At 72.4% G+C, this 113,357-nt stretch carries 104 protein-coding genes, 1 pseudogene and 1 riboswitch (1 of these 106 running past the window's edge); of the genes and pseudogenes, 43 read left to right on the plus strand and 62 right to left on the minus strand.

Annotation, left to right across the window (positions count from 1 at the left end):
- Positions 1-376: 376 nt before the first annotated feature.
- On the minus strand, positions 377-1,318 hold the full coding sequence (locus tag ACF088_RS29070) for an NAD-dependent epimerase/dehydratase family protein (RefSeq protein ID WP_392378826.1): 942 nt from the start codon (positions 1,316-1,318) through the stop codon (positions 377-379).
- Positions 1,319-1,705: 387 nt separating this feature from the next.
- Here ACF088_RS29070 and ACF088_RS29075 point away from each other — a divergent pair, with 387 nt between their 5' ends.
- Together ACF088_RS29075 and ACF088_RS29080 are read left to right on the plus strand one after the other, a co-directional pair.
- Positions 1,706-2,023 carry a hypothetical protein gene (locus ACF088_RS29075; RefSeq protein ID WP_392378827.1) on the plus strand — a complete coding sequence of 106 codons (318 nt, stop codon included), beginning with the start codon at positions 1,706-1,708 and terminating at the stop codon, positions 2,021-2,023.
- Positions 2,024-2,323: 300 nt separating this feature from the next.
- Positions 2,324-3,352, plus strand: a complete 1,029-nt coding sequence (locus ACF088_RS29080; protein WP_392378828.1) for a LysR family transcriptional regulator — start codon at positions 2,324-2,326, stop codon at positions 3,350-3,352.
- Between the two features lie 96 nt (positions 3,353-3,448).
- Here the strand turns inward: ACF088_RS29080 and ACF088_RS29085 are convergent, their stop codons facing one another.
- The 6 genes from ACF088_RS29085 to ACF088_RS29110 form a co-directional block, all read right to left on the minus strand.
- The gene (locus ACF088_RS29085; RefSeq protein ID WP_392378829.1) at positions 3,449-4,129 is read right to left on the minus strand and encodes a response regulator; all 681 of its coding nucleotides are present in this window, start codon (positions 4,127-4,129) and stop codon (positions 3,449-3,451) included.
- Entirely contained in the window at positions 4,099-5,376 is a 1,278-nt protein-coding gene (locus ACF088_RS29090; RefSeq protein ID WP_392378830.1) for a sensor histidine kinase, read from the minus strand. The genes ACF088_RS29085 and ACF088_RS29090 overlap by 31 nt, the downstream gene beginning before the upstream one ends.
- Before the next feature lie 89 nt (positions 5,377-5,465).
- Entirely contained in the window at positions 5,466-8,090 is a 2,625-nt protein-coding gene (locus ACF088_RS29095; RefSeq protein WP_392378831.1) for an ABC transporter permease, read from the minus strand.
- Between the two features lie 2 nt (positions 8,091-8,092).
- Complete coding sequence (locus tag ACF088_RS29100; RefSeq protein WP_392378832.1) at positions 8,093-8,839, minus strand: ABC transporter ATP-binding protein; 747 nt, start codon at positions 8,837-8,839, stop codon at positions 8,093-8,095.
- Positions 8,840-9,059: 220 nt separating this feature from the next.
- Positions 9,060-9,479, minus strand: coding sequence for an SRPBCC family protein (locus ACF088_RS29105; protein WP_392378833.1), 420 nt, complete (start codon positions 9,477-9,479; stop codon positions 9,060-9,062).
- Positions 9,476-9,949, minus strand: a complete 474-nt coding sequence (locus tag ACF088_RS29110; RefSeq protein WP_392378834.1) for a MarR family winged helix-turn-helix transcriptional regulator — start codon at positions 9,947-9,949, stop codon at positions 9,476-9,478. The genes ACF088_RS29105 and ACF088_RS29110 overlap by 4 nt, the downstream gene beginning before the upstream one ends.
- Before the next feature lie 294 nt (positions 9,950-10,243).
- On the opposite strand from ACF088_RS29110, the gene ACF088_RS29115 reads away from it, so the two are divergent.
- A complete protein-coding gene (locus ACF088_RS29115; protein ID WP_392378835.1) occupies positions 10,244-11,239 on the plus strand; it encodes a hypothetical protein in 996 nt (331 codons plus the stop codon).
- 43 nt (positions 11,240-11,282) lie between these two features.
- Here ACF088_RS29115 and ACF088_RS29120 read toward each other — a convergent pair whose 3' ends face one another.
- The 8 genes from ACF088_RS29120 to ACF088_RS29155 form a co-directional block, all read right to left on the minus strand.
- On the minus strand, positions 11,283-12,641 hold the full coding sequence (locus ACF088_RS29120; protein WP_392378836.1) for an FtsX-like permease family protein: 1,359 nt from the start codon (positions 12,639-12,641) through the stop codon (positions 11,283-11,285).
- Between the two features lie 6 nt (positions 12,642-12,647).
- Complete coding sequence (locus ACF088_RS29125) at positions 12,648-13,427, minus strand: ABC transporter ATP-binding protein (RefSeq protein WP_392378837.1); 780 nt, start codon at positions 13,425-13,427, stop codon at positions 12,648-12,650.
- Positions 13,428-13,569: 142 nt separating this feature from the next.
- Entirely contained in the window at positions 13,570-15,273 is a 1,704-nt protein-coding gene (locus ACF088_RS29130; RefSeq protein ID WP_392378838.1) for a protein kinase, read from the minus strand.
- Positions 15,274-15,589: 316 nt separating this feature from the next.
- Positions 15,590-16,771 (minus strand): cytochrome P450, encoded by a 1,182-nt coding sequence (locus ACF088_RS29135; protein ID WP_392378995.1) that lies wholly within the window; start codon positions 16,769-16,771, stop codon positions 15,590-15,592.
- Between the two features lie 491 nt (positions 16,772-17,262).
- Complete coding sequence (locus ACF088_RS29140; RefSeq protein ID WP_392378839.1) at positions 17,263-18,060, minus strand: ABC transporter permease; 798 nt, start codon at positions 18,058-18,060, stop codon at positions 17,263-17,265.
- A complete protein-coding gene (locus ACF088_RS29145) occupies positions 18,057-19,070 on the minus strand; it encodes an ATP-binding cassette domain-containing protein (protein WP_392378840.1) in 1,014 nt (337 codons plus the stop codon). Before ACF088_RS29145 ends, ACF088_RS29140 begins: the two co-directional genes overlap by 4 nt.
- A gap of 84 nt (positions 19,071-19,154) precedes the next feature.
- Entirely contained in the window at positions 19,155-19,991 is an 837-nt protein-coding gene (locus tag ACF088_RS29150) for a DUF4097 domain-containing protein (protein WP_392378841.1), read from the minus strand.
- A gap of 306 nt (positions 19,992-20,297) precedes the next feature.
- On the minus strand, positions 20,298-20,840 hold the full coding sequence (locus ACF088_RS29155; protein ID WP_392378842.1) for a hypothetical protein: 543 nt from the start codon (positions 20,838-20,840) through the stop codon (positions 20,298-20,300).
- Between the two features lie 341 nt (positions 20,841-21,181).
- Here ACF088_RS29155 and ACF088_RS29160 point away from each other — a divergent pair, with 341 nt between their 5' ends.
- Positions 21,182-22,735, plus strand: a complete 1,554-nt coding sequence (locus ACF088_RS29160; RefSeq protein ID WP_392378843.1) for a serine/threonine-protein kinase — start codon at positions 21,182-21,184, stop codon at positions 22,733-22,735.
- A 156-nt stretch (positions 22,736-22,891) separates the two neighbouring features.
- On the opposite strand, the gene ACF088_RS29165 is transcribed toward ACF088_RS29160, so the two are convergent.
- Positions 22,892-23,509: a TetR/AcrR family transcriptional regulator gene (locus ACF088_RS29165; RefSeq protein ID WP_392378844.1), complete on the minus strand. Its 618-nt coding sequence runs from the start codon at positions 23,507-23,509 to the stop codon at positions 22,892-22,894.
- Between the two features lie 75 nt (positions 23,510-23,584).
- Between ACF088_RS29165 and ACF088_RS29170 the strand changes: the two genes are divergently transcribed.
- Positions 23,585-24,061, plus strand: a complete 477-nt coding sequence (locus ACF088_RS29170; RefSeq protein ID WP_392378845.1) for a DUF1453 domain-containing protein — start codon at positions 23,585-23,587, stop codon at positions 24,059-24,061.
- A gap of 168 nt (positions 24,062-24,229) precedes the next feature.
- Here the strand turns inward: ACF088_RS29170 and ACF088_RS29175 are convergent, their stop codons facing one another.
- Positions 24,230-24,757, minus strand: coding sequence for a DUF5994 family protein (locus ACF088_RS29175; protein ID WP_392378846.1), 528 nt, complete (start codon positions 24,755-24,757; stop codon positions 24,230-24,232).
- 620 nt (positions 24,758-25,377) lie between these two features.
- Here ACF088_RS29175 and ACF088_RS29180 point away from each other — a divergent pair.
- Positions 25,378-25,671, plus strand: coding sequence for a hypothetical protein (locus ACF088_RS29180; RefSeq protein ID WP_392378847.1), 294 nt, complete (start codon positions 25,378-25,380; stop codon positions 25,669-25,671).
- An 86-nt stretch (positions 25,672-25,757) separates the two neighbouring features.
- Positions 25,758-26,033, plus strand: a complete 276-nt coding sequence (locus ACF088_RS29185) for a hypothetical protein (protein ID WP_392378848.1) — start codon at positions 25,758-25,760, stop codon at positions 26,031-26,033.
- On the opposite strand, the gene ACF088_RS29190 is transcribed toward ACF088_RS29185, so the two are convergent.
- From ACF088_RS29190 to ACF088_RS29200, 3 genes are all read right to left on the minus strand, one after another.
- A complete protein-coding gene (locus ACF088_RS29190) occupies positions 25,985-27,196 on the minus strand; it encodes a glycosyltransferase 87 family protein (protein ID WP_392378849.1) in 1,212 nt (403 codons plus the stop codon). The two genes, ACF088_RS29185 and ACF088_RS29190, sit on opposite strands and share 49 nt — an antisense overlap.
- Before the next feature lie 140 nt (positions 27,197-27,336).
- Positions 27,337-28,131 (minus strand): methyltransferase, encoded by a 795-nt coding sequence (locus tag ACF088_RS29195; RefSeq protein WP_392378850.1) that lies wholly within the window; start codon positions 28,129-28,131, stop codon positions 27,337-27,339.
- 70 nt (positions 28,132-28,201) lie between these two features.
- Positions 28,202-29,320 (minus strand): glycosyltransferase family 4 protein, encoded by a 1,119-nt coding sequence (locus ACF088_RS29200; protein ID WP_392378851.1) that lies wholly within the window; start codon positions 29,318-29,320, stop codon positions 28,202-28,204.
- Positions 29,321-29,379: 59 nt separating this feature from the next.
- Between ACF088_RS29200 and ACF088_RS29205 the strand changes: the two genes are divergently transcribed.
- Both ACF088_RS29205 and ACF088_RS29210 read left to right on the plus strand, forming a co-directional pair.
- Complete coding sequence (locus tag ACF088_RS29205) at positions 29,380-30,222, plus strand: PIG-L deacetylase family protein (RefSeq protein ID WP_392378852.1); 843 nt, start codon at positions 29,380-29,382, stop codon at positions 30,220-30,222.
- Positions 30,219-31,256, plus strand: coding sequence for a YbhN family protein (locus ACF088_RS29210; protein ID WP_392378853.1), 1,038 nt, complete (start codon positions 30,219-30,221; stop codon positions 31,254-31,256). The genes ACF088_RS29205 and ACF088_RS29210 overlap by 4 nt, the downstream gene beginning before the upstream one ends.
- On the opposite strand, the gene mptB is transcribed toward ACF088_RS29210, so the two are convergent.
- The 4 genes from mptB to ACF088_RS29230 all read right to left on the minus strand — a co-directional run bounded on the left by mptB (position 31,189) and on the right by ACF088_RS29230 (position 36,609).
- Positions 31,189-32,655, minus strand: coding sequence for a polyprenol phosphomannose-dependent alpha 1,6 mannosyltransferase MptB (mptB, locus tag ACF088_RS29215; protein ID WP_392378854.1), 1,467 nt, complete (start codon positions 32,653-32,655; stop codon positions 31,189-31,191). The two genes, ACF088_RS29210 and mptB, sit on opposite strands and share 68 nt — an antisense overlap.
- Before the next feature lie 147 nt (positions 32,656-32,802).
- Entirely contained in the window at positions 32,803-34,353 is a 1,551-nt protein-coding gene (locus ACF088_RS29220) for an alpha/beta hydrolase (RefSeq protein ID WP_392378855.1), read from the minus strand.
- A 163-nt stretch (positions 34,354-34,516) separates the two neighbouring features.
- Positions 34,517-35,257, minus strand: coding sequence for a PP2C family protein-serine/threonine phosphatase (locus ACF088_RS29225; RefSeq protein WP_392378856.1), 741 nt, complete (start codon positions 35,255-35,257; stop codon positions 34,517-34,519).
- A 221-nt stretch (positions 35,258-35,478) separates the two neighbouring features.
- Positions 35,479-36,609, minus strand: coding sequence for a site-2 protease family protein (locus ACF088_RS29230; RefSeq protein WP_392378857.1), 1,131 nt, complete (start codon positions 36,607-36,609; stop codon positions 35,479-35,481).
- 186 nt (positions 36,610-36,795) lie between these two features.
- On the opposite strand from ACF088_RS29230, the gene ACF088_RS29235 reads away from it, so the two are divergent.
- Both ACF088_RS29235 and ACF088_RS29240 read left to right on the plus strand, forming a co-directional pair.
- Positions 36,796-37,083, plus strand: coding sequence for a hypothetical protein (locus ACF088_RS29235; RefSeq protein WP_392378858.1), 288 nt, complete (start codon positions 36,796-36,798; stop codon positions 37,081-37,083).
- A 207-nt stretch (positions 37,084-37,290) separates the two neighbouring features.
- Positions 37,291-37,689, plus strand: coding sequence for a hypothetical protein (locus ACF088_RS29240; RefSeq protein WP_392378996.1), 399 nt, complete (start codon positions 37,291-37,293; stop codon positions 37,687-37,689).
- A 203-nt stretch (positions 37,690-37,892) separates the two neighbouring features.
- Here the strand turns inward: ACF088_RS29240 and ACF088_RS29245 are convergent, their stop codons facing one another.
- The 3 genes from ACF088_RS29245 to ACF088_RS29255 all read right to left on the minus strand — a co-directional run bounded on the left by ACF088_RS29245 (position 37,893) and on the right by ACF088_RS29255 (position 40,206).
- Positions 37,893-38,261: a hypothetical protein gene (locus ACF088_RS29245; protein ID WP_392378859.1), complete on the minus strand. Its 369-nt coding sequence runs from the start codon at positions 38,259-38,261 to the stop codon at positions 37,893-37,895.
- A 213-nt stretch (positions 38,262-38,474) separates the two neighbouring features.
- Positions 38,475-39,119, minus strand: a complete 645-nt coding sequence (locus ACF088_RS29250; protein ID WP_392378860.1) for a transglycosylase family protein — start codon at positions 39,117-39,119, stop codon at positions 38,475-38,477.
- Positions 39,120-39,441: 322 nt separating this feature from the next.
- On the minus strand, positions 39,442-40,206 hold the full coding sequence (locus tag ACF088_RS29255) for a hypothetical protein (RefSeq protein ID WP_392378861.1): 765 nt from the start codon (positions 40,204-40,206) through the stop codon (positions 39,442-39,444).
- Between the two features lie 362 nt (positions 40,207-40,568).
- On the opposite strand from ACF088_RS29255, the gene ACF088_RS29260 reads away from it, so the two are divergent.
- Together ACF088_RS29260 and ACF088_RS29265 are read left to right on the plus strand one after the other, a co-directional pair.
- Entirely contained in the window at positions 40,569-41,717 is a 1,149-nt protein-coding gene (locus ACF088_RS29260; RefSeq protein ID WP_392378862.1) for a sensor histidine kinase, read from the plus strand.
- Between the two features lie 138 nt (positions 41,718-41,855).
- A complete protein-coding gene (locus ACF088_RS29265) occupies positions 41,856-42,518 on the plus strand; it encodes a response regulator (protein ID WP_392378997.1) in 663 nt (220 codons plus the stop codon).
- A gap of 104 nt (positions 42,519-42,622) precedes the next feature.
- On the opposite strand, the gene ACF088_RS29270 is transcribed toward ACF088_RS29265, so the two are convergent.
- The 5 genes from ACF088_RS29270 to ACF088_RS29290 all read right to left on the minus strand — a co-directional run bounded on the left by ACF088_RS29270 (position 42,623) and on the right by ACF088_RS29290 (position 50,259).
- The gene (locus tag ACF088_RS29270) at positions 42,623-44,536 is read right to left on the minus strand and encodes an FAD/NAD(P)-binding protein (protein WP_392378863.1); all 1,914 of its coding nucleotides are present in this window, start codon (positions 44,534-44,536) and stop codon (positions 42,623-42,625) included.
- A gap of 157 nt (positions 44,537-44,693) precedes the next feature.
- The gene (locus ACF088_RS29275; RefSeq protein ID WP_206739719.1) at positions 44,694-44,813 is read right to left on the minus strand and encodes a class III lanthipeptide; all 120 of its coding nucleotides are present in this window, start codon (positions 44,811-44,813) and stop codon (positions 44,694-44,696) included.
- Between the two features lie 525 nt (positions 44,814-45,338).
- Positions 45,339-48,107 (minus strand): class III lanthionine synthetase LanKC, encoded by a 2,769-nt coding sequence (lanKC, locus tag ACF088_RS29280; RefSeq protein ID WP_392378864.1) that lies wholly within the window; start codon positions 48,105-48,107, stop codon positions 45,339-45,341.
- Entirely contained in the window at positions 48,104-48,895 is a 792-nt protein-coding gene (locus ACF088_RS29285; RefSeq protein ID WP_392378865.1) for a GNAT family N-acetyltransferase, read from the minus strand. The genes lanKC and ACF088_RS29285 overlap by 4 nt, the downstream gene beginning before the upstream one ends.
- Before the next feature lie 104 nt (positions 48,896-48,999).
- Positions 49,000-50,259, minus strand: a complete 1,260-nt coding sequence (locus ACF088_RS29290; protein ID WP_392378866.1) for a beta-ketoacyl-[acyl-carrier-protein] synthase family protein — start codon at positions 50,257-50,259, stop codon at positions 49,000-49,002.
- 521 nt (positions 50,260-50,780) lie between these two features.
- Between ACF088_RS29290 and ACF088_RS29295 the strand changes: the two genes are divergently transcribed.
- Positions 50,781-50,960 (plus strand): DUF5708 family protein, encoded by a 180-nt coding sequence (locus ACF088_RS29295; RefSeq protein ID WP_392378867.1) that lies wholly within the window; start codon positions 50,781-50,783, stop codon positions 50,958-50,960.
- Positions 50,961-51,017: 57 nt separating this feature from the next.
- On the opposite strand, the gene ACF088_RS29300 is transcribed toward ACF088_RS29295, so the two are convergent.
- A complete protein-coding gene (locus ACF088_RS29300) occupies positions 51,018-52,265 on the minus strand; it encodes a helix-turn-helix domain-containing protein (RefSeq protein WP_392378868.1) in 1,248 nt (415 codons plus the stop codon).
- Between the two features lie 371 nt (positions 52,266-52,636).
- On the opposite strand from ACF088_RS29300, the gene ACF088_RS29305 reads away from it, so the two are divergent.
- Both ACF088_RS29305 and ACF088_RS29310 read left to right on the plus strand, forming a co-directional pair.
- Positions 52,637-53,293: a DUF1707 domain-containing protein gene (locus tag ACF088_RS29305; RefSeq protein WP_392378869.1), complete on the plus strand. Its 657-nt coding sequence runs from the start codon at positions 52,637-52,639 to the stop codon at positions 53,291-53,293.
- Positions 53,294-53,307: 14 nt separating this feature from the next.
- Positions 53,308-54,144: an ABC transporter permease gene (locus ACF088_RS29310; protein WP_392378870.1), complete on the plus strand. Its 837-nt coding sequence runs from the start codon at positions 53,308-53,310 to the stop codon at positions 54,142-54,144.
- A 263-nt stretch (positions 54,145-54,407) separates the two neighbouring features.
- Here the strand turns inward: ACF088_RS29310 and ACF088_RS29315 are convergent, their stop codons facing one another.
- Complete coding sequence (locus ACF088_RS29315; protein ID WP_392378871.1) at positions 54,408-56,123, minus strand: thiamine pyrophosphate-binding protein; 1,716 nt, start codon at positions 56,121-56,123, stop codon at positions 54,408-54,410.
- Complete coding sequence (locus ACF088_RS29320; protein WP_392378872.1) at positions 56,120-57,364, minus strand: aldehyde dehydrogenase family protein; 1,245 nt, start codon at positions 57,362-57,364, stop codon at positions 56,120-56,122. The genes ACF088_RS29315 and ACF088_RS29320 overlap by 4 nt, the downstream gene beginning before the upstream one ends.
- Before the next feature lie 417 nt (positions 57,365-57,781).
- Here ACF088_RS29320 and ACF088_RS29325 point away from each other — a divergent pair, with 417 nt between their 5' ends.
- Positions 57,782-59,023 (plus strand): helix-turn-helix domain-containing protein, encoded by a 1,242-nt coding sequence (locus ACF088_RS29325; RefSeq protein ID WP_392378873.1) that lies wholly within the window; start codon positions 57,782-57,784, stop codon positions 59,021-59,023.
- Here ACF088_RS29325 and ACF088_RS29330 read toward each other — a convergent pair.
- Together ACF088_RS29330 and ACF088_RS29335 are read right to left on the minus strand one after the other, a co-directional pair.
- Entirely contained in the window at positions 59,013-59,591 is a 579-nt protein-coding gene (locus ACF088_RS29330; protein ID WP_392378874.1) for a hypothetical protein, read from the minus strand. The two genes, ACF088_RS29325 and ACF088_RS29330, sit on opposite strands and share 11 nt — an antisense overlap.
- Before the next feature lie 559 nt (positions 59,592-60,150).
- On the minus strand, positions 60,151-60,405 hold the full coding sequence (locus tag ACF088_RS29335) for an acyl carrier protein (RefSeq protein WP_392378875.1): 255 nt from the start codon (positions 60,403-60,405) through the stop codon (positions 60,151-60,153).
- 347 nt (positions 60,406-60,752) lie between these two features.
- Between ACF088_RS29335 and fabI the strand changes: the two genes are divergently transcribed.
- Genes fabI through ACF088_RS29350 form a run of 3 tightly spaced genes read left to right on the plus strand, consistent with a single transcriptional unit; the run spans position 60,753 to position 63,592 of the window.
- Positions 60,753-61,523 carry an enoyl-ACP reductase FabI gene (gene fabI / locus ACF088_RS29340; RefSeq protein WP_392378876.1) on the plus strand — a complete coding sequence of 257 codons (771 nt, stop codon included), beginning with the start codon at positions 60,753-60,755 and terminating at the stop codon, positions 61,521-61,523.
- 6 nt (positions 61,524-61,529) lie between these two features.
- On the plus strand, positions 61,530-62,072 hold the full coding sequence (locus tag ACF088_RS29345) for a MaoC family dehydratase (protein ID WP_392378877.1): 543 nt from the start codon (positions 61,530-61,532) through the stop codon (positions 62,070-62,072).
- On the plus strand, positions 62,069-63,592 hold the full coding sequence (locus ACF088_RS29350) for a class I adenylate-forming enzyme family protein (RefSeq protein WP_392378878.1): 1,524 nt from the start codon (positions 62,069-62,071) through the stop codon (positions 63,590-63,592). The genes ACF088_RS29345 and ACF088_RS29350 overlap by 4 nt, the downstream gene beginning before the upstream one ends.
- 506 nt (positions 63,593-64,098) lie before the next feature.
- Here the strand turns inward: ACF088_RS29350 and ACF088_RS29355 are convergent.
- Positions 64,099-64,611, minus strand: coding sequence for a DUF6344 domain-containing protein (locus ACF088_RS29355; RefSeq protein ID WP_392378879.1), 513 nt, complete (start codon positions 64,609-64,611; stop codon positions 64,099-64,101).
- Between the two features lie 365 nt (positions 64,612-64,976).
- Here ACF088_RS29355 and ACF088_RS29360 point away from each other — a divergent pair, with 365 nt between their 5' ends.
- Genes ACF088_RS29360 through ACF088_RS29375 form a run of 4 tightly spaced genes read left to right on the plus strand, consistent with a single transcriptional unit; the run spans position 64,977 to position 68,865 of the window.
- Positions 64,977-65,915: an ABC transporter ATP-binding protein gene (locus ACF088_RS29360; protein ID WP_392378880.1), complete on the plus strand. Its 939-nt coding sequence runs from the start codon at positions 64,977-64,979 to the stop codon at positions 65,913-65,915.
- A gap of 10 nt (positions 65,916-65,925) precedes the next feature.
- Positions 65,926-66,726 carry an ABC transporter permease gene (locus ACF088_RS29365; protein WP_392378881.1) on the plus strand — a complete coding sequence of 267 codons (801 nt, stop codon included), beginning with the start codon at positions 65,926-65,928 and terminating at the stop codon, positions 66,724-66,726.
- 53 nt (positions 66,727-66,779) lie between these two features.
- Positions 66,780-68,108, plus strand: a complete 1,329-nt coding sequence (locus tag ACF088_RS29370) for a sensor histidine kinase (protein WP_392378882.1) — start codon at positions 66,780-66,782, stop codon at positions 68,106-68,108.
- Positions 68,101-68,865 (plus strand): response regulator, encoded by a 765-nt coding sequence (locus tag ACF088_RS29375; RefSeq protein ID WP_392378883.1) that lies wholly within the window; start codon positions 68,101-68,103, stop codon positions 68,863-68,865. The genes ACF088_RS29370 and ACF088_RS29375 overlap by 8 nt, the downstream gene beginning before the upstream one ends.
- A gap of 204 nt (positions 68,866-69,069) precedes the next feature.
- Here ACF088_RS29375 and ACF088_RS29380 read toward each other — a convergent pair whose 3' ends face one another.
- The 4 genes from ACF088_RS29380 to ACF088_RS29395 form a co-directional block, all read right to left on the minus strand.
- Complete coding sequence (locus ACF088_RS29380; RefSeq protein ID WP_392378884.1) at positions 69,070-69,507, minus strand: DUF5994 family protein; 438 nt, start codon at positions 69,505-69,507, stop codon at positions 69,070-69,072.
- Positions 69,504-70,490 carry an acyl-CoA desaturase gene (locus ACF088_RS29385; protein ID WP_392378885.1) on the minus strand — a complete coding sequence of 329 codons (987 nt, stop codon included), beginning with the start codon at positions 70,488-70,490 and terminating at the stop codon, positions 69,504-69,506. Before ACF088_RS29385 ends, ACF088_RS29380 begins: the two co-directional genes overlap by 4 nt.
- Positions 70,487-70,762: a hypothetical protein gene (locus ACF088_RS29390; RefSeq protein WP_392378886.1), complete on the minus strand. Its 276-nt coding sequence runs from the start codon at positions 70,760-70,762 to the stop codon at positions 70,487-70,489. Before ACF088_RS29390 ends, ACF088_RS29385 begins: the two co-directional genes overlap by 4 nt.
- Positions 70,763-71,067: 305 nt before the next feature.
- The gene (locus ACF088_RS29395) at positions 71,068-71,643 is read right to left on the minus strand and encodes a TerD family protein (RefSeq protein WP_392378887.1); all 576 of its coding nucleotides are present in this window, start codon (positions 71,641-71,643) and stop codon (positions 71,068-71,070) included.
- 186 nt (positions 71,644-71,829) lie between these two features.
- On the opposite strand from ACF088_RS29395, the pseudogene ACF088_RS29400 reads away from it, so the two are divergent.
- The 4 genes and pseudogenes from ACF088_RS29400 to ACF088_RS29415 all read left to right on the plus strand — a co-directional run.
- Positions 71,830-72,237, plus strand: a pseudogene (locus tag ACF088_RS29400) (BlaI/MecI/CopY family transcriptional regulator); the annotation flags it as partial.
- 189 nt (positions 72,238-72,426) lie between these two features.
- The gene (locus ACF088_RS29405) at positions 72,427-73,392 is read left to right on the plus strand and encodes a M56 family metallopeptidase (RefSeq protein WP_392378888.1); all 966 of its coding nucleotides are present in this window, start codon (positions 72,427-72,429) and stop codon (positions 73,390-73,392) included.
- Positions 73,393-73,534: 142 nt separating this feature from the next.
- On the plus strand, positions 73,535-73,789 hold the full coding sequence (locus tag ACF088_RS29410) for a hypothetical protein (RefSeq protein ID WP_392378889.1): 255 nt from the start codon (positions 73,535-73,537) through the stop codon (positions 73,787-73,789).
- Positions 73,790-74,161: 372 nt separating this feature from the next.
- Positions 74,162-75,490, plus strand: a complete 1,329-nt coding sequence (locus ACF088_RS29415) for an LCP family protein (RefSeq protein ID WP_392378998.1) — start codon at positions 74,162-74,164, stop codon at positions 75,488-75,490.
- Positions 75,491-75,691: 201 nt separating this feature from the next.
- Here the strand turns inward: ACF088_RS29415 and ACF088_RS29420 are convergent, their stop codons facing one another.
- The 3 genes from ACF088_RS29420 to cobN all read right to left on the minus strand — a co-directional run bounded on the left by ACF088_RS29420 (position 75,692) and on the right by cobN (position 80,804).
- A complete protein-coding gene (locus tag ACF088_RS29420) occupies positions 75,692-76,249 on the minus strand; it encodes a CGNR zinc finger domain-containing protein (protein WP_392378890.1) in 558 nt (185 codons plus the stop codon).
- Positions 76,250-76,759: 510 nt separating this feature from the next.
- A complete protein-coding gene (locus tag ACF088_RS29425; RefSeq protein ID WP_392378891.1) occupies positions 76,760-77,032 on the minus strand; it encodes a DUF1876 domain-containing protein in 273 nt (90 codons plus the stop codon).
- A gap of 169 nt (positions 77,033-77,201) precedes the next feature.
- On the minus strand, positions 77,202-80,804 hold the full coding sequence (gene cobN, locus ACF088_RS29430) for a cobaltochelatase subunit CobN (protein WP_392378892.1): 3,603 nt from the start codon (positions 80,802-80,804) through the stop codon (positions 77,202-77,204).
- A 37-nt stretch (positions 80,805-80,841) separates the two neighbouring features.
- Positions 80,842-80,968, minus strand: a riboswitch (cobalamin riboswitch).
- Positions 80,969-81,135: 167 nt separating this feature from the next.
- Between cobN and ACF088_RS29435 the strand changes: the two genes are divergently transcribed.
- The 3 genes from ACF088_RS29435 to ACF088_RS29445 all read left to right on the plus strand — a co-directional run bounded on the left by ACF088_RS29435 (position 81,136) and on the right by ACF088_RS29445 (position 85,094).
- Positions 81,136-82,623: a cobalamin biosynthesis protein CobG gene (locus ACF088_RS29435; RefSeq protein WP_392378893.1), complete on the plus strand. Its 1,488-nt coding sequence runs from the start codon at positions 81,136-81,138 to the stop codon at positions 82,621-82,623.
- 168 nt (positions 82,624-82,791) lie between these two features.
- Entirely contained in the window at positions 82,792-83,424 is a 633-nt protein-coding gene (locus tag ACF088_RS29440; RefSeq protein WP_392378894.1) for a precorrin-8X methylmutase, read from the plus strand.
- A 2-nt stretch (positions 83,425-83,426) separates the two neighbouring features.
- Positions 83,427-85,094, plus strand: a complete 1,668-nt coding sequence (locus tag ACF088_RS29445) for a precorrin-2 C(20)-methyltransferase (protein ID WP_392378895.1) — start codon at positions 83,427-83,429, stop codon at positions 85,092-85,094.
- A gap of 100 nt (positions 85,095-85,194) precedes the next feature.
- On the opposite strand, the gene ACF088_RS29450 is transcribed toward ACF088_RS29445, so the two are convergent.
- The 6 genes from ACF088_RS29450 to ACF088_RS29475 form a co-directional block, all read right to left on the minus strand.
- Positions 85,195-86,004, minus strand: a complete 810-nt coding sequence (locus ACF088_RS29450) for a hypothetical protein (protein WP_392378896.1) — start codon at positions 86,002-86,004, stop codon at positions 85,195-85,197.
- Between the two features lie 232 nt (positions 86,005-86,236).
- Entirely contained in the window at positions 86,237-86,617 is a 381-nt protein-coding gene (locus ACF088_RS29455; RefSeq protein WP_392378897.1) for a hypothetical protein, read from the minus strand.
- Entirely contained in the window at positions 86,614-86,871 is a 258-nt protein-coding gene (locus ACF088_RS29460; RefSeq protein ID WP_392378898.1) for a hypothetical protein, read from the minus strand. The genes ACF088_RS29455 and ACF088_RS29460 overlap by 4 nt, the downstream gene beginning before the upstream one ends.
- 62 nt (positions 86,872-86,933) lie before the next feature.
- The gene (locus ACF088_RS29465) at positions 86,934-87,143 is read right to left on the minus strand and encodes a DUF397 domain-containing protein (RefSeq protein WP_392378899.1); all 210 of its coding nucleotides are present in this window, start codon (positions 87,141-87,143) and stop codon (positions 86,934-86,936) included.
- A 22-nt stretch (positions 87,144-87,165) separates the two neighbouring features.
- Positions 87,166-87,375: a DUF397 domain-containing protein gene (locus tag ACF088_RS29470; RefSeq protein WP_392378900.1), complete on the minus strand. Its 210-nt coding sequence runs from the start codon at positions 87,373-87,375 to the stop codon at positions 87,166-87,168.
- On the minus strand, positions 87,372-88,196 hold the full coding sequence (locus tag ACF088_RS29475; protein WP_392378901.1) for a helix-turn-helix domain-containing protein: 825 nt from the start codon (positions 88,194-88,196) through the stop codon (positions 87,372-87,374). Before ACF088_RS29475 ends, ACF088_RS29470 begins: the two co-directional genes overlap by 4 nt.
- A 131-nt stretch (positions 88,197-88,327) precedes the next feature.
- Between ACF088_RS29475 and ACF088_RS29480 the strand changes: the two genes are divergently transcribed.
- On the plus strand, positions 88,328-88,555 hold the full coding sequence (locus ACF088_RS29480; RefSeq protein WP_392378902.1) for a hypothetical protein: 228 nt from the start codon (positions 88,328-88,330) through the stop codon (positions 88,553-88,555).
- Positions 88,556-88,690: 135 nt separating this feature from the next.
- Here the strand turns inward: ACF088_RS29480 and ACF088_RS29485 are convergent, their stop codons facing one another.
- Positions 88,691-89,470, minus strand: a complete 780-nt coding sequence (locus tag ACF088_RS29485) for a cobalt-precorrin-6A reductase (RefSeq protein WP_392378903.1) — start codon at positions 89,468-89,470, stop codon at positions 88,691-88,693.
- Positions 89,471-89,487: 17 nt separating this feature from the next.
- On the opposite strand from ACF088_RS29485, the gene ACF088_RS29490 reads away from it, so the two are divergent.
- Complete coding sequence (locus ACF088_RS29490; RefSeq protein WP_392378904.1) at positions 89,488-90,720, plus strand: cobalt-precorrin-5B (C(1))-methyltransferase; 1,233 nt, start codon at positions 89,488-89,490, stop codon at positions 90,718-90,720.
- Between the two features lie 24 nt (positions 90,721-90,744).
- Here ACF088_RS29490 and ACF088_RS29495 read toward each other — a convergent pair whose 3' ends face one another.
- The gene (locus ACF088_RS29495; protein ID WP_392378905.1) at positions 90,745-91,104 is read right to left on the minus strand and encodes a hypothetical protein; all 360 of its coding nucleotides are present in this window, start codon (positions 91,102-91,104) and stop codon (positions 90,745-90,747) included.
- Between the two features lie 838 nt (positions 91,105-91,942).
- Between ACF088_RS29495 and ACF088_RS29500 the strand changes: the two genes are divergently transcribed.
- Positions 91,943-92,173, plus strand: a complete 231-nt coding sequence (locus ACF088_RS29500) for a hypothetical protein (protein WP_392378906.1) — start codon at positions 91,943-91,945, stop codon at positions 92,171-92,173.
- A gap of 126 nt (positions 92,174-92,299) precedes the next feature.
- Here ACF088_RS29500 and cobM read toward each other — a convergent pair whose 3' ends face one another.
- From cobM to ACF088_RS29515, 3 genes are all read right to left on the minus strand, one after another.
- Positions 92,300-93,142 (minus strand): precorrin-4 C(11)-methyltransferase, encoded by an 843-nt coding sequence (cobM, locus tag ACF088_RS29505; protein WP_392378907.1) that lies wholly within the window; start codon positions 93,140-93,142, stop codon positions 92,300-92,302.
- On the minus strand, positions 93,139-94,608 hold the full coding sequence (gene cbiT, locus ACF088_RS29510) for a precorrin-6Y C5,15-methyltransferase (decarboxylating) subunit CbiT (protein WP_392378908.1): 1,470 nt from the start codon (positions 94,606-94,608) through the stop codon (positions 93,139-93,141). Before cbiT ends, cobM begins: the two co-directional genes overlap by 4 nt.
- A 186-nt stretch (positions 94,609-94,794) precedes the next feature.
- Positions 94,795-95,064 carry a hypothetical protein gene (locus tag ACF088_RS29515; protein ID WP_392378909.1) on the minus strand — a complete coding sequence of 90 codons (270 nt, stop codon included), beginning with the start codon at positions 95,062-95,064 and terminating at the stop codon, positions 94,795-94,797.
- Positions 95,065-95,288: 224 nt separating this feature from the next.
- Between ACF088_RS29515 and ACF088_RS29520 the strand changes: the two genes are divergently transcribed.
- The 3 genes from ACF088_RS29520 to ACF088_RS29530 all read left to right on the plus strand — a co-directional run bounded on the left by ACF088_RS29520 (position 95,289) and on the right by ACF088_RS29530 (position 98,395).
- Positions 95,289-96,332, plus strand: coding sequence for a cation diffusion facilitator family transporter (locus ACF088_RS29520; RefSeq protein WP_392378910.1), 1,044 nt, complete (start codon positions 95,289-95,291; stop codon positions 96,330-96,332).
- Positions 96,333-96,423: 91 nt separating this feature from the next.
- Positions 96,424-97,173: a hypothetical protein gene (locus ACF088_RS29525; RefSeq protein WP_392378911.1), complete on the plus strand. Its 750-nt coding sequence runs from the start codon at positions 96,424-96,426 to the stop codon at positions 97,171-97,173.
- Between the two features lie 235 nt (positions 97,174-97,408).
- Positions 97,409-98,395 (plus strand): hypothetical protein, encoded by a 987-nt coding sequence (locus ACF088_RS29530; protein WP_392378912.1) that lies wholly within the window; start codon positions 97,409-97,411, stop codon positions 98,393-98,395.
- Between the two features lie 43 nt (positions 98,396-98,438).
- Here the strand turns inward: ACF088_RS29530 and ACF088_RS29535 are convergent, their stop codons facing one another.
- Entirely contained in the window at positions 98,439-99,380 is a 942-nt protein-coding gene (locus ACF088_RS29535) for an NADP-dependent oxidoreductase (protein ID WP_392378913.1), read from the minus strand.
- A gap of 257 nt (positions 99,381-99,637) precedes the next feature.
- On the opposite strand from ACF088_RS29535, the gene ACF088_RS29540 reads away from it, so the two are divergent.
- Entirely contained in the window at positions 99,638-100,795 is a 1,158-nt protein-coding gene (locus ACF088_RS29540) for an ABC transporter ATP-binding protein (RefSeq protein ID WP_392378914.1), read from the plus strand.
- Positions 100,796-100,952: 157 nt separating this feature from the next.
- On the opposite strand, the gene ACF088_RS29545 is transcribed toward ACF088_RS29540, so the two are convergent.
- The 3 genes from ACF088_RS29545 to ACF088_RS29555 are packed head-to-tail and all read right to left on the minus strand — an operon-like array spanning position 100,953 to position 103,320.
- Complete coding sequence (locus tag ACF088_RS29545) at positions 100,953-101,918, minus strand: ABC transporter substrate-binding protein (protein WP_392378915.1); 966 nt, start codon at positions 101,916-101,918, stop codon at positions 100,953-100,955.
- The gene (locus tag ACF088_RS29550) at positions 101,900-102,574 is read right to left on the minus strand and encodes an ABC transporter permease (RefSeq protein ID WP_392378916.1); all 675 of its coding nucleotides are present in this window, start codon (positions 102,572-102,574) and stop codon (positions 101,900-101,902) included. The genes ACF088_RS29545 and ACF088_RS29550 overlap by 19 nt, the downstream gene beginning before the upstream one ends.
- Complete coding sequence (locus tag ACF088_RS29555; RefSeq protein ID WP_392378917.1) at positions 102,571-103,320, minus strand: ABC transporter permease; 750 nt, start codon at positions 103,318-103,320, stop codon at positions 102,571-102,573. The genes ACF088_RS29550 and ACF088_RS29555 overlap by 4 nt, the downstream gene beginning before the upstream one ends.
- A 364-nt stretch (positions 103,321-103,684) precedes the next feature.
- Between ACF088_RS29555 and ACF088_RS29560 the strand changes: the two genes are divergently transcribed.
- Positions 103,685-104,587 carry a polysaccharide deacetylase family protein gene (locus tag ACF088_RS29560; RefSeq protein ID WP_392378918.1) on the plus strand — a complete coding sequence of 301 codons (903 nt, stop codon included), beginning with the start codon at positions 103,685-103,687 and terminating at the stop codon, positions 104,585-104,587.
- 160 nt (positions 104,588-104,747) lie between these two features.
- Here the strand turns inward: ACF088_RS29560 and ACF088_RS29565 are convergent, their stop codons facing one another.
- Together ACF088_RS29565 and ACF088_RS29570 are read right to left on the minus strand one after the other, a co-directional pair.
- Entirely contained in the window at positions 104,748-105,326 is a 579-nt protein-coding gene (locus tag ACF088_RS29565; RefSeq protein ID WP_392378919.1) for a VanZ family protein, read from the minus strand.
- Between the two features lie 304 nt (positions 105,327-105,630).
- Complete coding sequence (locus ACF088_RS29570; RefSeq protein WP_392378920.1) at positions 105,631-106,947, minus strand: alpha/beta hydrolase; 1,317 nt, start codon at positions 106,945-106,947, stop codon at positions 105,631-105,633.
- 725 nt (positions 106,948-107,672) lie between these two features.
- Here ACF088_RS29570 and ACF088_RS29575 point away from each other — a divergent pair.
- From ACF088_RS29575 to metG, 4 genes are all read left to right on the plus strand, one after another.
- Entirely contained in the window at positions 107,673-109,343 is a 1,671-nt protein-coding gene (locus tag ACF088_RS29575; RefSeq protein WP_392378921.1) for a VWA domain-containing protein, read from the plus strand.
- Between the two features lie 707 nt (positions 109,344-110,050).
- On the plus strand, positions 110,051-110,653 hold the full coding sequence (locus tag ACF088_RS29580; protein ID WP_392378922.1) for a hypothetical protein: 603 nt from the start codon (positions 110,051-110,053) through the stop codon (positions 110,651-110,653).
- Positions 110,654-111,018: 365 nt separating this feature from the next.
- The gene (locus ACF088_RS29585; RefSeq protein ID WP_392378999.1) at positions 111,019-112,494 is read left to right on the plus strand and encodes an MFS transporter; all 1,476 of its coding nucleotides are present in this window, start codon (positions 111,019-111,021) and stop codon (positions 112,492-112,494) included.
- A gap of 310 nt (positions 112,495-112,804) precedes the next feature.
- Positions 112,805-113,357: the beginning of a methionine--tRNA ligase gene (metG, locus tag ACF088_RS29590; RefSeq protein WP_392378923.1), read on the plus strand. The gene runs 1,166 nt beyond the window's last position; the window shows 553 of its 1,719 coding nt (coding positions 1-553); the start codon lies at positions 112,805-112,807; its stop codon lies beyond the right edge, outside the window.

Below are 113,357 nucleotides of genomic sequence, written 5' to 3' on the forward strand. Positions count from 1 at the left end.
AGCACATCGCCGACGACAAGCACAAGGACGTCCGGCTGGTCTCCTTCCGCCAGCTCTGCGACTGGCTCGACGCCCAGGACCCCCAGGTCCTCGCCAACCTGCGCGGGCTCGGCGTCGGGCAAAAGTTCACCGGACGCGGCTGACGGCCCCGGGAGGGGCAATGACTCCCGGCGTCAGACATTCCTCCTACGACCTGGCCGGTTTCTGCGGCACCCGCCACGGCGCTGTCTCCCGAAGAGATCGCGGACCGCGTCGGTCGCGGGTGCGTTTCCGCCCCGGATCCCTTGCTTTGCATCCCGCTGGCCTTCCTTCGTGCTCTTGCGGAACGGGCCGCCGCACTTCACTCATGCCTCGGCCCCGCCGGTGATACGGGGCGTCACCCGGTGGCGGCCAACCGCTCACGCCACCAGTCCACCGTCTCCTTGACCTGCTCGTCGACGGGCGTGGCCCGTACCGCGAAGGCGGCCTCGTAGGCACGGGAATCGACCACGAACGGGAGGTCGAACTGATAGCGGATCTCCTTCAGTTCGCGGAGCAGCGGGGAGACCAGCGATACGACGCCCAGCACGGCGGGCGGCAGCCTGCGCACGGCGACCGGTCCCGTCCCCGACTGAGCGGCGAGGCGGTCGACCATGTCCCGGGTGGACAGCGCGGGCTGTGTCGGGACGTGCCAGGCCCGCCCCCAGGCCCGTTCCTCGCCCGCGACCTCGACCAGGGCCCGGGCCACATCGGGCAGATAGCTCCAGCTGTGCGGGGCGTCCGGGTCCCCGAGCGTGGAGACCGGTTTGCCGCCCAGGAGTCGTGGCATGACCCGCGCGGCCAGGTGCCCGCCGTCGGTCACTCCGGGCCCGAAGAAGTCCGAGGCCCGCACCTCGACCGCCTTGATGCGGCCCTGCTCGTGCAGTTTCCGCGCCTGTTCCCACACGGCGGCGCGCACCCGCCCCTTGGGGCCGGTCGCCGCGAGCGGCAACTCCTCGGTCAGGGCGCCGTCCACCGGACCGTAGCCGTAGAGGTTGCCCAGCATGACCAGGACGGCCCCCGTCGCCTCGGCCGCCGCGCAGACCGACGAGGCCAGCGGCGGCCAGTCACTCGCCCAGCGCGGGTAGGGCAGCCCGGCGCAGTTGATGATCGCGGCCGCGCCCTGTGCGGACTCGCTCAGCCGCTTGCTGTCCGTCGCGTCCAACGCGATGTGCTCGATGCCCGGCTCAGGGCTTCGGCCCGACTTGGTGACGACCCGTACCGCATGCCCCTTTTCGGCCAGCAGCCGAGCGGTGGCCGCCCCGGCGGGCCCGGATCCCATCACCACATAGAGACTCATGGGCGCACATTAGCGCGAGCGTGTGTTGCCTTTTGTGGCAGGTGAGTTGGGGATGGAGTCGGCGGTGAGCCATGCGGAGTGGATGCCCATGGTTCCGTTTCTGGTCCCGGTTCTGGTTCTGGTCCCGGTTCCGTTCCGTCCGGCTTCGCGGTGGCCCGCAGGGCACAGGGCACCGGCCTCCGGAGCGGTGCGCGCCGATGCTTGATGCGGGCGGCGGAGGGCGGGCGGCGGACGGCGGACGGCGCTTATGCACGGCGCTGCGATAAATCGGCCCGCAATTAGTCTTTCTCTTCCCGTGTGGGGCGCGATTATCGTCGGTTCGTCGAGGCGGATCGGTGTTTTCCGTAGGGGTGGGAAGCCGGACGTGTGGAATACCTGGGAGCATTCGTGACGACCACACCGGAAGCGCAGCAGAGCACACCGCACATCACGCAGCACCGGGCGGCACCGGCCCGCCCGGCACCGCCCGGACGTCCCCCGCGCTGGAAGCAGACCATCCTCACCTTCGTCGGCATCTATCCGATGCTGACGGTCTTCCAGCTGATCTGGGGGAAAGACCTGGCCGCCCTTCCCCTTCCGATCCGCGTCCTGATCACCGTCGCGGTCGTCGCACCGCTCGCCACCTATGTCGTCTTTCCGGCCCTGACCAAATTGGCCGGACCGCTGATGAGGCCGGCGGCGCCGCGATCGAGGCCCACCCGCTGAGAACCGGCAACTGAGGACCGGCAACTGCCTCGCCATCACCTGGGCCGGGGCTCGCCTCCGTGCCCTGACTGCCGTGTGGCACGTCCCTCCGCACCCACCGTTCAGCCGGGCCAACTCCCGCTGTTTTCTGCAATGTTGAACCATCATGCAATTTCCGGGGTGGTTTACAGTGAGGGCGTCGCTTGAACTGTACGGGGGTCCGGTGGCAACGAAATCTTTCCACCTGAAAGCAGGGGGCACGGAAGCCCGGCCACGCCTCCATGGGCGGCTGACCTTCCCCTCGTCACCCGTGGTGGACACATGAATATCGAATTACGTCACTTCCGTTACGCCATAGCCGTCGCCGAAGAACTCAGTTTTACCCGCGCCGCCCGACGCCTTCATGTCGCCCAGTCGGCGCTGTCGGCGCGAATCAAGGAGATGGAGGCGGAGCTCGGTGTCGCACTTTTCCACCGGACCACTCGCCGGGTGGAGCTGACGGAGGCCGGCAAGCGATTCATCGCGGAGGCCGAACACTCCCTGCACCACCACGAAGAGGCGCTGCGCCAGGCCCGCGAGGCGGCGAGCAGCACCGGAGCCAGACTCAAGGTCGGATTCCAGGGGGCGGCGGCACTGGAGCTGACGCCCTTGATACTTGAGGCGTTCGAGGGCCGATGCCCCGGCGTGGAAGTCGAAATGTGCCGCTACGACTGGGACGATCCCTCGGCGGGCGTCAACGGCCAAGAGGTCGATGCGGCGTTCGTACGCCCGCCGTTCCAGGACCGCGACCTGACGATGGAGCCGTTGTTCGCCGAGCCGCGGATCGCGGCGCTGCCCCATCGCCACCGTTTCGCGGGCCGCCCGCACGTCCACATCACCGAACTGCTCGACGAGCCCTTCGTCCTGCGCCGCAGCCCCGACCGGATCTGGGTGGACTACTGGCTGTGTGCCGGATACCGGCGGCGGCCGGACATGCCGCGACTGGTGGAGGTCTCCAGTGCGGACGACGAGTTGCAGGCGGTCGCGGCCGGCCGGGCGATCAGCATCACCCCGGCCGCCGCCGCCCGCTTCTATCCGCGCTCCGGCATCGTCTACGTACCGGTGGAGGGCGTGAGCCCCAGTACCGTCGCACTCACCTGGTCGCGCAGCGCCACGAATCCGGCGGTGGCGGCTTTCGCCAAGGCCGTCCGGCAGGCCTGCCACGCCAAGCCTCACGTCCTGCAGATGATCACCGACCCGGTGATCACCGGCCCGACGGGCACAAACCCGATGGGCACGAACCCGCTGGGCACGAACCCGACGGGCACGAACCCGACGGGCACGAACCCGCTGGGCACGCACGGCGGCTGAAGCCGGCCGCGGGGGGAGAGACCACGGGGGGCGACCACGGTGCCCGGCGACCCGGCGGACGGCCCCGGTGCCGGACGAAGCGGGCCGCAAGACGAGTCACTCGTCGCGCAGATACGCCAGTACCGCGAGCACCCGGCGGTTGCCGTCATCGGGGGACAGCCCCAGCTTGGCGAAGATGTTGCCGATGTGTTTGGCCACCGCGCCCTCGCTGAGGTGCAGCGCATCGCGCACCATGGCGTTGGAGTAGCCCTGGGCCATCAGGCCGAGCACCTCCTGTTCGCGGGCGGACAGCAACTGGGACCGGTGGCGCCGGTCGCGCTCCGTCAGCAGGTGCTGGACCACTTGGGGATCGATCACCATGGCCCCCGCGGCGACACGTTCGACGGCCCGGGCGAATTCACCGAGTTCGCCGATCCGGTCCTTGAGCAGGTAACCGAGACCGGCGCTGCTCTGGCGGTGGGGCGCCCTGCCGGGGGTGAACAGCTCCTTGGCGTAAGCGTTCGCGACGTACTGGGAGAGCACCAGCACCGGCAGGTCCGGGTCGTGTGTGCGCAGCTGCACGGTGGCGCGCAGCCCGTCGTCACCGTGCCCCGGGGGCATCCGTACGTCGGTGATGACGAGGTCCGGGGAAGACTCCTGCACCGCCGTGATCAGGGAGTCGGCGTCGCCGACCGCGCGGACCACCTGGTGGCCGAATTTGTGCAGCAGCTCGACGATCCCTTCGCGGACGAGCGCCGAGTCCTCGGCTAAGACGATACGGAGTGACGGTGCCGGCACGGAATCTCCAGGCTGAGGGCGGTGGGACCACCGCAGGGGCTGGACAGCGTCAGTCTTCCATCGACCACCGCGACCCGGTCGGCCAAGCCCTGGAGCCCGCCGCCGTCCCGGAGCCCGGCGCCTCCGACGCCGTCGTCGGTGACCGTGACGGACAGCCGGCCCGCGGCCAGCCGGCCGTGCACCGTGGCGGCGGCGGCCCCGCTGTGCTTGACGACGTTGGTGAGGGCCTCGCTGATGAAGAAGTAGGCGGTGGCCTCGATTTGCGCGGGCAGCCGCCCGGTCAGCTCCACATCGACGGCGACCGGTACCCGGCAGCGGACCGCGACATCGGAAACCGCCGCGGCGACACCGTGATCGGTGAGGACCCGCGGGTGGATGCCGCGGATCAGGTCGCGCAGTTCGTCCAGCGCCTGCTTCGCCTCGTGCCGGGCCCGGGAGACCAGCTCGCCGCCCTTGCCGGCCGCCGGATCCGCGGCGCCGAGCTCCAGCTCGGCCAGGCCCAGCGTCATGACCAGCGCCACGAGGTGCTGCTGTGCCCCGTCGTGCAGATCCCGCTCGATACGGCGCCGCTCCGCCTCGAAGGCGTCGGCCATCCGGGCCCGCGAGCGGGTCAGCTCCATGACCCGGTCGGTCTGCTCGCCCTCCTTGGGGGCCAGCATCAGCCGGACGAACCAGGACTGCGCGGCCGCGGCCGCGCCCAGGGCGTACGCGGCCACCGGCAGCCCGGCGATCCCGATGCCGGTGAGCACCAGTGCCTCGGGCTGTGCGGACGTGACGGCCACCTGGACCGGGGCGACGACCAGTGCGGCCAGCAGGCCGGTCAGGGCCAGCAGGGCCAGGTTCACGAAGGAGAGCAGCACCGCGAAGACCACGGCGTAGCTGAACTCCCGCCAGGTCGCGGGCTCCCGCAGCCGGGTGGTCAGCCACGGCCCCAGCCCCGGCCGGGTGACGGTGCCGTGCGGACTGGCCGGCCGGTCCTCGTGCGGCCCTTCCAGCAGCCGCAGCCGGCGACGTTCCAGCGCGGCCAGCGGGATGCCGAGGAGTACCGAGCCCGCCAGCAGCACCAGCCCGACCCCCAGCACCGACAGCAGCAGCCCGCAGACCAGAACGCCGCCCAGCACGACCAGCGAGAGAAGCCCGACGAGGCCGGAGGAGGCGAGGTAGCCGAGCGAACGCCAAGGTGCCGCGGAGGTGAGGAAGTTGACCGGGCTCCGGGTCATGGCCCGCCAGGTGGGAGAGGATCTCACCCCGCCCACGGTAAGGCCCGTTGCAGGCCTTACCGTCGGGCCTTCGGGCCGTCGGGCCGTCGGGCCTTCGGGGGAAGACGGGCGCCGCCTCACCCCGCGCCCGTCGGCACCGGGTCCCCCGTGCCGGGCGTCTCGGTGTTCCCGGCCGGGCCGTCGGAGGAGCGCAGTCGGAGAAGGGTGGGCACCAGGGTGGCCAGGAGGGCGACCAGCAGGCAGCCCGCCAGCACCGCCCCCATCTCCTGCCAGGGCAGGGGGAATTCGGCCCGCTCGCCGGACTCGGACAACGCCCGGCGCGTGCCGAGCATCGTCACTGCGCCCGCGAGCACGCCCAGTGTCCCGCCGACCGCCACCACGGTCAGCGTCTCCCACCCGACGGTGCGCAGCACCTGCCCACGCGTCGCGCCGAGTCTGCGCATCAGTGCGATGCCCTCGGCCCGCTCCCCGGCCGCCATGACCAGGGTGTTGGCGATGGCGATGCCGGTGTAGAGCAGCGACATGCCGAGCAGCACCAGGACCAGGATGCGGCCCTCCTCGTGTGTGGCCCGGGCGCGCTGGGCCAGCCAGTCGTCCCGGTCGTGCGCGGCTGCGCCGTAGGCGTCCGCGATCTTTCCGGCGGCGGCCGTCACGGCGGCCCGGTCCGCGCCCGGCGCCAGCGACAGGTAGGCGGCGCTCGCCATCGTGTCGGGCGCGTGCCGGGCCAGCGCGTCCCGCGGGAACAGCACCGCGGGCAGGCCCGCCGACGAGCCGATCACCGCGGCGACCCTGACCCGTACCTTCGTGGCATCGGCGAGGTAGACCTCGACCTCGTCGCCCGCCTTCCAGCCCAGCTGTCCGGCGACCAGTTTCGTCACCGCCACGGCGTCGCCCCGCAGGGCGCCCAGCGAACCCCCGGCCGCGTCCAGCCGGATGGCGCCGGACAGCCGCGCCGGGTCCACTGCGCCGATGCCGCTCGCCATCACATAGCCGGCGCCGACGAGGAAGCCGCTGGTCTCGGCGACCGGTGAGGCGGCCCGTACGCCGGGGACCGAGGCCAGTTCGCGCTGCGCGGCGGCGGGCAGGCCCGCGCCGCCGTCGGCGGCGGCCACCACCACATCGGCCCTCAGGTGCGCGCGGTCGTCGGCGATGGTGGTCGCCGCACTCGCCCGGGTGACACCGATGAGGGAACCGGCGACGGCCACCGTGACCAGAATGGGTGCGGCCGCCGAGGCGGTGGTGCGCACCGCGGCGCGGGCGTTGTCACCGGCCAGCGCGCCGGTGATGCGGGTGAGCGCGGCCAGCGGCAGAGTCGCCAGCCGCACCAGCGGCGGGACGAGCAGCGGCGCGAAGGCCGCCATCGCCACGACCAGGATCTCGGTCAGCACCAGCGAGATCACCACGGCGCCGTCGCCGCCCGCCTGCGGCAGCAAGATCAGCAGCAGCACGGCCACGGCCAGGAACAGCGACCCGGTGAGCCGGCGGCCCCGCGTCATCACCCGGGTTTCCACCTCGGACTCCCGCATGCTCTCGGCCGGGCGGACCTTGGCAGCCCGGCGCGAGGCGGCGAACACACCGAGCAGCGCCACGCCGAGCCCGACGAAGAAGCTGATCAGCAGGACCGTGGGGGACACCGGGACATCGAAGTCCTCGGGCGCCATACCGAAGGAGGAGAGCACCGAGGCGAGCCACCGCCCGCCGAAGATCCCGAGGCCGCAGCCCGCGGCCGAGGCGACGACGCCCAGCACCGCCGACTCCGCCATGATCATGCGGCGTACCTGGCGCGGGGTGGCACCCACGGTGCGCAGCAGGGCCAGCTCCCTGCGGCGCCGGTCGATCGCGAAGGCGAAGGTGCCCGACACCACGAAGACCGACACGAAGCCGGCGATCACCGCCATCACGGCGAGCAGGGTGGCAACGTCCCCGAGCGCCGCGGCGCGCGAGGCAGCGGCCGGGTGGCCGCCCTTGGCCGTGCCGGTACCGGCCGTGAGGGACTTGTCCGGCAGCGCGGCGTGGATCCGGTCGGCGAGGGCCGTGGCGGAGGTGCCGGGCGCGGCGAGGACGGCCACCGCGTCGGCCCGGTCCGGGTCGGCCGACAGCCGCTGTGCGGTGTCGTCGGCGAAGAAGACGGTGGCCTCGCCGGGCACCCCGTCCTTGCCGGGCGGCGCCGCGATACCGGCGACGGTCATCCGCTGCCGGCCGCGCGGGGTCACCACGGCCACCGTGTCGCCGACGGCAGTCCCGGTGCGCCCGGCGAGTGCGGCGGCGAGCACCACCTGGTCATCGCCGGTGGGCGGGTGGCCGCGGGTGAGGCGGAAGGGCGTGAGCGCGGCGCTCGACCAGCCGTGGCCGACCGGACGGTCCGACGCATCGTTGGCGTGGCCGGTCACCACCCGGGCGGGCAGCGAACGGTCGAGGACGGCCCGCCGCACACCGGGCACCGCTCGGACCGCGGCGGCGGTCCGCCGCGCGCCGCCCAGGCGGTGCGGGGAGGTGGCGGTCAGGCGCTGGTCGTACGCACCACCCCCGCTGCCGAAGCCGACGGTGACGGACTGACCGGCCCGCACCACCACCGCCGCCGCGTCGTAGCGCCCGGGACCGCCGGGCTTCGACGTGGCCCGGGTGGCGTCGAGGACCTGTCCGGTACCGGCGATCAGCGCGACGCCGAGCGAGAGCGCAAGGAAGGTGCCGGCGAACAGCGCCCACCGGGCGCGCAGGGTCGACAGTGCGAGGGACACCATGGTCAGCCGCCCAGCCGTGCCAGGTGCTCGCTCACCGCGGCCACCGTCGGGCCCGCCAGTTCGCCGTGCACCGCACCGTCGGACAGGAAGAGCACCCGGTCCGCCCAGGAGGCGGCGACCGGGTCGTGGGTGACCATGACCACCGTCTGCCCGGCGTGGTCCACCACGGACCGCAGCAGGCCCAGCACCTCACGGCCGGTGTGGGTGTCCAGGGCGCCGGTCGGCTCGTCGGCGAACAGCACCTCGGGCCGGCTGATCAGGGCTCGGGCGATGGCCACCCGCTGCTGCTGGCCGCCGGACAGCTCCGCCGGCCGGTGGCCGCCCCGGTCGCCCAGGCCCACCTGCCGGAGCGCGGCGTCCACCCGTGCGCGGTCCGGGCGCTGCCCGGCCAGCCGCATCGGCAGCGCCACGTTCTTGCGCGCGCTCAGCGACGGCATGAGGTTGAAGGACTGGAAGACGAAACCGATCCGCTCCCGGCGCAGCTTGGTCAGCTCCGTCTCGGTCAGCGCGCTGATGTCGGTGCCGCCGAGGAACACCCGGCCCGAGGTGGGGCGGTCCAGGCCCGCCGCGCACTGGAGCAGGGTGCTCTTGCCCGAGCCCGACGGGCCCATCACCGCGGTGAACGACCCGCGGGCGAAGGCGCAGTGCACACCGCGCAGGGCGGGTACCCGGCGCTCGCCGCGGCCGTACAGCCTGGCCACCGCACTGAGTGTCACGGCCTGCTCGCCGCCGGCTCCGGTGACGGACACTTTTCCTCCTCGGCCTCGGGCCCGCGGACGGTCGCGTCCACGGCGTGCCCTCCAGCCAAGCGGGCCGGGGCCGTACCGCGCACGGGCGTCACATCCCGTCTTCCGGGTGGAGGAAACTCCACCTCCCGGTGGGCCCGGGACGGGTCCGGTGCCGGGGACGGGGCCCGGAGCGGCTGTGCGCCTGGGCGGCAGGGCGGCTGTCCCCCCGGGCGGCGGGCGATTACCCGCGCCCTTCCAACTCCTGCTTCAGCGCGTCCATTTCGGTGTCGATGAGTGCACTCTGCTGGTCGAAGTAGGCGTCACTGAAGCCCGGCGGCTGGAAGAGCGTGAGGAGGAATTCGCTCCCCTCGCCGTTGGGCACGACGCGGGCCGGCACGGTCCAGGACGCCTCTCGGTCGACGTAGTCGTGGTCGAGCAGTCCCGCCTCGGCATTGCCCCGGATGCGCAGGCGGGCCGTGCCACGCGGGGTGTCCATCAGCCACCACTCGGGATCGGCGGTCGGCTCGATGGCCTGGATGTTGACGACGGCCCACCGGGGCCAGTTGGCGGGGTCGGCGAGGAACGCAAAGACCTCGGCAGGCGGACGGGCGAGGGAGACGGTCTTGGTGACCGAGCGGGCGGTGTGGAGTTCCGTGCTCATTTTTCTGCCTTTCCAGGTGGCACTTGCTGTGGGCCGGGCCCGCCACCGGCGTCGACGAGCTCGCGGATCCAGCTCTGCAGCCGGTCCCGCTGGGCAGGGTCCAGTGCGCCGAAGAAGTGGGCCTCGTTGCGGTCGGCGATCTCCACCAGCCGGGGCACCAGGTCCCGGCCGGCGGGGGTGAGAACCAGGCGCAGGCTCCGGCGGGAGGCCGGGTCGGGTTCGCGGGCCATCAGGCCCTTGGCGACGAGGCGGTCCACCAGGCGGGAGACCGCTCCCGCGTCGATGTTGATGTAGCGGGCCGCTTCCCGCGCCGTCGAGGCGTCACCGCGATGGACGGTGACGAGCACCGTCCATTGCGCCACGGTGACGTCATGGTCGGCGAGCGCCCGCTCGAAGCGGCCGTGCACTTCGTCGGACAGACGTCGCAGCCAATAGCCGAGATGGTCACGAAGACCGTTGGATGAGGTCACCACTCCAGAATGAATGTCGCGACATCTGTTGTCAAGACATCAATCGCGCATCGCTCCCCCATCGAGGGCTGGACGGGAATCGAGGCTTCCGCTTCCAGCGGCGCATCACGGGATTCGTCGACACATGTCCGGAGCACGGAGGGCCATCGGTGAGGAATCTGCACCGAAGCGTCACATGGCCTTCGCTTCGCCCTCGGGGGGTGCCGTTAGCGTTACAGCCCGCTCGATCCCGCGTGCGAACTTGATCAGGTCGCCGGCGTCCTTGGCGGCGCAGTCAGCACAGAAAGATCGAAGATGGACTACTGCTCGTCGTGCCGCCGGAGTCTCAACGGGGCACTCGTCTGCCCGGGATGCGGCGATTACGCCCCGGACATAGCACCGCCCTCCCAGCGGCGCCGGCAGCGCGCGAAGGCCGCTGCCGCGATGTGGGAGGCGTGGCGTGCGGAGGAAGCCCCCGGCCTCGGCGCCCCTCCGCGCGCTCGGCAGCACGGCACGGAGCCGTCCGCCGCCGCGCCGTCCGATGCCGGCCCGTCCGGTGCCACGCCGTTCGATGCCGCGCCGTTCGACAGCGGTGCCTTCGACAGCAGCGCCTTCGACAGCGGTGCCTTCGACGACGATGAGGTGCGGGCGGGTGCTGCGGAGGGTGATGCGTCCGGCAGTACCGGAGTCGCCGCTGCTACCGGCCAGGGCCGGGCGGCCCGGCGTCGGCAGCTGGCGCGCTGGAAGAAGCACCGGCGCCGGGCCGCGGCCGCCACGGCCTTCGCCCTCGTCGGCGGTGGCCTGACCTACTCGCTGCTGCAGAACAAGCCGTCCGCCGGCCATGCGCAGGCGTCCTCGGCGCCGGAGCCCGGGAGCGTGGGCACCCCCCGGACGGAATCCGCCGCCTCGTCGTCGGAGCAGCCGGACACCGAGGCTTCCCGGCCCCCCGCCACACACCCGCACAAGACGGCCGACCGGCAGCAGAGCACCCCCGCCGCCGCGCCGTCCGCGGCCACGACGGTCCGGCAGCAGCACTCCGCCACCCCGGCGCACCTCCACGCCACGCCGAGCGCGGCGCCGCACACCTCGACGCCCACCGCGGCCGGCAAGTCGTCCGCCGGCCACTCCGGCGCCGCGGCACCGACGACGACCGCCGCCCCCGCTCCCACCGGGCACTCGTCCGGCACCGGCACCTCACCGACGCATACGGCGCCGCCCACCTCGACCGCGCCGAGCAGCCCGACCACTCCGGCGGCCGAGCCGACATCACCGGGGCATGTGTGCGTGCTGGGACTCGTCTGCGTCAACTGACGGTCACCTGACGGCTCCGCCGCGGGCATTGCAGCACCGCCCGCTATTCCGCTGACCGCACCGCGCACACCGGGCGTACCCGCAGCACCCATGCGCCGGGGACCAGCACTCCCAGCACCCCCAACCCGGCGCACCCCGCCGCCACCTGGGCCAGCGCTCCCCAGGGCAGGGCGGCGGGTGCCATCGTCAGGTACGGCGCGATCCGGGCCGACAGGCCGGCGAGGAAGACCGTGCTCACCAGTGCTGCCACCAGCAGTCCGCTGAGCACCACGACGACCGATTCCCACCCCAGCATGCGCAGCAGTTGGGCCTTTGTGCTGCCGGCCAGCCGCAGCGCCGCGAACTCCTGGCGGCGCTGCCGGGTGGCCAGGAGGAGGGTGTTGAGGATGCCCACGGCCGTGTAGACGAGCAAGGGGGTCATGAGGATGCGCATGCCGACGGCGTTGTTCTGCTGCTGAACGGCGGTCTGTGTGGTGTCCGCCGCCTGGGACACGGCGTTGCCGCACAGCAGCATGGTGCACAGCCCCGCCGCCAGCAGTACCGGACCGGCCATGGCGGCCACCCGCCGTCCCGCGGCCCCGCTGTTCGCCGCCGCCAGACGCCCCGTACAGCGGGAGAGCAGCCGCCCCGGCAGCGCGCTGAGGAACGCCACCGGGCGCACCACGAGCGGGAGCAGCAGCCACGCCGCGATGAGCAGCATCAGGCACAGTGCCATCGCTCCGTTGACCGCCTCGTGCGCACCGTTCTTGCGGCCGTAGTGGTCCCATGCCGCCCAGGCGAGGGCCAGGGTGGCCACTGCCGCGACGGTGCGTCCGACCGGGAAGGTCCGCCGCTCCACCGTCGCGTCGCGTACGGCGTCGATCGGGGACGTGCGCAGGGGGCCGCGCACCGCGGCCAGTGCGGCCGGTACGGCGATCACCACCGTGGACAGCACGCCGACGGCGAAGCCGGTGGGTGAGAAGCCGGCCTGCGGTCCGGACGGCAGGACGCCGTGGCCGATGAGCCACTGCAGGGCGGTGCCGGCAGCGGCACTTCCGGCCACCCCGCCCGCCGTACCACCCAGCAGGGCCACCACCGCGGCCTCACCCACGATCTGGGCCCTGATCTGCGATGCGGTCGCCCCGACGACCCGCAGCGTGCCGATTTCCACCCGGCGTTGTTGCGCCACGAGAGCCAGGGTGTTGGCCACGAGCAGCATGGCGGCAAAGCCGGACGTGCCACCGACCAGGCCGAGCAGGGACTGAGCGGCCCGCTCGGCGCCGTGGCCGGGGTCGGTGCGATGGACACGGTCGAGGACGGATGCCAGCAGGGTCAGCAGCCCCGCGCTCATGAAGGAGACGAGAACGACGCCCGCATACTGCCCCAGGCGGGTGCGAACAGAGGCAAGAACGAGTGTGAGCACGGCTGTTCACGCTCCCAGGGCGGCCAGGCGGGCCGCGATCGCGTCCGCTGTCGTGCCGGGTGCGGCCAGCCGCTCCCGCAACCGCCCGTCGGCGATCAGGAGCACCTCGTCGGCCCATGCCGCGGCCTGGGGGTCGTGGGTCACCATGACGACCGTGGCGCCCAGGTCGTCGACGGCACCGCGCAGAAGGGCGAGCACCTCGCGGCCGGCGGCCCGGTCCAGCGCGCCCGTCGGTTCGTCGGCGAAGACCACCTCGGGACGGGTGATCAGCGCACGGGCAAGGGCGAGGCGCTGCCGCTGACCGCCCGAGAGCTCACCGGGCCGGTGGCGGCGGCGGTCGTGCAGGCCCACGCGCGCCAGCAGTTCGCCCAGCCATGGCGCATCCGGCCGGCGGCCCGCCAGACGCAGCGGGAGCTCGACGTTGGCGGTGACATCGAGCGCGGGAACGAGATGGAAGTCCTGGAAGACGAAGCCGACGTGATCGCGGCGCAGCAGCGTCAACTGCCGGTCGGAGAGCTTGCTCAGATCACGCCCGCCGAGTTCGACGGTGCCCGCGGTGGGGCGCTCCAGCCCGGCTGCGCAATGCATGAGCGTCGACTTGCCCGAGCCGGAGGGGCCCATGACGGCGGTGAAGGTGCCGGCGGGGAAGCCGTGGTCGATGCTCTCCAGCGCGGTGACCGCGCCCGCCCCCTTGCCGTGCACCTTGCGTAAGGAGCGTAAGTGGACCGCCATGCGTTCGCCGGTCATGGGCCAGGAATCGGTGGTGGGTGGCAGTGTCGTGTGCATTCCCCCATCCAATCCCCGACGAGGATGATTTTCAGGGGAATGTGGCGGTGGACGGCGTATGTCGTGCGGCGAAGTGGCTTTGCGGCGGCCGGAGCCGCCCCGGCACCGCACGGCCGGCGCCGCCCCGGCACCGCGCCTCCCGCTACCCGCGGGCGTGCTGGTCTGCGCGCTTCCGTGCCCGGCGGTGCGGGGTGCGGAGGTGCTCCGGCGGCTTCGGGGTGTCCGTCGTGCCGGCTGGGGCGGCGAGGCGGCCGGCCGACGGCGGGCGGGTACGGGACTTGAGTACCTGGGCGCCGATCGCGAGGGTGACGCCCAGGAGCAGGACGTAGAACACGCCGATCTTGCGGAGGTCGTCGAGGAAGAACCAGACGGCGGTCAGGGCGGTGAACCAGAAGGCCACGAGCGCGAATCCGCCCGGGCCTTCGTCCTTGTAGCCGGCGGCCAGGCACAGTGCGGCGACGAGGGCCAGGACCAGGGCGATGATGACGTAGCGGGTTTCCCAGCCGATGGCGCCGCGGGCGAGTTCGGACCATGCGGCCACGGCTTCCGCCACCGGGCCCCAGGACACCGCACAGGCGAGCCGTGCCGACCAGAGCAGGAACACCGCCCCGGCGACGGCGGCGAGCAGCGCGACCTGGTTGAACCGGCCGGTCTCGATCATGTCCGTCCGGGATATCACCAGGGAGAGGAAGCAGCCGAGCAGGGCGACCGCGCCTTCGGCCGTCGGCCGGAAAACCACGCGCGCCGGTCTGCGGCGGGCGGGCTGTTGTGGTGCCGCCTCCCGTCCGCTGCCGCTGCCGGGGAGTGCGGCGGAGGAACCGGAGAGTGCGGCGGAGGCGTCGGCCGCCGGGGCGGGTTCCCCGCTGGCGTGGCCGGGTGCGGCGTGGCCGGGTGCGAGGTGGCCGAATGCGGCGTGGCCGGGTGCGAGGTGGCCGAGTGGAGCGTGGCCGGGGGCGGCGGGGTCGAATGCGGTGGGGGTGCGGACCGGGGTGCGGGCGGGGGGAGTCGGTGTGGAGGACCGGGCGGCTTCGCCGAGTGCCTCGTGCATCGTGGACGCGCTCGCGAAGCGGTTTTCCCGGCCCTTGTGCAGCGCGCGGACGATCACCGCGTCCACGGCGGGCGGCAGTTCGGGGCGGAGCCGGGAGGGCGGCACCGGTTCCGCGGCCAGATGCTGGTGCATCACGGAGAACGGGGAATCCCCGGTGTACGGGGGATTCCCCGTCAGCAGCTCGTAGAGCAGACAGCCCACGGCGTAGAGGTCCGTACGGTGATCGGTCTCGCCGCCGTTGATCTGCTCCGGGGCCAGATAGGCCGGGGTGCCGACCGCCACGCCCGTGCCGGTCAGGCGGGTGGCCGCCTCGCTGAGCGCCTTGGCGATGCCGAAGTCGACGACCTTGGCCTTGCCCGAGCCGGTGAGCATGACATTCGCGGGCTTGATGTCCCGGTGCACGATGGCGTGCCGGTGGCTGTGCTCCAGGGCGTCCAGCACCTGGCCGGTGATGTCGACCGCCTGGGCCACCGGCAGCGCGCCGTCCTTCAGGACCTGGCTGAGGGTCCTGCCCTCCACGTACTCCATGACCAGGTAGGGCTCGGCGGCACCGCCGCTCGCGTCCTCCCCCACGTCGTGAACGGTGGCCACCCCCGGGTGGTTGAGCGCGGCGGCGGCATGCGCCTCGCGCTGGAACCGGATGAGGAACTCGGGCTGCAGCGCCAGCTCGGCGGAGAGGGTCTTCACGGCGACGGTACGGCGCAACCGGTGGTCGACGGCCCGGTACACCGTTCCCATCCCGCCGTGCCCGAGCTGCTCCACCAGCTCGTACCGCTGGCCCAACATCCTGTGTTCCACCGGGTTCCTCCAGGGACCGTCTACGCCAACACGTACGCGGAAAGACGTACAGGAGTGCGAGCGGGTTCCTCCGTGTGCGGCAGCGCGCCCCGGCCGGTCCCTCCGAGTACGGCAGGCGCGCCCCGGCCGGGTGCCTCCGAGTACGGCAGGCGCGCCCCGGCCGGGTGCCTCCGAGTACGGCAGGCGCGCCTCCGCCGGGCTGCTGCGGTACGTGCCCTGGACGTGTCCTGCACATGCCCTGTACGTGGGCGGAGGTGCGGCCCGGCCGGCTGCTCCGGGTGGCGGCAGGGCGGCTCGGCAGGGCGCCTCGGCAGGGCTACTCCTCGTCCCAGGTGACGGGGAGCCGGTGCACCCCGTAGATGTTCATCCGGTGCCGCAGGGGCACTTCCTCCGGCGGGACGGCCAGCCGCAGCGTCGGGAAGCGGGTGAGGAGCGCGGGAAGGGCGACCCGCATCTCGACGCGGGCCAGCTGCTGGCCCAGGCACTGGTGGATGCCGTGGCCGAAGGCCAGATGCCCGGTGGCCTTGCGGTGCAGGTCGAGGGTGTCGGGGTCGGGGAACCGTTCCGGGTCGCGGTTGGCGGCCTCGATCGAGAGGGTGACCGTCTCGCCCGCCTTGATCAGTTGACCCTCCAGCTCGACGTCCGCCAGCGCCGACCGCGCCCCGGTGTGGGCGATGCTCAGGTAACGCAACAGCTCGTCGACCGCCTGATCGGCGAGGCCCGGATCGGAACGCAGGGCGGCGAGTTGGTGTGGGTGGGACAGCAGCGCGAAGGTGCCGTGCGCGAGCATATTGGCGGTGGTGTCGAGACCGGCGGCGAGCAGGAAGCCCCCGATGCCGGCGAGTTCTTCATCGGTCAGATCGGTGGTGGTGAGATCGCTGAGCAGGTCGTCGGTGGGTTCGGCGCGCTTGGCCGACACCAGCTCGGCCAGGATTTCCTGGAGCGCGGCCGTGGCGGCGACCACCTCGTCCATGGTGGCGCCCTGGGTCATCACCGTTTCCGTATGACGCTGGAAGACCTCCCGTCCCTCGTAGGGGACACCGAGGAGTTCGCAGATCATCAGCGCGGGGAGCGGCTTTGCGTACGCCTCGACCAGGTCCGCCGTCGGCCCTTGGCGCTCCATGGCGTCCAGGTGCTCGGTGGCGATCTCCTCGAAGCGGGCGGTGAGTCGGCGCATCCGGCGGACGGTGAACTTGCCCATGAGCAGCCGTCGGTAGCGGGTGTGCTCGGGAGCGTCGAGCCCGGTGAGGTCACCGACCGGTGCCGGGGGCAGTTCGCCGGTGTAGCCGCCCTCGAACGGGTAGTGCATCAGCTCGTAGCGTGAGCTGAAGCGGGGGTCGGCGTGTATCGCACGGACCGCGGAGTAGCCGGTGGCCAGCCAACCCACGTGCCCGTCGGGGTAACGCATCCTGGTGAGCGGACGCTCCGCGCGCAGTGCCGCCAGTTCGGCGGGCGGATCGAAGGGGCAGCCGGCGGAACGGGCCGTCGGCAGCGTCACGGGGGCGGAGCGAGGCGTTGCTTCCCGCGCCGCCCTCTCGGACGCCGCCTGCTCGGACGCCGCCTGCTCGGGCTCCGCCTGCTCGGACCCTGCGTTCTCGGACGTCGACTTCTCGGGCAAGGGGGCCTCGCCCGCTTGAGGGGAACCGGGAGTGAGGGGAGATACCGGCGGTTCGGGGTGCAGGGGCATAGCTGTCCTCCGATGCGGAGTGCGGAGCACACCGTGGTGTGCGGTGAAGGGTGAGGTGCCGTGGACGGCTGTGGTCCCGTGGACGGGTGAGGTCCCGTGGACGGGACGCGGCTGGACGCGGGACGCGGCGGGAACGCGGCTGCCATGAGTCCGGGCGCGGCGGCGGGTGCCGATCGCGGGGGACCGGGCGGGGCCCGGGTGTGCAGGGACGGGGCCCGGGTGTGCAGGGGCCCGGGCGCGCGGGGGCCAGGTGCAGGGGGCCAGGTGCAGGAGGGCGGCGGGTGCCGGGCGCGGGGCCGCGTCTAGCGCGTGGCGCCCCGCCGGAAGGCGGCCCGCGCCCACAGGTAGCCGGCCAGGCTGAGCGCAACGCCCCACGCCAGGGCGATGACGCCGTTGGTGCCGATCTCCGTGCCCAGCAGGAGGCCGCGGAGCGTCTCGTTGAGCGGGGTGAAGGGCTGGTATTCGGCGAACCAGCGCAGCCCGGCCGGCATGGAATCGGGGGTGACGAAGGCGCTGCCGAGGAAGGGCAGGAAGGTGAGCGGCATGGGAGCGTTGCTCGCGGACTCGACGGTTTTGGCCACCATGCCCATCGCGGCCGCCAGCCAGGTGAGCGCGAAGGCGAGCAGGGCAAGGAGGCCGAGGGCGGCGAGCCACCTGACGGGAGTGGCATCCGGCCGGAAACCCACCGCCAGTGCGACGGCTATGACCAGGACGAGGCTGAGCATGGTCTGGATGACGCTGCCGACCACATGGCCCGTCAGCACGGAGGCGCGGGAGATCGCCATGGTGCGGAAGCGGTTGATGATGCCTTCGGTCATATCGATGGAGACCGACACGGCCGTGGAGATGGCACCGGAGGTCACCGCCATCAGGATGATGCCCGGAACGACGTAGTTGACGTACGCACCGCGGCCGTTCGCCGCACCCGGCAGTCCGATGCCGTTGCCCAGCGCACCGCCGAAGACATAGACGAAGAGCAGCAGCATCACGATCGGCATGGCGACGACCGAGAGCGTCAGGGACGGATAGCGCCGTGCGCGCTTGAGGTTGCGGCGCAGCATCGTCATCGAGTCGCGCATCGCGTACGGGAGAGTGCTCATCGGGCTTCCCCCTCAAGGGAGTCTGCTGTGGTGCCGGACTGCGGGGCCCGGCCCGTGAGGGTGAGGAAGACCTCGTCGAGGTCAGGGGTGTGCACGGTGAGCGCCTCGGCTTCCACCGACGCGCGGTCGAGGGTGTCGAGGACGGTGCGCAGGGCGGGGATGCTGCCGTCGCCGGGGATGTGCAGGGTGAGCGCTTCGTCGTCGCGGGCGGCCGAGGTGAAGAGGGCGGCGGCCGATGCCAGACGGTCCGCGTCGGCAAGCTTGAGGCGGATATGGCTGCCGGGGATCTGCCGTTTCAGCTCTTCCGCGGTGCCTTCGGCGACCAGCTTGCCGTGGTCCAGGACGGCGATACGGTCGGCGAGTTGGTCGGCCTCCTCCAGGTACTGGGTCGTCAGGAAGACGGTGACGCCGTCCTCGGCGACCAGACTGCGGATGATCTCCCACATGGTGCGCCGGCTGCGCGGATCGAGGCCGGTGGTCGGCTCGTCGAGGAAGATCAGGCGCGGATCGCCGACCAGGGTCATCGCGAGATCGAGCTTGCGCCGCATACCGCCCGAGAAGGTGGCGACGGGCCTGGCGGCCGACTCGGTCAGCTCGAAGCGCTGCAGGAGTTCGGCGGCGCGCCGACGGCCTTCGCGGCGGCTTTGATGGTGCAGGTCCGCCATGAGGAGCAGGTTCTCCCGGGCGTTGAGCAGGTTGTCCACCGCCGAGAACTGGCCGGTGACGCCGATGGCCGCGCGTACGGCGTCGGCCTCGCGGACCAGATCACGGCCCGCGACCTGTGCCTGGCCGGCGCTTGCCGGGATGAGGGTGGAGAGGATCTGGACGGTGGTGGTTTTGCCCGCGCCGTTGGGCCCGAGCAGGGCGAACACCGTGCCTTCGGGGATGTGCAGGTCGATGCCGTCGAGGACGACCTTGTCGCCGTAGGACTTGGCTAATCCGCGTGCGGCGATCGCCGGTGGGCGGAGCGCCGGTGGGCGGGGCGCCGGTGGGCGGGGCGATCTTTCCATGGTCATGACAGTTCTCTCCGGGTTCTGCGATGCGGTGGGCCGGGAGCGGCCGGTGGCCGGTGGCCGGGGGCCGGGGGCCGGGGGTCAGGAACGGCGGATCACGATGTCGCCGAGGCTGGTGTGGGCGCGTACTTCGACGGTCTCGGCGGCGTCACCGGGGCCGTCGGACGGTCCGAGGGAGTTGCGCACCGAGCCGACGCCGGTGGCCACATCGAGCCAGGCGGCGGTGGACTCACGGATACCGACCTCCAGGTCGCCGGCCGCGGCCTGGAGGACGACCCGGCCGCGTGCCACGTCGCCGATCCGGATGGCGCCGTTGGCGGACTTGGCCTCGACCCCGGCGTGTGCGACGCCGACGGAGATCAGGCCGTTGGACGCGTTCGCCCGCAGCGCCCCGGCGACCTCGCCGATCGTGGTGTCGCCGTTGCCGTTCTTGACCAGCGCGGCGCCGGCGATCTCCCCGGCCTCGATCAGGCCCGCGCCGATGAGCTCGGCGTCTCCCGTCACCCGCGCCAGCCGGATGTCGCCATAGTCGGTCCGCAGGTTCACGGCCTCCGCCTCGTCGACCTGGAGATCGCCGAGCGAGGTCTTGAGCCGGCACTCGCCGAGGCGGCCCGCACAGGTGAGGTCCGCCATCGGCGAGCTGCCCAGGACGTCCGAGCCGGCCGGCAGTTCGATGGTCACGTCGAGCGAGCCGCACTTGCCGAAGAGGGAGCGCTTCCTGGGCCCCTTGACCACCAGCTTGCCGCCGGAGCAGGTGACCTTGGTCTGCTGTGCGGCCCGTACGTCGGCGTCCGCGGTGGTGTCGCTCGGACGCACCTCGACGACCGTGTCGGTGCGCTTGCTCGCGGTGATCCGCGCGGATCCGAGGTCGAATTCGAGGGTGACGGAGATCGGTTCGGGGGTGTCGAAAGTAGGCATGGCTGTCCCGTCCTCATGGCTGTGGTGGGCATTCCCGCTGGTAGGGCGGGTGAGATGAGAAGTGGCGCGGTGAGAAGTGGTGCTGTGAGCAGTGGCGCGGTGAGAAGTGGCGCCGTGATCCGTGGCGCCGTGATCCGTGGCGCCGTGATCCGTGGCGCCGTGATCCGTGGCGCGGCGAGCAGTAGTGAGGTGATCCGTGGCGCGGCGAGCAGTAGTGAGGTGATGAGCAGTGAGGTGATGAGCAGTGCGAGGGGAAGTGGTGGGCGAGCAGTGGTGCGGTACGCCGGAGAAGGCCGGCGCGGGCCTCTAGCGGACCCAGCCGGTGTAACCCTGCTGGCCCCGGTGGCGGCTGCGCCCGGCGGAGCGGGGGCTCTCGCCCGGCTCCAGGGCCGTGGCGACCGCCCGTACCAGCCAGGCGTTGACCGAGAGGCCCTCGTGGCCCGCGGCGTCCTCGACCCGGGTCTTGAGGTGGGCGGGCAGGCGGAAGTTGATCCGCGCGGTGCCGCCCTCGTCGCCGTCCGCGGGGACGGCGGGCACCGGCGCCCGCCCGCCGACCGCCACGCCCTCGGACGCCTCGGCCTCCCCGTACGGCTCCTGGGCCGGCGCCGGCGAGGGTGTCACCACGAATTCGGGATCGAGTCCGCGCAGCCGTACGTCGACCGAGCCCGGTGCCAGCTCACGGGTGACCTCGGCCATGGCGGAGGACAGCGCGTTGAGCAGAATGAGCCGGGCGGCCGACTCCAGGGGTGTGGTGAGTCGTTCGGCCAGGGCGCGGGCTTCGTCTCCGCCCGCGTCCGCGGCGACCGCGAGCTCGTGCCGGAGGTTGTCGACATACGGCGTGAGGTCCATAACGCCATAGTGGCACCACCGTGACGCCAACGCAAGCCTTTGTGGCGTCATGATGGCGTCGGGTGCTGCCACCGTGGCGAAAAGTGGCGCCATTGCACCACCACCGCGCCGCCATCATGACGCCACCCGCTGCGGGCCGCCCGCCGACCCACCGCCGCGCCCGGAGAACTCGGGGCGCCGCGGCAGCAGTTGCCGCACCCACCCCGGGGCTGCCCGGGGCAGCCCCGCCACCCCGGGAGCGCCGCGCCCGGATACACGGAACGCCACCCTCCGGATGTCCGACTACTCGGGCTATGGTGCTCTCGCAATCTGTTCGGCCGTGCGAAGGAGACGATCTCGCGGTGTCCGATCTGGGACGGCTCATAGCCGACCGGTACCGGCTCGTGGAACGGGTGGGCCGCGGCGGCATGGGAACGGTATGGCGCGCCGAGGACGAGCTGCTCGGCCGTCATGTCGCCGTGAAGAAACTCTTCGTCCCGCCGCAGCTGGACGACGACGAGATCCAGACGCTCCACGAACGCACCCGCCGCGAGGCCCGCACCGCCGCCCGGATCACCCACCCCCACGTGATCGTGGTGCACGACGTCGTCGACGACGAGGGTCTGCCGTGCATCGTCATGGAGTACATCCCCTCGGACACCCTGGGCGACATCGTCAAGCGGCACGGTGCGCTGACACCGGACCGGGCGGCCCGGATCGGCTGCGGCATGGCCGCCGCGCTGCGCGCCGCGCACGACGCCGGAGTGCTGCACCGGGACGTCAAGCCCGCCAATGTGCTGCTCGGGAACGACGGGCGCATCGTCCTCACCGACTTCGGCATCGCCGTGCAGTCCGGCACGCCCTCACTGACCAGGACCGGCGAGCTGGTCGGGTCGATCCAGTACCTGGCGCCGGAGCGCCTCCGTAGCACGATCGGCGAGCCGGGACCCGCGAGCGATCTGTGGTCCCTCGGAGCAACGCTGTACCAGGCGGTCGAGGGCCGGCCGCCGTTCCTCCGGGACACCGCGATCGAGACGGCGTACGCCATCGCCGCCGAGGAGTACGAGGCCCCGCGCAACGCCGGGGACCTGGCACCCGTGATCGAGAGTCTGCTCCGGAAGGACCCCGGGCAGCGCATGGACGCCCACGAGGCCGAACACCTCCTGGGCCAGGCCGCCGGAGCCACGCCTCCCGGGCAGCGCCCCCTCGGCGACACCTCCGGAACACGTGCCGCCCTCGACGCCCCGTCCACCCGGCCGCATCCCGTCGTGGCCACCGGAGATCCTGCGCAAGGAGGCAAGGGCAAGCGCCGCACGGTGTTGCGGTTCACCGTGGCGGTGGCGGTCGCCGCCTCCGTGACCGGCGGGGCCCTGCTGTGGCCGTGGGGCGGTGCCGATGCGTCGGGCAGCCGCCCCTCCGGCACCGCCTCCGCGGGCCGCCCGACGGACACCGACCCTTACCCGCTTCCCCCGCCTCCCGCCGGTTACCACCTCGCGAAGGAGGACCAGGGCTACTCCCTCCCCGTACGGGACGGCTGGAAGCGCGGCGATCCTCCCGGCGGGGAGATCGCCTATGTGGCCCCGTCCAAGCTGGCGGGCCTGAGGATCAACGTCGTCGAGTTCGCGGGGGGCGATCCGCTCCGGCACTGGCGGGAGACCGAAGAGGCCCAGACCCGCCGGGACAACCCGGGCTACGAGCGGGTACGGATGGACTCCACGACCTTCCGCGAACGGCCCGCGGGGTACTGGGAGTTCACCTTCGACGGCCGGGAACGGAAGTTCCGGGCGGTGGAGCTGGCATTCAGCGGCGCCGACGGCACCCAGTACGTGATCTACCTTTCCGCACCGGACGCGCAGTGGAACACCTACCGGCCGATGTTCGACACCGCCGTCAAGGGATTCCGCTTCGACGCCTAGTCAGGGCGGTCTTGGTCTCTCCGATCCCTGTGGGCCTGCGGAGATCGGAAAGCCACCCCTGGGCCCCTACGACGCACCTACGCACCTACACCTCTAGGCCCCTCGGTGATCCCTTGATGTCTCCGAGGCCTGCGGACCGAGCGCGTGGGCCGAAGGTCAGCTTCCGGCGCTGAGGGCGTCCAGGTGTCGTCGCAGTACCTGCCGGAGGAGCTTCGGCGGATAGCGGTCCGGCAGCAGCGTGGCCTGGAGATTGAGCCCGTCGAGGAGCGCGGCCAGTCGTGTGCTTTCCAGTTCGATGTCCAGGTCGCCCGGCAGCCCGCCGGCGGACCGGGCTTCGTGCAGCACGCGCGACATCAGGGCGTGCAGGTCGGCCTGCATCTCGGCGGCGCAGGGCCGCAGTTCGGGGCGGGTGTGCGCTGCAGCGGTGAAGGCGAGCCAGAGTACGGATTCCTGGCGGCGGGTCTCGTCCACGGGGAGGAGCTCGGCCAGGAGCTCTTCTGTCGCGGCCCGGCGGTCGGTGTGGCCGTCGGGAGCCAGGAGCCGCTCGGCGTGGGTGCGGATGCGGTCGCCGATGCGCCGGCTCAGCTCCCTCATCGTGAAGGTCATCAACTCGTCGTGGTCGGCGAAGTAGTGGCGGACCGAGCCGATGGCGAGTCCGGCTTCATCGGCGACATTGCGCAGCGACGCATGCTCCAGTCCATGCCGGGCGGCGACGGACAGGACGGCCTGCGCCACCGCTCTGCGGCGGGCCACGGGATCGACGATCTTTGGCACATTGGCCTTTATAGCACGGCTGAGCTAACATCCGTTTTTAGCTCAGCCGTGCCAATAAAGATGGGTGGTATCCGCGTGAACCCCTGGCTGCTCGCTGCGATCATCACGGTGGTGGTGATCGCAGTCGTGATCAAGCGGATGATCGGTGAGCCGGTCAACGCAAGGGAGCTCTTCGTGGCCCCGGCCGTCCTGACCGGGATCGGCGTCCTGACCCTCGTCAAGAGGGCGGATCTCACCGGCACCGACCTCACCTGGATCATCACGGGCGCCGTCTTCGGTGCGGCACTCGGCGCGCTCCGTGGCGCCACCGTTCAGCTCGTCGACAAGGGAGGTGTCCTGTGGCAGCGGTACACCGGCCGCACCTTCCTCGCCGTGATCGGCACCCTTGCGGTCACGGCCGGCTTCAGTGTCCTGGCGGTGAAGATGGGCATGCACGAGGACGCCCGCCCCCTCCAGCTCTCCATCGGCGTGAGCTTCCTCGGCGAGTCCCTCGTGGTCGGCCGCCGCGGCATGGCGTCGGGAATCCCCTTCGCCCCGGCACGCGCGCGCTGACTCATGGAGTGGGCTCCCGCCGAGCCCACTCCCGATCCGGCAGATCGCCCCGCCCCGTACCGGCCGCAACGATCGGCCTGCCGGCCCGGTCACACGACCCGCCGGACAGGGCACAGGAAGCACTCGCCCCGGCCTCCGGCGCCCGCTCCCGCCTCCGGCGCCGGGCCGTCAGGCCGAACCGCTGGGTTCCCGGCCGGGGCGCGGGTCTTCCGCGGGGCTCGGGCACGGTGGGCTGCTGCCCGTGTCGAGGAGGATCTGACCGGCCCGGGCGACATTGCCGGCCTCGACGGCCCTGGTCATGGCGGCGCGTGCCGACTCGGGCGTGGCCGTCGGCGGGACCACCAGCAGCGAGAAGAGGTCCCGGTCGCCGCGGGTGATGAGGATCGTGCCGTCGCCGACCGGGAACGAGTCGATGTGCACGATCCGGTCGTCGATGACGAGTCGCTTCGGAAGGTCTTCCCAGGCACTCGCATCCAGGCCGACGCGGGCGATGGGGCCGAGATGCTCGGTCAACGCGGTGATCAGGCCCGGCAGCTCGGCGCCGATGTCGCGGGACCGCGGCCACCACGCACCGTCGAGAATCCCCTCGCGGGACCGGGTCGTCTCCAGCCTCAACAGCGCCGTTCCGGGTCGCACCGCCCGGTGGACCGCTTCCGGCAGCAGCTTGGGGAGGTCCGGGATGTCGGAATCGGCCATGGTGCCCGCCCGTCTGCGGTGCGCTCGTCCACGCTCGTCACCCGTGTCGACGCCGGCGCGGCGCCGGCGTACAAAGCCCCGCTGGCTTCACCGTACTCCGCGGGCCGGCCGCCGGCCCCGTCCACCGGGCCGGGTACGGGCCGGTGGACGAGGCCAGGCCCGTACGCCGGGAAAATACCTGGTCACGCGGCAGCTCGGGGCCCCGGGCGGAGTACGCTGAGGAGACCGGGAGCATGTCGCACACCGGCCCCCAGCCCGTGTCGTTTCCGGCAGGCAACAACACCGGGCAGCCGCACAGGCGAGCCCGGGGACGGGTCCGCGTCATGACCGTGGCCGCCGGCCGTACGACCCGGCCACCTCGTGAGCGCATCCCCTTGCCGCAGGCCCGCTTGTCCCGCACCCCGGCGAACGCCGTTCCGGCGCCTCTTGGGCGGCGCCTGGTGGCCTCGCTCCCGTGGGGAGACGCGGGCGGCAGGGCAGAACCGCAGCCGGGAAGAGCAGCGGGAGTCCCAGGGGGGAGTCCGAGGGGGAAGTCCGAGGGTGAGTCTGCCGCTGCGGCGGACGGGGAACCCGACAGGGTCGTGAGCCGGACCGGACCCCGGTCCGAAGGATGTGACGGTATGCAGATCAGCGGGAAAACCGAGAGCGCCAAGGGCCTGGTGGAGCCCCTGCCCTCGGGCGGGTACGCCGAGGTGCGGATCGTTGCCGCCTCTCCCGAGACCGCCCGCCGGGTCGCGGAGGTGCTCCGCCGCAGCTTCGCCACCACCGAACAGCGCAGCTACCCCGCCGGCGGCGACGGCGGCACCCGCCTCCACCTCACCGTGGACACCGCGCACCCGGCCCGGCCGGCGCGGTCCTGGCTGGCATCGGGCCGGTCGTCCGGGGACAACCGGCCACAGGCCGACGAGGTCTGAGGCGCCCGCCGTCCCGCAGTCGTGCGCTGCGGCACGAGGCCGAGGACGAGGGCGAGGACGAGGGCGAGCACGAGAGGGCGGCAGCGATGGCGACACTGCGCGAGCGGAAGACGTACCGCGAGCAGGTGATGAAGGCCCTGTACGAGGCCACCGAGGGCAACCGCCTGCTGGGCGTGACCGGCGCGAAGCTGCACGACGCACTCGGAATCGACCCCCAGGATCTGGCGGCCGCCTGCGCCTATCTGGCGGGCGAGGGCCTGATCACGGCCGACTGGGCGGCGGGCAACACTCCCGCCATGGTCACGCTGACCCATCAGGGCATCCGGCTGATGGAGGCCGAGGAGGAGAGGGAGCGTGGGTGACGGGGGCCCCGGGGCCGCCCCGTTGCCGTCCCGGCGACGGGCAGCAGCAGCGCGGCGAGGGTGAGTACGGCGCAGGCGGGATAGCCCCAGCCGAGCGCGGCGAGGTACCAGGGGCGGCCGAACTGCCAGATGTCCGGCTGTGCCAGCGCCAGCCAGTGGATGAGGAATCCGGCGAGGACGAGGCACCAGGCGGTCAGGGCCGCGGTGTGGACCCGGGTCCGGTGCGGCGCATGGGTCAGCCACAGGACGGCCGCGACGGCCCAGACCCAGTGATGGCACCACGAGATGGGGCTGATCAACAGGCCGAGGAGCTGGACGGCGAGCAGCGCGCCGAGGGGATCGGTGCGGCGGGCGGCGCGCACGACGGCCGTCAGCGCCAGCAGGACCGCCGGGACGGCGCAGGCCCACCACGGGGCGGACCAGCCGGCATCGTGGCCGAGCGTGCGGGACAACGCCCCGCGCACCGATTGGTTGAGCACCGAGCCGACCGGGCCGACCCGTGCGGCGTCGCCGACCGCATGGAGCCAGAAGCCGGCGGCGGACCGGGGCGCCGCCCACCACCCGGCCGCGACGGTGACGGCGCCCGCCGCGGCCGACCAGCACGCCGCCGACCAGCGCCGGTGCACCAGGAAGTAGAGGCCGGTGACGGCCGGGACCAGCTTCACCCCGGCGGCGAGGCCGATGCCGACCCCCGCCGTGGCTGCCGAACGGCGCTCGACCGCGAACGCGACGCCCGCCGCCAGCAGCAGGTTGACCTGCCCGAGCGCGAGGGTGACGGCGACCGGCTCGGTCCACAGCAGGGCGGCGCTCCACAGCAGTACCCGCCGGCGGTGCCGCCCGGGCTCCGCGGCCGGGTCGGCCATCCGCAGGCAGCAGTGGACCAGGACACAGAGCGCCAGGATCGAGGCCGCGGTCCAGACGGCGCTCACCAGCGGCCAGGCCGGCCAGGAGAGCGGGAGGAAGAGCAGCGCGGCGAAGGGCGGATAGGTGAACGGCAGCGGGAACAGGTCGGGGCCGGGCAGCTCCAGACGGAAGGCGTACAGATCGCCGCTGAGCAGGTGCGGGGCCGCGGTCCGGTAGACCCGTAGATCCACCATGCCCACGCGCAGGCAGGCCGGGACCCACACCAGCAGCAGCATCGCGGTGGCGGCGAGGAGCAGCACGGTGCCCGGACGGCGGGCCAGGACGCGGCGCGCCGCCTCGATACGCCGTGGGCCCGGCCGCGTTCCCGCAGGGCCGCCGTCGGGACCGCCCGTAGGGCCCCCGTCCGGAGGACCGGCCGCCGGGACATGCACCGCCGGGCTCACTCGCCCCGGCCCTGTTCCGCCCCGCGGCCCGGGGTCCGGAATTCCCCGGGCCGGGCCGCGGCCGGGGCCTCGTAGACGCTGACGGCGAACGGGCGGGAGGAATCCGGCTCCACCTGCTCGACCACGCAGCGGAACCCGGCGACGGCCTCGAAGTACGCACAGAACCTGCGTGACTCCGGCCAGGGGTGCACCAGGACCAGCAGTCCACCGGGTGCCACCGCCCGCGTCAGATGGGCGCAGGCCCGTCGCAGCTGCCGGTGCCGGCCCAGGTAGTACAGCAGCTCGGCGCAGAAGACGAGGTCGAAGCGGTCCTCCGGTGGCGCGGTGAGGATGTTGAGCCGCTCGAACCGGGGAGCGGGCGTGGCGCGGCCGGGCACGGGGGCGCGACCGGGCACGGGGGCGCGACCGGGCACGGGGGCGCGACCGGGCACGGGGGCGCGGCCGGGCACGGAAGCGCGGCCGGGCACGGAAGCGCGGGCCCGGGCGAGCGCGCGCTCCGAGATGTCCACACCGGTGATCTCCGCCTGCGGAAACGCCGCCGCGAGGCGGTGGGTGAAGGCTCCCTCGCTGCACCCGACGTCCAGGATCCGCCGGTAGGGGCGCGGGGGAAGCTGCCGCAGGGTCGTCGCGTACTTGAACTGCTCGTAGTCGTCCACGGCCAGCCCCCACGGGTCCGGCCGCCGGTGCCACCAGTCGAAGTACCAGTGCAGGACCCGCCCCTGTCCGCGGAGGCCGAGGAGGGAGAGCGCGGCGAAGAGGGCGCGGTGCGCGCGGTCGAGGAGGCGGTGCATGAGAACCTTCCGGCCGTTGCGGTGGCCACACTTCCGGGAGGCCGCCGGACGTCTGCGGTATGACGGCGCGTCAGCGGGTGACGTCGTCGTAGGCGTGGGCGAACGCTTCGGTGACCACGGGCCAGGTGCAGTGCACCGGTTCGGTCTCCCAGTTGTGTGCGGCCAGGGTGCGCCGTGCCCCCGGGGTACGGGCCAGCCAGAGCACCTCGTCGGCCAGGGCGAAGGCCGAGTGGCCGCACAGGGCCCCCTCGCGGTTGTGCCGTACGAAGTCGGCGACGCCGGTGTGCGCCCGGGCCAGGACCGGCAGTCCGCTGGTACGCGCCTCCAGGGCCGCGATCCCGAAGGACTCCCGGCGGGAGGGGTTGACGAACAGGTCCGCCCCGGCCAGCAGCTCCCGTACCTCCCCGGGCTGCAGCCGGCCCGCGAGGCGGATCCAGCTGTCCATCCCGTTGCGGCGCAGATAGCGCTGTATCGGCCGCGCGCTCGGCCCGGCGCCGGCGAACGTGGCCCGCAGTGCGGTGCCCCGCCGGGACATCCGCGCATGGGCGGAGTGCAGCGCCGCCAGCAGCTCCATCGGCTCCTTGCGCGGAACGAGCCGGCCGACGGCGACGACGTGCACCCGCCCGTCCTGGCGCTCGGCCGCGGCTCCCGGGCTGCGCCACCACGCGGCGTCGATGCCGTTGGGGATGACACGGGGGACGACGTCCGGAAGGGCCTGTCGGATCAGCCGGGCGGCCGACCTGCTCACGGTCGTCACGGCCACCGGAGCGGTGGGGCCGTGCCCGGTCCGGCTCAGCAGCCGGTACAGCGCGCGCACCACGGGGTCCCACATGCTGTGGACGGTGGCCACGGCGGGGATGCCCCGGCGCCGGGCGCAGGCCAGCGCGGCCCAGGCGAACGGGGAGGCCGCGCCCAGGTGCACATGCACCACGCGCGGGTGACGTGCCGTCAACAGCCGGTCGATGGCGTGTCCCGCTCTGGGGTGAACGGGCAGCTGGCCGGGCAGCCGCGCGCTGATCCTGTGCACGGGGTACGGCCACGAGGCCGTCTCCGCCCCCGGCCCGGCGGGCGTCGCGGTGACGACCTCGGCGGCCTGGCCCGCCCGGTGCTGCGCAGCGGCCAGCGCGGCGACCTGGATCTCGATACCTCCGGTCCGCGGCGCAAAGCAGTCTGAAATGTGAAGGATCATGGCTGCACTTCCGAAATGGGGCGTGAAGTCCCCCAGTATGGGGTGGTAAAGCATGGTTCGTGAGACATACGTGCTTGTTCTTTCATGCGCATCCGGACGATGAGGCGCTGCTGACCGCCGGCACCATGGCGCGCCTGGCCGGTGAAGGACACCGCGTGGTGCTGGTGCTGGCCACGGCGGGCGAGCGCGGCCTGGCACCGAAGTCCTTGCAGGACCGCGGCCTGGGCGGGGTCCGCCGCGAGGAGGCGCACGCCTCCGCCCGGATCCTGGGCTGCTCCCGGGTCGCCTTCCTCGGCTACGCCGACTCCGGGCACACCCCCGGCCCGGCCCCGGCCGGCGGCGGCGCCCAGCCGTTCGCCTCGGCGGAGGTCGAGGAGGAGGCGGCCGGCCGGCTGGCCGCGCTGCTCACCGAGGAGCGCGCCGACCTGCTGACGGTCTACGACCCGGCCGGCGGCTACGGGCACCCGGATCACGTCCAGGTCCACCGGGTCGGCTACCGCGCCGCCCGGATGGCGGGCACCCCGGTGGTCCTGGAGGCCACCGTCGACCGCACCCTCCTGCTACGAGGACTGCGCGCGGCCTCCTGGGTCTACCGCTTCCCGCCGCAGTTCGACCGGGACTCCTTCCGGCAGGCCTACGGCGCACGCTCCGAGATCACCCACCGGGTACCGGTCAAACGGCACTGGCGGGCCAAGCGCGCCAGCATGTCCGCGCACCTCAGCCAGGCCCGGGGCGGCGACTCCGAACGCACCCTGGCCGCCCTGGGCCGCCTGCCCGGACCGGCCTTCCGCCAGGTGCTGGGGACCGAGTGGTTCATCCAGCGCGGGCTGCCCGCGGGACCCGTCCTGCGCGATCCGCTGGCCACCCTGCCGGGCGCCGGGGCGACGGCACGCGGCCGATGACACCGCTCACCGCGCGTCTGCCGAAGTCCGCCCTGCGGCTGCTGGGCCTGCTCTCCTCCGCCGCCGGCCTCGTCCTGCTGGCCCTGGCCGTCCCGAAGGCGGCGGGAACGGACTGGGCCGCCGTCCGGACCCACCTCGGACACATCAGCGGCCCGCAGGTGGCGCTGCTGTGCGCCCTGGCAGGCGCCACGCTGTGGAGCTACACCTACGTACTCGGCGCCGCCCTCCCCGGACTGACGCTGCGTCAGGCGCTGCTGGTGCACTGCACCAGCAGCGCCGTCAGCAACCTGCTGCCGCTCGGCGGCGGTGCGGGCGTCGCGGTCACCTACGCCATGACGCGCCGCTGGGGGCACCCGCCGGGCGCCGTGGCCGTGTGTGTCGCGCTCACCGGGGTGTGCAACGTGGCCGCACGGCTGGTCCTGTCGGCGGTGGGCGCACTGCTGCTGGCGGGGACCCCCGTACCCGGCATCGGCTGGGCGGCGGCCGCGGGCGGCGTGGCCCTCGCCCTGCCGGTGGCGCTCGCGGCCGGGTGGCCGGTCCTGCGCCGCTGCCGCCGGGCCCCCGGTGCCCACCGGCGGGCGGCGGCGCCGGACGGAGCGCTGCGGCACCTCGCCCGGCGCGCCCGGCAGCTCGCGGTGCGGCTGCGCGACGACAGCCGGGACGTCGTCCGCCGTTCCTGGGCGCGGCTGGTGTGCGGCATGACCGCCACCCTGGCGGCCCAGGGCGCGCTGTTCCTGGCCTGTCTGCAGGCGGCGGGCTCCCGTACGGGAGCGGGCGAGGCGCTGGCGGTGTTCGCGGCCAGCCGGCTGCTGACCCAGATCGCGGTCACCCCCGGCGGCATCGGCGTCACCGAGTGCGCCGCCGCCGTCGCGCTGGTCGCCCTCGGCGGCGCCCCCGCGGCCGTGGCCTCGGCCATGCTGCTGTTCGCCACCTTCACGCATCTGCTGGAGATTCCGCTCGGCGCGCTCACCGGGGCGCTTTGGCTGCTGCGCGGGGGACGACGGCATCCGGCACCGGCACCGGCCGCCCCTTAGGCGCCCACCGCACCACCGCCGCCAGTGCCACCGCTGCCCCGGCGGCGGCCGCGAGCCCGCTCGCCCAGGTGGGCCCCTGCCCCGAGGGCATCACCACCAGCGTCAGCCCCACCACCGCCGCCCTGGCGCCGCGCCCCGCCAGCCGTCGCCAGGACACCGCCGCCAGCGGCACCACCGCCCACAGCGCGTACCACGGCTGCGCCACCGGAGCGGCAGCCACCAGCACCAGCAGCGCCACCCCCGTCGCCCGCTCGGCGCCGGCCTGCGGGGCGCACCGCACCCAGTAGCCCACCGCCCCCAGGCCCACCAGCAGCCCGGCCAGCCGCGCGGCCGTCATCGCACCGGCTGCGGTGCCCCACCCCAGCCCCTGCGCGGCCCAGCCCAGCAGCCGGCCCGTATCCGTGCTCAGGGACAGCAGGGTGTGGACCTCGGCGGGCGTACGGAGGGTCCACAGCCACCCCCACCCCTGGCCGCACCCGGCCACCCCCGCCGCCAGTGCGAGGGCGGCCACCCCGGCGATCCCCGCCGCCCGCCGCACCCGCCGCCACCCACCGTCCCGCCCCGCCACGGTCACCGCCGCCGCGCACAGCAGGGCCACCACGGCGGGAGCCTTCACGAGCACCGCCGCGGTCAGGACGACGGTCCCCACGCCCCAGCGCCCCCGGCGAAACGCCAGCAGCCCGGCCGCCATCAGCCCCAGCATCAGCGCTTCGTTGTGCGCCCCGCCGACCAGGTGCAGCAGCACCAGCGGGTTGAGCGCGCCGGCCCACAGCGCACCGGCCGCACCGGCCCCACCGGGGCCCGACGCCTCCGCCAGCCGCCGCAGGGCCCACACCAGGAGGGCCAGACCGGCCACCGCCACCAGCCGCAGCCCCAGGGCCGCGGCCACCACGTGGTGTTCCCCGGTGACCGCCACCACGGCCCGCGCCGCGGCGACGGACAGCGGCCCGTACGGGGCCGGGGCGTCGTGCCACATCCCGGGAACGTTCGCCGCGAGCGGGCCGCCCAGCGCCGCCGGGCCCAGCGCATACACATCGCGCCCGCGACCCGCCAGCGCGCCCTGGGCGAGGTAGCTGTAGGCGTCGCTGCTGCCCAGCAACGGGCCCGGCACCAGCGGCAGCGCCCAGCACCACAGCGCCGTCCGCAGCGGCCGCCACCCGACGGCCGCCCCGTCCGCGACCCGCGTGCCCAGCCGCCACCACGCGGCCATCAGCAGCACCAGCCCGGCATACGACACGGCGACGCCGACGCACTGGAGCGCCTCGCCGGGCCGCCCCCACAGACCGTCCGGAACGCCCCGCGGCAGCGCACCGGACCCCCATCCGCCGGCGCCCAGCAGCACGGACCCCAGCGTGCCCAGGAGCACTTCTGCCCGGACGGTGCTCCCTGCCGCGCTCATCCGGCCAACCTAGACGCGGGACCGCCCGGCGCGGCGCACGCGGGCAGATATGTCGCCCGTCCGCGCCAGAGGGTGTCTCCCCAGGGACCCCTGGGGAGGCCGGCCCGAGGATCCGCCGGACCGCACCGGCAGCAGCCCGGCCCCGGCTCAGTCGGCGCAGTACGCGTCCCGCTCCGGCCGCCGCCCCGTCGTCAGGAAGGCGGTGACCGCCCGGTCCCCGCAGGCGGTGCCGTTGCCCAGGTAGGCCTCGTGGCCGCCGTGCTCCAGGGTGACCAGGCGGGCCCGGCCGCCCAGGGCCTGACGCATCTTCAGGGCGCCGGAGTACGGCGTGGCGGGATCCCGGCGGTTCTGGAGCATCAGGATGTTGGACGGACCGTCGGCGGTGATCCGCGTGGGCTGCTGCGCCGGTGCGTTCTTCCAGAAGGCGCAGGACGTGACGTTCACCGGCAGCCCGGCGGTGAGCGGGTGCCGGGCGCGGTCGAGGGCCACCGCGCGCCGGTATGCGGCGGCCGACGCCGGCCAGCGCACGTCGTTGCAGACGGTGGCCGTCACCGCCGCGGCCTGCTCGTCCGGCAGCGGCCCGGCGAGAGCATCGGGCAGCACCGGCCGTGCGGCCGGGTCCTGGGCCTGCCGGACGAGCCGGGCCAGCTGGGGAAAGAGGCGGTCGCCGCCCAGGGCGCTCAGCAGGGCCTGGCGCAGCCGGTTGCCGGTCAGCGGGATGCCCTTCGTGGCGGACTCCTTCGGCACCCGGTCCAGCTTCGCCGCCAGCGCGAGGAACAACGGCCGTACGTCCTGGGGGCGTTCGGCCAGCCGCAGGCCCTCGTCCTCCCGGGCGGGGTCCGCCGCCCAGGCCGCGAAGTCGGGGAACCGGTCGTCCACGCCCACCGCCATGTTCGCCCGCCATCCCCGCCCCACCCGGGACGGGTCGGGGTCACCGCTGCTGTCCAGCACCCAGCGGTCGGTGTGCTGCGGGTACTTCTGCGCGTACACCGCCCCGACGTAGGCCCCGTACGAGGCGGCCCAGGCCGACAGTTTCTCCTCGCCCAGGGCCCGGCGGAGGCGGTCGATATCGCGCACCTCGTTCGCGGTGGACATGCTGCGCAGCACGGCACCGCCGTGCCGGGCGCACGCCTCGGCGATCCGCCGGGACCGGGCGATGTTCTCCGTGATGCCGCCGCCCGGCTCCGGCCAGGACAGCAGGTTGACCAGATGCCGGTCGTCGGCGTCGAGTCCGCAGCCCGCCTTCGCACTGCCGCCCGTTCCCCGCGGATCGAAGCTGACGAGGTCGTAGGCCCCGGCCAGCTCCTTCCCCAGCGCCTTCCCCTTCGCCACCATCCGCGCCACCCCGGATCCGCCCGGCCCGCCGGGGATCACCAGCAGCGTGCCCCGGCGGGCCGCGGGCCGGTCGCTGCGCACCCGGGACACGGCGAGGGTGAGCTGCGGCCCGTCCGGGTCGCGGTAGTCGACCGGTACGGGCAGCTCGGCACACTCCTGCCCGGGAAGGCCGGGCCCGGCGCACGGCCCCCAGGCGAGGGCGGGCCCCGAGGTGCCGGGGGCGCGGGCCGCGGCGCCGGGTACCTGGGCGCGGGCCGCCGGGGAGAGAGCGGCCAGGGTGCCGGCCACGGCTGCGGCGGAGAGCGTGAGCACAAGGGCGCGGCGGGCATGGGCCGTCAGGTGAGTCTTCCGGTAAGTCGTCATGGAGGAACTGTTGTTGAGCGGCGGTCCGCCGCCCATCCGGCTGCCGGGAGCGCCGTGCTGGCGTTATCCGGAGGGCGGGCCGCCGTACGCCCCTCGGCCGGGTCCCGCCGGTGCCGCCTCGGACCGGCCCACCTCGGAACCTGCCCGCCCCGGACGGCCCGCCTCACTCCCCGACGGTGATCAGCGCCAGCGTGATGTTGTCGGGCCCGCCCGCCTCGATGGCCGCCTTCCACAGTTCGAAGACGGCCCGGCCGCCGGAGTGGAGCCGCAGCAGACCGCCGACATCCTCCTCCGGGACGGGGTCGGTCAGCCCGTCGCTGCACACCAGATAGCGGTCGCCCACGGACAGCGGCACGGTCGTGAGGTGCGGGACGACGGCACTGAACTCCGGAGCGCCGCCGAGCGCCTGGGTGAGGAGCGAGGTGGTGCGCCGCCCCGGCGACAGCGGCGGACTGTCGTCCACGCTCACCTGGCGCAGGCCGTCGTCGGCCGCCTCGAAGACCCGGCTGTCACCGACGTTGAAGACCAGTACGGACTTCTCCCCGACGACCGCGCCGGCGACCGTGGTGCCCATGGTGGTCAGCGCCGGGTCCCGCTCGGCCGCCGCGTACACCGCACGGTTGCAGAGGTCCAGGGCGGCCCGCACCGCCTCCTCGCCCTCCAGAGAAGGGCCCAGCGCGGCCAGCTGCCGGACGACCAGTGCGCTGGCCACCTCCCCGCCCGGCTGCCCTCCGATGCCGTCGGCGACCGCGACGACCAGCGGGGTGCCGAGCGGGAACACCAGCGTCTGCGGGTTTTCGGTCACCGTGCCGCAGAGCGTCCAGGGGCCGGCCACCAGGCTGTCCTCGTTGTGCTCGCGGATCAGCCCGGTGTGGCTCAGGGCGGTCACGGTGAGGTAGGGCATGGGCCGGCTCCGCTGCTCCGGTGCTCCGCTACGGCGGACCGTCCTCCCCCGTGGCCCGCCGTACGTCCATTGTGGCCACCCGGCGGCTTCGCGCGCCCGTTGAGGACATCGACGGCGGACGGGCCGGGGCCGGAGCCGTCCGGTCGGCCGGTCGTCCGGTCCTGCCGCCGACGGTCACCGGTCCGTCAGACCGCATGCCTGCCCGTCTGTCCGCCGGTCCGTCAGCCGTTCTGCCTGCCGCTCAGGGTGGTGCGCTGCATCAACCGGGCGATGTCCTTCCCGGTGACGATCCCCACCAGGTGCCCGGCGTCCACGACGAGGAGGCGCGCGCCGGTACGCAGGCTGATTCTGTCGAGCGCCTCACTGAGCAGATCGTCCGGCGCGGCGACCGCGCACTGGGACAGCGGGATCGCCGCCTCGCGTACCCGCACCGTCTCCCGGCTCGGGCCGGGCACCGCCGCGAGCCGGCGGATCTGCACGATGCCGCTGGGGCGGCCGTCGAAGTCGAGCAGCGGCAGCACGGAGTGGCGGGAGTGCACGACCACCTCGTCGATGAAGCGCCGGACGGTCAGCCAGTCGGCGCCGGTCGCCACCGGGCTGGTCATGGCCTCGGCGACCCGTATCCCCCGCAGCGCGGTGTGGAGGGCGGCGCGGCGCCGCTCCGCCCCGGCGACGATCATGACGAAGAGGCCGATGAAGACGATCCACAGCCCGCCCGGTGCCCCGCGGAGCACGGAGATCCAGCCGGCGGCCACCAGCAGCAGCCCCATGATCTGGCCGCCCCGGGACGCCGCCAGATCCGCCCGGTCGCGGTCCCCGGTGCGCCACCACAGCACCGCCTGCACCACCCGCCCGCCGTCCAGCGGCACCGCGGGCAGCAGATTGAACACCCCCAGGAACAGGTTCGCCCAGCCCAGCCACGCCAGGACGACGGAGGGCACCGCCCAGCCGGACAGCCCGTGCAGCCCGAACCCGGCCCCGAGCGCGATGCCACCGATGACCAGGCTGGTGAGCGGCCCGCTCACGGCCACCGCGAAGGCCGCCGCCGCGGACTGCGGCCGCCCCATCCGGGTCGTACCGCCCAGCGCCCACAGCGTCACGTCCTGGACGGAGATCTTCTTCCGCAGCGCGGTCGCCGCATGGGCCGTCTCGTGCAGCAGCAGGCTGCCCATGAGCAGTACGGCCCCGATGACACCGGCAAGGGCGTAGACGGCATCCGAGCGGCCCGGCGTCCAGACGGGAAGCCCCTGATGACCGAGTCCGTACGCGAACAGGCCCACCAGCAGCGGCACGCTCCAGTGCATGCGCAGCGGCACCCCGACCACCTGTCCCACACGGACCGAGCCGTTCATCGTCGTCTCCTGCCGGCCCGGCGCCCGGTCCCCGGGAGCAGGCCGTGGCGACCTGCACTCCGTGAACCGGCCGATCCGGCGCCCACCACCATTGTCGCTCGCACCACCTGCGCAGGAGGGACGAAAGGACTGCCGGTCTCAGGGGTGGCACGCTGGTGGTACGGACCGATTCGCCGGAGGTGCGTCATGGGACACCGCCACCACTTCCACCTGGACCAGGGTGATCACTCGATCACCGTGAATGTCGGGCCCGGCCGGGCCGGGGAGATCGAGCTGCTGGTCGACGGCAAGGTGATCGCGTACCAGAAGGAACACCGCGCCGGCATGAACGTGCTGACCGGCGAACTCCCCGAAGAGCCCGCCCACCCCTTCCGGATCCTGCTGCGCCAGCCGCACCTCGTCCCCTCCATGCCCCGCTGCACGCTGGAGCTGGACGGTGTGGCGCAGCCCATGCCGGAGCGGCTGGTGCTGTAGGGGGCCGTGGGCACACCCGTCGCGGCGGGCCCGCGCACACGCCTTCGCCTCCTCGGAAACGCTCGCGAATTGTTGGGCCACCCGGCTGATTGTGGCCGACGAGCGTTTTACCTCCCGCGGGTTGAACGACACTGCGGGACGGCAACGGCAGCACGATACGTCTGGCATCAGAAGGACGAATCGGCGAGGAGCGACGTGAGAAGAATTGTGCAGGCGGGAAGTATCGTCGGGGCGTGCGGGCTGGTGCTGTTCGGCAGCGGGATGGCCCGCGCGCAGACCATTCCGGGCGAGTCCCTGCTCTCGGCCGCGGTGGGCGCCGATCTCGGCACCGTGACCGGCATGGTCTCCGGGGTGGTCTGCAACAACCGCCTCGCGGACTTCAACTACAAGTCCCCGGTGGTCAAGTCCCCGCACCCCTGCATCAACGGGCCGGTGCACAGCGGCAACAGCCTCAACAGCGGCAACTTCCTCAACCACGGGAACCCGAACAACAGCGGCAATATCGCCAACACCAACGGGTCCACCAACAGCGCGAACTCCGCCACCGGTGCTTCGTCGGGCAGCAGCAACAACATCCAGCGCATCCTCGGAGGCTTCCTGCACTGAGCGGGGCATGACGTCCTGAGGACGGCTGCGGCCACGGCCCGCGCGCCGTCCATCGACCGCCCGGCGGAGCTTCCGCCGGGCGATCGTCATGTCCGGGGCCGAGGTGGGCGCGGCGGCCCCGGCCAAGAGCGCCGCCGCACCGGCCGCCGCACGCACCTCCGGCCCCGGACGAGCCGGGGCCGGAGGGCCGGATCAGGAGCGGGTCACAGCTGCTGCCTACCTCCGCGGCCGACGTGCTGGATGTCGTTGCTGGTCTTGTTCTCGGCTCCGGTCGTGCCGCCGGCGTCGTCGTTGGTGTTGCCGTTGACGTTGGTCGGGCTGCCGCTGTCGGTGTTGTTGCCGGACAGATGGACGTTCTGCGAGTTACTGACGTTTCCGCTGTTCAGCGGACCGTTGATGCAGATCCTTGCCCGGTTCCGGCAGCTGAAGCCGGCGTGGAAGCTCGCCACGGTGTCGCTGTTCCACACCCCGTCGAGGCCGTACGGCCCCCCGTCCCATGCCTGGGCGGGCGACGCCCCGGCCGCCAGGAGCAGACCGCAAGCTCCTGCGATCACGAAATTGATGCGTGCCATGTTCTTCACTGTGTGCTCCTGCACCTCGCGGTTGGGTACCCGCGGTCTTGCTATCGGGCCTTCTCCCATCCACCAAGCCTGAGCAACGGCCCGTCCCGCGCATTCACTCTGACCGAGCAGTGGATTCACCGTGACGGCTCTCCCCGGCACCGCGGCGGCGGACCCCGCCGCGGTGGTGGGCGGACCGTCCCCGACGCGGCTGCGGCGCCGCTCTCAGCTCCGCAGCCGCAGCCGCTGTCCGGGGTAGATGTGGTCCGGGCCCTTGTCGAGCGCATGCTTGTTCAGGGCGTACAGGGCTTTGGTGCCGCCCGGGGTGTGGGCGCGTTCGGCGATGGCGGAGAGACAGTCGCCGCGATGCACGACATAGGTACGGGCCGTGATGGACGTGGTCGCGGTGTGGGCGCGCGGAGCGGGGTCCCGGTCGGCCGTGGGGGCCCGGTCGGCCGTGGGGGCCTGCCGGGCGGCGGGGGCGGAGCTGCCGGCGGAGCCGCTGGTGGAACCCGCGCAGTTGGGCCAGGCGGACAGACCGCGGTCCCGGGCGATGCGCTCGCCGATGGCGATCTGCTCGGCGCGGGTGGCGAGGTCGGCACGCGGCGCGTAGCGGCGGCCGCCGTAGGCACGCCAGGTGGCGGGGTCGATCTGCAGACCGCCGTGGTAGCCGTTGCCGGTGTTGATGTGCCAGCGGCCATTGCTCTCACAGGCGGCGATGCGCTCCCAGTCGGGCCCCGGCGGGCCGAAGGACGGCCCGGCCGCCGCGGTGCCCGGGCCGGTGAGGCCGGCCAGGCCCACGACGCCCAGGAGGACCAGCAGCACGGACAGGAGCCTTTCGACGGACCGTTTGGCGAGGGGCGACGGCATGACGGGAATCCTCCGCTGTGCTCCGGCAACGCCGTGGCGCAGTACTCGCCACGACCGGTGGGCACGCACCAACTAACCCGGCAATATGGTTTTCGGCGTTCCCGGGGAGTGCGACATGCGCGTGTTTCACCCGGGTGGGTGCAATGCGAGGCCCCCGCGTCGCACGGCCCTTTGGCCCCGTGGCCGGGGAATCCGGCCGGCCGCTCAATTTCTGTGCCGTCGCCCTACGTCACGGTCGTCAAGGTCGTCAAGGTCCGAATTCAAGCCAGCCGCAGCAATTCCGCGCCGGTGCGCTTACCGCAGCCCCTGTGGAAACGGGCATTTACACGACCGAATAGGCGAAGGACGGGGTGAGGGCAAGCGGTTCGGGGGTGGCGACGGCGAACTCGTAGGAGTCGGAGAAGGCGAAGTTCCTTACCAGCACGGGGACTTCGAGGCCGTACGGGCCGGGGACGAGGACCGTTCCGCGGTCGGCGGGGAAACCGGCCTCGATACGTTCGGGGGCGAGGGACAGACCACCGCCGACGGCCTGCAGCGCGGCATCCTTGCGGACCCAGAAACGCGTGACGAGGCGTTCCCGTTCGACGGCCGGGCATCCTGCCGCGGTGCGGGACTCCTGGTCCGTCAGCACCTCGTACGGGGTGTGCGGCAAGGACGCTCCGGGGCGGACGGACTCCACCGAGAAGCCCATCCGGCGCGCGTCTTCGCCACAGGCCACGATCAGCAGGCCGCGGGTCCCGTACAGCTCCCAGTGGGCGGCGGCGGCCATCGCGGCGCTCACCCGGTCGGGGAGGCGGGCCAGCAGCCGGCTGCGGGACGCGGCGTCGAGAGTGGCCCGGGAGTGGCCGTTGAGGCCCGGACAGCCGTCGGGGGACAGCCCCGTTCCCGATCCGTGGGGAGGGGTGGATCCTACGGGGACGACAAAGAGCGGGACGGGTGTGGACAGGACGTCCGGATGATCGTGAACAGGTGCGGGTGCAGCTGCGAGCGGTGCCGGGCGCGCCCGGCCGGGGTACTGCCAGTGGTCAGGAACGCCCAGGTCAATGGGCTCCGGACAGAGTTGGAGAAGAGCGGCGTTCGTTTCCACGTACTTTCCGTCCTCCACAGTTGAGCGGTGCCTGGGCCGTACTGGGTGAGTGACGGCCCGTCGTACAGTTCTTCGCTCCCCCTTTTTCGCCTACATCGATCGATACAGACAGCCCAAGGTTTGCAGATCCTCCGGAACCTTCGAGTCATCCCTCTTGCTGATGTACGGCTACATACTTCGATGTACGAGAGGCGGACCCAAATTCGGGCGCCAGGGCCAGGAGAACGGGCAACGCACCGAAGTACTGTCCTCATGTGTGGTTACGTCTTTTCACCAGTACGCACGCGCGCCACCGCCCCGTACCGCTCCGTGATCTCAGATTGGCGGTGGGTTTCTTTGCCGGCTGTCTGATTCTGTATGTCGTGGGCGGCCCACAGGTGAGGGGGGGCGATATCGCCGCCTGGCAGGCCGTCCTGCCGGTCCTCGTGCTGTGTGCCGCGACCGCCCTGCGCAGCGCCCTGCCGCCGGTCGCCGTCGCCGTCGGCACCCTCACCGTCACCGTGGAGACCACGTCCAGCGGTGGCCTGGGCCCGGTCCTCATCTATACCGATCTGCTCTATGCGGCCGCGCTGTACGGCGCCCCCTGGCTGTGCCGGTTGCTGCAGACCGGGACCATCGCGGCCACCCTCGCCACCACCGTGGTCCTCGTCCTCACCGGCGACCGCTCGGAGGGGGTGACGACCGGTGTCATCGTCGCGCTGCTGCTCATCTCCCCGGTGTGGACCGGGGTGTTGATACGGAACCACAAGGAACGGGCGGACACCGAACGGCAGCGCGCCGCGCAGATCAACCGGCTGGCGGAGCTGGACCGCAAGACCGTGCTGCAGACCGAGCGCACCCGGATGGCCCGTGAGCTGCACGATCTGGTGGCCAACCACCTCAGCGCCATCGCCATTCACTCCAGCGCCGTGCTCTCCCTGGCCGGGACGAAGGGGGAGAAGGACGGCGCCGCCGAGGAGGATCCGGTACTGCGGGCGCTCGCGGTGATCCGCGAGAACAGTGTGCAGGGGCTGGCCGAAATGCGGCGGATGGTGGTGCTGTTGCGCTCCGACCGGGGGGTGGACGACGACTGGGACCGGCCCCAGCTGAACGCGCTGGGCTCGCTCGTCGAACAGGCCAGGCCGGCCGCCGACGCGGCGGCGCTGACCCTGCACACCGAGTTCCCCGAGAACTTCCCCGAAGTGTCGTCGGTGATCGAGGTGACGGCGTACCGCATCGTGCAGGAGGCACTGACCAATGTCCTCAAGCACGCCTCGGCGGGGCGGGTGCACATCCGCTGTGAGGCCGCCGCCGAGCAGCTGACCATCTCGGTCGACAGCCCGCTGACCCGCCCCGACGGCCGGGCCCGGCAGCGCCCCGTGGAGCACTTGACCACCGGAGCGGGCGCCGGGCTCGCCGGGATGTCCGAGCGGGCCGCACTGGTCGGCGGCATCTTCGACGCGGGACCCGACCGCACCACCCCCGGGCGCTGGCGGGTGCGGGCCGTGCTCCCGCTGACCCAGCACTCCTAGGCGCCGGCACAGATCCCCTAGGTGACGAGAAAGGCGGAGCAGCCAGTGGAGGAATCAGTGAAGGAGTCAGCGGCGGACGAGCGGAGCGGCGGGCCGGCGGATGCGCCGGCCCACGCCCCGGCGGGGCGCCCCGAGGACATACGGGTGCTGGTGGCCGATGACCAGGCCGCGGTGCGCTCCGGACTGGTCCTGGTGCTGCAGACCGACCCGGGCATCACGGTGGTCGGCGAGGCCGGCGACGGTGCGGCGGCGGTCCGGATGGCCGCCGAACTACGGCCCGATGTGGTCCTGATGGACGTACAGATGCCGCAGCTCAACGGGGTCGCCGCCACCCGCAGGATCGTGGAGCGCGGGCTCGCCGAGGTGCTGGTGCTGACCACCTTCGACCTCAACGAATACATCTTCGGGGCGCTACGGGCCGGCGCCGGCGGCTTCATCCTCAAGAACGCGGAGCCGGCCGTACTGGTCAGCGCGGTACGGGAGGTGGCACACGGGGACGGCTTCCTCACCCCGGCCATCGCCCGGCGGCTGATCACCGAGTTCGCCGGCCACCCGCCGGTGGCGGGCCCCACCCTCCCGGAAGGCGCCGCGCAGGCCCTCGACACCCTCACCAAACGGGAGTTGGAGGTGCTGGCCTGTATCGCCCGCGGGCTGGCCAACAGCGCCATCGCCGAAACCCTCCACCTCGCGGAGGGCACCGTGAAGACGCACACCAGCCGGATCCTGTCGAAACTGCACCTGCGCAGCCGGGTGCAGGCCGCGATCCTGGCACAGCAGCACGGGATCGCACTGCGGGGGTGAGGGAACCCGGGCCGGGCGGGGGTGCGGCCCCCGGGCCCCCGCCCGGGGCACCGGACACCGGACCTGGGAAGCAGGTACCCCGGCCCCGGGCCGGCGGTCCGCACTCAGTCGGCGTCGAGCAGACCGCGCGCGATGGTGTCGTTCTGGCGGAAGTAGACGGCGTTGGTGTGCGGACGGGGGAACTGGGCCGGTCCGGCGATGGTCCGGTCCCGGTGCACGGTGCCGGTCGAGTCGACCGGGTGCAGGCCCGCGCCGGACAGCCGCAGCATGCCGGCCGCGCCGTCCTCGGGCCGCTCCTGGACCAGTTCGCCGCGGGACAGCAGGGCGCGCAGCAGGGGGTCGGTGGCCCGGTCGGGGTCGGGTGCCGCCAGCCGGGCGTCGAGGAGGATGCCGGCCTCGTGCACGGTGCCGGGGAGGGCGGGGCTGGTCGCGCGGAAGACGGCGCCGCCCGGGGCGCTCCCCGGGGCCCCGTCTCCGGGCACGGCCCCGTCTTCGGGTAAGACCCCGTCTCCGGGGACGGCCGCCACCCGGATCCCGGGGCCCACGAACGTCACCACGCCCGCCTCGGCCAGCGCCAGCAGTTGTTCGGCGCGCAGCGGCGGAGGGCCCGAGCTGAGGTACGTACCGAGCGCGAAATGGTGCAGCGCCTCGGCCAGTTGGCCGGCGGTCAGCTCGCCGGACCGCCACAGCTCCTCGATGACCGCGCCGGTCCGCTGCAGGCCGTCGACCAGGGCGGTGGCGACACCGCTCGCGGGGCCGGTGCGGCGGCGCAGCTCCTCGGCGAGCAGGCTGCGCAGCCGGCGCTGGAGGTCGTCGGCGTCGGCGAACCGCAGCCCGGCCAGCGGGTCGGCCAGTCGGTCCAGGTCGAGGCGGTCGGCGGGGTCGGGCACCGCCTCGCGGGCGAGTTTGGCCAGCCGGTCGGCGTCGGGGTGCAGCAGGGCGTACTGGGCGTCGAAGTCCGGCCAGCTCATACGGGTACGGGCGGGCTGATCGGCGAAGAGGGCGCGGTAGTGGCACCAGCCCAGTTCGGCCACCACCAGCGGCCACACCTCGTCGCCGAAGGAGGCACCGGGCCGGGACAGCACGGACCGGCAGGCGTCGACGGTGGCGAAGCGCGGGGTGGCGGGCGCTGCCGGAGGGGCGGTGGGCGCTGCCGGCAGGGTGGCGGGCGCTGCCGGCGGAGTGGCCGGTGCCGCATACGCCGGTTTGGGCGGCAGGGGGACACCGCGCCGGGAGCCCGCGTACAGCCGGGGCTCGCGCCCGGACGGCAGATAGCGCAGCGGGCCGCCGGGGACGGGGCGGACGAAGCGGCCGCCGCGGCCCTCCGTCAGCAGCGCCAGACAGTCGATGAAGACCAGACCCAGGCCGCGGACCAGGACCCGCGCACCGGGCGGGACGGCCGCCAGCGCCTCCGGGTCGGCGGGCCCGGGGCCGATCCGGGTCAGGCCGGCCGGTGCGGAGACGGCGAGGGTGTCCGTATGCCCCTGGGCGAACACCACCCGGTCGGCGAGGACGGGCGGTTGGCCGGAGTCCAGGATCACCTGCTGGCGGCCCCGCCCGTCCGGTGCCGCCCCGGCGGTCGTGCGCCGCAGATCGACCGCCCGCGCCCGGTGGACGTACAGCCGCACCGAGGCGGGCCGCTCACGGGTGACGGTCTCGAAGAAGTGCCGCAGATAGCGGCCCTGGTCGCGGCGGGCGGCGTAGGCGCCGTCGTGCAGCGGGGCGTCGAGCCAGCCGGCGGTGGTGGGGCCGGGGCGCGGCGGGCCGGCGCACTCCACGCTCTCATCCGGGTACATCGTGACCTGCTCGGCGGCGGAGTTCATCCACAGCAGACCGGGCTGGTCGGTGCGCCAGGTGCGGCCCGCGCCCGGTGGGTACGGGTCGACGATGTGCAGGTCCAGGGGCCGGTCGCCGTACAGGGCGGGGACGTTGGCGAGGATCCGCTCGACGATCGAGGCTCCGCGCGGGCCGCAGCCGATGATGCAGAGGGAGCGGGCCGGGCCCACCGGGTCGTTCACCTGGCCTCCGTCCAACGGCCGTGTCCATGGGGTGTGTTCGGGAGCGCCGCGGCGCCCGGGACGTTCGTCAAGCACGGACATCCGTCAACCACAGACGTCCGTGAAAACACAGGGGCCCGGCGGCCCGTGCCGTAGCAGGGGGCCGCCGGGCGCTGTATCAGCAGCCGCCGCTGATCGTGGAGCCGAGGGCCTGGGCGTCACGCTCGCCCGGCACCTCCAGGCCCTGAAGGTCCATGATGGTCATCTCGTCACCTCCCTTCCGCGGATCGGTGGACATGTGTACGGTGAGATACACGGCGCGTGGTGGAATACGCACACCGTGTGGTCAGCTGTGTCAGCAGCCGCCGCTGATGGTCGAGCCGAGCGCCTGGGCGTCACGCTCGCCCGGCACCTCCAGGCCCTGAAGGTCCATGATGGTCATCTGACGACACCTCCTCCCGAGGACTCGTCGTGGCGGGGGATCACGGTGGTGACGTGCCAGGTGCCGTTGCGGGACACCTGGAGCCGGAGGACTGTGCATGACAGTGCACGGTCCACCCGGCATCGCGTCAGCAGCCGCCGGAGACGGTCGAGCCAAGCGCCTGGGCGTCACGCTCGCCCGGCACCTCCAGGCCCTGAAGGTCCATGATGGTCATCTGACGACACCTCCTCCCGAGGACTCGTCGTGGCGGGGAATCACGGTGGTGACGTGCCAGGTGCCGTTGCGGGACACCTGGAGCCGGAGGATCGCGCATGACAGTGCACGGTCCACCCGGCATCGCGTCAGCAGCCGCCGGAGACGGTCGAGCCAAGCGCCTGGGCGTCACGCTCGCCCGGCACCTCCAGGCCCTGAAGGTCCATGATGGTCATCTGACGACACCTCCCTTCCGCTGTGTGCAGTGCCCGCTGCCCCGGACGGGGCGGTGGGGGTGGCGGCGCTGTGCGCGCCGCCGGCGCGTCCCGGGGCGGCCGGATGAACGGCCGCTGCGAGGCGCGAGTCGGTGAGGAACGGGAGCAGCGGGGTGCCCCGTTCGGTGGCGGAGAGCGCCAGCAGGACGCCGGCACCGCCGTCGGCCAGGTCCATGGAGATCCGGGCGCGGCCGTCGCAGGGGAAGACCACCGCTCCGTTCCACGTCATGGCGTGCTGGCCGAGCCGGGTCAGATGACGGCGCAGATACCGGTCGACGGCTGCGCTGCCCGGTGCGGGGCCGTCCGGCCGCTCCCCGGCGTCCGGGGAGAGCGGCACCCGGTCGCGGAGCGCGGCCAGGGTGGCGAGCAGGCCCGCGCGTCCGCCCAGCAGCCCCGACTCGATGACGAAGTCGGCGGCGCAGGCGCGCAGCAGGGCGGGCAGCGCCGCGCGGATCCGGTCGTCGTCGCGCACCTGGAGCAACTCGGCCGCCACCAGGGCGATACCGGCACTGCCGTTGTCCAGGTAGGGCAGGAGCCGGAAGCCCTCGTCCACCTGGAGGGTGTGCTGCGGGCCCGGTGCGCACCGGTCGAGGTCGCGGTGGACGGCGTGTACCGCCTCGTCCAGCAGCGCGGGGTCCCCGGTGGCCCGGTGGGCACTCAGGAGGAAGAGCGCGGCGCCCGACCAGCCGTACATCAGGCCGGCGGCGTCCTTCGAGCCGCGCCGGCGGCGGCGCTCGACGGGTTCGGTGCGGGCTGTGGCCAGCCGCTCGGTGACGCGGTCGGCGAGGCCGAGGGCCTGCTGTCGCAAGGCGGCGCTGCCGAGCGCGTCGGCGAAGTGCAGCAGGTTCAGGCCGACGCCGGACAGACCGCGGTAGAGGCTGGGGCAGTGGCGTACGGCGAGCTTGCCGGCGGCCCGGTCGAGGGCCCGCAGGGCCGCTTCGTCGTCGCCCAACTCCCGTAAGACGTAGGCCATTCCGTGCAGACCGTCGTAGAAGCCGATCCGCTCGGCGGGGACCCGGTCGACGGCGGCGCGCAGCCAGGCCGCGCCCTGCTCGTCGCGTTCCCCCAGGGCGGTGTGCCGGGCCCACAGGACGCCGGCCGCGCCGTGTCCGAAGCCCGCGCCGCCCTCGATGAACTGCTCGAAGCCGCCGGGGTGGAGCCGGTCGGCGCGGTGCGGGGTGGCGCTGTCGCGCAGCCCGCGGGCGAGGGAGACCAGCACGTCGGTGGGTGGGAAGGTGCCCGGTGAGGAGCGGAGCGTGGACGTCGTGTTGTCGTTGGGGGCCAGCTGCGGAGCCAGCCGGGCCACCAGCGCGTCCGGCAGCCCGAACCGCTCGGCCGCGGCGGCCAGCAGCGCGGGCGCCTTGTCCGGGGCGAGCCCGCCGAGGGCGGCCAGCGGCAGGAAGAGCCACAGTCCGATGGCGGCGAGCGCATAGTGGTCGCCGTCCGCGCCGGTCGCGTCGGCGCGGTGGAAACCGGGGGCGCCGAGGCTGCTGGGGGTGGCCCGGTCGAGCTCGTCGGCCACCTCGAAGTCGATCAGGACCGGTTCGTCACCGGGCCTGATGATGAGGTTGCCCGGGTGCAGGTCGCCGATCCGGATGCCGCGGCCGTGCACCGCGCCGACCAGCGCCTCGATCCGGCCGAACAGGGCCAGCGCGCGGTCACGGTACTGCGCGACGGCCTGCTCGTCGGGGTCGGGGACGGTCAGCGGGTGGTGGGCGGCGAGCCAGGTCTGGAAGTCCTGGCCGGCGATGTCCTCCAGCACCAGGAAGAGGTGGTCGCGGACCTGGAGGGTGCCGAAGGTGCGCGGGATGCCGGGCAGTCCGGTCAGCCGCTCCAGCATCCGGTGCTCGTGGGCGAGCCGACTGACCGCGTCGCGGCCGACGCCGTCGGTGCCGGAGTAGGGCCGGCCCTCCTTGAGGACGACGCTGACCTCACCGGCGCCGAGGGCGTCGGCGCCGGTCGGGGCGGCGCGGTAGACGCCACCGCCGTTGGAGAACTGCAGCGCCCCGGTGATCCGGTAGGGGAAGTCGTCCAGAGCCTGCCGGGCGGCCAGCGAGTCCTTGAGGACGTCCGGTACCGCGACCCAGTCGGGGGTGTGGAAGACCGGGGTGCGGCGGTCCGGCTCCGGGGTGCCGTCGGGGCGGTGGAAGGCGGTGACCAGCTCGCCGTCGGCGTCCTCCATGTGGTGGGTGCGGAAGCCGCCGTAGCGTACGTAGAGCGGGCCCTGCCGAAAGCGCAGGTCGGTGAGGACGTACGGGCCGGGGCGGCCGCCGACGAGGGCGTCGAGCCCTTCGAGGGTGCGGGCGAACTCGGCGTCGTCCACCGGGTAGACGGTCAGCAGCTTGCCGGCCGAGGAGCGCTGGGCGTACTTGCGGCTCAGGGCGCGCAGGACGTTGGCGCTCTTGAGGTACTTGAAGGCGATGCCGTGCCGGGTGCAGTAGCGGGCGACATCGGCGAGGGTGCGGGGGGCGTCGTCGGGGGCCGCGCTGACGTGGATCTTCCAGCCCTGGTCCGGGAGCCGGTCCTCGGGCGGGCGGCAGAAAGTCCAGGCCTCGTTGTCGTCGCGCCGCCAGCCGTCGGGCAGCGGCGGGGCGGGGAAGCGGGTGGCCTCCAGGTCCCAGTTGCCGGGCCAGTCGAAGAAGGTGCGGTCGGCCAGGGCGAAGCTCTCGGCGCCGTCTCTCATGCGACACCTCGGGCGGGGGCGGGCGCGCCGGCCTCGGCGGCGAGCGGTGCGGCGGGCCGGTCGGGCTCGGCGGCAAGCGGATCGGGCCCGGCGGCCTCGGTGTCGAGCGGTCCGGTGGGCCGTACGGCCTCGGCGGCCTCGTCCAGGTAGGCGTCGAGCGCGGTACGGCGGCCGGTCGCCAGGTGCTCGGTGAGGACGGCGCGGGCCTGGGTCTTGTCGTCGTCGGAGACGAAGTCGGCGAGGCCGACGGCCAGCACGCGGTTGTCGTCACTGGGCTTGAGCGAGGCGTAGTGCTCGTCGCGCAGCAGGCCCCAGACGATCGCGTCGTGGTATTGGCCGTCGAGGTAGCAGTGGTCGCGCAGGATGCCCTCGACCACGAAGGGGGTCTTGGTCATCAGCCGGATGATGCCCTTGTTGTAACCGGCGGTGGTGACCTGCACGCGGTGCGCGTCGAGCTGGTGGAAGAGGTAGTCGACGAGCAGGACGACGGCCTCCGCGCCGTAGCCGCGGCGCCACAGCTCGGGCGAGCCGATCGCGCCCCCGACGGTGAAGCCGCCGATCCGGCCGGAACGCTGATAGCTGACGGTGCCGATGCGCTCGCCGTCCTTGGTACGGATCACCAGGTGGTGGACCCGGCCGGAGCGGTTGGCCTGCTCGACCTCGGCGGCGCCCAGCAGCTCCCAGTCGCCGCTGAGTACGGCCGCCGGCGAACCGGGCCGCAGCCAGGAGGCGATCGCTGCCCAGTCGTCGTCGCCGGGCCATTCCAAGGTCACCAGTCGTCCCTGCACGGTGCGTTTCCCTCCTCAGCGGGTGGTGGCGGGTCGTCAGCGGGTGGAGCGGGTCGTCAGCGGTGCAGCGGGTGGAGCGGGTCTTCAGGGGGTGTAGCGGGTCGTCAGGGGGTGTAGCGGGTCAGTACGAGGACGGCGTTGTGGCCGCCGAAGCCGAAGGAATTGCTCAGCACCACGTCGCCGTCCCAGTCGCGGGCGCCCTTGAGGACCAGGTCGAGGTCTTCTTCCTCGGGGTGGTCGCAGTTGCGGATCGGTGGGATCTTGCGGTCCCGGAGGGACAGCACCGCGGCGGCGGCCTCGGCGGCTCCGGAGGCGCCGAGCATGTGCCCGGTCATGCTCTTGACCGCGGTGACCGGCGTACGGCTCAGCTGGTCGGGGCCGAGCGCCTCGCGCAGCGCCGCCGCCTCGATGCGGTCGTTCAGGACGGTTCCGGTGCCGTGGGCGCTGATCTGGCCGACGTCCTCGGGGGCGAGGCCGGCGTCGGCGAGCGCGCCGCGCATCGCGCGGACGGCTCCGGCGCCGGTCGGGTCGGGGGCGGTGGCGTGGTGGGCGTCGGTGGTGGCGGCGTAACCGGCCACCTCGGCGAGGATCTCCGCGCCGCGGCGTTCGGCGTGGCCGGCCTCCTCCAGCGTCAGGACGGTGGCGCCGACGGCCATCACAAACCCGTCGCGGTCCCGGTCGAAGGGCCGGCTGGCGCCTTCGGGGTCGTCGTTGCGGCGGGAGAGCGCCTGGGCGTTGGCGGTGCCGGCCAGGTCGACGGCGGTGAGGGAGTCGTCGGTGCCGCCGGCCAGGGCGATGTCGGCGCGGCCGCTGCGGATCAGCTCGGTCGCCTCGCCGAGGGCCACCGCGCCGGTGGCGCAGGCCGCGGAGACCGCGCAACTGGGGCCGCTGATGCCGTACTTGATCGACAGCAGGCTTGCCGGGTGGTCGATGGCGGTGAGAACCGAGTGGTACGGGGAGACCCGGCGCGGGCCCCGCACCTTCAGGACGTCGTACTGCTGCTGGATCGCGTGGGCGGCGCCGTAGCCGGAGCCGATCACCGCGGCGAAGCGGTACGGGTCGGTACCGGCCGGCTCTTCGAGGCCGGCGGCCCGCATCGCCTGCGCCGCGGCGACCACCGCGTACTGCGTGAAGCGGTCGCTGCGCCGGGCTTCCTGCGGGGTGAGGTAGCCGGTCGTGTCAAAGCCGGTGACATCGCCGCCGATACGGACCGGAAGACCGGAGACATCGAAGCGGGTCACGGGGCGGACGCCGCTACGGCCGGCGAGAAGAGCGGCCCAGAAGTCCGCGGTGGTGTTTCCCACGGGGGACACCACGCCGCAGCCGGTGACGACAACGCGTCGCCGATCCGTGCGCAACTCCATGAAACCCGCCTCCTGATTTCCTGCCCCGTTGTCACGCTCGGGGCGCCCTCATGACCAGAAACATGACAGGCGAGTCATTGTGCTGTCAACGGTCTGGACCCAAGGAGGACCGCCACCGCCTCCCCACCCGCTCCCGGTACGGGCCTCACACCAGCAAAGATGCCCTCAGCGGGATGACTGACAGAGTCACTAAAATTGACTGTGGTGGGCATTCGACTGCCGTTCGACGGGGCGCCGGCACCCCGCCCGCATGGCCGGGGAAGGGGCCACGGACGGAACAGGGGCGCCATCGGGTCGCACCCCACACCTGCCGCCGGCCGCCCCGCGCCGCCGCCCCCGGCGCCCCCTCACCACCCCGTCCGGGGCCACCGCGCCTCCCCCTGACAGGGCCGGGAGTACATAGAAAGTGACAGACAGCGGGACGGAAAGTGCCTACCTGCGGATGATCCGAATGCGCCGGCCGGGCGGGACGCTGGTCCGTACAACGCGCTCCGACACATCACAGGGAACGAGGGGAACTCATGAAGGGTATTGCCGTCGGCATTGTGCTGGCGATCGCAGGTCTGATCCTCTGGCTGACCACAAAGGAAGTGGAGACCCCGATCATCTCGCTTCACAAGGCCGGGCTGATCCTGGCGATCATCGGCGGCGCGGAGGCCTTGTTCGCGCTCCTGGGATTGGGAAAGAAAGCTAATAAATAAACGCGCATTGCGCGCAATAGTGGCATTGCGTCACGGCGGGACATGGCCCCGGTGCCGTCAGTCCCGCTTTTCGAGGAGATCCGTCAGCCGTTCCCGGGCCCGCTCGGCGTGCCGGTACGCCTGGGCCCGCCGGAACAGTTCCGCGGAATACCGGAAGTGCCCGGCCGCCCTTTCCCGGTCCCCCACCCGCTCACATGCCGCCGCGATCTCACCGAGCGCGGCGGCTTTCTCATGACTGCGGCCGGTATCGGGCAGCGCGGCCAGCCGCTCGCCCAGCGCAAAGAGGCGGTCGGTGTCACCGGCCGCCTCCGCCCGGACCGCATCCGCGGCCGTGAGCCAGAGCGGGAACTCCGGTTCCTGCGCCACCGATGCCACCACCAGGCCGCGCTCGACGATGCTGCGCGCCTGTTCCGTCTCGCCCCGGTGCAGCAACAGCAGGGCGTAATGGCCGTTGATCTTCTCCCAGAGCGGGAAGCCGGCGGCCGGGGCAACCCGGCGCGCACACTCCCCCAGCAGGGCGGCGGCCCGCTCCGCCTCGCCCCGGTCGCGCAGGTCGAGCGCCCGGTGCAGAGCGATGGCGGCGTGCGGCCCGGGGAGCACCCCGTCCGCCGGTGGCCGGGTCTGATCGCTGCCGGGAGCCCAGTCCGGGCAGCCGCTCCAATACGCGCAGCGGGTGAGCACTTCGAGGACCAGCAGCGAGTGGAACCCGGTCTCGGGGCGCCGGCCTTCGCATTCGAGGTGGCCGGTGAGCGCGTAGCGCAGCCCGTCCTGGACCCGGCCGGCCGATTCCAGCAGATCGGCCAGCGCGATCAGCGCGCGCAGCCGGGGCTCGGCGTACGGCACGGGGGCCGGCGCCTCCAGCATCCGCAGCAGGACCTCGGCGCCCTCGTCGGCGCGGCCGAGAGTGCCCAGAATTTCGGCAATGGCGAGCTGCGCCTCGGTAAATACGTCGTCCTGCCGGCCGGCCGGTTCCCTCTCGGCCAGTGCGCGGAATTCCGACAGCGCGCCCTCGGCATCGCCACCGTCCCATTGCCTGCGCGCCGCCACCAATCGCCCGACGAGGTCGAGCCTGCGGACCCGGCCGGTGGTTTCGGCCTGCCCGGCGGTACCGGATATTTCGTCCACGCCCACGCCGAGGCGTTCCGCAAGGATCTTGAGTGCCCGGCCGCTGGGAATACGCTTCCCGCGTTCAACCAACGAGATGTAGCTGGACGACATGTCGGGCCCGGCAAGGTCGTGCTGAGTCATACCGGCGCCGACCCGGAGCTCTTTGATTCTCCTCCCGGTGTCCGCCAGCTCAGGCATTCGACAAACCCTCCGGATTTCGGACGACGGATGATCCCGGCCGGCTGCTTCAAATCGCCGAGTCACAATGAATGGTCAGCACTTTACCAAGTAGTCAAGAAGAAGTCGACCGATATTCGGATTCCGCCACCGGCCTTCACCGAGTCCACCGAGATCATTTCGATGGGCTCGGCGCATTGCGCACAGCACCCCGCCGAGAGGCCGGTGCACACACCGAAAAACCGGCTGCCGGGTACACCGAACTGTGTGCCGCGGGGCCGTGGGTCAACCTTTCGATGTACTACCGCACGCCGATGCACACCTCCGAGGTGACGTGGTCGGATGAGGCAGCAAGCGCCCCACCACCGGCGGACTCCGCGGAGGCACCACCCATGACGCAGCCCCCACGCCCAGATCTGCAGAAGGATCCGGCGGCCCCTTCCACCTCGTCGCCCTCGGTGCTGGCGTCCGACGCCGAGCGCGAGAACATGGTCGAACGGCTCAGAGAGGCCGCCGTGGAAGGCCGGTTAACCCTGGAAGAGCTGGCCGAACGGTCCGAGGCGGCCTATCTGGCGCGGACCCGCACGGAGTTGATGTCCGTCGGCGAGGATCTGCCGCACGTGACACCCCCCGCCGCACCGTCGGGCCCGGCGGGGGCGCGCACCTTCCGCGCCACCTTCGGCGACCTCGTCCACCGCAGCCCCGTGCTGGAACACGGCATCGAGGCGACCGCGGTCTTCGGGGACCTGACCCTGGACCTGTGCGCCTCCCCGGCACCGTCCACCGGCGAACTGACCATCAAGGCCCGTGCGATCGTCGGTGATGTGCATCTGCTGCTCCCGGAGGGCGTCCGGGTCGAGACGCACTGCAGCCAGGTCCTCGGGGATGTCCGCGATCTGACCCGGCAGCACGCCGGCCCGGAAGCCATCACCCCGCTCGTGCGCATCACCGGCGCCGCCGTCCTCGGTGACATCATCGTCGCCCACCCCGACAGCGACCGCCGCACGTACTGGCAGAAGTGGCTCGACGAGCGCCGCACCCGGGCCTGACCGGAGGAGAAGCCGTGACGTCCGCTCAGGCGCTGCCCCGCTCCGGGCCGTCCGCCCCCGTACGCGACGAGGGCCGGATCGGACTGCGGGCGAGGGCCCGGCACATCGGCGCGCTGGTCCGCCGCAATGTCCTCCAGATCCGGCAGAACCCGACGGCGATGTCCGACGCCCTGCTGATGCCGATCGTGCTGACCACCCTGTTCGTCTTCGTCTTCGGCGGCTCGATCGGCGCCGGCGGCGACCGGGCGCAGTACACCGCCTTCCTGGTCCCGGGGCTGATGGTGATCCTCGGCATGACCATCGCCATGGCCGTGGGCGTCGGCGTCAACGACGACTTCCGTACGGGCGTGATGGACCGCTTCCGTACGATGCCCATCGGCCGCTCCTCGGTGCTGGTGGCCAAGCTGGTGGTGGAGACCGGCCGGATGCTGGTGGCCATCACGGTGCTGCTGATCGTCGGTGCCCTGCTCGGCTTCGACGTCGCCGGGCACTGGCCGGGCGTGCTGGCCGCGACCGCCCTGACCGCCGTGTTCGGCACCTCGCTGGTGTGGGGTTTCATGCTGCTGGGCCTGACCCTGCGCACCGCACAGGCCATCCAGGGGCTCTCGGTCCTGGTGCTGACCCCGCTGGAGTTCGGCTCCTCGATCTTCGTGCCGCCCTCGACCATGCCGGACTGGCTGTACACCTTCACCCGCTTCAACCCCTTGACCCACATGGCCGACGCGGCCCGCGGACTCGCCCTGGGCGAGGGCCCGGTGGCCGGCCCGGTGCTCTGGACGCTGGTGTGGTCGGTGGGTCTGACCGCCCTCACCGCCCCGGTGGCCGTCGCCAAGTTCCGCGCCAAGACCTGACACCGATCCGTACGGAGCCGAGCGCCTCCCCCGGCACGCCCTCGGCGTGGCTCCCTCCGTACGAAGAAGTCGTGCCCGGCTCCCTCCGGCACCCCCGGCCGGAGGGGGCCGGGCACGCACCCTCCCCGTCGGGGCCGCACCTGCCTCGTGCCGCCCAGCGTCCACCATCCACCGGCCACCGGCCCCGGGCCGACAGGGCCGGAGGGGCCGGAGGGGCCGCAACGGCTCCAACAGCCGCAACGGCCCCAAAGGCCCTAATGGCCCTAATGGCCCTCCCGCTCCGGGAAGTCCCCCGCGGAGGCGGTCATCCCCGGCGGGGTGTCGGCGAGTGCGGTCGCCACCTCCACCACGGCGGTGGTCCCGGCCGCGACCTGCCGCCAGGCATCGGCCAGTGCCCCGGGCAGCTCGTCGGCGTCCGTCACCCGCCGGTAGCCCAGGCCGTAGGCGCCGGCCAGGCCCTCGGTGCCGGTCGGGCGGGGCCGGGTGAAGGCGAAGCGCGAGCCGGCCGGAGAGACCCGGTCGAGGTTGGACTGCAGCCAGCCGTAACCGCCGTTGTCGAGGACGACATAGAGAACGGCGACGCCCGCGTCGGCGACGGTGGGCAGCTCGCCGCGGAAGAGGTTGAAGGCACCGTCGCCGACCACCGCGACCACCGGCCGCCCGGCCGGTTCGGCCAGCCGTACGCCCACCGCGGCGGCCGCGCCGAAGCCGAGCGGGGTCTGCTCGCTGGGCACCACGGAACCGCCGCCGGACCCCAGCGACCAGTGCGGGAAGAAGTACGACCACATGTCCTGCAGGCCGTTCTCCTGGACCAGGACGCGGTCCGCGGGGAGCACGCGGTCGAGGGCGGCCAGCACCCGGGCGACCGGCACGGCCCCCTCGGGCACCGTCTTGGCGGCCTCCTCGGCACGGTCCGCGGCGCGCTGCACCAGCGCGGCCCGCGCCGTGCGGACCCGCGCCGGCCAGGCGCCCGTGGGCCGGTGACCGGACAGCAGCCCCGCCCAGCCGTCGACGATCCGTCCGGCGTCACCGAGCACATGGCCGCCCGGCCGCTCCATGACCAGGTTTTCCTCTCCCAACACCGCTTGGACGACCGGGAGTTGCGCCACCTCCTCCGGCCAGCCGAAGGTGGCGGTCTCCTCCAGGCGGCTGCCCAGTGCGATGACCAGATCCGCCTCGCGCCACAGCGCGTCCATCGGGGCGACCGTGTAGAGGCCGCTGACGCCGCAGTGGAGCGGGTGGTCCTCGGCGACCGTGCCACGGCCGGAGGCGGTGCTGAAGAATCCGGCGCCGAGCAGCTCGGCGAAGCGCTCGAACCGGCGGCCGGTGTTGCGGTGCCGGGCGCCGCCGCCGACCAGCAGCAACGGCCGCTCGGCCGCGGCGATCCGGGCGGCGGTGGCGGCCAGCGCATCCGGGTCGGGGGCGGGCCGCTGGGGCGTGGCCGGGCGCCACGGCCCGTTGCGGGTGACCGGTTCGGCGGCGATCTGCTCGGCGAGCTCCAGGTAGACCGGCCCCGGGGCGCCGTTGACGGCGAGCGCGGCGGCCTTCTCCAGGGCGCCCGGCAGCCGTGCGGCATGGTCGACACGGGTCGCCCACTTCACGTACGGGCGGATCGCGGTCAGCTGGTCCAGCTCCTGGAAGGCGCCGGTGCCGAGCCGGTCGAGCCGGGTGCCGTCGGCGATGAGGATCAGCGGGACGGCGGCGGAGCGCGCCTCCAGGACGCCGGTGAGCGCATTGGTCAGCGCCGGACCCTTGCCGATCACACAGACGCCGGGGCGGCCGGCGGCGAGCGCGTAACCGGTCGCCATGAACAGGGCGTTGCGCTGGTCGCGGCAGAGCACCACCTCGGTGGCGGACCGCTCCAGCTCCCCGAGCAGCGCCATATCGTCGCCGGGCAGCCCGAACACCACCTCGGTGCCCAGGTGGTGGAGGTGGTCGGCGATCGCGGCCCAGGCGGTGGGGTGGACGCAGGGGGTCATCGGCCGGCTCCCGGACCGTAGGCGGCGACGGCCTGGGAGACCAGTACGGGTTCGGCCCGCACGTCCTCGCCGTCGGCGATGTAGTTGGCCATCCGGCCGTAGCCGCCGAACGGGGCGTTGCCGTTGTCGATGGAGAGCAAGGTGGTGTCGAGGGTGACGGTGGTGCGCCGACGCAGCGCCTCGACGAGGCCGGGGGCGTGGCCGTAGACGCTGGAGCCCAGGGCGCGTTCGGTGAACATGCCGGTGGTGAGGGTCGCGGCCAGCGCGTCCTGGTCGCGGTAGCCGGCGATATTGAAGATCGGGGCGAAGAACTCCGGCACGTGGGTGCGCGGGGTGACCTCCGCACCGACGACGACGGTGGGATCGAGCCGCCGGCCGCGGAAGTCGACATGACCGCCGTGCACGATGCCGCCGTGGTTGCGGGCGAGGAACTGTGCGCCGTCCTCCAGCGCGCTCTCGTAGAAGATCGGCCCGAAGTCGGCGTCCGGGTCGGAGTAGGGGCCGTAGCGCAGCCCCTTCAGTTCGCTGACCAGGGTGTCGACGAACGGGTCGAGCAGCGACTCGTGGACGGTGAACAGGTCGGGGCCCAGGCAGTCCTGGCCGGTGTTGAGGACCCGGATGGCGATCGCGTCGCGGACCGCCTGCTCGACATCGGCGCCGGGGGCGACGACGAACGGGTTGACGCCGGAGCCGAGGAAGAGGAAGAGCTGCCCGGGGGAGAGCCGGGCGCGGATCTGTTCGGCGTTGGCGTAGGCGCCGGTGAACACGACGACATCGGCGGGGCGTACGTGCTCCTGCAGGAATTCCCGCTGGCTGGCGCCGGTGAGGGTGATCGGCAGGCCGTGCCGCTCGGCGAGCAGGGTGTGCAGCCGGCGCATCTGGTCCTTGACCCGGCTGGAGGGGCGGAAGACCAGCCGGTCCGTGTAGAGCGCCGGGACCAGGAGGTAGAGGGCGTAGGAGTAGAGGATGACGTTCGACGGCATGAAGGCGGCCAGCCGGGGGACCCGGCCGGGCCGGTGGGCGGCCACCTCGTCCAGGGCCCCGTCGAGGGTGGCGATGGTCGACTCGATCTCGTAGCGCGCGGCGCGGTGGGTGGAGATCTCGCACAGCAGCTCGTGCACGGTACCGGCGTCGTTCACCAGGAAGTCCCGGACCCGGTGCACGCCCGCCGCACGCCGGCTGTCGGTGCTGTTCTCCTCCGGCTCGGCGGCCACGGTCGGCCATGCGGGAGCGGAGCTCATATGTCCCTCCTCGGGGCGTAGTCCATGGAGGGTCAGCGTCAGCCAATTGTCATTTATTGTCAAGTAAAGTCATTGCACTCGACTGTCTCATATGACAAGCGGCCTCGCTCCCGGCCGGTCCACGGGGCCCCTCGCCGTCCCGCCCGCCCTGGCCCAGAGCCTCCGAGTCGACCTCTCATCTGTCGGAACGCTCGCGCACGGACCAGGGGAATACCGGACTCCGAAAGTGACAAAAAATGACTCCCGGCCAGGAGTCGGGTCGTTCACAAACGCCCCTGAGCAGGCCCTGTGACGAGTAGACTCGCGGTCATCGCGTTCCCTCTGTCCGCAGCGTCCGTGCCCCCGTCACCGTCCGTCCGCCCCACTCAACTGCGAGCGATTTTCTTGACGATTGAGCAGCCTGCTTTCGGTAAGCGAGTGCGGGAGGTCCGGCGCTCTCAGGGTCTGTCCCAGGGGGACCTCGCCGGGGACGATCTCTCCCCCAGCTATGTCTCGCTGGTCGAGAACGGCCGCAGAGTCCCCGGCGCCAAGATCGCCCGGTCCCTCGCGGAACGGCTCGGCACGACGGTCGAGGCGCTGTGCGCCACCGACGGGCCCGGCGACCGGCTGACCCGGCGCCTCGGTCTGGTCGGCCAGTTGGTGGCCGCCCGGTCCAGCCAGCTGGCCGGTGACTGGCCGGCCGCCCGGCGGCAGCTGGAGTCGGTGGTGGAGCAGGCCGGCGCCGGTCAGGACGAGGTGCGCTGGGAGGCACGCTGGGAACTGGCCACCGTCCTCGGGCGGCTCGACGACCCGGCCCGCCATGAAGCGGCGCTGCGCCACCTCCTCGACGACCCGCTCACCCGCTCCGCGCCGGTGCTGCACGCCCGCGTCGCCATCGAACTCGCCCAACTGCTGCGCGCCGCGGGCCGCCTCTCGGACGGTGTCCGCTTCGCCGAGGAGGCCGTCCGGGTCACCGGCGAGCTGGAGCCCGGCCGCCCGGAGCGGGCGCAGGCCCGGGTGGCACTGCTGTCGGTGTCCGTCGACAGCGGTGAGTGGAGCCGCGCCGAGCAGCTCGGGGCGGAGCTGCAGGCGGAGGTCGCCCCGCTCCCGGCCGGTGAACTGCGGGCCGGTGCGCTGTGGGCGGTGGCCGGTGCGCAGTATCTCGGCGGGCATCCGGACCGGGCGCTGGAACTGCTGGCCGAGGCGGAGCAGTTGCTCGCCGCGACGGACGGTATGCGGCTGCGGCTGCAACTGGCCCGCGCCCGTACGCTGCTGGCCATCGCCGCGGGCCCGCCGGACGAGGCCGATGCCCTGCTGGAGCGGGCCCGGCAGGCCGCCGCGCTCGTCGACACCCCGTCCGTCAGGACCTGGCTCGCCGTCCTGGAGACGGCCGCGGCGCTGCGCCACCACAAGCCCGCGGCGGCCGCGGAACACGCCGCCGCGATCGATCCCGACGCCGGCGAACTGACGCCTCTCGACCGTGCCCGCGCGCTGCTCCACCTCGCCCGCGCCCATCGCGCCCACGGCGGTGAGGAGGCCGCGGAGGCCGACTTCAAGGAGGCCGCCGAGGGCTATGAGAACGCCGGCGCCTTCCGGCTGGCGCTGGAGAGCTGGCGGGAGCTGAGCGCCGGCGGCCGGGCGGGCGGGGGACCGGATCCGCACGCGGTGCTCATGCCGTAGCGGTGTCCGTGGCCTGGACACCGCCTGCCTGGGCCGCCGCGCCGCCGTGCGTACCGGCGGGTCCGCACGGCGCGTTCGCCCGCCAGCTCCGGACCCCGGGTGCCGGGGCCGAGGTCGCCGCGCAGGCCACGGTCTGCGGACCCGCGGGCAGATCGCGGACGTAAGCCGTGCCGCCGGGGCCCGCGGCAGATCCGGGAATCACGATCGTGCCCTCCCGCGCGCCGCTCAGCGCGTCGATCGCGTCGGCGGCGGCCAGCTCGCCGCGGCCGGTCAGCCGCAGTGCCGCTTCCTTACGGGTCCACAGCTGCGCCAGTCGCCGGCCCCGCCGGCCCACCGGGGCCTCCTGGACGTAGCCGCGCTCCAACGGGGTGAAGGGGAGCAGCAGTTCGCCGACCGGTCCGGGGGGCACGGTGTGCACGGACAGGGCCACCGGGAGGTCCGTGCTCAGAGCCAGGAACCGCCGGCCGGTGTCCGCACCGGTGTCGAGGTAAAGGCGGGTGCCCGGTCGCCGTCCGGCGGCGGCGGGCGGTTCGGCGCACACCGGTCGGCCGAAGCCGTCCCGGGTCACCCGTATATCGCCGGGGGAACAATGCAGCAGTCGTCCCAGAAATGCCGTTAAACAGTCGGGCCGTCGAATGTCAACGGGGACGTTCGAGAATATATGCAAAAAGCCGTCGGCTAATTCGGATGAGCGGGACGGATCCCAACACCCCTCCTCACGAGGCGCGTTGGCCGGTCCGCCGTCATGGTTGAGCGAATGCGCGCCACAGGAAGGCTGGTCCCCCCGCATAGATCCCCTCGCACCATGTCTCCTTTCCGGACGGTCACATCCGAGAAAGCAGTGCACTGAGTCGATTTGATTTACACTCCGGAGATCTTCAAGATAACCCTGGTCTATGCCTGCGTCAACAAGCGACGACCGAAAATCAACTTCGGTTTACCCGAGGACATTACGAGATTTCGCCAACGTGCGGACCGGCGCGACACGGTGAACCCCGGGTGACCGCAAGTCGAGGGCCGGCCGGCCTTCAGTTGCCGGCAATCCGACTGCTATTCACCTTCCTTGTGCGGGTGCGCTTCCGCCGGTGTGGCGTGTCCTGCAGAAGCGCACCGGCCGGCGGCCACCCTCAGGACGCCGACTGCTTCTCCACCCGGATCACTATGTCCAAAACCGTGCGCATGTCCTTCATCTCCGCTTCGGGCAGTTCGACCCCGAAACGCTCCTCCGCCACGACGATGACCTCGGCCATCGCGAGCGAGTCCACATCCAACTCCTCGACCAGGGACTTCTCTTCGGTCACGTCGGCCGGCACCACGCCGGCCACCTCGTGCAGGATCTCGGCGAGCTGCGCAACGATCTCTTCGCGGGTCGGGACGGTCATGACGGTCACCTCTCTGTGGAGTGCGGGATGGCGCCGGGTGGCGGGGGCGGTCCGGAGGCCGCGCGGAGCGGCTGCGGCCCGACCGGCGGCCTGCCGCGGGGCGGGGCCGGCGCCGACCGGCCGACGCGGCGTCCCGGTGCGGGGCGTCACCGAGAAGTCCTGCGCGCCGGCGCGACGTCCGTGCCTCCATGACACCGGAGTCATTCTTTTGACTACACTTGACTGTTCTAGTCAACTGGAGGTCCGATAGGTTGTCAATGACTGCCTTTCAAGACCAAGCCAGGACAATGCTTCTGAGTTATGTTCAGTGACTCCGAAGTCGAGTATGAGTCAGACGGAGGAACCGCATGAGCGGTCTGCTCGACGGAAAGCAGCTGGTCATCACGGGTGTGATCACCGAAAGCTCGATCGCCTACGCAGTGGCACGCCTCGCCCAGGAAGAGGGCGCCAAGATCGTCCTCACCGCCTACGGACGGCCGAGTCTGGTCGCCCGGCTCGCCCGGCGGCTGCCGGAAGAGCCCCCCGTCGTGGAGCTGGACGTCACGGACGAAGACCAGCTCAGCACCCTCGCCGACCGCGTCGGCGAGCACCTCGACGGCCTCGACGGTGTACTGCACTCGGTCGCCAATGCCCCCGCCACCTGCCTGGACGGCGGCTTCCTGACCGCACCGTGGCGCGATGTGTCCGCTGCCCTGCACACCTCGACGTACTCCCTGGTGGCACTGGCCATGGCCTGCCGGCCGCTGCTCCGCCCCGGGGCCGGTGTCGTCGGCGTCGACTTCGATGCCTCCCGGGCCTGGCCCGGCTACGACTGGATGGGCGTCGCCAAGGCGGGACTTGAAGCCTGCTCCCGCTACCTGGCGCGCGACCTCGGGGGCCAGGGCATACGGGCCAACCTCGTCGCGGCCGGCCCCCTGCGCACCCTGGCCGCCCGCGGAATCGGCGGTGACGGCCCGTCCTTCGAGAAGAGCTGGGCGGCCCGCGCCCCGCTCGGCTGGGATCCGCAGGACGCCGAGCCGGTCGCCCGTACCTGTGTGGCGCTGCTGTCGGACTGGCTGCCCGCCACCACCGGCGAGATCGTCCACGCGGACGGCGGCCACCACATGATCGGCGACTGACCGGCGATGACGGGCCGAGGGGCGAAGGCGGACGGAGCGGCTAGGGCGGACGGAGCGGCGAGGGCGGACGGAGCGGCGGCGCCCACCACCCTGTGCTGCGGGCCGTACCCCATCGAGCGGGTGCGGATCGCCGCCTTCGCCGCCGCGCTCGGCGACCCCCACCCCGCGTACACGGACCCGGCCGCCGCCCGCGCCCTCGGCCACCCGGACGTCATCGCCCCGCCCACCTACCTGGCCACCCTCGCCGGCCACGCCGAGGACCAACTCCTGGGCGCACACCCGGATTTCACCACCACCGAGGGCACCGTGCACCGCGCGCAGACGCTGCGCCATGCCCGCCCCGCACACGCCGGCGACACCCTGCACGCCACCGTGTGCCTCACCGCCGCCACCACCCTCGCCGGCCGCCCGCTCCTCACCCTCGACTGCGAGTTCCGGGACGAGGGCGGCGCCTGGGTGGCCACCACCACGTCCTCGCTGCTGTGCCCGGCCACCGCACCGTGGCCCGCCCGGCGTCCGCTCGACACCACGGAATCGGAACACCCATGACCGACACCATCGCCCCTCCGGTCGCCGCCGCCCGGCTCGTCGACGGCACCGCGGCCCCGCTCGACGGCGCCGCGGCCCCGCTCGGCGGCACCGGCCGCCTCGACGGTCCGACCCTTGGCCGCCGGATACGAACCACCGCACACGCCTTACGGCAGCTCGGCCTCCACACCGGCGACCGGGTCCTGGTGCAGGGCGACAACAGCGTCGACTATGTCGTCACCCTGCTGGCCCTGATGCAACTGGACACCTCACTCGTCCCGCTCGACCACCGGCTCTCCTGCGCGGACGCCGCCGCGGCCGGCCACCAGGCCCGGGCCCGCTGGCTGGTCACCGCCGCCGACCACGCCACCGGCTTCCCCGGCATCCCCGACCGGCGCGTCATCCACTACCCGCGGCTGGCCGCCGACGCCCCGGCGCCCCCGCCCGGCGCCGTCGGTCTGGCCTCCTGGTTCCGCCGCCCCGACGCCCTCGTCCTGTGGTCCTCGGGCACCACGGGGCGGCCCAAGGCCATCATCAAGCCCGGCCGGGCCGTCCTCGACAACTCGCTACGCACCATCCAGGCCATGGGCTACCGGGAGGACGACGTCCTCGCACCCCTGCTGCCGTTCTCGCACCAGTACGGCCTCTCCGTCATCCTGCTGTGGTGGCTGGCCCGTTGCACCCTGCTGGTCACCCCCTACCAGCGGCTCGACGCGGCCGTCGGGCAGGCCGCGGCCCATGGCGCCACCGCCGTGGACGCCGCCCCCTCCACGTATCACTCGCTCCTCGGCGTGGTGCGCCGCCGCCCGGAGGTACGCGCCGGGCTCGCCGGCGTACGGCTCTGGGGCGTGGGCGGCGCACCGCTGCCCGCTCCGCTGGCCGAGGCCTTCCACACGACGATGGGCCGCCCACTCCTGGACGGCTACGGTCTGACGGAACTCGGCAATGTCGCGCTGGCCACCCCCGACGCACCGCACGGCTGCGGGCGCCCGCTGCCCGGCGTACGGCTGCGCGTCAGGCGCCCCGACGGCACCGCGGCCGGCCCCGGCGAGCTCGGCGGCATCGAGGTGCGCTCACCCGGGCTGATGGCCGGCTACCTCCAGGAGGACGGCTCGCTCACGCCGGTCGACCCGGACGCGTGGTATCCGACGGCCGACCTGGGCAGTGTCGACGCCGAGGGCACCGTGCGGGTGGTGGGCCGCAATCAGGCCGTGCACCGGCTGGGCTTCACGCTCTACCCCGAGAGCCTGGAACGCCGTGCCGAGGCCTGTGGCCGGCCGGTGAAGGTACTGGCGGTCGCGGACCAACGCCGTGGCAGTGCCCTGCACTTCGTGGTCGCCGACCCCGAGGGGGAGGCTCCGCTCACCTGGCGCCGACGGCTCGCCGAACACCTCGCGGAGTATGAACAGCCCAATGCGGTCCATGTCGTCGACCATTTCCCGCTCACGGCCAACGGAAAGCCCGACACGCATGCGCTGCGTGCGGAGCTCGGGCTGGAGCTGGGAGGGGGTCCGGGGACCGGCGCCCCGGTCGGGCGCTGAGCCGGACAACTCCGGGTGTATGACGGGTGGTTCAGGTCTGCGGGAGCCCCGGGAAGTCCGGGTGGTTCACGTCTGCGGTGGATCCCTGCACGCGGATGGGCCACACGTGCAGTGGTTTCACGTCTGCGGATGGTTCAGGTCTGCGGTAGCTGCACGTCTGCGGATGGTTCACGTTTGCGGATGGCTCTGGTCTGCGGATGGTTCACGTCTGCGGATGGTTCAGGTCTGCCGTTGTTTCACGTGGAACATGTCGCCTCGGCCTGTGCTGCCTCGCCGCCATCGCTTCCTCGTTTACGACGCTCCCTCGCCTGCGTCCGTGTCGGCGTCCGGTCTGCGTGGGCGCCTGCTCCGGGGCATTGGCTCTGTGTGCATCGGCTCTGTGTGCATCGGCTCTGTGTGCATCCGGTGGAATCCGTCTGCGTCCGGTCTCCTGAGCGCGGAGCTGTCACGCGTCGTTGAGCCCTTTTCAGGGCCGGGTACCGGCTTCAGCACGGCTGCCGCCCGGTTCAGACGGCGCGAGCGGTGTGCGCATGGCGGCGGGCCGCCGGAATGTCCGCGGGGCGGGCGTCCGCCTCGGCACCGGTGTCCGGCCCGGTGCCGTCAGGGGCAGCGCACTCGTCTGCCGTCGGCTCGGTGCGGGAGCGCAGGCGGGTGCGCAGACCGGGCGAGGTGCCATGTGCCTCGGCGCTGATGCGCTGCTTGATCGTCGGCGGCAGCTCGGGCCGGGCGAACATCCGCCGGGCGGGGCCGGCTTGGCAGTACAGCGGTACGGCGCGCGGAGCGGGCACGGCAGGGGTTCCCGTGCCCGGACCGCGGTCCGGTGCGGCGCATCTCACCGCCTCCGGGGCTTCGGCGTCGGGGGCGTCGGTGCCCGCGTCTCCGTTGCCCAGGGTCCGCTCGTACAGTGCGGCATCCCGGCGCGCGGCCGAGGCCGCCGCGGAGACACCCAGTGATGCCAGCAGCTTGCCCAGCATGGCAAGGCACACCGCCCAGAACTTCATGACCTTGGTCGCAGCCATGGCCCCTCACTTTCGGTCAGGATCTCCCCGAGAGATCCGTTGCGTCTGCTTCGTTGTGCTGCTTCGTTGTGCTGTTTCAGTTGCTTCGCTTCGGTTGCTTCGCTTCAGTTGCGCCGCTTCCGGTGCACCGCTTGGATGGCGTCGCTTCTGTTGCGTTTTCTTATGATGAGTACGCAATGGGAGGATTCACGCACCGACGCCCCCGGATCGGCGTTCTTCCGATGAACACCACCCGTACGCAGTAGCCACAGCCGTCGGGCGGCAGGCCGGCGGCGGGTCGCAGCCTCCGGTCAACCGATCGGTTGATGCCGTTCCGAGCGGGATGGGCGATGTGCCACCGGGTGCGGCGGGCGGATTCTCGGGTTATGGCAATCATCGAAGTCACCGGGCTGCGCAAGGTCTACGGGGGCCGGGCCGTGGTCGACGAGGTCTCCTTCGCCGTACAGGAGGGAGAGATCTTCGGCGTCCTCGGCCCGAACGGCGCCGGGAAGACGACGACCGTCGAGTGCATCGAGGGCCTTCGGGTCCCGGACGGCGGGACGGTGCGCGTTGGCGGGCTGGATCCGGTCGCCGACCATGACCGGGTCACCCAGATCCTGGGCTCCCAGCTCCAGGAGAGCGAGCTGCAGAACAAGCTCACCGTGCAAGAGGCGCTGGAGCTCTACGCCGCCTGCTATCCGCGCCCGGCCGACTGGCGGCAGCTCACCGAGCGGCTCAGCCTCACCGACCGGCTCTCCGCCCGCTTCGGCAAACTCTCCGGCGGCCAGAAGCAGCGGCTGTTCATCGCGCTTGCGCTGATCGGCAATCCGCGGGTGGTGGTGCTCGACGAGCTGACCACCGGTCTCGATCCGCGGGCCCGCCGGGACACCTGGCAGCTGATCGAGGAGGTGCGTGCCTCCGGTGTGACGGTGCTGCTGGTCACGCACTTCATGGAGGAGGCCCAGCGGCTGTGCGACCGGATCGCGGTGATCGACCGCGGCCGGGTCGCCGCGCTGGACACCCCGGCGGGTCTGATCAGCAAGGCCTCGCGGTCCGTCGTCATCTCCTTCACGCCGTCGGCACCGCTCGACCCGGCCGAGCTGGCGGCGCTGCCGGAGCTCGGGTCCGTGGAACGGAGCGGGGGGACCGACGGACGGGGCGCGCCGGGGTCCGCCGGAGAGCGGCTGATGATCCACGGGACGGACGCCACCGTCGACGCGGTGATCTCCCTGCTGGCCCGGCACCGCATCACCGCCCGGCAACTACGGGTCGGCGACGCCACGCTCGACGACGCCTTTCTCGATCTGACCGCGCAGGAAGCCTGAGGTGCCCGCCATGCCCACCACGTCCACCACGTCCGCCCCGGCACACACGCCTGCCCCGCCGAAGGCCCGGGCCGCCGCCTCGCGCGCCGTCCTGAAGACCGAGGCCCGGCTGTTCCTGCGCGAGCCCGGGTCCCTGTTCTGGATCCTGGTCTTCCCGACCCTGCTGCTGACGATCCTCGGCTTGATCCCCTCCTTCCGGGAGGCCAATCCGTCGCTGGGCGGCCAACGGACCATCGATCTGTATGTTCCGGTGGCGCTGCTGCTCGCCGCGATCACCACCGGAATCCAGGTGATGCCCGCGGTGCTGACGGGCTATCGGGAGCGCGGCATCCTGCGCCGGATGTCGACGACCCCGGTACGTCCCGCGGCGCTGCTCGGTGCGCAGATCGCCCTGCACGGTACGGCCATCGTGGCTTCCATGGCGCTGGCGCTCACCGTCGGCCGGGTCGCCTTCGGTGTGGCGCTGCCCGGGCAGTTTGCCGGCTATGTGCTGGCGGCCGGCCTGACCCTGTGCAGCGCGCTCGCCCTGGGCTGCCTGCTCTGCGCGCTCTCCCCGACCACCAAGGCGGCGAGTGTGGCCGGCACGGCGGTGTTCTTCCCGATGATGTTCACGGCGGGCGTGTGGATTCCGGTCCAGTCGATGTCGGACACGCTGCAGCAGATCGTCCAGCTGCTGCCGTTCGGCGCCGCCTCGCAGGCACTCGCCCAGGCCTCGTCCGGTCAGTGGCCCAACTGGTCGCATCTCGCGGTGCCGGCGGTGTGGACCCTCGTACTGGGCCGGATCGCCAGGCGTCGCTTCCGGTGGGAGTGAGGGTGGCAACCGGAGTATGGGTGTCCGCACGCCGTCCGGGAGACACTGCCCGCATGGCAAGCGTCGACAGCAAGGGCGGGACGGCGGGGCCCGTCGCCGGCCCACAGATGCCGCGCAGCTCTCCCCCGCTCGTGCAGCCGCGTAGCTCCGCGCAGCAGGCATGGGACCACAACTTCCGGCGGTGGGGCGGCTACCCCCTGCTCGGCCTCGGGGTCCTGACCTCGGCCGCGTCGGCGGATCAGCTGCTGCCGGGACAGGAGGTATATGCAGCGGGGGTACTGGTGGCGGCCGCGCTGGCGCTCCAGGTGTGGTGGAGCCGGGCCGGCTACCGGATGCCCGCGCAGGCACCGGCCGGGCAGGTCCACTACCTCGTCCGTTTTCTGCTGGCCTTCACCCTGACCTGGCTGAACCCCTTTTTCGCGATCTACGCAGTCCTCGGCTACTTCGACGCCGGGCACCTGCTGCCGCCGCGCTTCGTACGCGTGGGGCTGCTGGCGACCGCGGTGATCATGGCCGGTTCGCAGTCCGGTGGGCTGCCCCCGGCGAGCGCCGTGAACTGGGTGGCATTCGGGCTGCTGTACGTCCTCAACGCCCCCCTCGTACTGATCTTCAGCCGGATCGCCGTCCAGGAGGCCGAGCACGCCGCGGCAAAGGCCGCCACCATCGCCGAGCTGGAGCGCACCAACGCCCGGCTGGAGTTGGCGCTGGAGGAGAACGTCGGTCTCCACGCCCAGCTCATCGTCCAGGCGCGGGAGGCGGGCATCGCCGATGAGCGCCGCCGGCTGGCCGCGGAGATCCATGACACTCTCGCGCAGGGCCTGGCCGGCATCATCACCCAGCTGGAGGCCGCCACCGAGAGCAGCGATCCGGTGGCCGCCCGCGGGCACGCCCGTCGGGCCGTGGCGCTGGCCCGCGAAAGCCTCGGCGAGGCCCGCCGCTCCGTGCACAACCTGGGCCCCGGAGTGCTGGAGCACGCAGCGCTGCCGGATGCCCTGCACAGGACCGTCCGGGAATGGTCGGCCGTGGCGGGCGTACGCGCCGAGTTCACCGTCACCGGGACCGCCGAGCCGCTGCACGACGAGGTCGAGGCCACCCTGCTGCGGATCGCCCAGGAGGGCCTGGCCAACGCCCGTCGGCACGCGGCCGCTTCGCGGGTCGGCGTCACCCTTTCGTACATGGGGGACGAGGTGACGCTGGACGTCCGCGACGACGGCTGTGGCTTTGACCCGGCGGCGCTGCCGCCCCGTGAGCACACCGGCGGCTTCGGCCTCGGCGGGATGCGGGCACGTGCGGAACGGATCGCGGGTGCCGTCGACATCGAGTCCGAACCGGGCCGGGGAACAGCCGTCTCTGCTCGCGTACCGTTGGTCCGCCATGGCTGAACACACCGAGCACAGCGAACGGGCCGAGCGGATCGGGCACAGTGACGAGGTGGAGCTGCCCGAGCGGATCGACCGGACGGAGCGGGCCGAACAGGCCGACCGGACGCGGCGGGCCGAACGCACCGGCCCGGCCGCCGTCGTCACCGTCCTCATCGTCGACGACCACCCCGTCGTCCGGGACGGTCTGCGTGGCATGTTCGCCTCCGCCTCCGGATTCGAGGTGCTGGGCGAGGCCGGCAACGGCATCGAGGGCGTGGAACTCGCCGCGCGCCTCGACCCCGATGTGGTCCTGATGGATCTGCGGATGCCGGGCGGCGGCGGGGTCGCGGCCATCATCGAGCTGGCGCGCCGGGCCCCGCGCTGCAAGGTGCTGGTGCTCACCACCTACGACACCGACTCCGACACCCTCCCTGCGATCGAGGCCGGCGCCACCGGCTATCTCCTCAAGGACACTCCTCGCGAGGAACTGTTCACGGCCGTACGTGCGGCGGCCGAGGGTCGTACGGTGCTCTCGCCCGCGGTCGCCTCCCGTCTGGTCTCACGGGTCAGGTCACCGGGCAACGAACCGCTCAGCGCCCGCGAGCGCGAGGTCCTGGCACTCGTCGCCAAGGGCACCTCGAACCGTGAGATCGCCGCCGTGCTGTTCATCAGCGAGGCGACGGTCAAGACCCATCTGACGCATATCTACGGCAAGTTGGGCGCAAAGGACCGGGCCGCGGCGGTGGCGGTGGCCTACGACCGGGGGATTCTCGGCTAGCCGGAGCCCGGCGCGGTCTCGCCGGCGCGCGGTGCGGCCTCACCCTCGGGCCGGTGCGGCCTCACCCCTCGGGCGGTGGGCCTCACCCTCGGGCAGTTGGCTGCGGTCGTTTCACGTGAAACGGCCACAATCAACTGCCCGTTGCCATATGGCAGCTCACGACTGGTGGTCCCGCTCAGGCCGCCGCATGACCGTTGAGCCCGCTCAGGCCGGTGCCAGCTCCCCCGTGCGCGCCATCTCCGCCATCATGCGAACGGCCTCGGGCTCGGGGGTGCCGGGCGGGATGATCAGCAGGTCCCAGCGGCCATGACCGGGGGAGACCAGGCAGATGGTGTCCGGGCCGGGACGGCCGGTGGTTCTGCGCAGGCGGACGACATGGCCCTCGACAAGGGTGTGGGCGGGGAGAGCGGACCAGGGCGCACCGTTCACCGTCGCGTGGGTGATCCGGGGCCAGTCGAAGGGGAGCGCGGCCAGCAGCTCGGGGAGTTCCGCCAGCAGGTCGGCCGAGTGGGGCCACCAGACACCGTCGATGCACCGCACCGTATCGGTGTGCGGGGCGATGGTCAGACGGGCGACGAGGGGCGGCGCGTGCTGCGCGTGCTGCCGGGGAGGGGCTGGGTGGGGATCCCCTGCGGTGGTCATGCGGTGCTCCTGACGCGGCGGTCCGCCACCCGTGCGGGGTCGGGCCAGCGAACGTCCCAGACCCAGCCGAGACGTTCGAAGAGCCGGATGACGGCGGCGGACACATCGAGCTGACCGCGGTCGACGCCGTGCCGGGCGCAGGTCGGGTCGGCATGGTGCAGGTTGTGCCAGCTCTCACCGAACGACAGCAGGGCCAGGGGCCACAGGTTGGTCGCCCGGTCGTGGCGCCGGGTGCGGAACGGCCGCTCCCCGATGACATGGCAGAGCGAATTGACGCTCCAGGTGACGTGGTGCAGCAGCGCGATCCGGATGAACCCGGCCCACAGCAGAGCGGTCAGCCCGGTGACCCAGGAGCCGCCGAGCGCCCAGCCCAGCCCGAACGGCAGACCGAGGGTCAGCAGACACAGCAGCGGGAACGCCCGGTCGACCGCGCGGATCCCGGGGTCGGCGAGCAGATCGGGCGCAAAGCGCCGGTGCGAGGTGGGGTCGTTGCCGAACAGCCAGCCGATGTGCGAGTACACCAGTCCGCGTAGCTGACCGCGCAGGCTGGTGCCGTAGCGATAGGGCGAGTGGGGATCGCCGGGCCGGTCGGTGTAGGCGTGGTGGCGACGGTGGGTGGCGACCCAGTCGATGACATCGCCTTGGAAGCTGAGCGAACCCGCGAGGGCGAGCGCGACGCGCAGTGCGGGGGTGGCGGTATAGCTGCCGTGGGTGAGGCCGCGGTGGAAGCCGATGGTGACGCCCAGGCCGCTGATGACGTAGAAGACGGCCAGCAGAACGAGGTCGGTGAGGTGGACGACGCTGCCCCAGAGGAGGGGGATGGCGACGGCCAGGCCGACGAACGGGGCGATGACGATGACGGCGGTCACCGTGACGTACATCCGGCGACCGGGGGCAGGCGGGGGCTCGGTGCCGCTTTCGGGGAACGGAGAGGTCCCGTCGTAGTCCTGTGCCGACGGACCGCCTCGGGCGGTGGACGTCATGGCTCGCCACCTGCCTTGTCCGGTGGCGTCGGGGGTCCGGCCACCGGGGGTCCGGACACCGGCGGTCCGGCCACCGGGGGTCCGGCCACCGGCGGTTCGGGGTGGGCATCGTCGTGCGGCTGCTTGTGCTTCCGGTTCCGCAGCGACTGCTTCCAGTCCGCGTAGCGGTGGGGGGACATCCGTCCGGCTCCCTGGGAATTGACCCGGGCGATGAACAGCGCCCCCAGCGCGACCAGCGCCAGCAGCACGACCACGGTCCACAGAGTCTGCATGGTGCTCACCTCACCGAATACGCGCCTCCCCGGGCATCCCTGGGCGTCCCCAGGCACCCTCGGCGCCCTCGGCATCCTTCGGCGTTCCGGTGCTTCCAACGGCGATCCGGTGTTTCCAAGGTACCCCGCGGGGGCCGGTACATCCCCTTATGAGCAGTTATGGGCGGGAGGGGGTGCGGCGAGGGACGGGACGGGACAATGTGAGACAGGACTGGGCGAACTCTACAAAGCTGTAGAGTTCGCCCTCCCTCCGCCCCCGCCCCTGCCCCTGCCTCCACCCCTCCCCCGACGCCGGGGTCTCCCGCTCAGACGTTGACGCCGAAGTCCGCCGCGATACCCGCCAGGCCGGATGCGTACCCCTGGCCCACGGCGCGGAATTTCCACTCCGCACCGCTCCGGTAGAGCTCCCCGAAGACCATCGCGGTCTCGGTCGAAGCGTCCTCACTCAGGTCATAGCGGGCCAGCTCCGCCCCGTCCGCCTGGTTGACGACGCGGATGAAGGCGTTGCGGACCTGGCCGAAACTCTGCCCCCGGCTCTCGGCGTCGTGGATGGAGACCGGGAAGACGATCTTGGCGATCTCGGCGGGCACCGTGGACAGCGTGACCTCGACGGACTCGTCGTCCCCCTCGCCCTCGCCGGTCAGGTTGTCACCGGTGTGCCGCACCGAGCCATCGGGGCTGGTGAGGTTGTTGTAGAAGACGAAGTGGGCGTCAGAGACGACCTTGCCCGCCTCGGTGCACAGCAGCGCGCTGGCATCCAGGTCGTAATCCGCGCCCGTCGTCGTCCGTACGTCCCAGCCGAGGCCGACCGTGACCGCGGTCAGTCCGGGCGCTTCCTTCGACAGCGAGACGTTGCCGCCCTTGGCCAGCGAGACTCCCATGGCTTCCCTCCAGGTGTTGCCTGCATTCCGGGTGAGCCTCAAAATCTACAGGAGTGTAGAAGTAAGCGGCCGGAGTCCGTGGTGTCCGGCGACGAGGCGAGCGGACCACCGCCCGGATCCGGCCGCTCAGTAAGATGCCCCGACGTCCCGGCCGGCGGGACACCCGGAGCGACGGGAGGCGACAGCATGGGCGGGAAGGCCTTCGGGAACTTCGGCGGCTCCGGACGGGAGCGCGCCCGCAGGCGGGGGCAGGGCCAGTTGGAGGCCCAGGTGCTGGCGGCGCTGCACCACTCACCGGGACCGGCCACCGCCGCCTGGGTACAGGAACGGCTCGGCGGCGACCTCGCCTACACGACCGTGATGACGATCCTGTCCCGGCTGCACGCCAAGCAGGCCGTCACCCGCGAGCGGGCCGGCCGTGCCTACGTCTGGACCCCGGCGGCCGACGAGGCCGGGCTCGCCGCACTGCGGATGCGCCGCGTCCTGGACGGCGAACCGGACCGGGACGCCGTACTGACCAGCTTTGTCTCCGCGCTCTCCACGCACGACGAGCAATTGCTGCGCACCCTCCTCGACCGCGATGCGGACGACGGCCCCACTGCGGCCGACGGCCCCCCGACGGCCGGTGCCCCCGCGACCGCCGACGGCCCCACCACGGCCGACGGCCCCCCGACCGCCGAGGGCCCGCCCCGCACCGAGGAGCCCGGCGCGGCCCCGCCCCCGCCCATGGCCCCGGCCCCCGGACGGCACCACCCCTCGGACGAAGCGCGCGGAGGCTGACCGGTGGGCGTCTTCGTGTTCCTGCCGCTGGTCCTGCCGCTCACCGCGCTGCCGATCGCCCGGCTCGCGGAGCAGCACCTCCACCCCCGCGCCACCACCCGTCTGCTGTCTCTGCTCGCCGCGGTCCTCGGCCTGTGCAGCACGCTCTGCCTGGGCCTGCTGGTGGTCGTCGGCACCGCCCAACTGCGGGGCAACCCACTGCCCGACGGCTGGTCGGACCCGCAAGTGCGGGCCGCGGTCCCGTTCGCCGAGGTCGCGGGCGTCGCCGCGATCCCCCTGCTGGCCGCCGCGCTCACCGTGTGCGGCGCGGCGCTGCGCCGGCACCGCCGCATCCTGGCCCGTACCCACCGTGCGCTGAACGGGCTGCCGGCCGACGCCGATCCCGCGGTGCTGCCGGACGACGAGCCCTACGCCTACGCCGTGCCCGGCACCCCGGCCCGCCCCGGGCGGCCCGCCAGTCCCGGCCGGGTCGCGGTCTCCCGCGGGATGCTGTGCAGCCTGGACGACGACGAGCGGCGGGCCCTGTTCGCCCATGAGCGCGCCCACCTGCACTGCCGCCACCATCGCTATCTGCTCGCCGTACGCCTGGCCGGCTGCGTCAACCCGCTGCTGCTGCCGCTGCGTTCCGCGGTCGCCTTCGCCACCGAGCGCTGGGCGGACGAGGAGGCGGCGCAGGTGGTCGGCGACCGGCGGCTGACCGCGCGTGCGGTGGGCAAGGCGGCGCTGGTCACCCGGTCCGCGCCGGAACCGGAGCTGGCGCACTTCGCGGCGCCCGAACCGGGCCCGGTGCCGCGCCGGGTGGTGGCGCTGCTCGGGCCCGTACCGCCGGCCCGCCACTGGCCGCCGGCACTGACCCCGGCCGGTCTGGCGGCCCTGGTCGCCGCGGCGGGCACGGCAGCCTCCGCCGTCTCCGCGCTCAACGCCGCGGTTGCGCTGTTCGTTGTTCTGAAGGCGGCAACGCCCCTCTAGGGGCACACTGACCCTTGACCCTCACCGGGCACGCACGGCGCACCGCGCTGTGCGTACCCCGCACCGGACAACTTCTACAACGCTGTAGATCTTCCCGGTAGAGTGGCGCGCAGATGCGCAACAGGCGTAGCCGGAGGGGGAGATGGCAACGAGGTGCGGACTCCTGACCTGGGACTGCCCGCCTCCAGAGGCGGAGGTGCGATGGGTCTATCAGCCGGTGGAGGTCCAATACCCGGACGGCAAGTGGACGTTGGGCCGGATCAACGCCTGGTGGACGGACGGCGCGGGCGAGTTGTGGTGCCGGCTGCGCACCCTTCCCGGGAGCGCAAGCGCGTGTCCGCAGTGGCTGCGTTACGACCCCGAGTCCATACTGCTGCTGCCCAGCACCGGCATCTGACCCGCCCCCTCCTGCCCCCACAGCCGACACTGACCGCACCGCCGGCCCCATCAGCCCCGTCAGCACTGCCGACACCGTCAGCACCGCCGACACGGTCAGCACCACCGACACAGCCGGCACCGTCGGCCGCCGCTGCTGCGCCCTCCCCCCTAGAGCACCGCTCGCCTCACCAGTATCAGAAGGACCAGAAGGGCCATCGGCGTGCATGACAGGCAGACGCATCAGCAGACGGCCCGGCGGGGCACCGGCAGCGCATCCGGATCGTCCCGTACCACCGGCGGCTCCCGCGCCGGCTCGCGCCGCACGGCGCCCGGCTCCGCCCGCAGCTCCGGCGACGGCTCCGGTGCCTCGGGCGGTACGGGCAAGCTGCGGATGACCCGCCGCGGCCGCATCCTCGCCTGGACCGGTGGCGCGCTCGGTGTGCTGCTGCTCGGCACGGCAGGCGTCGGGGCGTGGGTCTACCAGCACCTGGACGGCAATATCCACGGCGTGGACATCGGGGTCGACGGCGCCCGGCCGGTCAACCTCAGCCCCGGCTCCAAGAACATCCTGGTCGTCGGCTCCGACAGCCGCGCGGGCGCCAACGCCAAGTACGGCAAGAACCTCACCACCATGCAGTCGGACACCCTGATGGTGCTGCACATCGCCGCCGACCGTAAGTGGGCCACCGCGCTGTCGTTCCCCCGGGACTCCTGGGTGCAGATCCCCGCCTGCACCCAGGGCAACGGCTCGAAGTCGTCCCCGCACCACTTCAAGATCAACGAGGCGTTCTCGATCGGCGGTGACTCGGGCGACATCCGCAAGGCCGCGGCCTGCACCATCAAGACCGTCGAGAAGAACACCGGGCTGCGCATCGACCACTTCACCTCGGTCGACTTCCAGGGCTTCAAGGGCATGGTCAACGCGCTGGGCGGCATAGAGGTCTGCCCCAAGCACGCCATCCACGACAAGAAGGCCCATCTCGACATGGACGCGGGCTGCCAGAACGTCCGCGACGAGAAGGCCCTCGGCTACGTCCGCACCCGCTACAGCGTCGGCGACGGCTCCGACCTCGGCCGCATCGGCCGCCAGCAGGAATTCATGAAGGCGCTGGGCGCCAAGGCCCAGTCCAAGCTCACCAGCCCCGGCGAGCTCTACGGCTTCCTGAACTCGGCCACCAAGTCCCTCACCACCGACAACGACCTGGCCGGTATCAAGCCGCTCTACGACCTGGCCGCGACCGTCAAGGACATCCCCACCGACCGCCTCACCTTCCTGACCGTCCCCAACTACTACCGCGAGGCCGACGTCCCCACCGACAAGGCCAATGTCGTGTGGCAATACCCGCAGGCCGGCGGGCTGTTCAGCGATCTGGCGCACGACCGCGAGATCGGCGCCGCCGGAAAGCAGAAGCTCGCCGAGGCCGCAAAGAACCCGGTGACGGCCCGCTCCGTGCAGGTCCGGGTGCTCAACGGCACCGGCACACCCGGCCGCGCGGCCTCCGCCGCCGACCAGCTCCGCAAGCTCGGCTTCACGGTCGTCGCCACCGGCAACGCCCCGGCGACGGACAAGACCACCGTCAGCTACCCGGCCGCGCTCAAGACGCAGAGCGCGGTGCTCGCCTCCCGCCTCCCCGGCACCAAGGCCACGGAGTCGGCCGCGGCGGCACCGGGCGCGGTGACGCTGACGATCGGACCGGACTTCCCGGCGGACATGCCCTAGGTGTTCCGGCCCCGCAGGTGGTGGAGGGTGAGGCAGGTCCCGGCTGCGTGCGGAATCTTGAGCCGATGAGGGCTTTCCCCCTGGCCCGTGCCGTCATCACCTGGCCGTGCCGTCATCGCCTGGCCGTGCCGTCATCGCCTGGCCGTGCCGTCATCGCCGCGGTCCTCACCGGGCTCCGTCGGCGCAGCGGCTGAACGGCCTCTACGGCTTGCCGCCCGGGTACCGGGAACGATGCCGCATCACTGCTTCGGTGTTCCCGCAGCGTGCTGTGCAGTACCGCCGTCGCCCGTTCCTGGACGTGTCCACATAGGCGCGGGAGCACTCGGCGCGCAGGCATCGCCCGAGCCGTGCTCCCCCTTCCCAGCACAGGACGAAGGCAAGGCCACCCGCGGTGACCGCCTTGACCCGGGAGAGCACGTCGGCCGAGTCGGGTACGAAATGAAGATGGGGCTGGAGGCCGTCATGGGTGGTCACCCAGGGACGGATGGTCGCCGCCACCAGCAGGTCGTTCACGGCCGAGCACTGCTCGGCCGCATCGGCGGAACCGAAAACGCGGGCCAGTTGATCCCGCCACCGTCGAAAGCCGTCCACATCGGCATCGACGACTGCCGGGCGGCGAATCTCATGCGCCTCCAACAGGCCTTGCACGCTTGCCGCGCTCATCTCGGGCAGATTGATCAAATCGGCCGACAGCACAGCCCCGAGACGGCCGTAGTGATTTTGCTTCACGTGACCGTCCCGGCTGTCACGGAACCCCACGGTCCGTGGTGGGGCGCCTTCCGCCCGGGCTCACCTGGATCAGCTGAACGTCGGAGCGGGCGATGAGCCATCCACTGGTGTGGCACCACAGGTACCGCACCATTCCCTCGGACGTGAGGTGTTCCGATATCGGTCGGCAGGAGTCGATCGGTCGGCAGGAGTCGATCGGTCGGCAGTCTTCGTAGGAGAGGCCGCATGCGGGACACCACCACGGTTCACACTGCGCATCTGGGATTCGTGCCATGTCCGCCAGCGTGCGGTCATGGGTCAAGTACATACAACCATTACATGAGCGGCGAACGGCGAGCGGCGAACGGCGAGCAGCGAACGGCGAACGGCCGGCAGCAAGCGGTGTGTGCCGGGAGGAGCCCCGTCAGACCGGCCGGATCGGCGTGCCGGGCAGGGCATGCAGGACCGGCAGGGCATGCAGGACAGGCAGGACAGGCAGGACATGCCGCCGACGCCGCCGGGCCTGTCTGCCGGACGGCGTCCGGTGTGCCGACGGCCCCCTCAGGCGCGCAGGCGTTCCACCGGCCGGGCGGTGTGCACTTCGATGTCGTGCGCGGCGCGCTGCAGCAGCTGATGGCTGAGGTCCGACATCGCCCGTGACACCGCCAGCTCGTCCCCGATGGCCGGGACGTTCTGGTCGGCGGGGTTACAGCGGGCCTCTCCCTGGCCGACCAGCTGCCCGCCTTCCTTGCCGCGCAGCCTGGCTTCGGCCCGGACCTCGTTGTCGGTCTCGGTGATGCTGATCTCGGCGTTCCATGTCTTCGTGCCAGTCACCGGAAGCCTCCTCGTCCGCCCAGGGGCAGCACATGAACCGCCCCCACAAAAATCCTCGCACCGGCGCTGGCGGGCCGCACCCGGGCGGGGGCATCACCGCGAAGCCCGCCTGATGCCGCGGCATCAGGCGGGCCCGGGCAGTGCGGCGGCGCCCCCGCCGCCGCGTCCGTCAGTCCTCCCCCTCCAGCTCCCCTTCGGTCTCCAGGAACGCCTGCCGCAGCGCCGCCAGCGTCTCGGCGTCCGGCTTCTCCCACATACCGCGGGACTCGGCCTCCAGGAGGCGTTCGGCGATGCCGTGCAGGGCCCAGGGGTTGGCTTCCTGGAGGAAGTCGCGGTTCTCCGGGTCGAGGACGTAGGTCTGGGCGAGCTTGTCGTACATCCAGTCGGCGACCACGCCCGTGGTGGCGTCGTAGCCGAACAAGTAGTCCACGGTCGCGGCGAGTTCGAAGGCGCCCTTGTAGCCGTGGCGGCGCATCGCCTCGATCCAGCGGGGGTTGACCACCCGGGCGCGGAAGACCCGGGAGGTCTCCTCGACCAGGGTGCGGGTGCGGACCGTCTCGGGACGGGTCGAGTCACCGATGTACGCCTCGGGGGCCTTGCCCTTGAGCGCCTTGACGGTGGCGACCATGCCGCCGTGGTACTGGAAGTAGTCGTCGGAGTCCGCGATGTCGTGCTCGCGGGTGTCGGTGTTCTTGGCGGCGACCGCGATGCGCTTGTAGGCGGTCTCCATCTCGTCCCGGGCCGGGCGGCCTTCGAGACCGCGGCCGTAGGCGTAGCCGCCCCAGACGGTGTAGACCTCGGCGAGGTCGGCGTCGGTGCGCCAGTCACGGGAGTCGATCAGCTGGAGCAGGCCCGCGCCGTACGTCCCCGGGCGGGAGCCGAAGATGCGGGTGGTGGCGCGCCGCTCGTCACCGTGCTCGGCCAGGTCGGCCTGGGCGTGGGCGCGGACGAAATTGGACTCCGCGGGCTCGTCCAGTCCGGCGACCAGCCGTACGGCGTCGTCGAGCAGGCCGATGACGTGCGGGAACGCATCGCGGAAGAAGCCGGAGATGCGCAGCGTGACATCGATACGGGGGCGGCCGAGTTCGGCGAGGGCGATCGGCTCCAGGCCGTTGACCCGGCGCGAGGCGTCGTCCCATACGGGGCGGACCCCCAGCAGGGCCAGGGCCTCGGCCACGTCGTCGCCGCTGGTCCGCATCGCGCTGGTGCCCCACAGGGACAGGCCGACCGACTGCGGCCAGTCGCCGTTGTCGCTGCGGTAGCGCTCCAGAAGGGAGTCGGCGAGGGCCTGGCCGGTCTCCCAGGCGAGGCGGGAGGGGACGGCCTTGGGGTCGACGGAGTAGAAGTTGCGGCCCGTCGGGAGGACGTTGACCAGGCCGCGCAGCGGGGATCCGGAGGGCCCGGCCGGGACGAAGCCGCCGTTCAGCGCGTGCACCGCGTGGTCGATCTCGTCGGTGGTGGCGGCGAGGCGCGGGACGACCTGGCGGGCGGCGAAGTCGAGGATGTCGGCGACCGCGGACGGGTGTCCCTCGGCGATGCCGGACACCGCCGCCGGATCCCAGTCCGCGTCCTCCATCGCCTGGACCAGGCCGCGGGCGGTCTCCTCGGCCGCGTCGGCGGTCGTCCGGGTGGCTGCGGACTCGTCGAGACCGAGCGCCTCCCGCAGACCGGGCAGGGCGGAGGTACCGCCCCAGATCTGGCGGGCGCGGAGGATGGAGAGGACGAGATTGACCCGGCCCTCGCCGGTGGGCGCACCGCCCAGGACGTGCAGACCGTCGCGGATCTGGGCGTCCTTGACCTCGCACAGCCAGCCGTCGACGTGCAGCAGGAAGTCGTCGAAGCCGTCGTCGTCGGGGCGCTCGTCCATCCCCAGGTCGTGGTCGAGCTTGGCGGCCTGGATCAGCGTCCAGATCTGGGCGCGGATCGCGGGCAGCTTGGCCGGGTCCATGGCGGAGATCGCCGCGTACTCGTCGAGGAGCTGCTCCAGGCGCGCGATATCGCCGTAGGACTCGGCGCGGGCCATCGGAGGGACGAGGTGGTCGACGAGGGTGGCGTGCACCCGGCGCTTGGCCTGGGTGCCTTCGCCGGGGTCGTTGACCAGGAAGGGGTAGACGAGCGGGAGGTCGCCGAGGGCGGCGTCCGGGCCGCAGGCCGCGGAGAGGCCGGCGTTCTTGCCGGGCAGCCACTCCAGGTTGCCGTGCTTGCCCAGGTGGACCATGGCGTCCGCGCCGAACCCGCCGTCGTCCGCGGAGGCCGCGATCCAGCGGTACGCCGCCAAGTAGTGGTGCGAGGGCGGCAGATCGGGGTCGTGGTAGATCGCGATCGGGTTCTCGCCGAAGCCGCGCGGCGGCTGGATGAGGATCAGGAGATTGCCGCGGCGCAGGGCGGCCAGCACGATGTCGCCGTCGGGGTTGCGGCTCCGGTCGACGAACATCTCGCCGGGCGGCGGCCCCCAGTGCTCCTCGACCGAGTCCCGGAGCTCCTGCGGGAGCGTGGCGTACCAGCGCTTGTAGTCGGCGGCCGGGATGCGGACCGGGTTGCGGGCGAGCTGCTCCTCGGTGAGCCACTCCTGGTCGTGGCCGCCGGCCTCGATGAGGGCGTAGATCAGCTCGTCGCCATCGCCGGACACCAGGCCCGGGACCTCTTCGCTGCCGAAGTCGTAACCGTCGGCCTGCAGCCGGCGCAGCAGGGCCACGGCGCTGGCCGGGGTGTCCAGGCCGACCGCGTTGCCGATCCGGGAGTGCTTGGTCGGGTACGCCGACAGCACCAGGGCGAGCCGCTTGTCCGCGGCCGGGATGTGGCGCAGCCGGGCGTGGCGGACGGCGATCCCGGCGACCCGGGCGGCGCGCTCGGGGTCCGCGACGTACACCGGCAGACCGTCCTCGTCGACCTCCTTGAAGGAGAACGGAACGGTGATCAGCCGGCCGTCGAACTCGGGGACGGCGATCTGTGAGGCGGCGTCCAGCGGTGAGAGGCCCTCGTCGTTCTCCTCCCAGGCGCTGCGCGGCCCGGTCAGGCACAGGGCCTGCAGGATCGGTACGTCGAGGGCGGCCAGCGCACCCGCGTCCCAGGACTCGTCGTCGCCGCCGGCGGACGCCTCGGCGGGCTTGGTGCCACCTGCGGCGAGGACCGTGGTGACCAGGGCGTCGGCGGCCCGCAGCTCCTCGATCAGTTCCGGCTCGGGGGCGCGGAGGGAGGCGACGAACAGCGGGCGGGCCCGACCACCCGCCGCCTCGATCTGCTCGCACAGGGTCCGTACGAAGCCGGTGTTCCCGCTCATGTGGTGGGCGCGGTAGTAGAGCACGGCGACCAGCGGGCCGGTCTCGTTGCGGGCCTCCCACCCCAGCGGGCCCCAGGACGGGGCGGGCTCCGGCGGCTCGAAGCCGTGGCCGGTCAGCAGCACCGTGTCGGAGAGGAAGCGGGCGAGCTGGTCGAGGTTGGCGGGCCCGCCGTGCGCGAGGTAGGCGTGCGCCTCGGCCGCGATGCCGACCGGGACCGTCGACTGCTCCATGAGCTGGGCGTCGGGGGCCTGTTCACCGGTGAGGACGACGACCGGCCGGTGCTGGTCCTCGGCGAGCAGCACCTCCAGGCCCTCCTCCCAGGCGCGGATGCCCCCGAGGAGGCGTACGACGACGAGGTCGCAGCCCTCCAGCAGGGCAGGAAGCTCGGCGACGTCGAGACGGGAGGGGTTGGCGAGCCGGTACGGCACCGGGCCCGTGGCCGCGCGGGCACTGAGCAGGTCGGTGTCGGAGGTCGACAGCAGCAGAAGCATGCGAGCGCAGGCCTTCCTCGGGGTGTCCGCGCCCCGGGTGGTCGTAAGGACGGCGGGAGTTCCTGGCTCGCCCGGCAGTTGCCGGGTTCACAGTGGCGGGACCGCGCCGGATTCTCACCGGGCTTCCTCCCCAGGGTCGTGGACCCTGCGCCGTCGCTGGCGTCCGGTGGGCCAGCCGACCCACCGACCTGCATAGTAAGGGCTATGGGCGGGCGAGGTAAGCGGGCCTCCGGGCAACCCGCGGCAGGACGGGGGCGCGCACGCGGCGGGCCGGGTGCACGGCCGGATCCGGCCCGGATCGGTGCCCACCCCCGTGGGTATGCTCGCGGCCATGCCGCCCTCCCCCTCGACACGGCCCCAGGCCGCCGCACCGCCGCTGCGCGCCCGCGGTGACGCCTGCCCGGGAGCGCTGCGGCTGCACCAGGCCGCCGACGGCCACCTCGCCCGCGTCCGGCTGCCGGCCGGGGATTTGACGGACCGTCAGGCGGCCGTCTTGGCCGACGCCGCAGAGCTGCTCGGCGACGGTCACCTCTCCCTCACCTCCCGCGGCAACGTCGAGCTCCGCGGCCTTGCGGAGGGCTGCGGCGGCCGCCTCGCCGCTCTGCTGCGCGACGCGGGTCTACTGCCCTCCGAGCGCCATGAACGCATCCGCAACATCCTTGCCTCCCCGCTCGCCGGACTGGACCGGCACACCCCTCCTGACGTGCGGCGGTGGGCCCGTGAGCTGGACACACTGCTCTGTGCGAGCGAGTGGGCGACCGCCCTCTCGGGCCGTTTCCTGTTCGTTCTGGACGACGGGCGGGGCGATGTGGCGGCGCTCGGCGGAGATGTGAGCTTGCTCGCAGAAGCGGGAGCGGAACCGGGAGCGGAAGCGGGAACGGAAGCGGGAGCGGGAGCGGAAGCGGAAGCGGAAGCGGAAGCGGAAGCGGAAGCGGAAGCGGAAGCGGACAGGGGCCGGCCCGGCCCGGTCGGCAGCGCCCTGCTGCGGGTCGGCGACGATCCGGCGGCGCTGCGGATCGCCGGCCCGGACGTACCGCGCGCCGCGCTCACCGCCGCCGGGGCCTTCCTGACCGCCGCCGGGGCGAGCGGCAGCGGCGCCTGGCGGGTCCGCGAACTCCCGGACGGGCACCGGCTCACGGCCCGGGAGGTGGCGGAGGCACTGCGGTCGGCGGGCATCGAGGCCGCGTACGTGGCCGAGGCGCCCGCACCCGGCGCCCGCACCTCCCCGCCGCACGCCCCGCAGTACGCGGACTCCGGCGCCCCCGGCATCGTCGAGGGGCCCGACGGCGTCCGGGCGCTCTCGGTCCTGGCGCCACTGGGCCGGCTGTCGGTCGCCCAGTGGCGGCTGCTGACCGCGATCGCCGAAGGCGACGGCTCCGGCGCACTGCGCCTCACCCCGTGGCGCGGCATCGTGCTGCCCGGACTGCCGGCCGCCGCGGCACCCCGCCGGCTGGCGGAGCTCACCGCCGCCGGACTGATCACCGACCCGGCCTCCCCCTGGCACCGGCTCGGCGCCTGTACGGGCCGCCCCGGCTGCGCCAAGTCCCGCACCGACGTACGCGCCGACGCCACGGCCGCGCTCACCGCCGGTGCGGCCGTCCCGGCCGGACCGCCCACCGGCCCCGCCCCCGACGGCCTCCCCGTCTACTGGTCCGGCTGCGAACGCCGCTGCGGTCATCCGCACGGCACCTGGGTCGACGTGCTGGCCACGGCGGAGGGCTACCGGGTAGCACTGGTGGAGCCGGACACCGCACCGCCCGCCTCAGGCACCGCCTCCGCCTCCACACACGCCGCAACGTCCTCGCCCCCGGCCCCATGAACACCCCGAAGCCCCTGCACCACCCCGAAGCCCCATGAACCACCCAAGCCACCCAAGCCATGTGAACCACCTGAACCACCTGAACCACCTGAACCACCAAGCCATGTGCACCACCCGAACCACCCGAACCACCCGAGCCCTCCCGCACCCGACACCCCCGAGGCCAGAGTGACCGCGTTCGACTACGAGAAGGACGGGGCGACGATCTACCGCCAGTCCTTCGCCACCATCCGCGCCGAGGCGGACCTCGCCGGCCTGCCCGCCGACGTCAGCCAGGTCACGGTTCGCATGATCCACGCCTGCGGCATGGTCGACCTGGTACGCGATCTGGCCTTCACCCCCGAGGTGGTGGCCCGTGGCCGCGCGGCACTGCGCGCCGGTGCGCCGATCCTCTGCGACGCCAACATGGTCGCCAGCGGCGTCACCCGTAAGCGGCTGCCGGCGAACAACGACGTGCTGTGCACGCTCACCGACCCCTCGGTCCCGGAGCTGGCCGCCCGGACGGGGACCACCCGCAGCGCCGCGGCCCTGGAACTGTGGCGGGACCGGATGGAAGGCGCCGTGGTCGCGTTCGGCAACGCCCCCACCGCCCTCTTCCGGTTCCTCGAAATGATCGAGGAAGGCGCGCCCCGCCCGGCCGCCGTCATCGGCATACCCGTGGGCTTCATCGGCGCCGCCGAGTCCAAGGACGCGCTGATCGCCCACCCGTCGAAGCTGGACCACCTCGTGGTGCGCGGACGCCGTGGCGGCAGCGCCATGGCCGCGGCCGCGATCAACGCCATGGCAAGCGAGGAAGAGTAAGCGTGAGCGAGCAGCAGGCAACCGGTGACGGCAGCGTCCCGACAACGGCCGGCCCGGGCCGCCTTTACGGGGTCGGCCTCGGCCCCGGCGACCCGTCCCTGATGACGGTCCGGGCGGTCGAGGTCATCGCCGGGGCCGATGTCATCGCGTACCACAGTGCCCGGCACGGACGCTCGATCGCGCGCTCCATCGCCGCCGCGCACCTCCGCGCCGACCACATCGAGGAGGCGCTGGTCTACCCGGTCACCACCGAGTCGACCGACCACCCCGGCGGCTACCGGGGCGCGCTGGACGAGTTCTACGAGTCCGCGGCGGCCCGCCTCGCCGCCCACCTCGACGCCGGCCGCACCGTCGCCGTCATCTCCGAGGGCGACCCACTCTTCTACGGCTCCTACCAGCACATGCACAAGCGGCTGGCCCACCGCTACCCGACCGAGGTCATCCCCGGCGTCACCTCCATCAGCGCCGCCGCGGCCCGCCTGGGCAAGCCGCTCGCCGAGGCCGACGAGGTCCTGACGATCCTCCCCGGCACGCTCCCGGAGGAGGAACTCACCGCCCGTCTGGCCTCCACCGACACCGCCGTCGTCATGAAGCTGGGCCGCACCTTCCCCACCGTCCGCCGCGCCATGGAACGCTCCGGCCGCCTCCCCGAGGCCCACTACGTCGAACGCGCCACGATGTCCGGCGAGCGCACCCGGAAGCTGGCGGACATCGACGCGGAGACGGTCCCGTACTTCTCGGTCAGCGTCGTACCGAGCCGCATCGCGGACCTGCCGCCGGCGGCGGTGGCGTCGCCCGGCCTCGGTGAGGTGGCCGCATCGCCCGTCGGCGCCGATGAGGTGACCGCGACACCCGACAGCCGCGACCAGACAGCCGCATCGCCGGACGGCACCGGCGAGTCGGTCCCCTCACCCGACGGGCCCGGCGAGGTGGTCGTCGTCGGCACCGGCCCGGCCGGCCCCCTCTGGCTGACCCCCGAATCCCGCGGCGCCCTCGCCGCCGCCGAAGACCTCGTCGGCTACACCACCTACCTGGACCGTGTCCCGCTGCGCCCCGGCCAGCGCCGCCACGCCTCCGACAACAAGGTCGAGTCCGAACGCGCCGAACTCGCCCTCGACCTGGCCCGGCGCGGCCACCGGGTGGCCGTGGTCTCCGGCGGCGACCCGGGCATCTTCGCCATGGCCAGCGCCGTCCTGGAGGTCGCCTCCCAGGACCCGTACCGCGCGATCCCCGTACGGGTCCTCCCGGGTGTCACCGCCGCCAACGCCGCCGCCGCCCGGGCCGGCGCCCCGCTCGGCCACGACTACGCGGTCATCTCCCTCTCCGACCGCCTCAAGCCCTGGGAAGTCATCGCCGAACGCCTCCACGCGGCGGCCTCCGCCGACCTGGCCCTCGCCCTCTACAACCCCGGCTCCCGCAGCCGCACCTGGCAGGTCGGCAAGGCCCGCGAACTCCTCCTGGAACACCGCGCCCCCGATACCCCGGTCATCCTCGCCCGCGACATCGGCGGCCCCGAGGAGTCCGTCCGCACGGTGCGCCTGGCCGACCTCGACCCGCTCCAGGTCGACATGCGCACCCTCCTGATCGTCGGCTCGTCCCAGACCCAGGCGGTACGGCGCGACGACGGCACCGAGGTCGTGTGGACGCCGCGGAGGTATCCGGAGGGGTGAGCCGGGGCTTTCCGAGCCCCGTCGGCCTCAGCGCGTGGGGGACGCATCTCCATGCATCCGCGTGGGGGATGCATGGAGATGCATCCCCTGCCCACGGATCTCAGACCTCCGCAGAGACCGTGATGAGGATCAGGCCCGAGAGTCCCGTCACCGCCCGGATCGAGTCCGCGAACACCTCCGTCGTCCACGCGGCCACATCCGTGGACCACTCGCGCACGCCGCAGCGGAAGGCGAGCGCCCGGCGCATGTCCTCGGCCTGCACCTCCCCGGCGAGAGGGCGGGCGAGCCCCGGAGTCGCCGTGCCGGCGGGCTTGAAGACCTCCACCGTCATGTGCTGATACGTGCGTTCACGTGCCGCTTCGCGGATCTCGGCGGCCCGCGCGGCGAGGTTGGCCGACGGCAGGGCGGACACGGTGACCGTCAGCGAGGCCGCGCCGGACGGGTCGGCGAGGGCGAACCAGTCGGCCACTTCGGCGAGTTCGATCCGGGCGTCCCCGGCGCGGTGCAGCGGCACGAGGGCGTGTGTGCCGGTGAGGCGGACGGTGCCGACGCGGCGCAGCGCGTCCGAGAGGACCGTGATGACGGGCAGGATCGGGAGACGGCGGGCGCGCTGCTTCTTGCCCGGAGTGTTCACGGGCCGCGGAAGCGACGACTGCAGCCAGGCCAGCTGACGGACCTGGCCGTCCTGCGTCCAGTCGCCGTCCGCGTCGTGGTGGTCCCAGAGGTTGTCGGCGGGCTTGTCCGTGAGGGCGGTGGAGCTCCAGGCGTAGGCGGACGCCCGCTTCACGGCGAGGCTGAAGACGTCCTCGTCGAGGTCGAACTCGGCGCTCACCCGGTCGATCCAGGGATACCGGTCCAGTACCCCGTGCAGTCCCACGATGAGGGTGGCGCCCGGACCGGTATCGCTCATGGTCGTACTCCTGGATCAGGATCAAGCGGATGGAATGGCCGAACTAGAAAATCAGACGCCGCACTTGACCGTGACCGGCTTCGTGTAGGCCTTCTCCGGCGAGTCGGCAACGCCGATGAGGTCGACGTCGATCACGGTGCGCCACTGGTGCTTGCTGCTGTTCGCGCACTTCTTGTTTGGTGGCTGCCTTGCTGGCGAACCGAAGGCGATACCCCGGGCCCAAGTCGTGCGTTCAAGCGTTGAGGTCCAGGACGCGGACCGGTTCGCCATGCCACCGCTTCGGAGCGGTGGTGGCGACGATCGCTCCGTCGGGACGGTCGGCCGTGGGCTGAGCTGCGTAGTGACTGTGGGCCGCGGCCCACGTCTCCTGTCCCGCTATCGCCAGCGCGGCAGGCAGGTCCAGGTCCAGGACAGTGATGCCGGGCAGGGCGGCAAGGTGCTCGGCAGTGCCGGGCCGTGCGCGGTCGGCTTCGACGAGCGCGCACGTCGGCGCGTAGAGGTACCAGCCGGATTCGGCGTGGGCACGGTGGATGAGGCGGGAGGCGAGAACGTCGCCCTGGCCGGCCGCGGTCATCGCGGTGTCGTCCAGGACGATGTGCAGGGCGTCGCTCACCGGCCGGTCACCTGGGCCAGACGCCGGTCGAGCTCAGTGTCCAGGTCCTGCTGCTCCCCAGCGGTCGGGGCGTACCCGTTCCACTTCTTCAGCGCCGTGCGGGCCTTCTCGGCACGCTCCGCACGCTCAGCCGGGGTCAGTAGGGTCTCCGACAGCCGGGCCAGATAGGCACGTAGCGACAGGCCCTCGGCGGCCGCTATCGCGGCGAGCCGGTCCTTGGCCTCCACGGGAATACGGACATTGGCATCGGACATCGTCGCGCTCCTTTCCGAAGCACCAGGGGTACGGGTACGTACCCGTACCCTACCGCTCCGTCTCAGCCGAGCCGACCGCCCTTCAGGGTGGCTACGAACGCCGACCATGCAGCCGCCGGAAACAGCAGCACACCACCGGTCGGGGCCTCACTGTCACGGACCGGCACGGCACCGGGGAAGCCGTCGGAGACCTCGACGCAGTTGGCGTCGCCGCCGTTGCTGTAGCTGCTCTTGCGCCACACGGCGCCGACCAGATCAGGGATGGTGCTCATGGCGTGCTGCCCTCCAGTCGCCTCAGCGGAGCCGGTCAGCCCTCACACCACCTATGAAGTCCGACCAAACGGCGGCAGGGAAGAGCAGCACCGGGCCTTCTGGGTACTTACTGTCACGGACGGGGAGGGCGCCGGGGAAGCCGTCGGAGACCTCGACGCAGTTGTCCTCTCCTCCGTCGCTGTAGCTGCTCTTGCGCCATGCAACACCTGCCAGGTCGGGGTTCGTCTTCATGGCCTGCTGTCCTCCACCAACTGCCGGATGAATGTGGATGAGTCACACGGCGGCAGCGCCGCGTCCCGCAGGCGATCGTAGGACAGTCGGTATCGCTCGATTTCTGCTGGATCTTCGACCAACTCCCCTGATCTGTTGCCCTCCAGGTAGGCAACAGCGCTGCCGTCCGCCATCCAGAGCAGCGAGAGCGGCCCGCCGGTGAGACCCTGCACGCCGACAGACAGCGGAAGCACCTGGATCGTCATGGTCGGCGCTTTGGCTGCGTCCTCGATTCGGGCGAGCTGGTCATGCCAGACCGTGGAGTCAGGCGCCGGACGCCGCAGAACCGCCTCGTCGAGAATGATCCGGACACTGGGTGGAGGGGTGCGGCACAACAGTTCCTGCCTGGCGATGCGAGCGGCGACGTCGTCCTCAAGCTCGTCCGGACCTTTGCAGGTTGGAGACGACGACAGCACGAACCGGGCGAAGCCCTCGGTCTGCAGGAGACCAGGGACGACCACCGCGTACTTGTGAATGATCGTGGCCTTCGCCTCGTACTTCATGAACTCCCGGTACTTGTCCTTGAACGCATCCAGGCGCGCCAGCCTCCACAGCCGCACCAGCAGCCCGCCCGTGCCGTAGACCCGGTCCAGCGCCTCCATGACCGGCAGCTTCGAGAGACGTTCGCCGGTCTCCAGGCGGTGCAGGTAGGTGCGGTCGTAGTTGGTCTCCTCGGCGAGCTGGGCCAGTGATTTGCCCGACGCTTCCCTTAACCGGCGGAGTTCGCAGGCGAGGACCCAGCGGGCCGATCCCTCGTCCTCCTCGGAATTCTTTTCGACCATTCCCCGATCCCCTTGTTGTCCCGTTCCGACGGCAACGCCAACTCCCTTTTGGCGGTGCCCCGTTCTGACGACTCTAGGACCGTGAAAGGGCTTTCGCAGCCCAGTCAGGATCCGAACGGAGAAGAGGAAATATGGGAATGGCGGAACGCGGTCCGGCGGCCGGGAAGCTCAGGGACGCGGAGCAGGCGTGCGGCGAACTGCGGACGGCGCTGAAGGGCTCGGGGATCACCTTGCCGTCGCTGGCCGTGGACCCGGTCTCGCTGGCGGATCACTTTCCGCGGCCGCTGGTGGAGCTGGGGCGGTGCACCCCGGAGGTCGCGCGGCGGCTCGCGGAGGCAGTGCGGACGTCCGCCCCGTGAAGACGGAGGCGGGCGAATCCCCGAGTGCCCGCGAACCCGGCCGTGACGACGCGGACGGCCGCCGTGATGACGAGCCCGCGGAATCAGCACGACGCCGCGAAGAATTAGCGAAAAGAGTCCGCGAGGCCAATCACTTCAGTGTGCATTGGCCTCACTGAAAAGACGGCGGACCCAGTTCACGGCCTCGTCCGGGTCCGCCGCCACCGGCACGCCCTCCGGTAGCGGCGGGCGCCGTACGACCACCACGGGCACCCCGGCCTCCCGCGCCGCCGTCAGCTTGGCGGCGGTCGCGGCGGCGCCGCTGTCCTTGGTCACCAGGACGTCGATGCGGTGCTCCCGGAGGAGTTCCCGCTCGCCCTCCAGCGTGAAGGGGCCGCGGTCGAGCAGCACCTCCATACGGGGTGGGTGCGGCGGCTCGGGGGCGTCGACCGAGCGGACGAGGAACCAGAGGTCGGTGAGGTGGGCGAAGTGGGACAGGCCCATGCGGCCCGTGGTGAGGAAGACGCGGGTGCCGAGGGCCGGGAGGGCGGCGGCGGCCTCGTCCAGGGAGGTGACCCGGTGCCACGTGTCGCCGGGTCCCGGTACCCAGCCGGGCCGGCGGAGGGCGAGCAGGGGAACATGGGCGGTGGCGGCGGCCAGGGCCGCGTTGTGACTGATCGTGTCGGCGAAAGGATGGGTGGCGTCGATGAGCGCGTCCACCGCGTGCGCGCGCAGCCAGCGGGCGAGGCCCTCGGGGCCGCCGAACCCGCCGATGCGCACCTCCCCGTCGGGCAGCCGCGGCGCCGCGACCCGGCCGGCGAGCGAGGTCGTCACGCGCAACGACGGCTCCGGCGTCAGGGCGGCGGCCAGGCGGCGGGCTTCCGTCGTACCGCCGAGGATCAGTACGTGGCGTGGCGGTCGGGCTGCGTCGGGCATGGGATGTGGGTTCCTCCGTGGCTGAAGCGCAACCGCAGGGTACGGGGCATACGGGTACCGGGCATACGGGGCCGCAGGGTACGGGCAAGGCCGCGGGCGGGCGCAGCGCGCAGCTCGCGCACACCGGGCTGCGGCCGGGCTGGACGACCGGGGCCTGTGCGACGGCGGCGAGCACGGCCGCGTACACGGCGCTGCTGCGCGGCGAGTTCCCGGATCCGGTGACGATCACGCTGCCGAAGGGGCAGACGCCGTCCTTCGCGCTGGCGGTGGAGGAGCTCGCGCCGGGGGGCACGGCCGCCATGGCGGGGGTGGTGAAGGACGCGGGCGACGATCCTGACGTGACGCACGGGGCGCTCGTCCGGGCCACCGTGCGGGCGCTGCCGGCCGGGTCGGGGGTCGTGTTCAAGGCCGGGCCCGGGGTCGGGACCGTGACCCGGCCCGGGCTGCCGCTGGACGTGGGGGAACCGGCGGTCAATCCCGTACCGCGGCAGCTGATGCGGGAGCACCTGGCGCAGGTCGCGGCGCGGTACGGGGGCGGTGCGGGGGCGGCGGCCGACGTCGAGGTGGAGATCTCCGTCGATCACGGGGAGGAGATCGCCCGGAGCACCTGGAATCCGCGGCTGGGCATTCTGGGCGGGCTGTCGATCCTGGGGACCACCGGGATCGTGGTGCCGTACTCCTGCTCGGCCTGGATCGATTCCATCCGGCGGGGCGTGGACGTGGCGCGGGCGGCGGGGCGGCGTCATGTGGCCGGGTGTACGGGGTCGACGTCGGAGAAGGTCGCCGTCGCCCTGCACCACCTGCCCGAGGACGCGCTGCTGGACATGGGGGACTTCGCGGGGGCGGTGCTGAAGTACATCCGGCGCCATCCCGTGGAGCGGCTGACCATCTGCGGCGGTTTCGCCAAGCTGTCCAAGCTGGCGGCCGGGCATCTGGACCTGCACTCCGCGCGGTCCCAGGTCGACAAGGGGTTCCTTGCGGAACTCGCCCGACGGGGTGGGGCGGACGAGGCGCTGGCCCGGGCGGTGGCCGAGGCCAACACGGGCCTGGCGGCGCTGCAGTTGTGTGCCGCGGCGGGCGTCCCGCTGGGGGATCTGGTGGCGGCGACGGCGCGGGACGAGTCGCTGGCCGTGCTGCGGGGGGCGCCCGTCGCGGTCGATGTCATCTGTATCGACCGGGCGGGCATGGTGGTGGGGCGGGCGGAGCCGCGGGGGCCGGGGGACGCCCGTCAGGGAGGCCCGCTCCGGTGACGGGCTCCCCCACCTCCACACCTGTCAGGTACGCAGCCCGTACCGATTGGCCACGCAGTCGTTGCCGCGGCCGGTGATCCTGCCCAGCGCCGTGCCGAGGGCACAGGTGGTCAACTGCAGCGGGTTGTCGCGGAACCGCCCGGTGCGGTCGAAGCCGGCTTGCCGGCGGTCGTAGCGGCCTTCCGGACGGTTGTTCACCCGGAGCGGCCGGTCGTTCATCCCAGCCGGGCTGTCGTGCATCCACGGCGAGCTGTCGTGCGTCTGTGCCGGGGTGTCCGTCGCCTGCGTGGTGTGGTCCCTGCCGTCGGCCCCGGCGACATTGCCGCCGAAGAGCGTCAGCAGGACGGCGGCGCCGACCGCACCGGCGGCCAGTCTGGTACGCATCGTGGCGCACTCCTTTGCTCGGCCCCCCTTGGGTGTCGCAGCTTCCTTACCGGCCCCCGGGAGCCGAGTAACGGACATTCACCCCGATGCGGTCGTATGGTCAGCCGGACGGGCCCGGGTCCGGGTCTACGGGCAGGCCGCGGGACGCCCGTAGCGGAACTGCCGCCTTCGGCGCGGAACCTTCGCCCAAAGACCGAGGACCGAAGGCCAAAGGCCAAAGACCAAAGACCGAAAACGCGATCGCGACCCTGACCGGCGACCGAAGACACCACCGCAACCGCAACCGCGCGGGACGTTATGCACTTCCGGCGACCTCAAGGAAGTTTCAGGGTTCGGCGTAAATCCATGACCCGTGTCACAGCCCGCATCACAATCCGCGTGACAACCCGCGTTACGCGGAAAATGCAGACATCTCACGCCATCCCGCTTGATGGAGACTCCGTGAACCCCATCTGTGGATTCATCCGAGTAACCCGAGAAAGCCCGAGCAACCCGAGAAGCCCGAGAAGCCCGAGAAGCCCGATGCTCCCGAAGGGGCATGACAGGTCTTTCCATGACCGTTGTCCCGCAGCTACCACGCAAGGGAACCGCCCGTAAGAATCGGGCAAAGCTGCACGTCAACGTGGTTGTGTCGCCGTATTTCACGCCGATGAAAAATCGGACGGCCAGTTGCCGCGAAACCCCTCGCCGTGATTGCATTTCTGACCACACGGACGCCATCATGAGCGTCACTTTTCCGGTTTTCGGTGCCAGGCGACCGTGTTGCAGGCCGGATTGCGCAGCAACAATTCTGCCTGCACTGATTCAGAATCCACAGCATTGACGAAAAGGGCACACCATGCGCAACGGCTTCACTCCTGACGCCACGGAGATTTCCGACAGCGAGCTCGAGAACATTGCCGGTGGTGTCGTCGGCGCCGGCGCCAACGCCGGTGCCGACATCGCCGGGCACGGCGCCTCCGTGAACGTCGGCGGCTTCCTCGGCGCCGGCGCGTCGATCTCCCCCGAAGGGGCCTCTGCGCAGCTCTCCGGCTCCGTGCTGGGCTCGGTGCACACCACCAGCGTCTGAGACCGGCACGTCACGCATCAGCAGGACGCACCGGAACCCCGGGACCCTCCGTCCCGGGGTTCCGGTGCGTCTGCGTCTTCCCGTCTTCCCCTCTTCCCGCCTTCCCCTCTTCCCGCCTTCCCGGACTCAGGGAGTGCCGGCAGGAGCGCCACCGGCGGAGCCCTGTGCACCGCCCCCGGCGGCACCGCGCCCATCGGCACCGCGCCCACCGGCATCGCACCCACCGTGCGGCCGCTCACGGTCCGCCGAGTAGAGATGGCTGTCGCGGAACTGCTCGGCGCCCAGGGTGCGGCCGACCATGATGACGGCCGTACGGACCACGCCCGCGGCCTTCACCTGGCCGGCGATGTCGGCGAGGGTGCCGCGCAGGACCAGTTCGTCGGGGCGGGAGGCCATGGCGACGACGGCGGCCGGGCAGTCGGCGCCGTAGTGCGGGAGGAGCTCGTCGACGACCCGGTCGACGTACATCGCGGCCAGGTGGAGGACCAACAGCGCACCGCTGCGGCCGAGGGTGGCGAGGTCCTCGCCCTCGGGCATGGGGGTGGCGCGCTGGGCGACGCGGGTGAGGATGACGGTCTGGCCGACGGTGGGGACGGTCAGCTCGCGCCCCAGGGCGGCGGCGGCCGCGGCGAACGCGGGCACGCCCGGCACCACGTCGTACGGCACTCCGGCCGCGTCCAGCCTGCGCATCTGCTCGGCGACCGCGCTGAAGACGGACGGGTCGCCGGAGTGCAGCCGGGCGACGTCGTGGCCCTCTTCGTGGGCGCGGACCATCTCGGCGGTGATGGTGTCGAGGTCCAGCTGAGCGGTGTCGATGAGCCGGGCGCCGGGCGGGCACTCGGCGAGCAGCTCGCGCGGCACCAGGCTGCCCGCGTAGAGGCAGACCCCGCAGGAGGCGAGCGTACGGGCGCCGCGCACGGTGATCAGGTCGGCGGCGCCGGGACCCGCGCCGATGAAGTGGACGGTCATGGTTGCTCGGTCTCCTGGGGGCGGGAGGACGGGGACGGGGAGATGGCCGGCGCCTTCACGGCCGACCACTGGGTGACCGGCATCGCCTGCCGCCAGCCCGTGAAGCCGCCGACCGGCACCGCATGGGAGACCGCGAGCCGGACCAGTTCGCCGCCGTGCTGCCGGTGGCAGTCGGCGAGCAGCGCCTCGGACTCCAGCGTCACGGTGTTCGCGACGATCCGGCCGCCCGCGGGCAGCGCCTCCCAGCACGCGGCCAGCAGGCCGGGGGCGGTCAGCCCGCCGCCGATGAACACCGCGTCGGGCGTCGGCAGTCCGTCCAGCGCGGCGGGCGCGGAACCGTGGACGACACGCAGTGCCGGTACGCCGAGCGAGCGGGCGTTGCGGCCGATGCGCTCGGCCCGTACGGCGTCCCGCTCGACGCCGATGGCGCGGCAGGTGCGGTGCGCCCGCAGCCACTCGATGGCGATGGAGCCGGAGCCGCCGCCGATGTCCCACAGGAGTTCGCCGGGGGCGGGCGCCAGCGCGGCGAGGGTGGCGGCACGGACGTGGCGCTTGGTGAGCTGGCCGTCGTGTTCGTAGGCGGCGTCGGGGAGGCCGGGGACGGTGGACAGCGGCGGGGTGCCGGGCGCGCGGCGGCAGTCGAGGGCGATGACGTTGAGGGGGTCGGCGGGCGGGGCGTCCCAGCCGTCGGCGGTGCCCTCGGCCGTCCGTTCGCGCGAGCCGCCGAGTTGCTCCAGTACCCGCATACGGGTCGGGCCGAAGCCGTGGGCGCGCAGCAGGGCGGCGACCTCCGCGGGGGTACCGGCACCGGCGGACAGCACCAGCAGGCGGTGGCCGTCGTACAGCGCGCGGGCCAGATTCTCGGTGGGCCGACCGACGAGCGTGATGACCTCGGTGTCCTCCAGCGGCCAGCCGAGGCGGGCGCAGGCGTAGGAGACGGAGGAGGGGTGGGGGAAGATCCGGAGCTGGGACAGCCGGGGTAGCCGAGGCGGTTGGGGCAGCCGGGGCGGCTGGGGCGGCTGGGGCTTTGGCGAGGCCGCCGTGGCCGCTTCCCCTTCCGCTCCCCCTCTCCCTTCCGCTGCCGATTCCCGTTCCGATTCCCCTTCCGCTGCCGCTGCCCCTTCCGTTGCACCTTCCGCTGCCGCTGCCCCTTCCGCCAGCACCTCGGTCAGGGTCCGGCCGATCCCGTAGAACATCGGATCGCCGCTGGCCAGCACGCACACCCGGCGGCCGGCGTGCGCGGCGAGCAGTCCGGGGACGGCGGGGCGCAGGGGGGAGGGCCACGGGATGCGCTCACCGGCGCACTCGTCGGGCAGCAACGCGAGCTGGCGGGGGCCGCCGATCAGCACCTCGGCCCTCTGCAGGGCCTGCCGGGAGGCGACGGGCAGTCCGTCCCAGCCATCGGCCCCGATGCCCACGACGGACACGGGTTCAGGAGCGGCCGGGGCGGGTGGTGCGGGGCTCACTGCCGAGTACCTCAGAGGTCGGGAGGGGCCGGAGCCGAGGAACCCGTCGAAAGACGACGGGGTACCGGTCCGGGGGACGGGAGCCGAACTTTACTGACCGGTCGCCTCGCGCGGTCCCGCTGCCCCCCGTCAACCCGTCCGGCGGTCCCGCTGCCGCCGGTCAACCCGCGCGGCGGCCCCGTTCCCTCACGCCAGCACCACGAGCAGGAACTGCCACGCGAACAGGAACGCCGCGCAGAAGCCCACTCCCGCCGGCAGCCACTGCCAGATGCCGCTCGGGGAGTCGAAGCAGACCAGGTAGCCGAGCACGGCGACCACGCCGGTCAGGGCACCCAGCCAGAAGGGGAGACCGTCGTGGTGCCCGTACAGGATCGCGACGGCGGCCAGCAGGCCGAGCACCGCCAGGATCTGGCCCTTGCCGGGTGCGGGCCGCACGGTCTCGCCCGTAGCGCTCATAGCGCCGGATGCTACCCGGGCACGGGGGCCTCGGCGGCTTCCCACGCCAGCCGGGAGCGGACATCCGCATTCCGTTTCCGCCCTCGCCTCCCTTCCCATCCACACCGCTCTGACCAGGCACGATAGGCCGTTCGACGGTAATGACAACGGTCACCGATGCAGCCTTTGGATCTTTTGCTGAAGTGCGGTTTGCTTCGCAGCAGGAGCCAGGAAGGAGCGCGCCCATGACCGAGCACGCCCACAGCCACGGGCACAGCCACAGCCACAGCCACGGGGTCGCACCGGACGCCGACCGGCGCTGGCTGCGCAGTGCGCTCCTGCTGCTCACCGCGTACATGGCGGTCGAGGTCGTCATCGGTGTCCTCGCGCAGTCCCTGGCGCTGATCTCGGACGCCGCCCATATGCTCACCGACGCGGTCTCGATCGTGCTGGCCCTGGTCGCGATGCGGCTCGCGGCGCGGCCCGCGCGCGGTGGGTACACCTACGGGCTCAAGCGCGCCGAGATTCTCTCCGCACAGGCAAACGGCATCACCTTGCTGCTGCTGTCGGTCTGGCTGGCGTACGAGGCGGTCCAGCGGCTGATCTCGCCGCCCGCGGTGACCGGCGGGCTGGTGCTGGTCACCGCGCTGTCCGGCATCGTGGTGAATCTGATCTGCACCTGGCTGCTGTCCCGGGCCAACCGCTCCAGCCTGAACGTCGAGGGCGCCTACCAGCACATCCTCACCGACCTGTTCGGCTTCGTCGCCACCGCTCTCGCCGGTCTGATCGTGCTGACGACGGGCTTCGAGCGGGCGGATGCGATCGCCTCCCTCGTGGTCGTCGCGCTGATGCTGCGGGCCGGTACGGGGCTGGTGCGTGAATCCGGACGGATCTTCATGGAGGCTGCACCGGCCGGTGTCGACCCGGACGCGCTGGGCGAGCGTCTGGTCGCCACGGACGAGGTCGTGGAGGTGCACGATCTGCACATCTGGCAGATCACCTCCGGGCAGCCGGCGCTCTCGGCGCACATCCTGGTGGCGCCGGGCGGCGACTGCCACAAGGTCCGCCGCAGTCTGCAGGAGCTGCTGAGCGGCGAGTACGGCATCAGCCACGCCACCCTCCAGGTCGACCACGTCGGCGAACAGGGCTCGCCCGATGACGTACTGACGCTGGGCCCGCGGCCCGATTCCGGCTCCGGCTCCGGCTCCGGCTCCGGCTCGGAGGAACAGGCCGGCCATTGCGAGGACTCCCATGGTCCGGTGCACCGGTCGGGGCCGCACCGGCGCTGAGCCACGGCCACCGCCCCTCACTCGGGTGAACCCGGCCCGGGAGGAGGCTGCCTGCCGCCGGTGACGGGGGCCGCGGTGCTCGGATGACGACATGAGAACCGCCGTTGTCTGGGCGCTGCTGTGCGCCGCCACGCTCCCCGGACCGTCCGCCGCCGCGTACGCCCCGCAGGCACCGCCCATCGGTGCGTATACCCCGCAGGCGCCGACCATCGGCGCCGATGTCCTGCAGGCACTGCCCGCCGCCGGGTACGCCCCGCAGGCACCGCCCGCCGCCGGGTACGCCCCGCACGCCGGGTACGCCCCGGCACCGCCCGCCGTCTCGGTCACGGTGGCGGTGACCGACGGCCGGGACGACGCCGAGGCCGGCAAGCGGCTCGACTACCGCATCACCGTGCACAACCTGGGCCCCACCGCCGTCCACGGGGCCCGCATCGAGCAGGAGATGCCGGCCACCACGACCTCCGCCACCGCGCCCGGCGCCACCGTCGAAGGGCACGGCGTGGGCCGGCAGAAGGCGGTCTGGCGCTCCGATCTGCCCGCACACGACATCCAGGTGTTCACCGCCTCGGCCGTGCTCGGCGACCGCACCGAACGCACCGACCGCACCGGCAGCGCCGCCCCCGGCACCCTGCGTGCCGCCGCCACGGTCTGTGTCTACGTGGATGAGTCCTTCGCCCCCACGGCCTGCTCCGGCGACCTGGACGACCTGCCGGAGACACAGGCGGACGCCGGGGCCGGCGGCGGCTGGGGATGGTGGGCGGCGGCTGCCGCGGCCGCCGCGCTGTTCGGGCCGGGAGTGGTGCGGGCGGTACGGCGGCGGCGCGGCACCGCGCCACGCTGAGCCCACGGTCCGCCCGCCGGGTCGCCAGGAGGCCGGGCCAGGGCAGCGCCCCGGTCACCCGGGGCCGGGCCGGGGCCGTCCGCCGGGTCACCCGTTGGCACCGGCCCCGCTCGCGGACGGCGGGGGTTCGCACTTGCCTGGGAGCAGGCCGTAGGGCGCCTGGTGGGGGACTTCCGGGCCCGGTCGGCCACGGACGCGCCGTTGTCCGCCCGCCGGGCAGGAAGGACCAGACGCGATGTCGGTGAACGCTCCCATATGCCCGGGCGGGCGGTTGACGGAGCGGGAGCGGTCGCCGTGGCGGCGCGGGCGGGCGGCGGCCGGTGGGGTGCTGCTGCTGATGGGGGTGTTGCTGCTGCCGCTGAGTCTGGCGGCGACCTGGGCGCGGGCCGAGCTGACCGAGACCGACAGCTATGTGGCGGCGGTGGCGCCGCTGGCCGGGAACTCCGCCGTTCAGGACGCGGTCGTCGACGATGTGACGGACGGGGTGATGGCACATGTCCGGCTCGACGGGCTGCTGAACGCCGTACCGCGCGCCGAGCGTCCCGCGCTGCGGAAGCACTTCACCCGCGGTCTGCGCCAGTTCGTGGACAAGCAGGTACGGCAGGTCGTCACCGGGCGCGGCTTTCCCGCGGTGTGGAGCGGGGTGCACCGGACCGCCCACCGGAGCCTGGACGGCAGCCTGACCGCGTCCGGCCGCTCCGCGGTCACCCTTGATCTCACACCGGTCGTGGAGCGGGTCAAGCAGCAGCTGTCGCACAACGGCATGGGGCTCGACATCCTCCGCCGGGTGCCGCGGGCCGGGGTGGAGATCGTGCTGTTGAAGGCACCGGACGTGCCGCGGATCCGGGCCGTTTACCAGGTCGTGCACACCGGGGCGCTGCTGCTGCCGCCCGCCGCGGCGCTGTGCCTGACCGGCGGGCTGCTGCTGGCGCGGCACCGGCGGCGGGCACTGATCTGTACGGGACTGGGGTGCGCGGCGGCCACCGCCCTGCTGGCCGCCGCGCTCGCGCTGGTCCGCAGCCGGGCTCTGGACGCGCTGCCCGCCGTGATCTCCCGGCCCGCCGCGGGTGCGTACGCCGATGCGCTCACCGGCCCCTTGCTCACCGGCGTCTGGCTGGTCGTCGGCACCGGCACCCTGACCGCGGGGCTGGCCGCGGCGGGACCGCCGGCGGCCCGGACGCTGCGGGCGCGCCGGACCGCCCGCGCCACCGCCGGACCCTGAGCTCCGCCCGGATCGCCAGGACCGTCCTGCCCCGGACCCGCGCTCAGATCGCCAGGACCGTCTTGCCCTGTGCCCGGCCGCTGCGGCTGGCTTCCAAGGCCTCCGGCGCCTCCTCCAACGAGACTTCGCGTCCCACGAGGACCGTCAGACGGCCCGCGTCGACCTGACCGGCGAGGATCTCCAGCAGTTGCTGGGAAGGGCGGTTGACGAAGTTGAAGCCGCGCAGGTTGTTGTCGGTCAGCTCGTCGGCGTCGGCCGAGCCGATGAGCGAGACGGCCGTGCCCCCGTCGCGTACGGTCCGGGTCAGCTCGCCGAACTCGGCGGGGCCGCCGATCATGTCGATCAGCACGTCGACGCCGTCCGGATGGGCCGCAAGGATCTGGTCGGCGAGCGGGCCCGCGGCGTGGTCGACGGTCTCCGCGGCGCCCAGCGTCCGCATCAGCTCCGCCTTGACCGGGCGCGCGGTGGCGATCACCTCGGCGCCGCGGCCGGCTGCGAGCTGGGTGACGAAGGTGCCGACCCCGCCGGTCGCGCCGACGATCAGCACCCGTGTGCCCTCGGTGACCCGGGTCTCCTCGACCAGGTTGTATGCGGTCATGCCCGCCGTCGGCAGCGCCGCGGACGTGGCGTAGGTGACGCTCCGGGCGGCGTGCGCGAGCCGGCTCTCGTCGGCAACGGCGAGCTCGCAGTAGGAACCGCCGCCCTGCTCCGGCCGCTGGAACTGGCCGAACACCGCGTCGCCGACGGTGAATCGCCGTACGCCGTTCCCGATCGCGAGTACCTCGCCCGCCCCGTCCGACCCCATGACGAGGGGGAAGGCCGCCGGCACGGCATCGCCGAACATGCCATCGGCGATCTTCCAGTCGACGGGGTTGAGTCCGGCGGCGGACAGCCGCACCAGAACCTCACCGGGCCCTGGTTCGGGCTGTGGCAGATCCATGAGCTGCGGCTTTTCACCGAATGCGCTGACTGCTACGGCTCTCATCGTGGCGTTCCCTTCCACCCTTCCGAACGGTGGCCGAAGGGGATCGTAAGCACGCCGGTGGGGCCGGACGCGGCAGGAGGAGAGGCGGTGCGGCGGAAGCAACTCGTACGGCCCCGCGGACCGGGGCCGTACGGCCCTCCGTTCGGCGAAACGCGGCCTTACGAGCCCCCGGCCCGGCCCGTACCTCCCCGGGGCCGGCGGCCACCCGATTGCCCGCGTGACGGGTCCGTTCGCACGCCGCGGGATTCAATGACGCAATGATCCGGTTCGAGTCCGTCACCAAGCGCTACCCCGACGGGACCACCGCTGTCGACGGCCTCTCCTTCGAGGTCGGCGAGGGGGAGCTGGTGACGCTGGTCGGACCGTCCGGCTGCGGCAAGACGACGACCATGATGATGGTCAACCGGCTGATCGACCCCACCCACGGCAAGATCTATGTCGACGGCTCGGACGTCGCCGGTGTCGACCCGGTCGAACTGCGCCGCCGGATCGGCTATGTCATCCAGCAGACCGGTCTCTTCCCCCATCGCACCGTCCTCGACAACACCGCCACCGTGCCGTTTCTGACCGGCTGGAAGAAGGCCAGGGCACGCGAGCGGGCCGCCGAACTCCTGGACCTGGTCGGCCTGGACCCGGCGGTCTACGGTTCGCGCTACCCCGACCAGCTCTCCGGTGGCCAGCGTCAGCGGGTCGGGGTGGCCCGTGCGCTCGCCGCCGACCCACCGGTGCTGTTGATGGACGAGCCCTTCGGTGCGGTCGACCCGGTCGTCCGCGACCGGCTGCAGACGGAGTTCCTGCGGCTACAGGCCACCCTGCACAAGACGGTGCTGCTGGTCACCCATGACATCGAGGAGGCCATCCGGCTCGGCGACCGGATCGCGGTCTACGGGGAGGGCCGGATCGAGCAGTACGACACCCCCGCGAGCGTCCTCGGCGCCCCCGCCACCCCCTATGTCGCCGAATTCGTGGGCACCGACCGGGCGTTGAAGCAGCTCTCGGTCACCGGGATCGACCGCGGCGACCTCGAACGCCCTCCGCTCGTACGGCTCGGCGAACCCGCCGCGGACGCCGGACGACGGCTGCGGGCCGAGGGCGCCCGCTGGGCGGTGGTGCTTGACGAGGAGGGGGCACTGCACGGCTGGGCGGGCACGGAGGAACTCACCGGAGTGGCGGGCACGGTCGCCGGTCACGCCCGCCGGATGGAGGCCTGGGTGCCGGTGACCGGCACCCTCAAGGCCGCCTTCAGCGAGATGCTCAAACACGACGCCGGCTGGACCGCCGTCCTGGACGGCCACCGCTTCCTGGGCGTCCTCACTCCGACCAAGCTCCATGAGGCACTGCGCCGCACCATCGACTCCGACGAGCGAGGGGTGCCGCGCGAGCGGGCCGAGGTGGATTCCGTTCCCACGGAGTGAGCGCGCAGGGCGGAGCGGGGTGTTTCACGTGAAACGCCTGCCCTGCCTGCCCGTCCGCCTGCCCCCTGCCTGCCCGAGGGCCTATCCCCGCCTGGAGTTTCACGTGAAACACCCCACCCCCGCGCCCCCTGCCACCCGCTCCCCGCACCGGCGGAGGTCACCCCTTGGGCAACAGCCCTTTGGACCGGAGATAGTTGCGGGCCACATCCGCCGGCAGCCGCCGCCAGCTGTCCACCTCCTCATTGAGGTGCGCCAGATCGGCGGTGGTCAGGACCTTGTTGAGACGGTTGAGGGCGGCGGCCGCCCGTGCGCTGCCCGCACGGGCGCGGTTGACGACGGGGACGACGTAGTCGGCGTTCTGGAGCTTCTTGTCGTCGGCGAGCAACACCAGGCCGAACTGGTCGAGGGTGGCATCGGTGCTGGTGGTCAGCACCATCTGGTCCTGGCCGTTCTGGACGGCCTGCTTGGCGGGCGTGGTGCCGACGCCCTTCGGGTCGATGGCGGTGATGTTGATCCCGTATTTCTTCTTCAGCCCCGGTGCACAGAACGGCCGCTGGACACACTCATCGCCCGCCGCCAGCCGCACCGGCAGCTTGGCGCGACCCAGGTCGCCGAGGGTCTTGAGGTGGTGTTTGCGGGCGTAGGAGGCACTCACCGCGAAGGCGTTCTGGTCGACGGCCCGGCCGGCCGGGAGCACGGTCAGCCCGCGGGGACCGGCGAGCCGGCGCAGCGCTGCCATGGTCGCGCCGAGGTCCGGCGAGGCGACCGGGGCCGCCTTGGACCCTTTGCTCTTGGCGTTGAGCCAGTCCGCGAAGGTAGCGGCGTACTCGGGGACGACATCGATCTGCCCGGCCTCCAGGGCAGGTTCGTACAGCTCACGGTTGCCGACCGTCAGGACGTGGGTGCGATAGCCGGCGCGCTGGAGCAGCGCCGCGTACATCTGGGCGAGCAGCTCGCTCTCCGTGAAGCCCGCCGAGCCGATGGCCAGATCGTGACTGTCGCCGGGGGAGCCGGTGATCGCGGAACGCGTCTCCAGGGAGGGACCGCCGGCGCAGCCCGAGAGCCCGAGGGCGGTGACGAGCGCAAGCGCCGCACCGGCCGCTCTCACCGGACCCTCCCCCATGCCCAGCCCGGTGCGAACCGCTGTGCCAGCTCGAAGGCGGCCTCCATCAGCAGCGCGAACACCGCGACCAGGACCGCGCCGGCGACCACCTCGGGGGTGCTGGCCAGGTTGAACCCCGCGGTGATGATCCGGCCGAGGCCACCGCCGCCCACCAGCGCGGCGAGCGTGGCGGTGGCCACCAGTTGGACCGCAGCGATCCGGATGCCGGTCAGGACGAGCGGGAAGGCGAGCGGCACCTCGACCCGCCACACCAGCTGCGCCCCGGTCATCCCCATGCCCCGCGCGGCCCGCACCACGTTCCGGTCCACCTCGCGCATCCCGACATAGGCATTGGTCAGCAGCGGCGGGATGGCGAACAGCACCAGCGCAATGATCGTGGGCCACTGCCCGTACCGTCCGAGGGGAGTCAGCAGAAGCAGGACGAGTACGGCGAAGGTCGGCACCGCGCGGCCGATGTTGGCGAGGTTGACGGCCAGCGCACCGCCCCGGCCGAGGTGACCGAGGGTCAGCGCGACCGGCAGTGCGATCAGGGCGCTGATGACCAGGCAGGCGAAGGTGAGCACGAAGTGCTGTTCGAGGCGGTGCCAGACACCGTTCTCACCGGACCAGTTGGCGGCGGTGGTCAACCAGGTCCAGACCGCGGAGAGGGTGTTCATGTCCGCCGCCCGGCGGCTGTGACCAGCCGTTTCACTCCCTCGCCGGCCCGGGACCGCCGCCGCGCCTGGTGTCCGGCCCGGCGCCAGGGGGTGAGCAGCCGTTCCGCGCCGAGCAGCAGCAGATCGAAGACGATCGCGATGATCACGCACAGCACGGACGCGGTGAGCACCTGCGCCTTGAAGAAGGAGTTCATGCCGGCGTAGATGAGGTTCCCCAGCCCGCCGTACCCGACGATCGCCCCGACGGTGGTGAGCGCGACCGCCGAGACGGTGGCGATCCGCAACCCGGCCATCGCGGCCGGGACGGCCAGCGGCAGCTCGATGGCCAGCAGTTGGCGCGTCGGCCCGTACCCCATGCCGCGGGCCGCCTCCTTGGCCTCGGCGGGCACACCGTCCAGCCCCGCCAGGATGTTCCGTACGAGCAGGGTGAGGGAGTACAGGGCGAGGCCGACCACCACGAGGGTGGCGGACAGCCCGTAGACCGGCAGCAGCAGCGAGAACATCGCCAGCGACGGGATGGTGTAGATGACCGTGGTGATGCCGAGCACCGGCCCGACCGTCCAGCGCCTGCGGCGGGCCAGCAGCGCCAGCGGGACCGCGATCACCAGCCCGAGCGCCACCGAGACCACCGTCAGCTGGAGGTGCTGGACGACCGCGTCGAGCAGGATCTGCCGACGGGTGCTCAGGTAGTCGCCGCAGATCCAGTCGTTACGGGCCAGACAGTCGTCCGGCGAGGGCGCGGTCACGGTACGAGTCCACCCCGGCGGGTGCGGGGTGTCGCGGCGGACGCGTCCGATCGGGGTGGGGGCGGAGGGCCTGCGCCGACGGTCACTCCGCCCCCGACTTCCCCTCCTCCCCACAGCCACGCCCAAGGCCCCTCCCAGGCCCCCTCCCAGGCCCCCACCCAAGACCACACTCCGAGTACACACCCCACGTATACATTCAGTGTGCACTCGCTATGTATAGTCCTCTGAGTCCGTTCGCCCCCTGTGACCGAAGGGCGGCGCGACGCGGCGATGCCTCGTACGCGTCGGCTTTGCCCTGCGCAAAAGCACAGGTCATGGGCCCTCTGCCCACCGCCACACCACCAGCGTCCGAGGAGCGACCCGCATGCCGAAGCAGACTTCAGCGGCCCGCAGCACGTCCATAGCCGGACTGCTGGCCGCCACGACGCTGGCCCTGACCCTCAGCGGCTGTGCCACCTACGACGTCACCGCCCCGGCCGACGCCCGCGCCGACGCACCGGCGGCCGACGTCAAGGCAAAGGACGCCCACCTCGCCGCGGCCAAGGACGCGGGCAACGCAGACGGCAAGAACGGGAACGCGAAGGACGGCGGACGGCCCACGGCCGGGAACGGCGACGGGCGGACCGCGGCCGGGAACCGCGACGGCGACGGCGACATCGACTGCCGCACGGCGAAGTGCGTCGCGCTCACCTTCGACGCGGGCCCCAGTGAGCACACCGACCGCCTGCTGGACATCCTCAAGAAGGAGAAGGTGCACGCGACCTTCTTCCTGCTCGGCCAGAACCATGTCGACAAGCGCCCCGCCGAGGTGAAGCGGATCGACGCCGAGGGCCATGAGCTGGCCAACCACACCTGGTCGCACCAGATCCTGACCGACATCAAGCCCGCAGAGGCCACACGCGAGCTGTCCCGCGTCCAGGACGCGGTCCGCAAGATCACCGGCAAGACGCCGAAGCTGATGCGCCCGCCACAGGGCAGGACCGACGAAAAGGTGTCCGAGATCAGCAGGCAACTCGGCCTGGCGCAGGTCCTGTGGAGCGTGACCGCCAAGGACTACCAGACCAACGACTCGGCCCTGATCACCAAGCGGGTGCTCGACCAGACCGAGCGCGACGGCATCATCCTGCTCCACGACATCTACAAGGGGACCGTGCCGGCCGTCCCCGGCATCCTCAAGGAGCTGAAGAAGCGCGGCTACACGGTCGTCACCGTCTCCCAGCTGCTGTCCCCGGCGAAGCCGGAGCCGGGGATGGTCTACCGCCCGTAGTCCCCGGCACGGGGCGGATGCTTCAAGACGCCACGGGACGGGACGGACGCTTTGACGCGCTACGACACGGGCCGGTCGAGCTGTCCGGGCCGTCGAGCCGGTCGAGCCGGTCGAGCTGTCCGAGCCGTCGGGCCGGTCGAGCCGGTCGGGCCGGTCGGGCCTACGGAGCGGGCGCCTTGGAGGCCTTGGGCGGCTGCTGCCCCACCGCCGCCCCCTTCCCGCTGAGCCGGTGCCACCAGTGCCGGCGCCGTGGATGCACCGCGCGGCCCAGCCGGAGCCCCAGCAACAGGTAACCGATCAGCGCGCCGGTGCAGTTGAGGATCACATCGTCGATGTCGAACGCCCGGCCGGTGATCAACGCCCCCTGGACCAGCTCCACCAGCAGCATCACCAGTGCCGTCGCCACGCCGACCCGGAGCAGCCCCCGCGCCTGGGGCAGCAGTACCGGCAGCAGCACCCCGAAGGGCACCCCCAACAGGACGTTGCCGCCGAGCTGCTTGACCGTATCGGCCAGGTGCGGTTGCGCGAGATAGCTCCGGATCGAGTCACCGGGGCGGAGATTGGGGTGGGTCAGCGGCACCGACGCCGCCGACGGGGTCAGCGTGACCCGCGCCAGCGCCACCGCAAAAGCCACCATCGCGGCGAACGCCAGCACCAGCAGAAGGATCCGGACGGCCAGCGGGGCCCGCGCGGCCACGGGGGACCACGCCGCCTCGTCGCCCTGTTGCGTACGCGCCATGAGGTCACTCCCGGGGGTGCGAGATGCGCAGTGCGCCGATGGGGAATCCAGTTACCCGGGGTCCGGCGAATCATGTGGCCGGGGAGGGACGGCCGTCCCTCTCGACACACGCGCCACAGCCCCACCACACGTAACAGGGCGCCACACCTAACAGGGGACCACGCCTGGCAGGGAGCCACGCCTAGCAGGGGACCACGCCTGGCAGGGAAGCCACACACAACAGGAGCGCCACACGCAACAAGAGCGCCACACGCAACAGGGGCGCCGGACAGCTCCGACGCCCCTGCTCTCAGTCCTCTGCGGATCACCCCCGGGGGCGCTCCGCCTCCACCCGTCGGTGGCCCTTGTCGTCGGACGCCGTCGGCGCCTTGGACGGTCCGGTCTGCCGGCCGGGGCCCGGAGCGCCGCCCTTCCCCGGTGCGCCCGCTCCCGGGTTTTGCGACGGGGCGACGTTCTGGGTGTCCTGCGGGAACGTCAGCTGCTGGCTCTGCCACTCCAGGGCCGGCACGACCTCGCGCCGCCAGGTCGCGAACTGGTGGCTGCCCTGCGGCAGGATGATCGAGTCGACCGACATCGGCGACTTCGCGGCATGGATGAACTTCATGGTCTCGCCGTAATCCGCCTCGCCCTTACGGCTGCTGGCGACCAGCGCGGAGATCTGCGGCGCGGGCAGGTTCTTCAGCCGCCACAGCAGATCGTGCTCGCGCTCCCGCTGGGCACCCTCGGGGCCCGGGCCGAAGAGGCTGCCGGTGGTCAGATCGTCCTTGATCGCGTAGTCACCCGAGAGCGAGACCGCCGAGGTATAGGCATTCGGGTTGCGCATCGCCAGCTGCAGCGAGCAGGTACCACCGGACGAGTACCCGAACGCGCCCCAGGCACTGGGGTCGTGGCCCACCCGGTAGGCCGACTTCATGGCGTCCGGCAGATCCTTGGTGAAGAACGTCTCGGCCTGCGGCCCGCCCGGCACATCCACACACTCGGTGTCCCGCGGCGGCGCGATCGTCGGCCGGACCATCACGATCACCGTGGGCTGCATCCTGCCCTGTGCGATCAGCCGGCCCGCGTTCTGCGGCACCTGGAGATGCTGCGCAAGGTTCATGATCCCGCCGGGGTAACCGCTGATGACGACCATGACGGGGAACCGCTGGCGGCGGAACTGCTGCTGGAAGTACTGCGGCGGCAGATAGACGAAGCCGGGGTTGATGGCCCGGGTACGACGGCCGACGATCCGTACGGACTCGACCTTGCCCACCTTGTCCGCGGGCCCCTTGGGCAGTCCGGACACCCGGTCGAGGCCCTGCGGACCGGCCGGCTGGACCAGCCCGCCCTTCATATTGCCGACCGAGGCGTACTGCCCGCCCCCCTGGCTCACGGACACCGGGGCCTTGTCGTTGTTGCCCAGCAGCTCGTCCCAGTTGCCGTAGAACTCGAAGTTCGTGTTCACGGCGAGAGCGAGTGCACACACGATCGACACCTGGGTGACCATGATGGCGCCCAGTCTGCCCAGGACGGGGCCCACCCCGCGCCGCGACAGCCGGGGCCAGAGCCACACCGTGGCGGCGACACAGGCCACCGCCAGCACGATCACCGCGTATTCGAGCGACTGACTGGTCAGCCCCATGCGCCCACATCTCCCGTCACCCTCGAAAGGGTTCTTGCCTTCTTAACCGGCCGCCTAAGGCACAACGGGCGGCTCTGGACAATGGTCACCGGAGAAGACGGGCACACCTGCGCATCGGATACCTGAGCGACTCAGTTCTTACCCAGCTCTTGCCACATCGTTTCCGCGGCGTGATGTGGAGCGGGCCCGGAGCCGGGCCTCGGCCGGCTCCGTACCAACGCGCCTTCCCCTTCCGTCCCTTGCGACGCAGGCCTCTCCGCACGGCCAAGGCGCCCTGCGCGGCGGCCGGGAGCCGGTGCGCGGATCCGGGCGGACGGTGCGTACGGTCGGGACAGCGCGTACGGACATGTCGAGCCGGCGAGTACGGACCGTCGGGGCAGTCGGGGCGGTCGGGGCGCGGCCGTCGGGGCGGTCGGGGCGCGGCCGTCGGGGCGGTGGGTACGTCCCGGCAGGGCGGCTCGTACGGACTGCGAGGAGGTTTTGTGGACGGCCGAGGCGGTGGTGCGGACGGCCGGACCACCTCGTACGCAGGGCGAACGCACCCGGGCCGGGCCGGCTGAAACCATCCGCCTCCGCAACACCCCCGGATGGCCCACCGCACAGGGCGCGGGGTCCCACGATGAGGCCGGTGTCGGCGGCTACCCTTACGTATCCGTCCTGGTCAGGGACATGTCCGCGCTTCACGGACATACGCCGCACCCACCACACGCAAGAGAGGTTCGCCGATGGGCATTCGGAGTCTGCTGCGCAACGCTTTCGGTCGCTCCAAGGCGACCCGTGAAGAAACCGGCGCGGCCCCGAGCGGCGCCGACAAGCCGGAGTCCGCCACCATCCCGGAGGCTCGCGAAGAGTCCGCCCCGGCCGCCACCCCGGAGGCCGAGGTTCCGGCCGCACGGACCGCCCCCGCGGAGCGTCCCGACACGGACCAGGCTCCGGCTCCGACGACCGCGACGCTGCCGGCACAGGGCAGCCGGGCGGACCGGGCGGACCGGGCGGACCGGGCAGCGGAGACCTCCGCGGTGCGGGAGGACGAGGCTGCTGCCGACACCGGCACCAACGCCGATGCCGACGCCGGTGCACCTGCGACGACCGAGCCGTCCACCGCTGACGCCGTCGCCACTGACGCGGCCACCGCCGAGCCGTCGACCCCCGAGGCCGTAGCGGACGTAGCGGCCGGGAAGCCCGCGGCGGACGCCGCCGAGGACACGGCGGCCGGCGCGGACAGCGGCAACGACAAGGACGAGCCCGCGGAAGCGGCCACGGTTACCACCCCGGCCGCTTCCGGCAGCGTCTCCGACCTGGTGAGCCAGGCCTTCGACAACCCGGAGCCCGTCGCCGAGACCGAGGCAGAGGCAGAGGCAGAGGCAGAGGCCGAGGCCGAGGCCGAGGCCGAGGCCGAGCCGACGGTCGAGCCCGCGGTGGAGGTCGTCGCAGAGCCTGCGGACAAGCCGGTTGCCGAGACAGCAGTTGGCGAGACCGAGGCCGAGCCGCCCGCCGCAGAGGTGGTGGCAGCTCCGGAGGCCACGCCCGAGCCGGAAGAGAAGCCTGAGGAGAAGGCGGAGCCCAAGGCCGACGCCGAGCCGAAGGCGGCAGCAGCCGAACCAGAGGCCGACGCCGAGCCGAAGGCGGCAGCAGCCGAACCAGAGGCCGACGCCGAGCCGAAGGCGGAGGACCGGCCCGAGGCCCCGGGCTCCCTCCCCACCACGGCCCCCGCGCTCCTCAGCCTCTACAAGTCCGCCGCCGCCACCCTGGACAAGCACGGCCTCGCCACCCAGCGCGCCGCCGTCTACCTGGTCCTCGACCGCTCCGGCTCGATGCGCAACTACTACAAGGACGGCACGGTCCAGAACCTCGCCGAGCAGGCCCTCGGTCTCTCCGCCCACTTCGACGACGACGCCACCGTCCCCGTCGTCTTCTTCTCCACCGACATCGACGGCACCGCCGACATCGACCTCACCAACTACGAGGGCCGCATCGCGGAACTGCACGCCGGCCTCGGCCACATGGGCCGTACGAACTACCACTGGGCCATCAACGCCGTCGTCGAGCACTACAAGAAGTCCGGCTCCACCGCCCCGGCCTTCGTCATCTTCCAGACCGACGGCGCCCCGACCTCCAAGCCCGCCGCCGAAAAGGCGCTCTGCGAGGCGGCCGGACTCCCCATCTTCTGGCAGTTCATCGGCTTCGGAGACCCGGACGCCAAGGGCTTCGACTTCCTCCGCAAGCTCGACGACCTGGCCGTCCCGGAGAAGCGCGTCGTCGACAATGCCGGCTTCTTCCACGCCGGCCGCGACCCGCGCAGCCTCTCCCACGACGAGCTCTACCAGCAGCTGATGGTCGAGTTCCCCGAGTGGCTCGCCGAGGCCCGCACCGCGGGCATCGTCAAGGACAACTGACCGCTCTTCCGCTCCCCTGACGACACCTCACCGGCCGCGGCCGGGCCCCCGGCCCGCCGCGGCCGCCCCCTTTCCTGCCCGGTTGCACGGGGGCCGCTCCCGGGAGAAAGAAAAGAACCTCGGGGCCGGTTATCCGCCGGACGCCCGCCATGGCGTCAGTAATCCCGTATGACAGAGTGTTCCTCGAAATCACCGACCGAAATTGCGCCAGGGTGCCGCGCCATGACACCCGCCTATGACGAATGCGACGGACGGAATTCGGCACCAGGAAGACGTTCATCCGTGAATGTTGAACGAGCCGGTGAACGTTGACGATTCCGTCAACGTGGAACAAGGGGGAATAAATGAATACGCCGCAGCAGCCTCAGCCGGGGTACGGGAATGCGCCCGGACACGGTTTTCCGCCCGGCATGCCGCCACCCGGACAGCCGGGCGGCCCTGCCGTTCCCCAGCAGCCGGGTGGCATCCAACAGCCCGGCGGCCCGCAGCAGCCGGCTCCGGGAGGCTGGATATCCGCGGGCCCGGCGCCGGGTCCTTACGGACCGCAAGGACCCCACGGACAGCAAGGGCCCTACGGACAGCAAGGGCCCTACGGGGTCCCGCAGCAGGCCCCGTTCGGGTACGGCGGGCCGGGGATGCCGCCGCCGGTTCCGCCCAGGAAAAGCGCCGGGAAGGTGTGGGCGATCGTCGGCGCGACCGTCGGCGTCATGGCGCTCGTAGGCGTGGCCTCCTCCGCGGTGCTGCACGGCGGCGAAGGCTCCGGAGGCCAAGGCTCCGGTGGCGGCTCCGGTGGCGACTCCGGGGGCCCCAAGTACCAGGTCACGGTTCCGCAGACGCTGGCCGACGGGAAGTACAAGCTCGTCAAGGACGTCTCCCAGCAGGCCGATGCGTCGGTACCGCACGACGGGGCCTACGCGCACGGGCTGAAGACCGCGGGCGGCCAGTACACGGACGGCACCACCTCACTGGTGATGATGGGTATTTACGGCACCATTGACGACCCGGCGAAAGCTGTCGATCACACCTTGGAAGGAATGACGAGCGGCGGAAACACGGACGTCGTGGTGTCGGACCGGAAATTCAGCCCGAGCGGCGGCGGAGACCCGCTCACCTGCGGTGTGGATGTGCGCCGGGAGGCGGGACAGAAGATCACCCTGCCGTATTGCGTCTGGGCCGATTCCCGTACGAACGTGAGTGTCGCCACGGCCGACGGCACGGATCCGGCGAAGGATCCGCAGTCCGTCGACCTCCAGGCGCTCGCCGACGAGGCAGCCAAGATCCGCAGCGAGGTCCGCAAGCCCCTGGACTGAGGTCCGGAAACCCCTGGCCTGAGGTCCGCAAGCCCCTGACCGAGGCGCCCGGGTACGGCACGACGGTGCGCCGGGGGCGAGCCGTGCAGCCGCCCCTCGCCCTGCCCCTCGCCCCGCCCCGGCACAGCAGGCGCCGCCTCGCCCCACTACCTAGGCTGAATGGGTGAAGTGTCCCGCTTTCTCCCTGCCGCTCATGTTCCGGGCGGCGGGGCGTCCCGGGGTGGCCGTACCAGCGAGCGAGGTGGGTCGTGATGGGTGAGGCGAGCCGAGAGGGGGGCGGCGAGCCGCCTCCGGCGCCGCGCAGGCCCAGCGTTCCCTCCTGGGCCGCCGCGGCCGAGCCCGTTCCACGGCGCTGGTGGGCGCTGGTGGTGATCGCCATTGCGCAGTTGATGGTGGTGCTGGACGCGACCATCGTGAACATTGCGCTGCCGTCGGCCCAGCGGGACCTGGGCATGTCGGATGCGAACCGCCAGTGGGTGATCACCGCGTACACGCTCGCGTTCGGCGGGCTGCTGCTGCTCGGCGGGCGGATCGCCGACCTGGTGGGGCGGAAGAGAACCTTCATGATCGGGCTGGTCGGCTTCGCCGTCGCATCCGGACTGGGCGGCGCGGCGACCGGGTCCGGGCTGCTGTTCGGGGCGCGGGCGCTGCAGGGCGCCTTTGCGGCGTTGCTGGCCCCCTCCGCACTGTCCTTGCTGACCACCACCTTCACCATCGGGAAGGAACGCAGCAAGGCCTTCGGGATCTACGGGGCCATTGCGGGCGGGGGCGCGGCCATCGGGCTGATCGCCGGCGGGCTGCTGACCGAATATCTGGACTGGCGCTGGTGCCTGTACGTGAACATCCCGATTGCCGTGATCGCCTTCACCGGTGCCGCCGTCTTTCTGCGCGACCGGCCCGAGCGGGGGCGCGTCTCCCTGGACGCTCCGGGTGTGGTGCTGGGCTGCGGCGGCCTGGTCGCGATCGTCTACGGGTGCAGTGAGGCGGAGCCGCGGGGATGGGGGGACGGGCTGGTCCTCGGGCTGCTGGTGGGGGGCGTGGCGCTGCTGGGCGTCTTCGCCTGGTGGCAGACGAGGGCGCGCCACCCCCTGCTGCCCTTGCACATCGTCCGCGACCGGAATCGTGGCGGTGCCTTCCTGACCATGGCGCTGGCGGTCATCGGACTGTTCGGAATGTTCCTGTTCATGACCTATTACCTGCAGACCGTGCTCGGATATTCACCGGTCAGGACCGGGGTGGCCTTCCTGCCGATGGTGGCGGCGATCGTCGTCGGGTCGACGCAGATCTCGGCGAGGCTGCTGCACCGGGTCCCGCCACGGTTCCTGATGGTCCCGGGGGCCCTCCTCGCCTCCGCGGGGCTCTTCACCCTGACGTTCCTGACGGCCGAGCCCGCGTATGTCTCCCATGTGCTTCCGGCCATGCTGCTCGTCGGCCTCGGCATGGGCCTGACCTTTATGCCGGTGATGGCGACGGCCACGTCCGGGGTGGCTCCGCACGACTCCGGTGTCACGTCCGCGACGGTCAACACGGCGCAGCAGGTGGGCGGTTCGATCGGTACGGCGCTGCTGAACACGATCGCGACCTCGACGAGTGCGGCGTATATCGCCGATCGCCTGGCGGACGCGGCCCGCAGCAGCGGGGCGCTCGGGCTCACCCCGGCGGTGCGGGAGGGGATCGTGAAGAGCGGAGTGGTGCACGGGTTCACCGTGGCCATCGGGGCGGGTTCGGCGATCATGCTGCTGGCCGCGCTGGTCGCCGGGCTGCTGGTCAATGGCCGGCCCGCGAAGCAGGGCCGGGTCCCGGCGGCGGACAGCGCGAAGTCGGCGGACGCGGCGGCGTGAGGGCGGGGCAGCGTGAGGGCGGGGCGGCGTGAGGGCGGGGCGGCGTGAGGGCGGGGCGGACGCACCGCCAGGGGGGGCGCGGGCGGCGGTCCGTCCCGTGGGGCAGGGTGCGGGGCGGCACGAGCAGCAGGGCGCAGGGCAGGCACCGACAGCCGGGTCCGTAGGGTGCAGTCCGGGGCCGGTAGCGGGCGGCGCGGCAGGGCGATCACCCCCGAAAAGCCCGCGCGGGCACCCCTACCCCGTCCAGTACGATATTGACGTTCCGTAAAGCAAATCCTCACTCACCGTAGCGACTTGGGAGCAGCCGGCAATGGCTCGACACCTCATCACCAGCGCCCTTCCGTATATCAACGGGATCAAGCACCTGGGCAACATGGTGGGGTCCATGCTCCCGGCCGATGTGTATGCGCGGTATATGCGGCAGCGCGGGCACGATGTGCTCTACATCTGTGCGACGGACGAGCACGGGACCCCCGCCGAGCTGGCGGCGAAGGACGCGGGCCAGTCGGTCGACGCGTTCTGTGCGGAGCAGCACGACAAGCAGAAGGCGATCTACGAGGGCTTCGGCCTCGAATTCGACTACTTCGGCCGGAGCTCGTCGCGGGAGAACGTGGAGCTGACGCAGCACTTCGCCCGCAAGCTCCACGAGAACGGCTTCATCGAGGAGCGGGCGATCCGCCAGGTCTTCTCGATCGCCGACGACCGCTTCCTGCCGGACCGCTACATCGTCGGTACGTGTCCGCACTGCGGCTACGACAAGGCGCGCGGCGACCAGTGCGAGAACTGCACCCGGGTGCTCGACCCGACCGATCTGATCGACGCCCGGTCGGCGATCAGCGGCAGCGGTGAACTGGAGGTGCGGG

Origin of the sequence: Streptomyces sp. NPDC015125, assembly GCF_043080045.1 — a bacterium.
GTDB lineage: Bacteria > Actinomycetota > Actinomycetes > Streptomycetales > Streptomycetaceae > Streptomyces.

Coding starts and splice junctions, on each gene's coding strand:
- ACF088_RS29200 (WP_392378851.1), bottom strand. CDS start 29,320: ATGATCCTTCACATTTCAGACTGCTTTGCGCCGCGGACCGGAGGTATC.
- ACF088_RS29150 (WP_392378841.1), bottom strand. CDS start 19,991: ATGCCTACTTTCGACACCCCCGAACCGATCTCCGTCACCCTCGAATTC.
- ACF088_RS29450 (WP_392378896.1), bottom strand. CDS start 86,004: ATGAGCGATACCGGTCCGGGCGCCACCCTCATCGTGGGACTGCACGGG.
- ACF088_RS29345 (WP_392378877.1), top strand. CDS start 61,530: ATGACGGGCCGAGGGGCGAAGGCGGACGGAGCGGCTAGGGCGGACGGA.
- ACF088_RS29335 (WP_392378875.1), bottom strand. CDS start 60,405: ATGACCGTCCCGACCCGCGAAGAGATCGTTGCGCAGCTCGCCGAGATC.
- ACF088_RS29560 (WP_392378918.1), top strand. CDS start 103,685: ATGCCGAAGCAGACTTCAGCGGCCCGCAGCACGTCCATAGCCGGACTG.
- ACF088_RS29465 (WP_392378899.1), bottom strand. CDS start 87,143: ATGAGCACCATCCCTGATCTGGTCGGCGCCGTGTGGCGCAAGAGCAGC.
- ACF088_RS29350 (WP_392378878.1), top strand. CDS start 62,069: ATGACCGACACCATCGCCCCTCCGGTCGCCGCCGCCCGGCTCGTCGAC.
- ACF088_RS29460 (WP_392378898.1), bottom strand. CDS start 86,871: ATGTCCGATGCCAATGTCCGTATTCCCGTGGAGGCCAAGGACCGGCTC.
- ACF088_RS29320 (WP_392378872.1), bottom strand. CDS start 57,364: ATGAGCTCCGCTCCCGCATGGCCGACCGTGGCCGCCGAGCCGGAGGAG.
- ACF088_RS29175 (WP_392378846.1), bottom strand. CDS start 24,757: ATGGCCGATTCCGACATCCCGGACCTCCCCAAGCTGCTGCCGGAAGCG.
- ACF088_RS29470 (WP_392378900.1), bottom strand. CDS start 87,375: ATGAAGACGAACCCCGACCTGGCAGGTGTTGCATGGCGCAAGAGCAGC.
- ACF088_RS29415 (WP_392378998.1), top strand. CDS start 74,162: ATGACCCGCCGCGGCCGCATCCTCGCCTGGACCGGTGGCGCGCTCGGT.
- ACF088_RS29180 (WP_392378847.1), top strand. CDS start 25,378: ATGCAGATCAGCGGGAAAACCGAGAGCGCCAAGGGCCTGGTGGAGCCC.
- ACF088_RS29520 (WP_392378910.1), top strand. CDS start 95,289: ATGACCGAGCACGCCCACAGCCACGGGCACAGCCACAGCCACAGCCAC.
- fabI (WP_392378876.1), top strand. CDS start 60,753: ATGAGCGGTCTGCTCGACGGAAAGCAGCTGGTCATCACGGGTGTGATC.
- ACF088_RS29565 (WP_392378919.1), bottom strand. CDS start 105,326: ATGGCGCGTACGCAACAGGGCGACGAGGCGGCGTGGTCCCCCGTGGCC.
- ACF088_RS29070 (WP_392378826.1), bottom strand. CDS start 1,318: ATGAGTCTCTATGTGGTGATGGGATCCGGGCCCGCCGGGGCGGCCACC.
- ACF088_RS29370 (WP_392378882.1), top strand. CDS start 66,780: ATGGCAAGCGTCGACAGCAAGGGCGGGACGGCGGGGCCCGTCGCCGGC.
- ACF088_RS29355 (WP_392378879.1), bottom strand. CDS start 64,611: ATGGCTGCGACCAAGGTCATGAAGTTCTGGGCGGTGTGCCTTGCCATG.
- ACF088_RS29315 (WP_392378871.1), bottom strand. CDS start 56,123: ATGACCCCCTGCGTCCACCCCACCGCCTGGGCCGCGATCGCCGACCAC.
- ACF088_RS29245 (WP_392378859.1), bottom strand. CDS start 38,261: ATGGCACGCATCAATTTCGTGATCGCAGGAGCTTGCGGTCTGCTCCTG.
- ACF088_RS29540 (WP_392378914.1), top strand. CDS start 99,638: ATGATCCGGTTCGAGTCCGTCACCAAGCGCTACCCCGACGGGACCACC.
- ACF088_RS29295 (WP_392378867.1), top strand. CDS start 50,781: ATGAAGGGTATTGCCGTCGGCATTGTGCTGGCGATCGCAGGTCTGATC.
- cobM (WP_392378907.1), bottom strand. CDS start 93,142: ATGACCGTCCACTTCATCGGCGCGGGTCCCGGCGCCGCCGACCTGATC.
- ACF088_RS29225 (WP_392378856.1), bottom strand. CDS start 35,257: ATGCCCTACCTCACCGTGACCGCCCTGAGCCACACCGGGCTGATCCGC.
- ACF088_RS29475 (WP_392378901.1), bottom strand. CDS start 88,196: ATGGTCGAAAAGAATTCCGAGGAGGACGAGGGATCGGCCCGCTGGGTC.
- ACF088_RS29575 (WP_392378921.1), top strand. CDS start 107,673: ATGGGCATTCGGAGTCTGCTGCGCAACGCTTTCGGTCGCTCCAAGGCG.
- mptB (WP_392378854.1), bottom strand. CDS start 32,655: ATGAGCGCGGCAGGGAGCACCGTCCGGGCAGAAGTGCTCCTGGGCACG.
- ACF088_RS29125 (WP_392378837.1), bottom strand. CDS start 13,427: ATGCACACGACACTGCCACCCACCACCGATTCCTGGCCCATGACCGGC.
- ACF088_RS29235 (WP_392378858.1), top strand. CDS start 36,796: ATGGGACACCGCCACCACTTCCACCTGGACCAGGGTGATCACTCGATC.
- ACF088_RS29140 (WP_392378839.1), bottom strand. CDS start 18,060: ATGAGCACTCTCCCGTACGCGATGCGCGACTCGATGACGATGCTGCGC.
- cobN (WP_392378892.1), bottom strand. CDS start 80,804: ATGCTTCTGCTGCTGTCGACCTCCGACACCGACCTGCTCAGTGCCCGC.
- ACF088_RS29550 (WP_392378916.1), bottom strand. CDS start 102,574: ATGAACACCCTCTCCGCGGTCTGGACCTGGTTGACCACCGCCGCCAAC.
- ACF088_RS29185 (WP_392378848.1), top strand. CDS start 25,758: ATGGCGACACTGCGCGAGCGGAAGACGTACCGCGAGCAGGTGATGAAG.
- ACF088_RS29375 (WP_392378883.1), top strand. CDS start 68,101: ATGGCTGAACACACCGAGCACAGCGAACGGGCCGAGCGGATCGGGCAC.
- ACF088_RS29380 (WP_392378884.1), bottom strand. CDS start 69,507: ATGACCACCGCAGGGGATCCCCACCCAGCCCCTCCCCGGCAGCACGCG.
- ACF088_RS29495 (WP_392378905.1), bottom strand. CDS start 91,104: ATGCGTACCAGACTGGCCGCCGGTGCGGTCGGCGCCGCCGTCCTGCTG.
- ACF088_RS29275 (WP_206739719.1), bottom strand. CDS start 44,813: ATGTCCACCGATCCGCGGAAGGGAGGTGACGAGATGACCATCATGGAC.
- ACF088_RS29115 (WP_392378835.1), top strand. CDS start 10,244: ATGGACTACTGCTCGTCGTGCCGCCGGAGTCTCAACGGGGCACTCGTC.
- ACF088_RS29210 (WP_392378853.1), top strand. CDS start 30,219: ATGACACCGCTCACCGCGCGTCTGCCGAAGTCCGCCCTGCGGCTGCTG.
- ACF088_RS29545 (WP_392378915.1), bottom strand. CDS start 101,918: ATGGGGGAGGGTCCGGTGAGAGCGGCCGGTGCGGCGCTTGCGCTCGTC.
- ACF088_RS29435 (WP_392378893.1), top strand. CDS start 81,136: ATGCCGCCCTCCCCCTCGACACGGCCCCAGGCCGCCGCACCGCCGCTG.
- ACF088_RS29390 (WP_392378886.1), bottom strand. CDS start 70,762: ATGCAGACTCTGTGGACCGTGGTCGTGCTGCTGGCGCTGGTCGCGCTG.
- ACF088_RS29485 (WP_392378903.1), bottom strand. CDS start 89,470: ATGCCCGACGCAGCCCGACCGCCACGCCACGTACTGATCCTCGGCGGT.
- ACF088_RS29300 (WP_392378868.1), bottom strand. CDS start 52,265: ATGCCTGAGCTGGCGGACACCGGGAGGAGAATCAAAGAGCTCCGGGTC.
- ACF088_RS29155 (WP_392378842.1), bottom strand. CDS start 20,840: ATGGACCTCACGCCGTATGTCGACAACCTCCGGCACGAGCTCGCGGTC.
- ACF088_RS29305 (WP_392378869.1), top strand. CDS start 52,637: ATGACGCAGCCCCCACGCCCAGATCTGCAGAAGGATCCGGCGGCCCCT.
- ACF088_RS29535 (WP_392378913.1), bottom strand. CDS start 99,380: ATGAGAGCCGTAGCAGTCAGCGCATTCGGTGAAAAGCCGCAGCTCATG.
- ACF088_RS29515 (WP_392378909.1), bottom strand. CDS start 95,064: ATGAGCGCTACGGGCGAGACCGTGCGGCCCGCACCCGGCAAGGGCCAG.
- ACF088_RS29195 (WP_392378850.1), bottom strand. CDS start 28,131: ATGCACCGCCTCCTCGACCGCGCGCACCGCGCCCTCTTCGCCGCGCTC.
- ACF088_RS29250 (WP_392378860.1), bottom strand. CDS start 39,119: ATGCCGTCGCCCCTCGCCAAACGGTCCGTCGAAAGGCTCCTGTCCGTG.
- ACF088_RS29480 (WP_392378902.1), top strand. CDS start 88,328: ATGGGAATGGCGGAACGCGGTCCGGCGGCCGGGAAGCTCAGGGACGCG.
- ACF088_RS29220 (WP_392378855.1), bottom strand. CDS start 34,353: ATGACGACTTACCGGAAGACTCACCTGACGGCCCATGCCCGCCGCGCC.
- ACF088_RS29385 (WP_392378885.1), bottom strand. CDS start 70,490: ATGACGTCCACCGCCCGAGGCGGTCCGTCGGCACAGGACTACGACGGG.
- lanKC (WP_392378864.1), bottom strand. CDS start 48,107: ATGAGAGACGGCGCCGAGAGCTTCGCCCTGGCCGACCGCACCTTCTTC.
- ACF088_RS29580 (WP_392378922.1), top strand. CDS start 110,051: ATGGCGCTCGTAGGCGTGGCCTCCTCCGCGGTGCTGCACGGCGGCGAA.
- ACF088_RS29365 (WP_392378881.1), top strand. CDS start 65,926: ATGCCCACCACGTCCACCACGTCCGCCCCGGCACACACGCCTGCCCCG.
- ACF088_RS29395 (WP_392378887.1), bottom strand. CDS start 71,643: ATGGGAGTCTCGCTGGCCAAGGGCGGCAACGTCTCGCTGTCGAAGGAA.
- ACF088_RS29530 (WP_392378912.1), top strand. CDS start 97,409: ATGTCGGTGAACGCTCCCATATGCCCGGGCGGGCGGTTGACGGAGCGG.
- ACF088_RS29145 (WP_392378840.1), bottom strand. CDS start 19,070: ATGGAAAGATCGCCCCGCCCACCGGCGCCCCGCCCACCGGCGCTCCGC.
- ACF088_RS29105 (WP_392378833.1), bottom strand. CDS start 9,479: ATGAGCACGGAACTCCACACCGCCCGCTCGGTCACCAAGACCGTCTCC.
- ACF088_RS29230 (WP_392378857.1), bottom strand. CDS start 36,609: ATGAACGGCTCGGTCCGTGTGGGACAGGTGGTCGGGGTGCCGCTGCGC.
- ACF088_RS29525 (WP_392378911.1), top strand. CDS start 96,424: ATGAGAACCGCCGTTGTCTGGGCGCTGCTGTGCGCCGCCACGCTCCCC.
- ACF088_RS29410 (WP_392378889.1), top strand. CDS start 73,535: ATGGCAACGAGGTGCGGACTCCTGACCTGGGACTGCCCGCCTCCAGAG.
- ACF088_RS29290 (WP_392378866.1), bottom strand. CDS start 50,259: ATGGAGTTGCGCACGGATCGGCGACGCGTTGTCGTCACCGGCTGCGGC.
- ACF088_RS29360 (WP_392378880.1), top strand. CDS start 64,977: ATGGCAATCATCGAAGTCACCGGGCTGCGCAAGGTCTACGGGGGCCGG.
- ACF088_RS29570 (WP_392378920.1), bottom strand. CDS start 106,947: ATGGGGCTGACCAGTCAGTCGCTCGAATACGCGGTGATCGTGCTGGCG.
- ACF088_RS29095 (WP_392378831.1), bottom strand. CDS start 8,090: ATGGTGTCCCTCGCACTGTCGACCCTGCGCGCCCGGTGGGCGCTGTTC.
- ACF088_RS29500 (WP_392378906.1), top strand. CDS start 91,943: ATGCGCAACGGCTTCACTCCTGACGCCACGGAGATTTCCGACAGCGAG.
- ACF088_RS29080 (WP_392378828.1), top strand. CDS start 2,324: ATGAATATCGAATTACGTCACTTCCGTTACGCCATAGCCGTCGCCGAA.